This window comes from Sphingomonas sp. EC-HK361, assembly GCF_902498785.1.
GTDB lineage: Bacteria > Pseudomonadota > Alphaproteobacteria > Sphingomonadales > Sphingomonadaceae > Sphingomonas.
The window spans coordinates 1193105-1304328 of record NZ_LR701494.1 but is presented as its reverse complement, the minus strand read 5'-3'; the positions used below and the strand labels follow the sequence as shown (position 1 = coordinate 1304328).

The following is a 111224-nucleotide window of genomic DNA, read 5'->3' as shown; positions in this document are numbered from 1 at the left end:
CGCCGCCTCGACCGATCCCGCGCAGGAACGGTACCTTCGCCAATCGCTCGGGGTCTTCGGGGGCGCCTATTACAGCCAGATGGCTGAAATGAACCTCTTCACCGAAAACCGCCACGGCATCCAGGTCGCCACCAAGGATCTCGGCCGTCGCGCGGCCTCCCTGTTCGCCGATGCCATCGGACCGGACCTCGCCAGACTCCTGCGACAGAAGATCGTCGACGCTAAGGTAAGCCTGCGTGAACTCGACCGGCTTCAACCCATCGCACCTTCGCAGATCGCGGAAGAAAGCGAGGAGCGGACTTTCTACGAAACACTGCTCTTCGCCCGGTCCGATGACGCGAGCAAGTCAGGGCCGAGCCGCGCGGCATCGCTCGACCTCATCCTCGAAACCGCCTTCACGCAAGAGGAGTGGCCAAGCCCCGAACAGGTCCGCTGGCATCTTTTCGATCCACCCGAGCCGGCCCTTCCTCCCAGCCTCGAAACCCAGCGGCTCGCCTGGGAAGCCTATCAATGCCAGGACATGATGCAGGTAGCATGCGCCGCACTGCTCGCATGGGGCATAAAGATCATCAACGCCGAGGCTCAAGGCAAGTCGCTTACTGAGATCCGCGCTGATATCCTCACCCATCTGGAAACGCTGGATGAGCCCCATCCAGACCTGAGTTGGCGCGCGCTGCGACTCGGCCTCGATCCACGTACCTTCGATTATGCCGAGATGTGGGACGAACTCACCGGCGCACGCGGCGCAGCCGCCGACAAGGCCGTCAGCGCACTCCTGCTGATAGCCGCGCTCCATCAGAGGCTCCTTGACCGTCCCGATCTGGCTGCCGCCGCGGCGCAAGGTCTGCCCGAACGCGGGATGGCGCACTCGCTACGGACAGAAATATCATGGCTCGAAGGCAGGGAAGGGGAGCGCATCGCCACGCTCATCGCCGACTATATGATCGAGCGCGTCATCAGACGGCACAGCCATGTCGCCATGCAAAAACTGCGGCGACAGGGCGATTATACGTTCCTGTTCGAACAGCGCGAGGGACGTTTCGTCTATCTCGCCGCCTACCAGCCGGTCGCCACCACGCCGCGGCTGGCATCCGCAATCCAGTTTCTCGCCGACATCCATCTCCTTGATGATGATGGCCTGACGTCGCTTGGTCTGGCGGCGCGGGATGCTGGCCGATGAAGCTCCCCGATCGTCTGGGTCGCCGCAGCGGCCGCCCTTTCCATAGTGCGATCGCCACCAGCTTCGCCCTGGAGTTCGCTGCGGTCGAGGAAATCCTGCTGCCCCAGCTCATGGCCAGCGGCGCCACGAACCTCCTCCTTCTGACTGACGCGCGCATGACCGCGCTCGCGCTTGCGGACGGCTCAACCCTTCCGGCCGCCCTCGGTCGCGACTATGCACTCTACAGCCCGCCAGCCGCCAACGGCATTTTCCATCCAAAAATCATCCTGCAAATTGGCCGGGAAAGCGCCCGGGCGATCGTCAGTTCCGCCAACCTCACCGCATCAGGCCTTGCCGGTAACGCCGAGGTCGCGGTCGAAATCGAATGCAAGAATACGCCAAGCCCCGAGCAGGACATCATTCGCTCTATCTGGCGCTATCTCGACGCACTCGTGCCCGCCGCCCCTTCTCCGGCGCGCGATGCGCTGCGTTGGACACAAGAGCGTGCGACCTGGCTCGGCGGGCCAGCAGGGGATGCCGTGCACGAACTGGATGGAACTGGCATCGCTTTCCTCCATGGGCCCGGCGACACGGGAATCGCAGACCGGTTCGTGTCGCTGATCCAGGGCGCGAAGGTCCAGAGTCTGACGGTAATCAGTCCCTATTGGGACCATGATCTCGCTGCGCTGGCCGATCTCTCGCAGCGCCTCTCCCCGACCCGGATCATCCTCCCGATCAACCGCAGCCATCATGAATTTCCGGTCGATGCACGCTTTGCCAAAAAGGCGACGATCGTCGATCTTCAGTGGCCATCCCGGCGCTTCACGCACGCCAAGATCATCATCGCCTCGACCATTGATCACGACCATATCCTCTTCGGCAGCGCCAACTGTACCAGTGCCGCCCTCGGATCAGCCGGGATGCCAGGCGCCAATGCCGAAGCCTGCATCTATCGCAGGCTTCCCGCCGGCGCAGCGCGGCAAGCGTTGGGCCTCGAACGCTGGATCGATGCCACGCCGATCAAGCTCTCCGACCTGTCACCGCCGATTGTGACATCCCCGATCCCGCTCGATACCATCGAAGCCCGACAGCCCGGCATCTTCGAACTCGACCAGGGCCAGCTCATCTGGACAACCGCGAAAGCGGATGTGGCAGATGGAGACATCGAGCTGCTCGACCGGTCTGCACGCCTGATCGGGACGATCCCGGTGCGATCCTTCGTCCAGATCGATAATCGGCGGCGCGCACCGGTAGAGCCCGCATTGCACAAGTCCCTCTGCTTCGCTCGACTGGTCACCGGCGATATCGTCTCGACCCTCGCGCACATCACGCATCGCGAGATATTGCGCGCCCGACGTCGGGAGGTAGCGACCGGCAGCGTGGCCCGGGCGCTCGCGCCCTTCACCGATGGCGCTGATTTCGATCTCTGGATGCACCAGGCATTCGAGACCCTTGTGCGCGCAGATTTCGAGGCCGTGACCCAGCCGCGCGCCCTGTCGGCCGCCCGGCCGCAAGAGCGCAAAAGCGTGGACGAGCCGGCGGCCCCCGTTTCATTGAGCTATGAGGAGTTCACCCAGGCGCGCTCCGGCGCCGGCCGCTCGGGCGGCGAGGGCGATAACAGTCTTGCCGGCACATATAGCGACACGATTCGCGACTTCCTCAATCTGCTCTCCGGCCGCGGCCCTCAAGCAGATCAATCCGCCGAAGACGACACAGCTTTCGACGACCTCTCGGACGAAAAGGCCGACACCGACCGTGAGGATGACCCGGCCGATGAAAGCGTTGAACATCGCGATACTGGCAAGCCATCGCTCGCGCCCGCGCCGGTCGACGCCCGGCTCTATGAGCGGCATATTCTTGGCTATACCGAAGGACTCAAAGGCGACGAAGAGGCGCTCGGTCCCAGCGACGTGCTGCGGCTGCGCTACTGGATCCTGTTCCTCCTCTACAAGGCCCGATGCCCTGATCTGCCGAAGGGCCTGGATACATCCAGTGCCCTCCTTGGCTGGCCACGCTTCGTCGTGCGTGTCCTTGTCGCCTTTTTCTGCGGCGGCAAGCCCGCAATACGGCGCGTCATGCTCGCACGCGATTTCGAGGCCATGCCGGTCGATTTCATGGAATGCTGGATCACCATATTATGGAGTCTTGAGGCGATCGAGACGCTGTTGGCGAACCAGCGCAAGGACCGCGAATTCCTGAAATATATTCCCGAGCTGCGCCGCCGCGTGATTTCCCTTCTCGGTCTGAGACCCGATGAACTGAATGGCGATATCGCCGCCGCCATTCGTGCGGGACTCGACGAGTCAATCGGGACCAGGCTCGGCCTTGATCCGATCGCTGTTCGGCTCGATGTGCCCCAGCCATAAAGGGAGCCGGCTGTTCTTGAAGTCCCACGCCCCAAGCGGTGCAAACCATTCGGGCACCGCCTTACCATGGAGCTGGATCACCTGATCGCCGTCGACCGTCTGCGCGGCATAATAGCGGCTGAAAATCCGGCTGGCCCAGCCGATCCCGTCAAAGCCCTGGTCCGATGGCTCCTCAGGCTGCGCCACGAACTCGACACCTCCGATCTCGACACCATCCATCCGTGCGATCGGCTCGCCCACGGTCCAATCCCCGAACAGGAAGAGAATCTGCGCCAGCCTGCGATCCCGAGGATCGGTGAGTTCTGTGTCCCCACTATACATGCGCGCGGCGCCGATCATGAACTCCGCCAACCCCTCCGGGCTCAACTTTCTCGGCATTTTCCGGTCGGCGTCGAGCACCAGGCGGAGCGGTGGCCGCGTCATGATGATCACCTCGCCGAGCCTGCCGAACTCATTCGCCATCACAGCCTCCTGCATAGTCACACGCAGGCCGCCATCGGAACGGCGAAAACGCTCCGGTGGAATGATCGTCCAGATGTTCCAGAGCGACCAGAAGATCGCCAGCCTGAGCGGCGTGCCGACCATGTCGGCATAGCACTGCAGCGAGTTGAGATAAGCCGCCGACATGGAGGTGCGCTGCCTGAGCGGCTTATCGCTACGGACATTCTTGACCTCGACCAGCCATTGCGCGCCGTCGTCGAGAACAACCCGGAAATCCGGCGCACGCGATGCCCCGCTGCCATGAACACGGCCGATGTCCTCGGTCTTCAGCATCCGATAGCGTCCAAGGGTCAGAACCGTCGCCTCGAACAGCCGTTCGATCCGTGAGCCATGGATCAGGGCCGCGTCGGACAACGCCATTTCCAGCCTCGGTCGAGCATCGGTCATGAACCTGTCGATTAGCGTCGGATCGTTGAGGGCGACGCCTTCACGCTGCGCAAAGGCTGCCAGCGACGCCAGCAGATCAAACGCCTTCGGCTGGGTTTGCGCAGGCATGCCCTTGGTCATGGCGTGCTCCCGTTCGAACCTGGTGGCTCGACATCGTGCGGGTTCATATAGTGCCGAAATCCGGTCAGATCCTCATCGCTTGGATTGTCCGCCTCAGGGAAAAACCGGATCGTCTCCGCAATGTCGCGACGGGAGACATAGCCGATAATCGAGCCGCCATTGCTCATCTCATAGTCCATCGACCCGGTATGGCGATTGGGAAGGGCCAGCCCCGGAGCAAAGGCGATGGGCTTCTTGTTGCCCTTCTTGCTGACCTCATGCTTGGCGAGCGCAACCCGGATGAACTCCAGCGTGGTGAACCCCATTTCCGTGCGGCGCAGATCGACTCGCATCTGATCCACCAGTTCCGGGCGTTCCTGCGCATCACGCAACTGCTGCGCGCGAAGCTCCCGGTCATAATGACGGTACCCAAGCTCGCGCTCGAGATGGCTCGCCTTCTGGTCGAACCCACCATTTTCGGCCAGTTTGATGACCTCTTCACAGCGCTGCCGCCACGTGCGCAGCAATTCATAGGCAGCGAAGATCCACATCGGCGAAAGCGCCTGCACCATGGCCATGGTCGATCGTGGCGGATCATCCTCCGCCATCTGTTGCAGGACCTGCTCTTCAAGGCCGTTCAGCAGATTATCGACATGGCAAAGCTGGCTCGCCTGCATCACGAGAAACGGGTTCTCGGCAAAGCCGGCCAGCGACTTCAGCGCCTCGAAAAGATCGCTCCGCCCGATGTCGGACACCCGACGATAGCGTGGCTCTTCGTCCTCCGGTTCGAACATCTCCGGCACGCCGTCATAGGCTCCCATAAGGCGGATTCTTCACCGCCAGGGGAAGGGGATCGGCCAAGCCCCAGAACCGCGTGGTGGCCCGGATATAGCGCTCAAGGTCCGCTTGCCGGATGCGCACATGTTCACTTGCCACCGGCGTTCCGGGGAGGAGATCGTGATAGTCGACAGATTCCTCATCCCAGAGGTGCGGGGCAAGCGCGCGCAGCCTTTCGCAGGATCGCCCCTCTCCATGACGCACGACATTGGCAACCACGAACATCTCCGTCAGAGCCTCTCCAAGAGGCTCAAGCATAAGGTCGATACCGGCGCGCTCGGCACAGCCGGCGAGCAGTGCTTCAAAGCCGTTGAGCTTGCCCATATCGGAACCCCCAGCATCCTGTATCGCGCGCGCCCAGCGGCTCATTTGTCGCTCGAACAAACCGGCGAGGGTAAGGACAAACGCCTTGGCCGCCTCATTGGCAGTATAATTGTCGACCTGCGCCGCCGCCCGATCGAGAAACTGATCAAGGCTATCGGTCTCCCCGGTCTCAAGCTCCGCATGGGACGGCAGCTTGTCCATGACGGGCAAGATCACGCGATCGAAGAACCGCCCGAGATTTGCCTGAAAGATCCTGGGTAACTGCTCCGCCGTCGACATCATCGCAATCCTCTTGCGCGCTTCCTCGCGCGTCCCAAAAGGTGAAGCTTTCTCCCATAGTTGCAAGTCATCAAAACCTCGCCGTGGTGACGGACGATGCGATAGAGTTGCGTGCAATCAGACACAGGGGAATGCGTGAAGAGTGCCAAAGGCGATGCCCACCGAAAATCTTCGCGGAAGCCCTATAATGAGCGCACCGACCTTGAGAAACTCCAGTCCCAGTGGACCAAATTGTCGGGGCTCCATGGGCGCGATGAACCATCCGCAGCGATCGTGCGTTGCGCCACGGCTGCGGAAATCGCCGCCAATTATGCGGTACGCACCGAGTGGGGCAAGAAGACCCAGTTCGATGCAGCCATCGTCGACCAGTTCCTCCGTTGGGCAAATAGTCTCCCACTGAAGGTCGAGCGCCTGTTCGTACCCGTTTTCTTCGCGACCCCCCGGACAAGCCCAACGGCACGCGCCCTGATCAGCTCGGCGGGCAAGATCAACACCGTCCGCAACGCCGTCGTCCACCAAGGTTCCTTCAGCAACAAGGAGGAGGCCGAGGCGGTGATCGCGGTGGCCAAGACCTTCATCAACATGATCGTCGGCCTCTCGATCGACGGCTTTGATATCGACGCACAGGCCGCATCGGTCAGGGCTGCGCCCCCTGCCGAGGGAACGCCAGAATGACCGCCGAGAAGCCCAGGCGGCATCATTATGTGCCGCAATTCTACCTCCGTCGCTTTGCCTGCCCGGACGACGCGAACAAGGTTCGCGTGGTCGAACGACATGGCGATATCCTCGCCATCGACCGCAAATCCATCGATCGCATCGGCTATGAGGACTCCCTCCACGACTATGTCGCGGACGGTGTCGAAAGGTCGATCGAAGGCCCGATCAACCATATGATCGAGACGCCTTTCTCCAACAGTGCGACCTGGAGGAAGATCGTCGAGGGTGCCGGCACCAGTCTCGCCGAGACCGACAAGATCCCGATCTATGGGTTCGCCCGTCACCTCCAACGTCGCAACCTTGAGACCTTGCGCTTCATCGAGGCTGAGTCCGCCCGCTTCGCGGATGGCGCGCTCGACGGCAACTTGAGCGAGGACGAACAGGAGATGCACACATGGATCGCGGCGTCCGCGGACAATGCGCACGCCCTGTTTCGCGAGGGCGCGATGGACATGAATATCCCCGAGGACGCCGACGCCATCAACGTGATGGTCTGCCATTCGCCGATCCCTTTGCGGACATCGACGAACCCCACGCTGATGATCTCGGCGCCGGGCCATCAATCCATCTTCGGCGCCTTCTTCAACGACCTGCGAACCTGGTGGCTCACGCTCGATCGATATTGTGGCGCCTTCATCATCGCCGGTGGCCCACCGGGCTTCAGCAATTCCACCCTGCCGCCTGACGCCGCCCGCATGATCAACCAGCAATATCTGGTCCAGCATGGCAACAGCATGACGGTTCGCTACCTCCTCGCCAACGACCCCTATCTTGATGACGACCTTATGTTGGCCGGCTATGGCTTCGAGCGGTCCACGACCCATGGTGCCCGATGGCGCAAGCTCAGCACGGGGCGATGATCCGGCAACCACGATCCGGCGGATTGCACTAGGTCAAGCCTCCGGTTTGTCGTGAAAGCGGGGCATTCCGGGATTGCACTCCGAGCGATAGACGACAGGATAAGCGTCCCGAGGTCGGGCGGATGCCCGCTGAAGCGGGCACCGGGCTCTATCTCCGCTCCGCTCCGACCAAGCCCCCTTTGGGGTCTTGGCGGCTGACGCCGTAACGATCCCTTCCGCGGGGATGCCGGGCAGGGAGGCATTCTTCCCGAAACGCCAGAATGCCCGGCACGTCCATCGCAATGCAGGCTTCGCCTAAGGAATCGCGCTAGTCGCGCGATGCGGATCGTGGAGCCAGCAGACAAGCCATCACCCCCTTCGCCGCCCTCGCAGGATCCGTGCGTTGCAGGACGGGTTTCGTCCGCAAGAATTGCGTCGGGGCAAAGCTACGCTAGGCGAAAAGGGGCCGGCGATGTTTGTCTGTTTTCAACAGAAGCGCCGGCCCCTTTTCGCCAAGCTTCGCTAGAGCCCCTCCCGTGCTTCTTGCGGACAAGAGCCCCGCCCTGCGCCTTCGGACCTGCGAAGGCGGCTCCGGGTGCGATGACTTGTCAGCCGGTCCACGCTCCCTTCCCATTCAAGCAGAACCGTCCGCTGACGCGGCCGGTGCGTCTTTGTGTCTGTTGGCCGCTGCGCGGCTGTTTCTTGCTCAGGCTCACCAGGTACGATGGATTTCTGTCAAGAAATCAATGCCATGGAAGTAATGGAGGGGAGGGAGTAGGGTTCAGATGTGGCCGGGAAAGAGAAACGAGCCACAGCACAGAGAAAGGATGAAGTCATGAAGATCGGTAGCTTCAAGTTCGACGAGCGCGCCAGCGACATTATCGGCAAGATCGCCACCCGCGAAATGCGCTTTCCTTACCTCATCATGCGCCGCGTCGAGGATCGACAGAGCGACAGTGCCCCCGTCTATGAGATTTACGAGACGAACCGCGCTGGCGACGAAATCCAGATCGGCGTGGTCTGGGAACGCCGCATGAAGTCCAATGACGAGGTGTTCCTGTCCGGCATGGTGGACGATCCGAGCTTCCGCGAGCCGCTGCCCATCGCCCTTTTCGGGGACGAGACGAACGGCTTCGATGTCCAGTGGCGGCGCGAACGCGAGCGCGAGGCGCAGGGCGGCAGCTTTGGCGGGCGCAATGGCGGCGGTCAGCGGTCGGGCAGTTTCGGCGGACGGACCGGCGGCGGTTTCTCCGGCGGCAGCACCGCAGGACCGGACGGCGGATATACCGGCGGCGGACGCAGCCTTGACGATGAGGTGCCCTTCTAAGCGGCACCAAAGGCGGGCCGGGGGAGCGCTGGAACGCTTCCCCGGACCCTGAACCGTCACCCGACCAAAGGAACCCATCCCATGAGCAAGCCAACGGCCTTGCGCAGCGTTAGCAGCTTTGCCGACCTGCCGGAACTCTATGCCGAAGCCATCGCCACGCCCGATTTCGTGGCATCCTTCGGCGACCCCTTGCCCCTCACCATCATCGAGCCGGACGAGGAACCGGCCGAACATTTCATGCCCGATCCGCTCGCGGCACAGGCGGAATGCGGCGGCATCATCGCCGCCATCTTCGACCTGCTAGGCGATACCCGACTGGACCCGCTTGCCCCGGAACTCGCATGGGGCTTCGTAAACAGCTTCCATTTCGTCGCAAACAAGCTGGAAGGCCGCGAGGACAGGCTGGCCGATACCATTCGCGATATGGCCCGCCGTCTGGAACCGGGCGAGGTGTTCAACAAGGAACTGGAAGACACCCAGCTTGAATGCCAGTCGGTCGCGGAACAGCGCGCCGCCATGGAAGCCATGCGCGACTATGCGGCGGCAATGTATCGTGCCTATGCCGGTCGCCCATGGTCGCCCGCAAAGGGTTCGCGCGCGTCCCATGTCACCACCGCCAGCCAGATTTCGGCGCTCGACTTCCTGCGCGCAAGGTCCGAACGGAAGCGTGACCGATACGACCCGCAAGGCCCCGTCGTGGTCGTGTCCGGCCCTTCCGACTGGCACGATTGGCGGATTATCTGGGGACGGCTCGACCAGATCAGAACGCGCATTCCTCACATGGTGCTTGTCACCACCGGGCAGCGCCTTGGGGTGGATGCAGCCGCCGCAGCATGGGCCGCACAGCGGGGCGTGGTCTGCATCGCGTTCGGCCTCTATGGGCGCGGCAACGGCAAAGCCTTCCGGCGCAATCGCAACATTGCCGAGCTTATGCCCGTCGAGGCGTTGCTATGCGAAGGGTCGGGCATCCAGTCCAGCCTCTATGACCTGTTCAACCCGGAGAAGGGCCACCGCGTCCCGACCCATGTTTTCATGCGGGCAGATCAGGCGCCCGATGTCCCGATCAAAAAGAAGCGCCGCGTCATAGCGGCCTGATCGCGAAGCCACCAAGAGAAGGGCCGGGGCGGGCAACCGCTCCCGGCCCCTTGTCGTGCCTTTGGCACGAGCGGGGGAAACCCGAACGGTTTTCCCCGCGCCGCTCCTTTTGCCGGGCGTGCCGCCCGCCAACGTCGCTCCCCTTTCCGCTAAAGATGCACAGCCGTTGAGGCGTCATCACCGCCAGCCGGGGGAACAACCGCGCGCTTGCGAGCCGACCCAGCAGACGGTTCCGCCTGGACGCCTTGTGCCGTCAGCCCCTTGAGCGCGGCAATCGCCACGCCGCCGCCGACCCGAATCGCTTGGCTCAGCACGTCGCGAAATTCGCGCTCGCTTAAGCGTTCGACCGGCAATTCCGTCGCCAGCTTCCCATAATGGGCGCGCAATCCACGCCGCACCGTCTCGGCTTCCCGCGCGAGATTTTGCTGATCGGCCTCGATCTTCGCCAGCCGTTCGCGTTCCGTCATCTTGGGCATTCTTAGACTCCTTGCTCAAGGAGGTCTGCCCGCCGCCCTCGACTATCCACCAAGGACCACCGCCATGCAATGCCTTCCCCGCGATCGGAATGCGATCACGCCCGCAAACGCACCCAACCGGGGAGACCCGCCCACGGTCGAGTCGACGGGCGCAGCGGGCAAGCGCGCTGCGGAGGAGGGACGCACGCCGGAGGCGGATGTAATGCACCCCACGCACGGGTGCTGCGGGCGCGAATCGCCTGGATTTCCGCCACTTTTCGTCGGCACAAAGCGGCTGTCGATCTGGCACTGATCGGCTGCCGGTGGCAGCCATGTCCTGTCGCTTCTTACCCTAAGGGATTGATCTGCCTTGGCACTTAGTGGCTGCCAGCGGCAGTTTCGATAAATTGTTGAGATCGCGGTGTAAATCGGCTATAAAGGCTGCGCTTCACCACGTTGCTGGCGTGTCGGACAAGGAGTCCGCCGCTTGGCACGCATCACAATCCGCATTGACGATGACCTCTATGCGCGCCTTTCTGTCCAGGCGCGCAACGCAGGTCTCGGCGCCGCGACCTATTGTCGCGACATCCTCGAACGCTTCGAAGGCAGTGATCCTTCGGGCTATCATGCCCGCTTCGACGAACTCCACGCGACCGTCATCCAGGCGTTCGCGATCCTCGCTACTTCGGTCGGAGAGCGCTCGCCGGACATTCTCCAGAAGGGACTGGGTGAAGCGCGCCGGCTCCTCCGCGAAAGGGGGCTGCTCGATCCCGAGCAGGACCGGCCGTGAGCATCTTCCGCCATGACACGCTTGGCTCCTGGACGCGTGGCGGCCAGGCCATCGTCCACAATGTCCGCATGACCACCCAGGTCTTCTACCAGACCTTCCTCGCGGGGCTGGTGATCTGGATCGGCGGCATCATCTGGTACGCACTCGAAAAGTCGTCCGAATACGAACGCTTCGTGATGCTCAAGATCACCCAGGCCTATTTCATGGGTGATACGCTGCCCGGTAACGCGACACCGATCCTGTTCAAGACACCGGCCGGCAAACAATATTGGACCACTCCCAAGAGCCTCGTCAGTTCGGGCGTCGCCCATAAGACGCTCGCGGCCTTCGAAACCTATCTCCTCCACGGAGCTTTGCTTGCCGGTCTGTTCGCCCTCGCAATGCTGTTCTGGGCATGGTTCTACTTCACCCGGACGGGGAGGGGGCTCGGCTCCAATCAGTTTCTGCGCGGGGCGCGGTTCGGCACCGTCAAGCAGGTTCGCCGCGCGCTCTGGCGTCAGGCCAAGGGCAGCTTCCAGATTGGCGGCGTCAATGTGCCCGACGCTTTCGAACCGGAGCACATCCTGATCTGCGGTGCTCCTGGAACGGGAAAGACCAACATCATCGTCAAGATGCTCGACGGGATCCGCAAGCGGAAGCGCCGGGCGATCGTCTACGACACCGCCGGCACCTTCGTGGAGAAATTCTACCGGCCCGGCATCGACGCCCTGCTCAACCCGCTCGATGCGCGCGCAGACTCATGGTCGCCCTGGGTCGATGTGCCGCGCGACTATCATTACGACCAGATCGCGGAGTCCACGATCCCCGACAAGACGGGCGATCCTTTCTGGGCGAAGGCTGCGCGGGGCACGCTGGTCGCCGTGCTCCGGAAATTGGCGAAGCAGGAACGTACCCTCGTCTCGATCCTGCTCGACACGCTGCTCCGCTCCAAGCTGAAGGATCTCGCCGCCTTCGCCGCAGGCACCGATGCGGCGGCGTTCATATCGACCGAGGGTGAGCGCACCAGTGCCGGCATCCAGGCGGAGCTCGCCTCCGTGATGCGCAGCTTCTCCTATCTCGACGACACCGCCGACGGGTTCTCGATCCGCGACTGGGTCGCCAATGAGAAGGACGACAGCTGGCTGTTCATCACTGTAAAGGCTGACCAGCTTCCCTCACTCCGACCCCTGATCACGGTGTGGCTCGACATCGCGATCAGCGCGATCATGAGCATGACGCCCGATCGCAACCGGCGCCTCTATTGTGTCATCGATGAGCTGCCGACGCTCCAGAAGCTGCCCTCGCTCGGCGACTTCCTCGCCCGTGCCCGCAAATATGGCGGCTGCGGCATCCTCGGCTTCCAGAGCTACCCCCAGCTCGAGGCGACCTACGGCATTCAGGATGCCGCGGCGATCACCGGCTATTGCTCGACCTGGGTGGCTCTCCGCGCCAACGACACCCCCACCGCCAAGCATGTCAGCGAGAATCTCGGGCAGGTCGAGCAGGTCGAAGCCAATGAGGGCATGTCCTACGGCGTGAACGACATGCGCGATGGTGTGAACCTCTCGCGCATGCAGGTCACCCGGCCGCTGGTCATGCACACCGAGGTCACCAACCTGCCGAACCTCATGGGCTACCTGAGGTTCGGTCGCAGTCTGCCGGTGGTCCGCTTCGAGGACAGCTACAACAAGGTGGCGTCGGTCGCCGAGGCGTTCGAGGAGCGGACAACCACTCCCATCAGGCTGGCTGGGCCGGTCGTCGAATTCCCCCCGGCACCGCTGGCCTCATCCTCGCCGACCAGGCCCAAATCTTCCCCTCCGAAGCGGCGGCGGGCTGGCTCCGAAGAGCAACCTGCCGAGCTTCCGCTCCCGCAACCGCATGAACCGCCGACCGCGCCCGTGGACGCCTCGAGCGAGAGTCCTATGCCACCGCCCGCCGATCCGCCTGGAGGGGGAGAACAGCAGGCTCCACGCCCTCGCCTCGAATTGTTCGGCAAGCCTGCAGGCTTCCGCCTTGAGCAGCACGGTCGTCGTGACGGCGCCCGCAACAAAGCGAGGCCGGCATGATCAATCCCATCCGCCTAAAGGGCAAGCCCGCCAATATCGCTCGCTATTACACGGTCGGCGACTATTACACCAAAGGCGCCGACGAGCATTCCGAATGGGGTGGCAAGATCGCCGCTGAACTCGGCCTGGATGGCAAGGTCGATCCGGTCATGTTCAAGGAACTGCTAGCCGGAAAGGTCGAGGACCAGCAATTGGGCCGGCGCCGGGCCAACGGAGAAATCCAGCACCATCCGGGTTGGGATTTCGCTGTCAACGCCCCCAAGTCGGTGTCGATCATGGCGCTGGTCGCCGGTGATCAGCGGATCGTCGAGGCGCATGAGCAGGCCGTTAGCGTCGCGCTCTCCTATCTCGAGGAACATGCCACGATGCGCCACCGCGTCGATGGCGAGGTCACCGAGAAGACGACCGGGCGGCTGATCTACGCGCGCTTCACCGAGCATGCCTCACGCGAACTCGATCCCCACCTCCACACCCATGTCGTCGTCATGAACATCACCGACGAGCGGGACGGTGAGAAGAAAGTCAGTCTCGAAACCCGCGCCATGTTTGCCGAGCAGATGACAGCTGGTCAGGTCTATCGCAACGAACTCGCGCATCTCCTGCGCGAGCGCGGCTACGATGTCGAGTTCGACCCGCGCAAGGGGCTGTTCGAGATCCGGGGTGTCCCCAAGGCTCTGATCATCGACATGTCGCAGCGCGCCGAGCAGATCGACGCCCATGCGAAGGAGCACGGGCTGACCGGGCAGGCTGCGCGTCAGCATTCCTTCTATGTGACGCGCGGGCCCAAGCAGAAAATGTCCCTCGAAGCTCTCCACGAGAGCTGGGAAGGTCGCCTCGGAAAGCATGCCGAAGCCGTGCATGACACGCGGGCCGATGCCGAGAAAGCGGGCGCGCGCGACATCGAGGTGCCCCAGCCGGTCGCGGCCCGGGCGATGCTCTTCGGGCTCCGGCAGTCGGAAGGGAAGGAAGCCGTCAACAATCTCGGCCGGTTGCTGCAGACGGCTCTGGCCTCCCATGTGGGCGAAGTTCGGCTGTCGGACGTCAGGCCGATCGTCGAGGAGCACCAGGCGCGCGCCAAGCTCCTCGAAACGCGGCATCCGACCGGCGACGAAGTCCACACACGTGGCCGGACGTCACGCAAGACCGCGCGCCTTGAAATGGCCCTTGCGGACCATCTGGCTTTGGCGCTGGGAGACGCGAAGCCGCTCGCCTCGGTCGAGAGCCTGCGTGATGCGGGGATCGCGCACGGACTGAAGCCTGACCAACGGACGGCTCTTCTGCATCTGGGGCTTTCCTCCGACCGGGTGGTCGGCGTCCATGGTGTCGCGGGCTCAGGCAAGTCGACGATCATCGGCGCGCTTCGCGAGGCAGCGGGGGAGGAAGCGACCCTCATCGCGCTCGCTCCCACCTCATCAGCCGCCGGCGAACTCGGCAAGAAGGCGGACATCGAATCGCGCACGGTCGCCAGCCTGCTCGCCTCTGGCGGCGCCAAACTCGACGACGGCCATGTCCTCGTCGTCGATGAGGCCGGGCAGCTCGGCAATCGGCAGGCGGTCCGCCTGCTCGAGATCAGCCGGACCACCGGCGCGCGGCTGATCCTGCTCGGCGACACCCGCCAGACGGGGGCGATCGAGCAGGGCAAGCCCTTCTGGCTGATGCAGCGCCTCGGCCTACCCAAGGCGGAACTGCGGGAGACGGTACGACAGGAGGCTGACAAGATCACCCAGGCGGTCCGCCTGGCGCGGCTCCAGAACTATGATGGATCGCTCGGCGCGCTCGACAAGGTGATCAGCGGCGACAGCGCGGAGAAGCTCGCGGTCGCGCTGGTCGCCGACTGGACGCGGCTACCCCCCGAAACCCGGGACAGGACCAACATCCTCGTCCTCGAAAACGCGACCCGACTGATCGTCAACACCAAAGTGCGCGAAGCCCTGAAGGTGGAGGGCGCCGTCGCCGCCGAGGATGCGCGGCTCTCGATCCTGTCGCCCTCGGGCATGACCGATCAGGAGAAGCATTTTGCGCGCTTCTACTCGCGTGGGCAGGTGGTGGTGTTCTCGCGTGACAATGCCGGCCTCGGCATCGCACGGGATGCCGAATATAAGGTGGTGGGCGTCGGGCGCGATGCTCGTGGCCGGCAGATGGTCAACATCGTCGATGAGCATGGGCGGACCATCCAGTGGGATCCTCGCCTTGGCCGAGCGTCGCAGATCAACGTTTTCAAGGACGAGAAGCGCGACCTCGCCGAGGGCGACCGGATCCAGTGGCGTCTGGTCAACAAGGAACTCGGACTGAAGAATGCCGAGCGCGGAACGGTCGAACGGCTCGACGGCATGATCGCTACGATCCGCTGGGATCGGGACGGGAAGGCGCAGGAGATCGACCTCTCCCGCCACAAGAACTGGGACCATGGCTATGGGGAGACCGTCTACTCAGCGCAGTCCAAGACCTACGATCGAGTCTATGTTCTCGCGCCGGTGAACTCGCCGTTGGTGACCGGTCAGAATTACTACACAGCGATCACCCGCGCCCGGTTCGGTGCGAGTCTCTGGACCGAGGACCGCGAGCGGCTCGTAGAAAAACTGACCCTCCGGTCGGGCGAGAAGACATCCTCACTCCAGGGGTTGGGTCGGATCGAGAAGGACAGCGTGAAAGGGCGCACCGCGCTCCATGGGGAGCGCTGGGATCGGCTGCGCGACGAACAGCGCGTCGAGCGGCAGGCCCGCAAGGACCGTCTCTCGACGGCCCAAACACAGCCGGAAGTGGCCAGGGCTAACGGCCTTTCTTCCTATATCGCGGGGCGGGCGCAATCGGCAGCGAGCTTCCTCGATCGGTGGATTATCTCTCTGCTCGAGCGGAGTTCGGGCAGGGGAGACGACCGCGAGCAGGGGCCGCAGCAGCCGTCCTCAGCCCAACAGCCGCCACCCGAGCCTCAGCACGCCCCCGCTCGGGATCACGGAGGCGGGCATGACCGTTGATCTAAAACCAGCCCGGCGCTTGCTACCGCTCGCGATCCTCCTGGCATCAGCAGGCCATGCAGACGCCAGAGGTACACCGTCGGCCGATCACGAGGCGCGCCTCGGGCAATGCATCCGGCAGGCAGCGGGAGGTCGCGCCTGGCTTGAGAAAACCCTTTGGGGACTGCGCGACCAAGAAGGGGGCTGGATCGGGGCGCAAGTGCCGAACGGCAACGGCACCCATGATCTTGGACCACTCCAGGTCAACAGCTTCTGGGTGCCGAAGCTCTCGAGACTGACCGGGCGACCACCGGAGCAGGTGAGAGGCTGGCTCAAAAGCGATCCGTGCTTCAATGTGCAGGCCGCGCGCTGGATCTTCCTCTCTGCTCTCAGATTATCGAACGACTACTGGAAGGCCATTGGCATCTACCACAGCCCTACCGAATGGCGTCAGCGGAGATATGCGAATAGCGTTGCGATCAAGTTGAGAGTGCGTTTCGGGGATGATGCCTTCGAGTGAGGGCTCCTAACTACTGATCTGTGTGGAAGCGCCCCGGCAGCGGGAGCCTTTCAGGCTGCCAGCCGGAGCGCCTTGCGAGCGAGAAGCGCCGTCACGAACTTATCCCATCTTTTCATTCCGGCACGCTTTTCAGGCATATAATTCCAGCGATCGTAGCTCTTCGAGCTCACGTCCTGAAGCGTGTGATTTTGAAGCCGGTCGCGGATTTCCTTGGAGACGCCAGCCTTACCCGCCAATGTCTTCCAGGTTCGCCTGAGGTCGCGATTGGTCACGTCGGGAATGACGCCGCGCTCTCGCACTCGCCACATAAACGAATAGAGAGTACCATGTGCGACTGGTTTGCTCGGGTCGGTTGCCGAAGGAAAAAACCAGCCGTATTCGTTAGGCGTGATGCTTTCCAGCAGCTCGACCGCGATCGAGGGAAGCGGGATTGCGTGCGCCTTCGTGTTCTTGGTCTTTGACCAATCGAGGATTTGCTCCTTTCGATCATACTGACTGACATGGAGCCGAGCGATCTCCTCGACGCGCTGGCCGGTCAGCATGAGCAAGCGGACCGCTCTGAGATATGGGGGATGCACAGGTGCATCGGGACATTCCAGCCATTTGTAGAGGCGCACGTATTCCTCCTCGGTCAGCCACCTCGTACCAACCACCTTCGGCTCAGTCGGGATGTCTGCAGCCGGATTAAAGGTCAGGCGAAAGCGACGTGGCGAGGCGCTTCGATAATCGTTTTCAGATTTCAAACCCCAGGAGAACGCCGAGCGGATGTAGCTGCGGACATGGTCCGCCATCGATCGCTTTCCTCGATCATAGATGGGTCGGATCACTCCTAACACATCCTCCGGCAGGATTTCCCGAGCTAGCCGATTTCGCCCGAGCGTATCCGCGATCTTGTTCAGCCCCTTTTTGGCTTCCTTCCAAGATGGCTTTCCAGCGTCCTTCAACGCATCCGTATAAGCTTCGAACAGGTCGGCCACCGTCCCGGGTCGGGAGTCGCCTGCGACCTTGATGCTGCTGCCCCGCTGGATCGGAAGCGCATAGTCTCGCTCGAAAATCTTGCGCGCATTTGCCAGCGAAAGCGACGGGTACTCGCCGACCTTCGACTTGATGCGCTTTTTGTCCCTCCACTGGACCGCGTACCAGACCGCTGTAACGCGCTTTGGCATCGGCTTGAGAATCAGCGTCAACCGACCTGTGCCGTGGCCCTCCCCGTCAGGGAGGCTCCTCTCTCTTCGATTGGCTTCGGCAAGTTTAATCGCCTGTCTGATCTCGCCATCTGTCAAAGCTACCACGGGTCATTCCTACGCTGGGGACGGCTCTAAAACTGGGGCCGTAAAGTGGGGGCGGTTAACGTCCATACCCCCAAGAATTGCCACATAACCGTCCCCTGTCAATAGAGATAAAAAACCGCGAAAATGCGCGGTAATGCGCTAGGGTGTGCTGGGGTCAAAATGACCAAGTGGGGTGGTTGTGGACGAGGATGATCGCGGCCGATCCCAAGTCGATCGCACGGCGGATGACTTCGCGGACATGCACCTGCGCGCTGTCGATCGAGCCTTCGCTCACCACCTCGTCGCGGATCAGCATGTTGCGGGTGTTGAGGTGGAGGACGCGCACCCGCTCGATCGCGTGATGCGCCATGTCGGCGTGGAGATAATCGGTCAGCGCCTGCCAGTTGGCGAGGATCGGGCGCGCCTGCACCTCCGATTGCAGCAGCCGGATCGCCGCCGCATGTGCGATCTTGATCGCCGCCGATGCCGTATCGCCCATACCGGGTACGCGCGCGAGCGCCTCCGCATCCGCGGTCAGCAGCCCGCCGATCCCGCCAAATTCGCGCAGCAGCGCCTTTGCAAGCGGCTTCGTATCGCGCCGCGGAATCGCGAGCGCGAGGAGATATTCGATCAGTTCGTGGTCGAGCAGCGCATCGCCGCCCTTGCCGAGCAACCGCTCGCGCAGCCGCGCCCGGTGGCCGTGATTGTCGGAAAGGGGTGGGTCGCCATCGGCCATAGGGCGGGGAGGCTAGGCAAAGGGGCCGCCAATTGCCAGCCGCCGATTTGCCAGCCTGTGCATCGCCCGCCTATGTCGTGCGTTCGGGATCGCGCTAATGGCGCGTGACTTACTGGGGCGTAATGGAGCGTAGCGTGGCAGCGGTGGAGGACGAGACGACGCCCGCCGCCGATCCGCCAGATACACCCCGCCGCCGCCGCAAGCGCCGCGCGGCGGGTTGGCTGGCGGTGCTCCTCATCGGGGTCCTTGCGGCGCTGTGGCTGGTCCGCGTGCCGATCGCGACGGGGGTCGTCGATCGGACGTTTCGCGCAAAGAGCGTGCCCGCGCGGTATCGGATCGCGGACCTGGGGCTGGGGCGCCAGCGACTGACCGGTGTCGTCATCGGCGATCCGGCGCATCCCGATCTCGTCGCCGACTGGATCGAGACGCAGACCGATATCGGCCTGACGGGCGCGACCGTCACCGGGGTCCGGCTCGGTCATGTGCGTGCGCGAGCGCGGCTTGTGAACGGACGACTGTCGCTCGGTGCCATCGACCGGCTGCTGCCCGCGCCGTCTGGTGGCCCGTTCGCGCTGCCGGCGATCGCAGTGGATGCGCAGGACGTTCGCCTGCGGGTCGAGACGCCGGGTGGGGTCGTCGGCGTGAAGATCGCCGGCAAGGGCCGTCTCGACGATGGCTTCCGGGGCAGCGCTGCATTGACGGCGCTCGACTACCGCGTGGCTGGCTGCGAAGCGACGCGGCCCGATGCGGTCCTCGCCTTGCGGATCGTGAACCGCGCCCCGCAGGTCACCGGACCGGTGCGCGTTGCTGCGCTGCGCTGTGCGGGGGGCCAAGCGCAGAGTCTTCGCGCCGATGTCGATGCCCGCCTGTCGCCGGCGCTGGATCGCTGGCGGGGCGGCGCGAAGCTGGCGGTGACGAGCGTCGCCGCGGCCGGGGCTTCCGTGCGGCGGGTCGGCGGAACGATCGGCTTCGACGGCACCGCCAAGGGAACGATCGGCACGGTCGATCTTGCGAGCGGCGATGCCTCCGCGCTTGGCGGACGCGCGGCAAGCCTGCGCGCAGTCGGGCGATACGCGGTGAAGGATGGCGCGCCCTCCTTTGTGGGGCGCATCGGAGGAGACGGCGTCCGCGTGCCCGATGGCTGGCGCGCGCGCGTTCGCGGAATGGCGGCGTCTGCCGATGCGACTCCTGCGGGCCCGCTCGTTCGGCGGCTCGCGGGCGCGATCGATGCGGCGGTAGCGCGCGGGTTGACGGTGGACAGCCAGCTTGCCGCGTCGCCTGCGGGGGTAATGATTTCCCAAGCCGCTCTGCGCGGCGTGACGGGCGCGCGGATGGCCTTTGACGGCGGGGGCGGGATTGCCTTTACGCGGGCGGGCGTGCGGATCGACGGCACGCTCGATACTGGCGGCGGCGGATTGCCCGATGCGCGGATTTCGGTCGCGCAGACGGCGCCCGGCGCGCCGATGACCGGAACCGCGGAGATCGCGCCCTACGCCGCCGGCGGTGCGCGGCTCGCTTTGTCGCGGGTCAGCTTTGCGGCGACGCCCGGCGGCCGAACCGCGATCCGCACGGTGATCCGGCTCGACGGGCCGGTCGGCGATGGCCGGGTCGAGGGGCTGACGCTGCCGATCGACGCGCGCTGGGACGGGCGCGGGACGCTGGTCGTCGATCGGGGCTGCGTGCCGGTGGCGTGGTCGTCGCTGCGCATTTCGAGCCTGTCACTCGCGCCGGCACGGCTGCCGCTCTGCGCGACCGAGGGCGCACTGCTGCGCCTGTCGAACGGGGCGGTGTCCGGCGGCGCGGGGGTCGATTCCTTGCAGCTGGCCGGCACGCTCGGCGGATCGCCCTTGACGCTCGGCGCACGCACGGCGCGGCTGTCGCTTGCAGGGGGGCTGTTCGATCTGACCGGTGTCGAGGCGCGGCTGGGGGCGGCGGATCGCCAGACGCGGCTCGATATCGCGTCGCTTGACGGACGGCTGGCCGATGGGGGCGTGGCCGGTCGCTTCGGCGATGCCGGCGGACAGATCGGCAAGGTGCCGCTTATCCTCTCCAACGTGGGCGGCGACTGGCGTTTTGCGAAGGGCACGCTGGCGCTGAGCGGGGCGCTGAAGGTCGCGGATGCGGCGGACCAGCCGCGGTTCGAGCAACTCGACGGCCGCGCCGTGACCTTGACGCTTAAGAACGGCAGGATCGCCGCCGCGGGGACGCTCTTCGAACCGACGCAAGGCCGCAAGGTCGCCGACGTCACCCTGGCGCACGATCTGTCGTCCGGCAACGGATCGGCAGACCTTGCGGTGCCCGGCATCACCTTCGACAAGGACTTCCAGCCGCCGCTCCTCACCCGGCTGACGTTCGGCGTGATCGCGGATGTGCGCGGCGAGGTCCATGGTGCCGGGCGGATCGACTGGACGCCCGGCGGCGTCACCAGCAGCGGCGATTTCGCGACCGACGGTACCGATCTTGCCGCCGCCTTCGGGCCGGTGACGGGGATCGCGGGCAAGATTCACTTCACCGATCTCCTCGCGCTCGAAAGCGCACCCGGGCAGGTCGCCACGGTGAAGACCATCAACCCCGGCATCGCGGTCGAGGACGGGCGCATCGTCTATCAGACCTATGCCGGCGCACGCGTGCTGGTGAACGGCGGCAAATGGCCGTTTGCGGGCGGCACGCTGTCGCTCGACCCGACGCTGCTCGATTTCTCGTCGCCCACCACCCGGCGGATGACCTTCCAGGTCGCGGGCATGGACGCGGGGCAATTTCTCCAGCAGTTCGATTTCAAGAACATCAACGCGACCGGCACCTTCGACGGCACGCTGCCGATGCTGTTCGACGCGAGCGGCGGGCGGATCGAGGGCGGTCACCTGATCGTGCGTCCCGGCGGCGGCACGCTCGCCTATGTCGGCGACCTGACCGAAAAGGACCTCGGCACCTGGGGCAACCTCGCCTTCCAGGCGCTACGATCGCTGCGCTACCGCAGCCTCGACATCGTGATGAACGGGCCGCTCGCGGGCGAAATGGTGACCGAGGTGCGGTTTGCCGGCATCAGCCAGGGCGAAGGCGCAAAATCGAACTTCCTGATCCGCCGCCTGCAGAAACTGCCCTTCGTCTTCAACATCCGCATCGCCGCGCCCTTCCGCGGCCTCATCGACACCGCCCAGTCCTTCTACGATCCCAAGCGGCTGATCGAGCGCAATCTGAAGCCGTTGATCGAGGAGCAGGAGAAGCGCGCTGCGCCGCCGGCGACCCCTGCAAACCCATCCATTCAGCCCCCCGCAAGCGAGAACCTGCCATGAGCGAAACAGGATTGACGAGGAGGATCAGGATCACGACCTTTGTGGTGATGAAGCGGATGATCGCGATGGGCCTGCTGGGATGGACGACGGCGTGCGTGAACGTCTCGGCCCCCGACAAGCCGATCGAGATCAACCTCAACATCAAGGTGACGCAGGAAGTGGTCTATCGCCTCGACGGCGATGCGAAGGCGCTGATCCAGTCGAATCCGGGGATATTCTGAGATGAAGACGACAACGATTCTCACCGCAGCCGCCGCGATCGGCCTCGTCGCCCTTGGCGCGACGGCGGCGTTCGCGCAGCGCGATCCGGCCTATGCCGCCGCCCGCTCGGCCGGGCAGATCGGCGAGCAGCCTGATGGCTATATCGGCATCGTTGGCGCGGCGTCGCCTGACCTGCGCGCGCTGGTCGGCGACATCAACATCAAGCGCAAGGCGGCTTATACGCAGAAGGCCAGCGCGAGCGGGGCGACGGTGGAGCAGATGGCCTTCACCAGCGGTTGCAACCTGATCGCGAGCACGTCCGCCGGCGAGAAATACCAGACGCCGTCGGGGGTGTGGAAGACGCGCACTGCGGCGGCGCCGGACCGCGATTCGCGCTGCGTCTAGTCTGTCGCCCCTGCGCAGGCAGGGGCCAATGTCTGGCCGTAGCGCGCCTAGCAGACAGACAGGGATCCCTGCCTGCGCAGGGATGGCGCGGCGGCAGCCGGAAGCGGACTCCACCCGATGTTGACTTGATGACAACCCGTTCCTAAACGGGCGGCGCCTTGGCGGGCTTGCCGCTCGGCTATCCTTCTGCCTGCCCAACGAAGATAAAAGGGGGCAGGCCGATGGCCGAAGACAAGTCCGGACCAGACCCCCATGGCGACGATGCGCGACTGACTTCGCTCGATGCACGGCTGCGTGCTGCCGAGCGTCAGGAGGCGGATCGAACCGGTTCGGGCAAGGCGGTGACCGACGATGGCTATCGTCTCGGCAACCGCGTGCTCGCCGAACTGCTGGGGGGAATGATCGGCGGCGCGCTCATCGGCTGGGTCATCGACCTGGTCGCGGGCACGAAGCCCTGGGGACTGCTCGTGATGCTCGCCCTCGGGATCGTCGTCGCGTTCAGGAACATCATTCGGATTTCGAACCGGCGCTCGAAGTGATCTTCGGGCGTTTTGGTTAGGGGAACAGTTCACGTGGCGGCAGGCGGCGGCAAGATCGATCCGATGCACCAGTTCGAGGTGCAGACGCTCTGGCAGGGATTCAATCTCGGCGGGCATCAGATCGCGTTCACCAATTCGGCGCTGTGGATGTGCCTGGCGGTCGTCGCGCTCGTCGTCTTCATGGCGGGCGGGCTGAGCGGCCGGCTGGTTCCCAATCGCTGGCAGATGATGGTCGAGGGCTCGGCGCGCTTCGTCGACAACATGCTCAGCGCCAATGTCGGGCCGGAGGGCAAGCGCTACGTGCCCTACGTCTTCTCGCTCTTCATGTTCATCCTGTTCGCCAATCTGCTCGGGCTGTTGCCGCTGGGGTTGGTCGGTGTCCATCCATTCACCTTCACCAGCCACTTCACCGTAACCGGCGTGCTGGCGGTGATGAGCTTCTCGATCGTGCTCATCGTCGGCTTCTGGCGCCACGGCCTGCATTTCTTCAGCCTGTTCGTGCCGCACGGTACCCCGCTGTGGCTGATCTGGCTCATCCCGGTGATCGAGTTCGTCTCGTTCATGGTGCGCCCCTTCTCGCTCGGCCTGCGACTGTTCGTCGCGATGACCGCGGGGCACGTCCTCCTCGAGGTGCTGTCGGGGTTCGTCATCAACTCGACGAATGCGGGCGCCGGCTTCGGCATCGGCGTCGGCATCCCCAGCTTCATCCTGATGATCGGCATCTGCGCGCTGGAGCTGCTGGTCGCTGCGATCCAGGCCTATGTGTTCGCGCTGCTCACGTCGCTGTATATCAACGACGCGGTCAATCTTCACTGAGTTTTCACGTCAACCATCTGACTTTTCTAGGGAGTTAATCATCATGGATCCTACCGCAGCCAAGCTCATCGGTGCCGGCCTCGCAGCGATCGGCGCCGGTATGGCCGCCATCGGCGTGGGTAACGTCTTCGGCTCGTTCCTCGAAGGCGCGCTGCGCAATCCGGGTGCGGCCGATGGCCAGCAGGGTCGCCTGTTCATCGGCTTCGCGGCTGCCGAGCTTCTCGGCCTGCTCGCGTTCGTCGTCGCGATGATCCTGATCTTCGTCGCCTAAGACGCGGTAACACCCAACTCCGTCCGTCCCGATCAGCGGGGCGGACGGCGAGAGGATACGATGCCTCAGATTTCCCAGCTTGCCGCCACCTACGCGTCGCAGATCTTCTGGCTGCTCGTGACCTTCGGCGTCGTCTTCTTCGTCGTCGGTCGCGGGATGCTGCCGAAGGTGCAGGCGACGATCGACCAGCGTGACGGCTCGATCGCGGCTGACCTTGCGGCTGCCAAGGCGGCGCGCGATGCGGCCGACGCGGCGGAAGCGCAGTGGCATCAGCGCGATCTCGCCAACCGCGAGCGCGCGCAGGGCATCGTTTCGGAGGCGCGCGCGCGTGCTGCCAAGGCGAGCGAGGCGACGCTGGCCAAGGCCAATGCGGAGCAGGCTACGCGCGTCGCGGCCGGTGAAGCCGAGATCGGCGCCGCGGCACAGCGTGCCACGACCGAGATCGAGGCGCTGTCGGCCGAACTGGCGCAGGACATCGTCCAGCGCGTGTCCGGCCTGTCGGTGAGCGCCGACGAGGCGCAGGGCGCGGTCAAGGCGGTGCTGGCCAATGGTTAAGCCGACCTACGATCCGGGAGCGAACGTCGTGGCGCACAATCTGGCGGATGCCGACAAGATGGAGGGCATGCCCAAGGCGGGCAAGCACACCGCCGAAGTCGGCACGGCCGAGCATCACGCCGAACCCGCCGCGCTCGGGCTGAATGGCGGCGCCTGGGTGGCGCTCGCGATGCTGGTCTTCCTCATCATCGTCGTTGCGAAGGGCGGAGTCAGGGCGATCACCGGCGGGCTCGATCGCCAGATCGCGGACATCCGCAAGCAGCTCGACGATGCCAAGTCGCTGCGTGCAGAGGCCGAAGCGCTGCGCGATGAATATGCGCGCAAGATCGCCGATGCCGAAAAGACCGCGGGCGAGATGATGGCGCACGCCGAAGCCGAGGCGGCGGTCATCGTCGACAAGGCGAAGACCGACGCCGCCGACCTCGTCGAGCGTCGCGGCAAGATGGCTGAGGACAAGATCGCCGCGGCGGAGCGTACCGCGCTCGCCGAAGTGCGCGCCAAGGCCGCCGATGCAGCGGCCAGGGCCGCAGGCGCGCTGATCGAGCAGCGGCTCGACGCGGGCAGCGACAAGGCGCTGGTCGACCGCACGATCGCGGGGCTTGGCCGGCTGAACTGAGTAATGTGCTCCCGCGAAGGCGGGAGCCCAGTCTGGATCCCCGCCTTCGCGGGGATACATCTCCATTACACGATCTCTTGCGGGTTTCCGGTCGTGTCTCATCTTCAGAGCCCGGGAGATACACCATGTCCTGGCTCATCCTCGCCATTGCCGTCGTCACCGAAATCTGCTGGGCGCTGAGCCTCAAATGGGCCGCGACCGTCGCGACGTGGCAGGCGTCGAGCGTGCCGATCATCCTCAGCTTTGTGAACATGGGGCTGCTCGCGCTCGCGATGCGCGGCCTGCCGGCGGGGACGGCCTATGCGGTCTGGACGGGACTCGGCGCGGTCGGGGTGATTATCGGGGGGATTTTTCTGTTCGGCGACAAGGTCAGCACCGTGCAGGCTTGCTTCATGGCGCTGACCGTCATCGGCGTGGTCGGCACGAAGCTCTTCGCGCAGGGTTAGGTCGGGGCTAGCCGCTGCTGGCACGAAATCCTAGATTCGCGCCGATGTCGTCGCCCAACGCCCCCGATCGGTTCAACGAGGAAAAGTCGACCTTCACCGTCCGCGGTGGAGGCGAGGCGCCCGATCTGCAGGCGGGGGTCGCCGCGATCCGCAACGTGCTCAAGACGCTCCCCGCGCGGCCCGGCGTCTACCGGATGCAGGATGCGCGGGGCGACGTGCTCTACGTCGGCAAGGCGCGCGCGCTCAAGAGCCGGGTGACGAACTACACCCAGGTCGATCGGCTGCCCAAGCGGTTGCAGCGGATGGTCGCGCAGACGCGGTCGATGACGATCGTGACGACGAACAACGAAGCGGAGGCACTGCTGCTCGAGGCGCAACTGATCAAGCGCTACCGCCCCGCCTACAACGTGCTGCTGCGCGACGACAAAAGCTTCCCCTTCATCCTGCTGCGCGCCGATCACGCCTTTCCGCGCATCCAGAAGCATCGCGGCGCGCGGCGGGCGAAGGGCAATTATTACGGGCCGTTCGCGAGCGCCGGCAGCGTCAACAACACGCTCAACGCGCTCCAGAAGCTGTTCTTGCTGCGCAGCTGCACCGACAGCTTCTTCCGCAACCGCGACCGGCCGTGCCTGCTCTACCAGATCAAGCGCTGCTCCGCGCCGTGCGTCGGGCGAATCGACGAAGCGGGGTATGACGAACTGGTCGAGGAAGCGAAGGCATTCCTCGCAGGCAAGGCCACGCAGGTGCAGGCGAAGCTCGGCGCGCAGATGCAGGCGGCGGCGGAGGGCATGGACTTCGAGCTGGCGGCTGTGCTGCGCGACCGGTTACGAGCGCTGACCTTCATCCAGGGCACGCAGGCGATCAACGCGGAAGGGGTGGGCGACGCCGATATCTTCGCGCTGGCGTGTCACGAGGGGGTGATGGGCATCCAGGCCTTCTTCATCCGCGGCGGGCAGAATTGGGGGCATCGCAGCTTCTTCCCCTCGCACACCGCCGACGTGCCCGAGGACGAGGTGCTGTCGCAGTTCCTGATGCAATTCTACGAGGAGGTGCCGCCGGCGAAACAGGTGCTGCTCGATCGGGCGCTGCCCGAGGGCGATCTGCTGGCCGAGGCGCTGGGCGAGGCGGCGGGCTACAAGGTCGCGCTGTCGGTGCCGCAGCGCGGCGACCGCCGGCGGCTGATGGAGCAGGCGAAGCGCAATGCGACCGAGGCGCTGGAGCGGCGCCTCGCCGAATCGACGACGCAGGCCAAGCTCAACCGCGAGGTGGCGGAGCTGTTCGATCTCGCCGAGCCGCCCGACCGGATCGAGGTTTACGACAACAGCCACATCCAGGGCACGAACGCGCTGGGCGCGATGATCGTCGCGGGGCCGGAGGGTTTCCGCAAAGGCCAGTATCGCAAGTTCAACATCAAGCGCGCGGAGACGAAGCCCGGCGACGACTTCGCGATGATGCGTGAGGTCTTCCAGCGTCGCTTTGCCCGCGCCCAGGCCGACGACCCCGATCGCGATTCGGGGGACTGGCCCGATCTCGTGCTGATCGATGGCGGACGCGGGCAGCTGAACGCGGTCAAGGCCGCGCTGGAGGAGCTGGGCATCGAGGATGTGTGCCTTGTCGGCATCGCCAAGGGGCCGCACCACGGCCGCGACGGGCGGGAGGTGTTCCACTTGGCTGACGGGCGCGACTTCCAGCTGCCGGTCAACTCGCCGGTGCTGTTCTATCTCCAGCGCCTGCGCGACGAGGTTCACCGCTTCGCGATCGGCGCGCACCGGGCGAAGCGCGCCAAGGCGATCGGCGCGAGCCCGCTCGACGAGGTTCCGGGCATCGGACCCGCGCGCAAGAAGGCGCTGCTGATGCATTTCGGCACCGGCCGCGCGGTGCGTAACGCGAGCCTTGCCGATCTCCGGAAAGCGCCCGGCGTTTCGGCGGCGGTGGCACAGCAGGTGTACGACTTCTACCACGCCAAATGACCCCTTGCGGGCGACGCGCGCGCATCTATCATCGCCTGCGGGGATGGTTCCGGGGGCACGATAAGACAATGCGCAATCTGGCGATTTTCGCCGCTCTGCTGGCAACGAGTGCGGTTGCCCGGGCGGGTGACAAGGTTCTTGTCGGCCCCACACCGGCGTGGGTCAAACCCACGGGATTTTCCGCAGCAGCAACGGCTGGCAAGCCCGACGATTCGCCGGTCAGAATGATCTTTTCCGATCAGCAGCTGCATCTCGATCGCGGCCGACAGACGGTTTACAGCGACATGGCGTTTCGCATCCAGACGCCGCAGGGCCTCGAGGCGGGCAACATCTCGTTTCCGTGGAAACCGGACACCGACGAGCTGACTGTGCACAAGCTGCTGATCCGTCGCGGGGACAAGACGATCGACGTGTTGGCGTCCGGCCAGACGTTCACCGTTGTACGGCGCGAGACGAACCTGGAAAGCGCGACGCTCGATGGCGTGCTGACCGCCAACATTCAACCCGAAGGTCTGCAGGTCGGCGATGTGCTGCAGGTCACGATGTCGATGACGACCAGCGATCCTGTGATTCAGGGGCATGTCGAAGCGTTGGCGGGTGCGTGGAACGGTGTTCCCGTCGATCGCGCGCACCTGCGCGTCGAATGGCCGTCGGCGGTGCCGATGCGCTTTCGGCAGACGGCGTCGCTGCCCGCAATGAAAGCGATACGATCGGGTGACATGACGACCCTTGAGCTTTCGCTCGACAATCTGCAACCGGTGCTCGCTCCCAAGGGCGCGCCCGTGCGATACCAGATCGGGCGCCTGATCGAGCTGTCCGACTTCACATCCTGGGCGGACCTCGGCAGCCTGCTTGCCCCATTGTACCAGAAGGCGGCCGTGCTGCCGGCGCAGGGGCCGCTTGCAGAGGAAGTGGCGCGGATCAAGGCGCTCTCGACCGATCCGGGAATGCGCGCCGAAGCGGCATTGACCTTGGTCCAGGACCGTGTCCGCTATGTCGCGCTGGCAATGGGGACCGGGGGACTGGTGCCCGCCGATGCGGCTACGACCTGGTCGCGCCGCTACGGAGACTGCAAGGGCAAAACGGTGCTGTTGCTCGCCATCTTGCGAGCGCTCGGTATCGAAGGCGAACCGGTCGCGGTCAGCTCTGTATTGGGTGATGGCATGGATCAGCGGTTACCGCGCGTCGGCGCGTTCGATCATGTGCTGGTGCGCGCGACGATCGCGGGGCGCTCCTACTGGATGGACGGCACCCGAAAGGGGGATACGAGTCTGGACCGGCTAACCGTTCCAGCCTTCGGCTGGGGATTGCCGCTAGTCCCGAGCGGCGCCGCGCTGGTCCGAATGATGCCGTCACCACTGGAGAAACCGGCGCAAAGCGTATCGATCACGATCGACGCGAGGGCAGGGCTGACAGCCCCTGCCCCGATAAAGGTGGAAACGATTTTTCGGGGCGATGCCGCTGCTGCGGCAAATGCCGGCTTGGCAAATCTTGTCGGCGATGCGCGAGACCGTGCGCTACGCGACTATTGGAAAGGACAGTATGACTCTGTCGAGGTGACGACGACCACCGCGACCTTCGATCCCAAATCGGGAGAGGAGCGGATGACGATGGAGGGCAAGGCCCGGATGGACTGGAGTTCGGGCTGGTACGAAACGGATGGCACCGGGCTGGGCTACAAGGCCGATTTCAGCCGCGATCAGGGGCCGGATCGGGACGCGCCTTTTGCGGTTGCCTATCCCTATTACAATATGTCGGTCGAGACGATCCTCCTTCCGCCCGGCTTTCCCGACACCAAGACCGGGGTAAAGAACGATATCGACCGCACCGTGGCGGGCGTCGAATATCACCGCCGCGTGCGCCTCACCGATGGCACGTTCCGCGTCGAAACCAGCGAACGGAGCATTGCGCCTGAATTTCCCGCCAAGGACGCGGCGGCGGCGCAGATCGCATTGCGCGAATTTGCCGATGACACGGTGTATATTCGGCGCCCGGATAGTTATCGTCCGACCGACGCCGATATGGTGGTTGCCATGCAGGGGACGCCGAAGACCGCTGCGGCATTTCTGGATCGCGGCAATGCGCTGATGGATCGACAGCGGTTCGACGAAGCGCTGAAGGATTTCGAGGCGGCGCTGGCGATCGAACCCAAGAACGCCGTTGCCCTCGCGGATCGTGGACTGGCCAGGGTCTGGAAGCAGGATTTGCCCGCAGGCGCTCGCGATTTCGACGCCGCGCTCGCGGTCGATCCGCGCAATGCGGTCGCTTATCGTGGACGAGGGTTGCTGGCCGATATGCAGGAAAAGCCTGCCGACGCCATCGCTGCCTACACAAAAGCGCTTGAACTGGAGCCTGACAACCCCTTCGCGCTCGGAAGGCGGGCAGCGGCCTATCGCGCCGACGGCAAGGCCGCGTTGGCGCTGTCCGATGCCGCAACCGCGATCGCCGCCTATCCGACATGGGTCGACATGTATCTGTTGCGCGCCAACATCCTGCGCGGTCTTGGCAAGACTGATGAGGTTGCCAGCGAAGCTGCGGCGCTTGCGAGCGCAAATCCCGGAGATGTTTACGCGCATGTCGTGGCGGCCAGTCTCTATGGCGCGTCAGGGCGCAAAGTCGACGCCATGCGCGAATATGACCGTGCGATCGCGATCAAGCCAGAGGCGTATATATACGTGAACCGCGCTGGGTGGCGGCCGAAAGCCGATCGGACGGGACGTATGGCGGATATCGACGCCGCCTTGAAGCTTGAACCGAAGTCCGAAGAAGCTTTGGCGGCAAAAGCGAGACTCATGGTTGAAGGTGGCGATTTCGCGAGCGCAGCCTCGCTCTACACCGTGGCGCTGGGCGATCATCCCAAATCGGTCGACTTGTTGGTCGGACGCGGAATCGCTCGTGCGAAGGCTGGAGATATGACAGGCTCCGGCAAGGACTTTGCGGCGGCGCGCGCGGGCGTCTCTGGTCCGGGCGAACTGAACAATCTGTGCTGGAACAAGGCGACTGCCGGCGTCGAGCTGGAATCGGCGCTCGCCGATTGCGATGCCGCGTTGCTCAAGTCGCCCGATACGCCGAGCTTTCTCGACAGCAAAGGACTGGTGCTGCTGCGCCTGGGCCGGGTCGATGAGGCGATTGCAATGTACGGCCGCGCATTGTCACGCGCGCCCACCATGGCAGCGTCGCTTTACGGCCGTGCAATCGCGTGGTCGCGCAAGGGCGACAAGGCGAAGGCGTCCGCCGATCAGGCTGCGGCGCGCAAGGCGAGTCCGGGTGTCGAAGATCAGTTTGCGGGATACGGTCTTCGGCTTTAGCCCTGTTCCAGCCCTTATCGGGCTTTGCCAATTCTTCACCACGCCGGCCTAGATGGGGGGCATGCCGACCCCAGTCTTCCTGACCATCGATACCGAATTCGCGTGGCGCCACCATAGCGCCGGCAACGATGTGTCGGCGATCCACGCGCTGTCGCTGGAACCGGCCGGCGTGGGACTTGCCTGGCAGCTCGAGACGCTGGCGCGCCATGCACTGCGCGCAGTGTTCTTCGTCGATCCGATGCCGGCGCTCATCTACGGGCTCGATCCCTTCCGCCGGATCGTCGGCGCGATCCTCGAGGCGGGGCAGGACGTCCAGCTTCACCTGCACGCGCAGTGGGCCGGGGCGAAGGCGGACGACCGGGCGGCGCATGGCCGGTTCGAGCTGATCGACTTCGCCTGCGACGAACAGCGCGATCTGCTGGCGGGTGCGATCGACCTTCTGGTCGCCGCCGGTGCGCCGCGACCCGTCGCGTTTCGGGCGGGCAGCTATTCCGCCAATGACGACACGCTCGCCGCCCTCGCCGATCTCGGCCTGCGCTACGACAGCAGCCACAACGGTGCCGGTCACCCCTGGCCCAGCGCGATCGCGCTTCCCCAGCGCCAGATCGCCCCGGTGCGGCATTGCGGACTCATCGAGGTGCCCGTGACGACCATCGAGGACCAGCCGGGGCATCTGCGCAATTTCCAGATCTGCGCCCTGTCGAGCGGCGAGATGCGCGCCGCGCTGGAACATGCGGTCGCCTATGAGCATGGCGTAGTGACGATCGTCGGCCACAGCTTCGAACTCGCCAACCGTGCCGGCACGCGCGCGAACGCGGTGCATGTCCGCCGGTTCGAGGCGTTGTGCGCGATGCTGGGCGAGATGCGCGAGATGCTGCCGACGATGCACTTCGCCGACGAGCCGCGGCTGCAGCTCGGCCGCGACGACGCGCCGCTCGGCCCATCCATCCTGCGGTTGCGCTGGCGGCAGGCGGAGCAGCTCTGGTCGAACATGGTGGAGGAGCGCGCGGCGTGAGCGCGGCGGCCATCCCGCTGAAATTCCAGGTCGGCGCGCGCACGCTGGTGGCGATTCCGCGGCGGCTCGTTCGTGTGGCCTATGCGCTGACCGATGTGCTCGCGTCCGCGGACCCCGCCCTGCCGCCGCTCGAGGAGCGCGCGCACGGCTATCTCGTGACTTCGCTCCCCGGAGCGCTGCTGCCGGCGCTCGCGCGTCGCGGCATGATCACTTTCGTGCGGCAGCACTACACGCGCTATTTCGTCGATCTGGCTGTGGGGGAGGGTGCGTGGCGGGCAGCGCTTTCCGGCCAGATGCGATCGACGCTGAAACGCAAGGCGAAGAAACTTGCGCAGGCGAATGGCGGCACGCTCGATATCCGCGGGTACCGCGCGGCAGAGGAAGTCGCCGCCTTCCATCTGTTGGCCCGCGCGGTGTCGGCAACGACCTATCAGGAGCGATTGCTGGACTCGGGGCTGCCGGCCGATCCCGGCAAGCTGATCGCGCGAGCGGCGGCGGACGAGGTGCGCGCCTGGCTGTTGTTTCTGGACGATGCGCCGATCGCGTATTTGTGCTGTCAGGCGGTCGGCACGACACTGCGCTACGATTTCGTCGGGCATGATCCGGCCTATGGCGCCTTGTCGCCGGGAACGGTCCTGATGGAGCGCGCGCTGGGCGATCTGTTCGGGGATCGCTTCGCGGCGTTCGATTTCACCGAAGGTGAAGGGCAGCACAAGCGCGGCTTTGCGACCGGCGGGGTCGCGTGCTGCGATGTGCTGCTGCTGCGCCCGACGGTGGTGAACCGGGCGACGGTAGCAGCGATCGGCGGCTTCGACGCCTTGATGGCGATGGCCAAGCGCTGGAGCGAGATGCCGGCGCTGAACTGCCTGGCGAAGCGGGTGCGCCGCTGAGCCGTATCCCCGCCTTCGCGGGAGCACATCGTTGCCCGCAGAGCACTTCGCGTCCCGTCTGCTGACCGGTAATAGGACGTTATGCATCTCGCAGCCTCCGCCATCGTCCTGTCGATCCGTGCGCATGGCGAGCATGGCGCGATCGTGCGGGCGCTGACTGCGGAGGCGGGGGTGCAGGCGGGATATGTTCGCGGTGGCCGGTCGCGGCGGCTGCGGCCGATCCTCCAGCCGGCGAACACCGTGCTGGGGGATTGGCGCGCGCGCACCGAGGAGCAGCTTGCGGCGCTGACCGTCGAACTCATTCACAGCCGCGCCGCGCTCCACGGCGAGCCGTTGCCGGCGGCGGCGTTCGACTGGCTGACGACGCTGACCGCGAGCGCCCTGCCGGAGGGCCAACCCTATCCGCGGCTCCATGCGGCGCTGGAGGGTGTGCTGGATGCGATCGAAGCGGCGCCGGCGGCCTGGGGCTGGGCGGGAAGCCTCGCACGCTATGAATTGCTGCTGCTTGCCGAGATGGGCTTCGGTCTCGATCTGTCGGCGTGCGTGGCGACTGGCGCGGCTGACGACCTCGCCTTCGTCAGCCCGAAAAGCGGCGGCGCCGTCTCGCGCGGTGCGGCTGCGGGCTACGAGGCGCGGTTGCTGCCGCTGCCGCCGTTTCTGACCCAGGGCGGGCAGGCGGACTGGGGCGATGTGCTCGCGGGACTCGCCATCACCGGGCATTTCCTCGCGCGCGATATCCTCATCGATCGCCGTGCCGAGGTGCTGGCGTCGCGCGAGCGGCTCGTCGAGCGGCTGAAAAGGGCGGTTGCGTGACGCGCGCGCGCTCGGCATGGCGGCGTGTGGGTTTTGGGGAGTGGGGATGACGCACGCGCCGCTGATCGCGATTCTGCCGGGGGACGGGATCGGGCCGGAAGTGACCGCACAGGCGCGGCGGGTGCTGGAGGCGCTGGGGCTCGGGCTTGCGTTCGAGGAAGCGCCCGTCGGTGGTGCGGCATACCGCGCGGCGGGGCATCCGCTGCCGCCGGAGACGCTGTCGCTTGCGCGGCGGGCCGATGCGATCCTGTTCGGGGCGGTCGGCGATCCCGATTTCGACGGGCTGGAGCGCGCGCTGCGCCCCGAACAGGCGATCCTCGGGCTGCGCAAATCGCTGGCGCTGTTCGCCAATCTGCGCCCGGCACGGCTTTTTCCAGGGCTGGAGGATGCGTCCGCGCTCCGCCCCGAGATCGCGCGCGCGATCGATCTCGTCATCGTGCGCGAGCTGACCGGCGACGTCTATTTCGGCGACAAGGGGCGTGGCATCACCCATACGGGTCTGCGCGAAGGGCATGACCTGATGCGCTATGACGAGGTCGAGGTCGCGCGGATCGCGCGGGTCGGCTTCGAGACCGCGATGAAGCGCAAGCGGCGGCTCGTTTCGGTGGACAAGGCGAACGTCCTCGAAACCTCGCAGCTGTGGCGCGAGATCGTCGAGGAGGTGGCGCGCGACTTTCCCGAGGTCGAACTCGCGCACATGTACGTCGATAATGCCGCGATGCAGCTGGTGCGCGCGCCACAGAATTTCGACGTCATCGTCACCGGCAACCTCTTTGGCGACATCCTGTCCGACCAGGCATCGATGTGCGTTGGGTCGATCGGGATGCTGCCGTCGGCCTCGCTCGATCAGCATGGCAAGGGTCTGTATGAACCGATCCACGGATCCGCGCCCGATATCGCGGGGGCCGGCAAGGCCAATCCGTGCGCGGCGATCCTGTCGGCGGCGATGATGCTGCGCCATTCCTTCGGGATGAGCGAACCGGCCGACCGGATCGAGCGTGCGGTCGCTGCCGTGCTGGCGCAGGGCAAGCGCACCGCCGATCTCGGCGGGGATTGCGCGACGGGCGCGATGGGCGATGCGATCGTGGCGGCGCTGTGACCCAGCTGCTCGACGTCGCGGTCGTCATCCCGACCTTCAACGAAAAGGCGAACGTGCCGACGCTCGTCGCCAAGCTCGACCAGGCGCTCGCCGGACTCGCCTGGGAAGCGATCTTCGTCGATGACGACAGCCCGGACGGCACCGCGCAGGCCGCGCGCGAGATCGGGCGCGTCGACCGGCGCGTGCGGGTCATCCAGCGGATCGGCCGGCGCGGGCTGTCGACCGCGTGCATCGAGGGGATGTGTGCGACCGCTGCGCCGCTGGTCGCGGTCATCGACGGCGACCTGCAGCATGACGAGACGATCCTGCCCAAGATGGTCGCCGCGCTGCAGGGTGATCCGGCGATCGACCTCGTCGTCGGATCGCGCTTCGTCGAGGGCGGCGGCACGGGCGAGTGGGACCGCGACCGTGTCGCCAAATCGGCGTTCGCGACCAACCTGTCGCGGCGGGTGCTCAAGGCCGATCTCAGCGACCCGATGAGCGGCTTCTTCATGATCCGCAGCGATGTGCTGCGCGGCCTTGTTCCGCATCTCGCCGGCATCGGCTTCAAAATCCTGCTCGACATCATGACCGCGAGCCCGCGCCCGCTCGGCTTCACGGAACTGCCCTACACCTTCCGCGTGCGGACCGAGGGCGAGAGCAAGCTCGATCACGTCGTCGCGATGGAGTATCTGATCGCGCTCTACGACCGAAAGTTCGGGCGCGTCGTGCCGGTGCGTTTCGCGATGTTCTCCGCGATCGGCGTCATCGGCACTGGGTTGCACATGGGAGTGTTGTCGCTCTTCTACCTCGGGCTGGGTGCAAGCTTCCTGCTCGGCCAGATTCTGGCGACCGTCGCCGCGATGACCTTCAACTTCTTCCTGAACAACGCGCTGACCTATCGCGACCGGCGGTTGAAGGGGTGGCGCCAGATGCTCGACGGCTGGGTGTCCTTCTGCGTCGTCTGCTCGGTCGGCGCGGTCGCGAATGTGGGCGTGGCTGGGTTCCTCCACGACGTGCGCGACGGGGCCTGGGCCACGTCGGCTCTCGTCGGCGTGCTCATCGGCGCGGTGTGGAACTACGCGCTGTCGTCCAAATTCACCTGGGGTCGCTACTGAACTCCAAATCCTCCTCTGGAAGGGGGGGCCATGCGAAGCAGGTGGAGGGGTGTCGCGCTATCGAGAGGGCGATACCCCTCCGTCAGCGCTCCGCGCTGCCACCTCCCCTTTCAGGGGAGGATTTGCGTGTTTCAAATCCAGCTTCTGAGCCAGGTCCAGCGGTGAAAGGCGCCGGGATCGGGGAGCGCCCAGGCGGAGAGGATCGGCAGGAAATAGACGAAGAGCGCCGCCGAAAGCGCGACGATCGCCGCATCCCAATGCCGGGTCGCGCCGCGCCAGTGATCGAGCGCGACGGCGATGACGACGGGCAGGACGAGGCTCGGCAGATAATAATAGTAATAGAAGCCGAGCGATTTCGGGATCACCGCCCAGATCAGCCATGCGCACAGCCACAGTCCCGCCACCGCGATCAGCCGCGGCGCGCCCGTCTTCACCCAGCCCCACAGGCAGGCGAGAACCGCGGCGACGCCTGCCCACATCACCGCCGGATTGCCGATCAGCAATATACCGCGCATCGCGTCGTCAGCGGGCTCGTAGAGATACCAGATCGGGCGCAGCGGCAGCGGCCAGCCCCACCATGGCGACTGATAGGTGTGCGCCGGCAGCACCTGCGTCTGGCGCTGATACATCTCCCACTGAAAGGGCAGCAGGCGCGCGAGCGTCATCGGCTCGTCGGCGTAGAAGAAGGCGGGCGCGAAAGTGACGAAATAGACGGCGATTGACACGGCGCCGAGCAGCGCGATGCCCTCGATCATGCCGATATCGCGCCATCGCGCGCCATCCTCGCGCTTGGCCCAGACGAACGCCGCGGCGACGAAGGCGACATAGGGCGCGGCGGTCCATTTGCATGCCACCGCGAGCCCGAGCATCGCCGCGCCGCCGACCCACCAGCCGCGTCCGCGCGCACGCATCGCGTGTGCCAGCATCGCAAGCCCGGCGAGCGTGAACGCGGCCATATAGCCGTCGAGCATCGCGATCCGCGCCTGGACGAAGAGCGTGAAGTTGAGGACGACGAGGATGGCCGCGACCGCCGACGGCCGCAGCGCGCGGGTGAAGCTCCACGCGAGCGAGAATACCGACAGCACGACGACGACCGCGGCGAGCGTCGAGAAGACCCGCCAGCCATAGGGCGTGTCGCCGAACAGCCGGATGCCGAGCGCGATGAAGGCCTTGGCAAGCAGCGGATGCTCGATATTGGCCGGCCCGGCCAGCGCCAGCAGCGTGCGGGCCGCGGGAACGTAGTGGACTTCATCGAAGACGAGCTTGTGCGGCACCGATAGGCGGACGAGGAACAGTGCCTCCGCCACCAAGGCGATCAGGATCGCGACGGGCGCGGGGCGACGAAGCATCGGCAGCGGCATGCCTGCTTCTGCGAGGACCCTCAAGCGCGGTAACCGTGCGCGCGCATCGGACGGACCGGGGCTTGTAACGCGCGGTCGCAACCGGCACATGCGCAACCCATGAAACGCCGCACTGGACAGGACCCGTCGATCACCCAGAGCTGGCGCCCGGCGACGCGCGCGATCCGCGGCGGGACGGCGCGGTCGGAGTTCGGCGAGACGTCCGAGGCGATCTTTCTGACGTCGGGCTATGCCTATGACTGCGCGGGCGACGCCGCGGCGCGGTTCGCGGGCGAGCAGGTCGGCATGACCTATAGCCGCCTCCAGAACCCGACGGTCGAGATGCTGGAGCAGCGGATCGCGTTGCTGGAGGGCGCCGAGGCTTGCCGGACGATGGCATCGGGCATGGCGGCGATGACCGCGGTGCTGCTGTGCCAGCTGCAGACCGGCGATCATGTCGTCGCCGGGCGCGCGGCGTTCGGGTCGTGCCGCTGGCTCACGGATACGCTGCTCCCCAAATTCGGGATCGGCGTGACGATCGTCGATGCGCGCGATGCGCAGGCGTTCGAGGATGCAGCGCGGCCGGAGACGAAGGTGTTCTTCTTCGAGACCCCCGCCAACCCGACGATGGATATCGTCGACCTGAAGGCGGTGTGCGCGATCGCGCGCGAACGCGGGATCACGAGCGTCGTCGACAACGCCTTCGCGACGCCGGCGCTCCAGCGACCGATGGAGTTCGGCGCGGATGTGACCGCCTATTCCGCGACGAAGATGATGGACGGGCAGGGGCGCGTGCTCGCGGGCGCGGTGTGCGGGACGAAGGACTTCATCGACAACACGCTGCTGCCCTTCACCCGCAACACCGGGCCGACGCTCAGCGCGTTCAACGCGTGGGTCGTGCTCAAGGGGCTGGAGACGCTCGACCTGCGCATTCGCCGCCAGTCGGAGAACGCGCTCCAGGTTGGCCGTTTCCTCGAAGGCCGCGTGCCGCGCATCCTGCATCCGGGCCTTGCCAGCCACCCGCAGCACGCGCTCGCTATGGCGCAGATGGACGCGGCGGGCGCGATCTTCGCGGTCCATCTCGATGGCGGGCGCGAACAGGCGCATGGGCTGCTCGACGCGCTGGAGCTCATCGATATCTCGAACAACATCGGCGATTCGCGCTCGCTGATGACCCACCCCGCCTCGACCACGCATGCCGGCGTCAGCGAAGAGGTGCGGCGCGAGATGGGGATCGACGAGGGGATGCTGCGCATCAATGTTGGCCTGGAAGACCCGGCGGACGTGATCGCCGACCTCGATCAGGCGCTGGGGAAGGTCGGGCTGTGAAGGCGCTGTTCCCGCTCTCGGAGACGACGCGGGACGTGACGGTGCGCGTGTCGGTCAGCTACCTGCCCGAACAGTCCGAACCGGCGCGCGGGCGGTGGTTCTGGGCGTATCACGTCCGGATCGAGAATGACGGGGCCGAGGCGGTGCAGCTGCTCACCCGCCACTGGGTCATCACCGACGGCCGCGGCGCGCGCCATATGGTCGAGGGCGAGGGGGTGGTCGGCGAACAGCCGCTGATCGCGCCGGGTGCGAGCTATGATTACGTTTCGGGCTGCCCGCTCGCGACGCCGACCGGATCGATGCACGGCAGCTATCAGATGATCGCGCAGGATGGCGCGACCTTCGACGCGGTCATCCCCAAATTCGCGCTGCTGGCGCCGGCGGTGACGGGGTGAGGGGCGCGGGTCGCCCTCACCCTTCCGCGGCTTCGCCGCTCCCTCCCTCTCCCGCTGGGAGAGGGAAGGGGCCCGCCCGGCGCAGCCGGGTGGGAAGGGTGAGGGCGACACAATGAAGCGCACTCACCTTCCCCTGAACGGCTTGCGCGTGCTCGACGCGGCGGCGCGGCATCTGTCGTTCACGCGCGCGGCGGACGAGCTGGCCGTGACGCCCGCTGCGGTGGGCCAGCAGATCCGCGCGCTCGAGGACACGCTCGGCGTCGTCCTGTTCCGCCGGACGACGCGCGGGCTGGAGCTGACGCCCGAAGGCGAAGCCGGGCTGGAGGCGCTGCGCGCGGGCTTTCTCCAGTTCGAGGACGCGGTGCGCGCGATGCAGGCGGGGCAGTCGTCCAAGTCGCTGACGATCGCGGCGCCGCGCGACCTGACCGAGAAATGGCTCATGCCGCGCCTCGCCGAGATCGCGCGCGCGGATGGAGAGATGCGGTTCGCGCTGATCGTGGCGGACGAGGCGCTCGACTTCACCGAAGCCAATCTCGATCTCGCGGTGCGCTGGGGCGACGGGCCGGGCGAGCATGAGGGCGAATCGCTCGAATCGGACGGAATGGTCACGATCGCGCCCGCAGACCGCGACGCTGCGACGCTGATCGCATGGCCCGGCGCGACCCCGGGTGAGGGAACGCCGCTCGTGCGCGTCGGCGATGCCGGTCTCGCGATCGACGCGGTCGCGCAGGGGCTTGGCCGCGCGGTGGTGCCGGAACTGCTCGCCGCGCGCGATATCGCGGAAGGGCGGGTGCGGGTGGTCGGCGATCCCGCGCCATCACCACGCGGCTACTGGATCGTCGCGCCGCTTCCGCAATGGCGCCAGGCGAAGGTCAGGGCGCTCGTCGACGCCCTCACGCGGTAGGCGCGGCCGCGATGATCGGCGCGAACACAACGGTCGGGTTCGACAGCGCGCGGCTCCGCATGCGCACCCAGCGGATGGACGATGCGGAGGCGCTCCACGCCGCCTATCAGGACGAGGACCTGATGCGGTATTGGTCCAGCGCGCCGCATGCGACGCTCGGCGAGACGCGCGCCTATCTGACGCCGCACGCCGATGACGGCGACTGGCGGGGCTGGTCGATCACGCTGAAGGGGGACGACCGCGCGATCGGAACGGTTGCGGCGGTAACGCGACGATCGGGCGTGGCGGAGATCGGCTACCTGCTGGTGCGCGCCTATTGGGGGCATGGCTATGCGCGCGAAGCGGTCGCCGCGCTGATCGACACGCTGGTCGCGGAAGGGCACCGGCGCATCTACGGCGATGTCGATCCCGACAATGCCGCATCGATCCACCTGATGGAATCGCTCGGCTTTCAGCGCGAGGGGCTGCTGCGCGGCGAATGGGAAACGCATATCGGGGTGCGCGACAGCCTGATCTTCGGGCTGTTGCGCGACGAATGGGTCAATCGGCCGCCAGCGCGAGCGCCCGGTTCATCAGCGACGCGAAGGTGAGGACGGGGATGTCCGCGTCGGTCCGGTGCCAGTTGCCGACGACCGCGCGCCATACGCCAGATTTCGTGCGCACCAGATAATTGAGCGTGACGACGCCGGGCTCCGAACCGCCCTTGAACCCGACATAGGCGAAGCGCGCCGCAGTCGCAGCATCGGTGCCGGGATTGGCCGCGAGGATGGCGCGGGTGGCGGCGTCACCGCCCCGCAGCGCATCCAGCGCTCGCGCCATTTCGGCGGGACTTGCGAACCATTCGACCGTATCGGGCGCGATCGGCATTCCGCCGAACGCCGACGCGTCGAGCTTCGCGGTGGCGATCGCGTCCGCCTCGCGCTTCAGCATCGCGGCGCGCTGACGCGCATCCGCTTTCGCCCATTCCGCGGCGAGCGGCGGGTGCGCCTTCAGGTAGAACAGCTCGCGCGTGGTGAGCATCGGCAGGCTCGCGGGCGCAGCGCCCAGCGCTGTGGCCCGCGCGCCCACCGCATCGCGGCCAAGCGCGATCAGCAACGTATCGGCGGCGGTATTGTCGCTGATCGATATCATGAGCGTGGCGAGGCTCTGCAGCGTCATCGGCGTCGCGGCCGGCCAGCTCTGCGTGATGCCCGACGGCAGCGAAGGGGGCCCAAGCGGGATGACGTCGCTCCAGCGACGCTTGCCCGCCTTCACCTGCGCGGATGCTTCGGCAAGCACCCACAGCTTGAAGGCGGACCCGATCGGTGCAGATTCATCGCCGCGCCATTCGACCACGGGTTTCGGCGCGGCGCCGCCAAGCGTGTAGAGTCCGAACCCCGCCGCCCCCGGCAGCGCCCTGAAGTCGGCGACCAGCCCGTCGACGCTGTCGCCCGCAAGCGTCGTGCCGGTGACGAGCAGCCCGATGACGGCGTGCGGCTCGGCGGAATCGACCGCGATCCGGATCGCGGCGCTGCCGCGTTCGTAGGTCAGCGTCAGATCGGCGGCGAAGGGTGTGGTCGGGCGGATCGCGGTTGCCGTCTTGGGGGCGCCGAGCTGCGCCTTCAGTTGCGCGGCGACCGAATCGATCTGCGCGCGCGAAACCTGTGCCTTGAAGCCGGGCGCGAAATAGCCGTCGTAATCGCCGCCCCCGTCCATCACCGCGACAAGCCCGTCGATCGCGCGGGTCAGCGACGGGTCGGCCGCGGGCACCTGTGCCGACGCCGGCACGCCCGCGAGCAACGCCGCGATCGCAGCCAGCGCGAGCAACAGGCGCTGCATCAGCTCTTCAGCTTCCAGCCGCGCCTGAGCAGCGTGTAGCAGACGAGCGCGAGGACGATATCAGCACCGAGGATCGCGATGCTGCCCACCAGCACCGGCGAATCGGCGATGCCGAGAAACCCGTAGCGAAAGCCCGAGATGATGTAGAAAAACGGGTTCGCATGGCTGATCGCGCGGAAGGCGGGGGCGAGCTTGTCGACAGAATAGAAGGTGCCCGAGAGCAGCGTCAGCGGCGCGACGACGAAATTGGTGACCGCGGCGGCATGATCGAACTTCTCCGCCCAGATCGAGGTCAGCACGCCGATCAGCGCGAGGAAGACCGAGCCGAGCAATCCGAACCAGAGGATCGCCCCCAGATGCGCGGGCGTCACATGGACGCCGGGCCAGATCGCCATCGCCAGCCACACCGCGCCGCCGACGCAGAACGCTCGCGTCACTGCGCCGCCGACAAGCGCCGCGAGCAGCTCGGCCGTGGAGAGAGGGGGCATCAGGTAATCGACGATCGTGCCCTGGATCTTGCCGACCAGCAGCGAGAAGCTGGCATTGGCGAACGCGTTGTTGAGCATCCCCATCACGATCAGCCCGGGGGCCACGAAATCGGCGAACGCGACGGCCTGACCGCCGACATGCACCGCGCTGCGTGCGCCGAGCGCGACGGTGAAGATGACCAGATACATCAGCGTCGTGATCGCCGGCGCCCACACCGTCTGGAGCTGGACCTTGAAGAAACGCCGCACCTCCTTCACATAGAGGGCACGAAGGCCGCCCCAATTGACGTTCCGGATCACCGGAACGCCCGGGTCGGACCGGATTGCCGAATGGATTTCGCCGATTGGGGGCTGGCTGCTCATGGCATGAGCGGGTAATCGCTGCCGATGCCCCCCGCAAGGCGGCGCGTGAGAGATTGGATCAGGAATGTCGTGGACCGACGAGCGGATCGATACGCTCAAGACGATGTGGGAAAAGGGCCAGACCGCCTCGCAGATCGCCGAGGCGCTCGGCGGGGTGAGCCGTAACGCGGTGATCGGCAAGGCGCACCGCCTTGGCCTGCAGTCGCGCCCCTCGCCCGTCACCCCCAAGGATACGGAAAAAGCCGCGCCGGTCGCGAAAGTTGCCAAGCCGGTGGCGGAAAAGCCTGCGGCACCCGCCGCGCCGGCGCGCGTTACGGCGCCGGTCGCCAAGCCCATACCGGTCGCCCCGCCCGCCGCGAAGGCGCCGCTGCCGCGCCCCGAGCCGCGCGCCGCGGTTCCGGCCGCCCCTGCGCCTCCTGCTTCCGCTGCGGACGGCATGCCGCCGGTCAAGCAGCAGCCGATCCTGCGCTCGATCGGGCCGGGCGGGTTCCTGCGCCAGTCGCCGGGCGAACAGCAGCCGCCGAGCACGCCCGCGCCGCCGCGGCGTCTGGTCCCTGCCAAGCCGTCGCCGGAGATGGCGGACAAGACTTCGCTGCTCGATCTCAACGACCGGATCTGCAAGTGGCCGCTCGGCCACCCCGGCGAGCCCGATTTCCATTTCTGCGGCGAAAAGGTGAATCCGGGCTTCCCGTACTGCGTCGATCATTGCGGCCATGCCTATCAGGCGCAGCTGCCGCGGCGGGACCGGCGCGCGCCGCCGATCCCCTTTGGTGGCCCGCGGGCGCGCTGATTTTGCGTAATTGCGCTCCGTTTCGGGGTTAATCCGGGCGGGGAATCGACAGAAAACGGCGTGAATCACGCAGGTTCGCGCCGTTTTTCGTGCGCGCGGTGGAACGGTCGCCGGGCTTAGCCTGCGCGGCGAAGGAGTTCCGCCATGCTGCCCCGCCTGCCGCACGATCGACGCGGCACTGCCGTCATCGAATTCGCGCTGCTGTTCCCGCTGCTCGCGCTCGTCCTTCTGGGGATGCTCGGCTACGGCCAGTATTTCCTGCTCGCCCACAGCGCGCAGCAACTCGCAAACGACGCCGCACGCGCGACGGTCGCGGGGCTTTCGGACGCGGAACGCCAGACGCTGGCGAGGGCGAGCGTGACGCGCGAGCTGACCGCGCTGCCCGAATTCGGTCGCTATGCGGTCGTCACCGACGTGACCGAGGCCGCGCAGCTCGTGACGGTGCGCGTGCGGATCGATGCGAGCACGATGCCGCTGATGCGCATGACATGGCTGCCGATGCCGCCGTCAACGATCGATCGCCGCGCGGTGATGCGGCCGGGCGGGGAGGGATGAGCATGCGCCATCTGCTGCGCGATAGGCGTGCGGGTGTCGGCATCATGGTCGCTGCCGGGCTGCCGCTGCTCCTCGGCTGCACCGCCTTTGCGGTCGATATCGGATCGATCCAGCTCGAAACGCGGCGGTTGCAGGGGATCGCCGATGCCGCCGCGCTCTCCGCCGCTGCCGATCCGGGGCAAGCCGATCAAGGTGCGCGCGCGGTCGTCGCGGCGGCTGCCTGGCCGCGCGCGGTGCAGGTCGCGACGACGGCGGGCAGTTACAGCGGCAGCCTGTCGATCGCACCCGCGGCCCGGTTCACCCCAGTCGCCAGTGGCGGCGATGCGGCGCGGGTCACGCTGACCAGTGCGTCGCCGACATTTTTCGCCAGCATCTTCGGCGTCCGCAACGTCACGATCGTGCGCACCGCGACCGCGGCGCGCGAGCGGGCGGCGAGCTTCTCGGTCGGCTCGCGGCTCGCCGCGCTCGACGGGGGGCTGCTCAACGGCATGCTGTCGGGGCTGACCGGCAGCACCGTCTCGCTGTCGGTCATGGATTACAACGCGCTCGCCGGAGCGGACGTGGACCTGTTCGGCTTCCTCGATGCGCTGCGCACGACCGCGCATGTCGAGGCGGGAAGCTATGACGATCTGCTCGCGACCAACGTCACGACTGCGCAGGCCCTGGCGGCGGTTGCGGCACAGCTCGACAGCACCAACAACGCCTCCGCGGCGGCGGCGATCCGCAAGCTCGCGAACGGCCTCACGGGCCAACAGCTGTCGCTCGGCAAGCTCATCGACGCCGGACCGCTCGGCGGACGAGCATCGGGCGGCGGGGGAATCGCCAATATCGACGCGATGGCGCTCGTCACCGCGCTGCTGGAGGGGGCATCGCCGACGCGGCAGCTGTCGCTCGATATCGGCGCGTCGATCCCGGGCCTTGCTTCGACCAGCGTAAAACTCGCGATCGGCGAGCGGCCGAACCAGAGCCCCTGGATCGCGATCACCAATCTCGGCACGCCGATCGTCCGGACCGCGCAGACGCGCCTTTATATCGAGACGAAGGTCGCGCCGGCGCTCGGGCTCGTCGGGCTCGATCTGCCGATCTTCATCGAGCTGGCGGGCGCCGAGGCGCGGCTGAGCGCGATCGATTGCGGCGCCCCGCGCGGCGTGACCGTTGAGGCGCGGCCTGATCCGGGCACGGCGGCGATCGCCGCGATCGACGAAGCGAAGCTTGACGATTTCAAGACACCGATGCCGCTGTCGCGCGCGCGTCTGGCGCGTCTGCTGCTGGTGGATGTAACCGCGAAGAGCGTCATCGATCTGGGTAGCGCGGCGACGTGGCAGCCCTTGCGCTTCTCGCAGGACCAGATCGATGCGCGCGCGGTGCAGACGGTATCCGGCGACCGGCTCACTGCCAGTCTCACCCAGTCGCTGCTGACCGATATCGATATCCGCGTCGGCGGGCTGTCGATCGGCCCGCTCGTCAGCACCGTGGGCAGCGTGCTCTCGCTCGTCGCCCCCGCGCTCGATCAGGTCATCGGCCTGGCGACAGGGGCGCTGGGCGTCCATGTCGGCCAAGCCGATGTGCGGGTCACGGGGCTGCGCTGTGGCACCCCCGTGCTCGTTGCCTGATCAGAACCGGAACGCCGCGGTCGCACGGATCGAATGCCAGCCGAAACGCTGGTCGCTGCGTGCGAAGTCGGTGCCCGTCGTGTTGGGTGCCAGAATGAACGGGTTCGTCGCCGGAGCCGAGCCGGCCGTCGCGCGCACGCGGAAATCGTCGTCGTCATAGCGGTGGTAGAGATATTCCATGCCGATCGAGAAGTTGCTCCCCAGCTTCTGCTCGATGCCGCCGCCGGCCTGGATGCCCCATTGGTTGCGCTTGCCGCGCAGGCCGAAGGCATTCGCGGTGTTGGTCGTCGCGAAATCATGGTTGATCCGCGCATAGCCGACGCCGCCGGTCGCGTAGAACAGCGTGGAATCGCCCGCGACATAGCCCGCACGCCCGCGCGCGCCGGCTTCCCAGTCGAGCGAGCGCGTCATCGTGTAGCTGGCGGGGGTCGTCGAAAAGGCGCTGACGCTGTCGGTGATGTCCGACTTGCCGAACTCGCCGACGACGCCGACGACGAACTTGCCCATCTGCTTGTCGGCGCCGATGCGGCCGTAATAGGCCCAGCCGTCCTTGTCGTTGCGGCATCCGGCCGCAGGCGCATTGCCGCGCGCAGCGCCGTTGCAGAAGCCCGGCGAAAAGGCGTTGGCGCCCGCCGCGGTCGTCACGGTATCGCCGAAATTGCCGTCGAGATTGCGGTCGAACAGGATGCCCGATCCGACATCGTTCGGCTGGACGTCATAGCCACCGGCCGCGCCGACATAGATGCCGGTGAACGGTTCGTCGGTGGTCATATCCTGCGCAAAGGCTGGGGTTGAAAGCGCAAAAAGGGTCGCACCGGCAAGGCCGGCATACAGGGTCGTTCGCATATTCGTCTCCCGGTTGAATTGCGCGCTAGGAACGCCTGCAACGACCGGTTGGATGCAACGTGGATCAATCAAGCCCGGAAACGTTGCATTTCGGTAACAGGCAAGTCGCTGTAAATCGCAGGTTCAGGCGCGCCGGCGCGGCGGCTGGCAACACCCTGAACGCTCGTCTATGGTTTGTCTTATGTCTTCCGACCTGTTTGCGTCATCCGCCCGGACCCTTTCCGATTACGACGCGTCCTCGATCGAGGTTCTGGAGGGGCTGGAGCCCGTCCGCCGCCGCCCCGGCATGTATGTCGGCGGCACCGACGAACGCGCGCTGCACCACCTCGCCGCCGAGGTGCTCGACAATGCGATGGACGAGGCGGTGGCGGGGCACGCGACACGGATCGAGATCACGCTCGATCTCGGCAACCGGCTTACCATCGTCGATAATGGCCGCGGGATGCCGGTCGATCCGCATCCGAAGTTTCCCGACAAGTCGGCGCTGGAGGTCATCCTCTCGATGCTGCATTCGGGCGGCAAGTTCGCGGGCAAGGCCTATGCGACCAGCGGCGGGCTGCACGGCGTCGGCGTCTCGGTCGTCAATGCGCTGTCGTCGGACACCGTCGTCGAGGTCGCACGCAACAAGACGCTCTACCGCCAGCGCTTCTCGAAGGGGCTGACGCTCGGCCCGCTCGAACATCTGGGGGGGACGCCGAACCGGCGCGGGACCTCGGTGGCGTTCACGCCCGACGAGGAGATTTTCGGCCCCGAACTGCATTTCAAGCCGGCGCGGCTCTACAAGCTCGCGCGATCGAAGGCGTATCTGTTCGCCGGCGTCGAGATCCGCTGGAAATGCGCGCCCGAACTGATCGCGGACGATACCCCGGCCGAGGCGATGTTCCAGTTTCCCGGCGGCCTCGCCGATCATCTGAAGGAGCAGATCGGCGCCCGCGAATGCGCGACCGCGGATTTCTTTTCGGGCACGCAGGACTTTCCAGGCGAGCAGGGCCGTGTCGAATGGGCGGTCGCGTGGCCGCTGTGGAGCGACGGCAGCTATAGCTGGTACTGCAACACGATCCCGACGCCCGATGGCGGCACCCACGAACAGGGCCTGCGCACCGCGCTCGTCCGGGGCCTGCGCGCGTTCGGCGATCTCGTCGGCAACAAAAAGGCGAAGGACCTCACCGCCGACGACGTGATGACGGGCAGCGAACTGATGCTCAGTGTCTTCATCCGCGAGCCGCAATTCCAGAGCCAGACCAAGGATCGCCTCACCAGCCCCGAGGCCGCGGGACTCGTCGAAAAGGCGGTGCGCGATCATTTCGATCACTTCCTCAGCCACAATATGGAGCGCGGGAAGGCGCTGCTCGGCTATGTGCTCGAGCGGATGGACGATCGCCTGCGCCGGAAGCAGGAACGCGAGGTCAAGCGCAAGACCGCGACCAGCGCACGCAAGCTGCGGCTGCCGGGCAAGCTGACCGACTGCGCATCGGACGATCCGGCGGGCACCGAACTCTTCATCGTCGAGGGCGACTCGGCCGGTGGCTCCGCCAAGCAGGCGCGCGACCGCAAGACCCAGGCGATCCTGCCCATTCGCGGCAAGATCCTGAACGTCGCGTCGGCGACCAGCGCCAAGATCCTCGCCAATCAGGAAATCGCCGATCTGATCCAGGCGCTTGGCTGCGGGACGCGCAAGGACTGCCAGCCCGATAGCTTACGCTACGAACGCATCGTCATCATGACAGACGCGGACGTGGACGGCGCGCACATCGCGACGCTGCTGATGACCTTCTTCTTCCAGGAAATGCCCGAGCTGGTGCGGCGCGGGCACCTTTATCTCGCCCAGCCGCCGCTGTACCGGCTGACGGCGGGGGCGAAGTCGCTCTACGCGATGGACGAGGTGGAGCGCGCGAAAATCGAGCAGGGCGTATTCAAGGGCAAGAAGGTCGAGGTCGGCCGCTTCAAGGGGCTGGGCGAGATGAACCCGCAACAGCTGCGCGAAACGACGATGGACCCGAAGACGCGGTCGATGATCCGCATCACCCTGCCGCAGGAATATGAGGAGCGCGCGGTGGTGAAGGACCTGGTCGACCGGCTGATGGGCGCGAACCCGGCGCACCGGTTTGCCTTCATTCAGGAAAATGCAGCGCGGATGGATGAAGAGGCGATCGATGCGTGATGGTGCCTTAGCCGCTTCGGAGCGAGCGCTCGCACCATCGATCGAAGGCACGCGGGAGTGGGACCTGGTCAGTCCCACGCCCCTGGGCTTAGCGGTAGCGCCAGCCATTGTGCCAGCGGTAGCGGTGCTGCCAATAGCGACGGCCATCCCACCAGCCATAGCCACGATAGAAGCCGCCCGCGCGGTTCACCACGCAGTGACCACGCGGTCCGCGATGAAACCCGACGCCACAACCCTGGCGGGCATCCGCGACGGAAGCCGACCCGACGGTCGTACCCATCGCCACCGCCAACAACAGAAGCTTTTTCATGATCGCTCCTTTACACGGCCGACCCGCAGGGTGCGGCGACCATGTCTAAAAAGCGCCTGACCCCGACTGGTTCCGATTGGAAAATCTAACAATTTTGTCATCTTCTGCACGAGACTGGGTCGTGGCGGTCATTCATTCCCGCCGATGAAGTCTCCCAGCCCGCCGAGCACCGATCCCTCGCCGCGGTTCCCCCCACGACCGCCCGCCGCCGCCAGCATCCGTCCCGCCAACCGCGCGAAGGGTAGCGACTGCACCCACACCTTGCCCGGCCCGCGCAGGCGCGCAAAGAAGGCGCCTTCACCGCCGGTGAACATCGTCTTGATCCCGCCGACCGCGACCAGATCGAAATCGACCCCGGGCGTATAGGCGGCGAGGCAGCCGGTATCGACGTGAAGCTCCTCGCCCGCCCGCAACTCGCGCTCGATGACGGTGCCGCCCATCTGGACGAAGACCCAGCCGTCGCCATCAAGTTTCTGCATGATGAAACCTTCGCCGCCGAACAGCCCGGTCATCACCTTGCGCTGGAAGGCGATGCCGATCTGAACGCCCTTCGCCGCGGCGAGGAAGCTGTCCTTCTGGCAAATCAGCGTCCCGCCCACATCCGCCAGCCGGATCGGCAGGATCGCGCCGGGCGTCGGCGAGGCGAAGGCGACGCGCGCCTTGCCGCTGCCCTGATGGGTGAAGACGGTGGTGAACAAGCTCTCCCCCGTCACCAGCCGCTTGCCCGCGCCGAGCAGCTTGCCCATGAAGCCACCGCCCTGATCGGCGGAGCCGTCGCCGAAGACGGTCGCCATCCCGACGCTCGCATCCTTCCACACCAGCGCGCCCGCTTCCGCGACCGCGCTTTCGCCGGGATCGAGCTCGATCTCGAGAAACTGAAGTTCCTGCCCCTTGATCTCGAAATCGATGTCGTCGGCGATCCCGGCGCGGCGGCTGTGGGTCCACGGGCTTGGCGGATGCATCGGCGAATCCTGTGCAAAAGCGCGATACCGACCGCAGTATTGGTCCTGTGTCACGCGCGTCAATCGGCGGCATCGTGCCCTTTTCCTTACGCGCTTTATCTCCACGATCGGCGGCGATAGGCTGAGTGTGAATGATCCGGGGAGACGGCGAATGATCGGACTTCTCATGCTGCTGGCGCAGGTAGGCTCGCCCGCGGTCACTGAAAAGCCGATCGTCGTGACGGCGCGGCGGCTGGATGACACGCGGCGAGCGCTCGATGCGTGTCTGGCGCGTAAATGCCCGCCATCGGAAGACATCGACACGTCCCTGGCGCATGCAGAGAATCAGTTCCTGGCGGGCGATTACGAAGCGGCGCGGACGACGCTTCTCGCCTCGAGACGCCGCAATGCGCGGTTCGCGAAGACGCTGCCGGTTCCCGTTTCCGATCTGTCACGGGCCAATGCGCGCATGGCGGCCCTGGTCGGCATGCCGGATGTCGCGCGGGTCAACACGATCGAGGCGCTGGACGCATTGAAGGCAGGGCTGCCTTCCAACGATGCCCGCGTTCTCTCGCAGAGGCTGGAAATAGGCGACGTCTTCGCCAGGCAAGGTCGCCTGACCGCGGCAACGGACATGTATGACGATGTGGCCAAGCGCGCACGGGACGCGGGACAGCCCTTGATCCAGGGCTATGCGATGCTGCGCAAGGCCGTGTTGTACGGGGCAATGGCGAGTATCGATTCCGCCTACAGGCAGGCAGCGCAACGGGCGATCCGCGCCATCGAGAACGCGGATGGAACGGGGCTGGAGCCGTTCAAGGACGGCGTGAAGCTGCTGAAGGCGCGCCTTGCCGTTTTCGATGGGGACACGAAGGCCATCGATGCGGCCCTTGCTTCGATGCAGAAGGTTTCCACGAAAGCCCCGATCCTCGTCTTTGCGCCGCCGATCGCTGCCGACGAGCGCGGCCGTATCGATGGAACGAAAATGAGCAGTCTGCAGATCCGCGGCAGCGACAATGCGCAGTGGGCCGATGTCAGCTTCTGGGTGGCGCCGGATGGGACGGTGCGCGACATCGACGTGATGCGCCAGTCGGACACGCTGGATCCGACATGGCTGGAGCGCGCCACGAAGGCGCTTGCGGGACGGCGATATCAGCCGATGGCCATGGCGCCGGGTTCGCCGGGCCTGCTGCGGGTCGAGCGTTATTCCTACGTATGGGACCGCGCTTCGGAGACCGGCACGCGCATCGCCACGCGGGTGAGCACAGGCCATGTCGAAATACTCGATCTCACCGTCGCCCCCGAACAGCCACCAGGCACGCCGTCCAAAGGTTGACGCTGGCCTTACCGCATCGGTATTGACGGGCGCGGGCGGTCCTGCGGGGCCGCCCTTCGTCATTCCCGTCCAGGAGTACGTCCCCGTGTCGATCACCTCTCTCATGCCCGTCTATCCTCGGTGCGGGGTGCGGCCGGTGCGAGGGGAGGGGGCGTATCTGATCGGGGAGCAGGGCGAGCGCTATCTCGATTTCGCGAGCGGTATCGCGGTCAATTGCCTTGGCCACGGCCACCCGAAGCTGGTGAAGGCGATCGCGGATCAGGCGGCGACGCTGATGCATGTCAGCAACCTCTACGGGTCGCCGCAGGGCGAGAAATTCGCGCAGCGTCTCGTCGATGCGACCTTTGCCGACACGGTGTTCTTCACCAATTCGGGCGCTGAGGCGGTGGAGTGCGCGATCAAGACGGCGCGGCGCTATCACTTCGCAAACGGCAGTCCGGAGCGCAATACGCTCATCACCTTTTCGATGGCGTTTCACGGCCGCACGATCGGTACGATCTCGGCAACCAACCAGGACAAGCTGCGCGACGGGTTCGAGCCGCTGCTGCCGGGTTTCCGATATGCCGAATTCAACGATCTGGACGGCGCGCTCGCGCTGATCGACGAGAATACGGCGGGGTTCCTTGTCGAGCCGATCCAGGGCGAGGGCGGCATTCGTCCGGCGACGCCTGAGTTTCTCAAGGGCCTGCGCAAGGCGTGCGACGAGCATGGCCTGCTGCTGGTGCTGGACGAGGTGCAGGCGGGCTATGGCCGCACCGGCAAGTTCTTCGCGCACGAGCTGTATGGCATCACGCCCGACATCATGGCGGCAGCGAAGGGCATCGGCGGCGGCTTTCCGCTCGGCGCGTGCCTCGCGACCGAGAAGGCGGCCAAGGGCATGGTCATCGGCACCCACGGATCGACCTATGGCGGCAACCCGCTGGCGATGGCGGCGGGCGAGGCGGTGCTCGACGTGATCCTGGAGGACGGCTTCCTCGATAATGTCGCCAAGATGGGCGATCGGCTGCGGCAGGCGCTGGAGCAGATGATCCCGAACCACGATCACCTGTTCGATTCGGTGCGCGGGCACGGGCTGATGCTTGGCCTGAAGCTGAAGAGCGACAGCCGCCGCTTCGTGGCGCATGCGCGCGACAATCACGGTCTGCTGCTGGTCGCGGCGGGCGAGAATGTCGTGCGCATCCTGCCGCCCTTGACGATCGACGAGAGCCATATCGCGGAGTGCGTCGAGCGGTTGAGCGAGGCGGCGCGGGTGTATGTCGCGGCGAGCGATGAGTAATGGAAGGCTGAGTTCCTCCCCGGAACGGGGAGGGGGACCATTTGCCCCTTCGGCAAATGGTGGAGGGGCGGCCGCGCTTGCGGCCGTTTCGCCAAGCCACAAGCGTCCACCGCCCTGCGGGCGGCCCCTCCACCACCGGCTGAAGAAGCCGGCGGTCCCCCTCCCCGTGCCGGGGAGGAATTAAGTGCGCCATTTCCTGAATCTGTCGGATGCCGGGCCGGACGGGGTCGCCGCGATGCTCGCCGATGCGCTCGATCGCAAGGCCGCGCGCGCGGGTTGGCGGAAGGGACGCCCCGACACCGATGCGCCGCTCGCGGGCCACGTCCTCGCGATGATCTTCGAAAAGAATTCGACCCGTACTCGGGTCAGCTTCGACATGGCGATCCGCCAGCTCGGCGGCACGTCGATCGTCATGGAGGCCGGGCAGATGCAACTCGGCCGCGGCGAGAGCGTCGCCGATACCGCGCGCGTTCTCTCTGCTTACGTCGACGCGATCATGATCCGCACCGACGATCATGCCAAGGTCGAGGCGATGGCGCACTATGCGAGCGTTCCCGTCATCAACGGCCTGACCGATGCGTCGCATCCGTGCCAGATCATGGCCGACCTGCTGACCATCCTCGAAAGCGGCAAGGCGCTGCCCGGCCTCAAGGTCGCGTGGCTCGGCGATGGCAACAACGTTCTCGCGTCGATCGTCGAGGCGGCGTCGCTTATGCAGTTCGATGTCGTGGCCGCCTGCCCGCAGGGGTTTCAGCCGGAGGAGGACGCGATCGTCCGGGCGTCCGGCCGGGCGCGCATCGTCGCCGATCCGCGCGAGGCCGTGGAAGGCGCAGACATCGTCATTACCGACACCTGGATCTCGATGGGGCAGGCGCACGCCGACACGAAACTGACGGCGATGATGCCCTATCAGGTCGATGAGGCGCTGATGGCCAAAGCGAAGCCGGACGCGAAGTTCCTCCACTGCCTGCCAGCCCACCGCGGCGAGGAGGTGACGGACGCGGTCATCGACGGGCCGCAGTCGCTGATCTGGGCGGAGGCGGAAAATCGGCTTCACGCGCAGAAATCGATCCTGCGCTGGTGCTTCGGGCAGATCGGTTGATCGGACGCCTGCGCGTTCCCAGATATCGACCGACAGAATCCCGTTTGTCCTTCGCTTCTCGAGGGGTTGTCCTTTTCTCTTCCGGAGAAAGGCAGGGCTTCGACAGGCTCAGCCCGAACGGTGGACATGCATAGCACTACGAACAACGACATCGACCGAACGCTCGGCTTCACGATTCCCGATCGGCATGCGCGCGGGCGCATCGCGCGGTTGGGGCCGGTGCTCGATACGATCCTGGCGGCACACGCCTATCCGCCGGCGATCGAGGCCTTGCTCGCGGAGGCGCTGACCCTCGGTGCGCTCATCGGGGCGGCGCTGAAGGACCCCGGCGGCCAGCTGACACTCCAGACGCAGAGCGACGGCGGGGTCGTCCGGCTGCTGGTCGTCGATTACAAGGGCGGCGAGCTGCGCGGCTATGTCCAGTATGACGCCGACGCGCTCGCCGCCGCGCCGCGCGATCCGACGCTCTTCGCGCTCTTCGGCACGGGCTACCTCGCGATCACCTTCGACCTGCAGGCGACGAGCGAGCGCTATCAGGGGATCGTGCCGCTGGACGGCGATACGCTGGCGCAGGCAGCGGAGAGTTATTTCCTTCAGTCCGAGCAGATCCCGACGCTGATCCGCGTCGGGTTCGCGAAGGACGAGGACGGCCACTGCGTCGCGGGCGGGTTGCTCCTCCAGCACCTGCCCGAAGGCGAGGACGGGCGCGAGCGGCTGCACGTGAAGCTCGACCATCCGGAATGGGAGCACGTCGCGGCGCTCGGCAGCACGATGGGCAGCGACGAGCTCGCCGATCCGAAGCTGCCGCTCGAAACGCTGATCTGGCGACTGTTCAACGAGGAGAGCGAGGTTCGCGTCCTTGGCGGCACGCCGCTGTCGCGCGGGTGCCGCTGCACGCCCGATCATATCGCGTCGGTGCTGAGCAAATTCCCGGTCGAGGAGCAGCGCGAGATGGCCGACGCGGACGGCTTCATCCGCGTCGACTGCGCCTTTTGCGCGCAGGTTTTCCCGGTGGCGGTGCGCGAGGCGGCGGGGTAGCCGGCGACGCCGTTAAGCCGGCCTTAACGCTGCCAACCCTATGACGATCGCGTGCTTTTCATTGGGCACGCTTTCTCCCTAGCTAGCCCGATCGGGCATACTGGGCCGCCCGCAAGGGTGGCCCCTTTCTTTGGCACCGCTTGCGCGGCGGAAACGAAGCGCCTAGCGCGCTCCGCATCATGACAGATCAGCAGCCTTTGGCGGTCGCCCTGGTATCGGGTGGCCTGGATTCGATGATTGCCGCGGCGCGCGCGCGCGAGGAGGGTTATCGCCTGCTCGCGCTGTCGATCGACTATAACCAGCGCCACCGGCTGGAGCTGGCCGCGGCGCGGCGGATCGCGGCGTCGCTGGGCGCGGAACGGCATATCGTGCTGCCGATGGACCTGTCGGCGTTCGGCGGGTCGGCGCTGACCGACGACATCGCAGTGCCGAAGACGGGTGTGGGCGAGGGGATTCCCGTCACCTATGTGCCGGCGCGCAACACGATCTTTCTCAGTCTCGCGCTCGGCTGGGCGGAGGCGGCGGGGGCGCGCGACCTGTATATCGGGGTGAACGCGCTCGATTATTCGGGCTATCCCGATTGCCGACCGGAGTTCATCGCGGCGTTTGAGGGGCTGGCGGAGCTCGCAACCAAGGCCGGGGTCGAAGGCGAACCCTTCCGCATCCGCGCGCCGCTACAGGATATGACGAAGGCAGATATCGTGCGCGAAGGCACGCGGCTGGGGCTCGATCTGGGGATGAGCTGGTCGTGCTACGACCCCGCGGCCGGCGGGCTGCACTGCGGGCTGTGCGACAGCTGCCGGTTGCGTGCGAAGGGCTTCGCGGACGCCGGGATCGCCGATCCGACCGTCTACGCGACGCAGCCCTGATGACCTATGCCGTCAAGGAAATGTTCCTGACGTTGCAGGGGGAGGGCGTGCATGCCGGTCGGCGGGCGGTGTTCGTGCGCTTTGCCGGATGCAATCTGTGGTCGGGCCGCGAGCAGGACCGCGCGGGCGCGATCTGCAAGTTCTGTGACACGGAATTCGTGGGGACGGACGGCGACGGCGGCGGCAAGTTCGTCGACGCCGCGGGTCTGGTCACGCGGGCAACCGATTTCTGGGGCGCGGGCGAGGCTGATCGGTTCGTGGTGCTGACCGGGGGTGAGCCGATGCTCCAGATCGACGACGCGCTCGTCGATGCGCTTCACGATGCAGGTTTCACGATCGCGATCGAAAGCAACGGGACGCTGGCGGTTCACCCCGGCATCGACTGGGTGTGCATCAGCCCCAAGGCGGGCAGCGAGACGGTGCAGCGATCGGGCGATGAGTTGAAGCTGGTGTGGCCGCAACCGGGCAGCGACGTCGCGGCGATGGAGGCGTGGGACTTCGCCAATTTCCTGATCCAGCCGCTCGACGATCCGGCGGCGGATGCCAATCGCGATGCGGCGATGGCGCTGGTGATGGCACGGCCGAAATGGCGGCTGTCGCTACAGACGCACAAGATGCTGGGGTTGCGGTAAGGCGCCGCGCGGCAGGCGGCAACGCCCGCCTGACTCGCGCCAGCCCGGCCGGCGGGCAGAGCCCGTCCGACGACGCAGGCTTTGCCTGCGGCGGGCCACTCCCAAACACCTAATCGCTTACGCGAGACTGGATCCCCGCCCGCGCGGGGATACGGACACTTTTCTCGGGCGCTTCCTCCGCCCCCTTATCGCTGCGCGTAGCTCGTCCCGGTTGCCGGCGGAAAGTTGATCGGGCCGCACTTCTTCGTCACCCACTCGCCTTTCTTGGACCAGCAGATCGCATCGAGACGCGGGAGCGAGGTGGACATCGTGCTGTCGAAGCGGGGGAAACGCTGTTCGCCCCAGGGGACGAGGCTGTTGCGCAGTTCCTTGGTGCGCGCGAGCGCAAGGCCGCCGAGGCCACCGCGCGGGGTGAACACCGCGTCGCGGCCGATCTCGTTCGCGGTCTGGCAGAAATTATACTGCGCGCTGACCGTCGCATAGGTCGAATAGGCGCGCGTGCCGAACTGGTCGAGCGCGGTCTGCCCGGCCTTCACCGTCGTGTTGCTGCGCTTGAAATAGTTCGAGAGCGTGTCGAACGACTGTTTCAGCTCCGCCTTGTGATCGGTCAGGATCGCATTGTAGTTCGCGACCACGCCCAGCGTCGGCTCGAACTGGCATTGCAGCGCCGCCACGTTCAGCGCGGCGCGCAGGTTCCAGGTGAGTGCGGCGCGAAGCTCCTCGGGTGTCGCGCCCGGCAGGACCTGGCCGACCCCCGCCTCGCTGCCGGTGACCGCCACGTCGGAGAAATCCTTGCTCTTCATGAAGAACTGCGCCTCCGCGGGCAGGCTTGCGAACAGGACGGCGCCGGCGGCACCAGCGAGCAAATGACGACCAACGCGACGCGACACGGATACTTCCCCTGAAAACTCCCGGAACATCAGCGATTCTAGGCGGTTTCGCCGCGCTGCCAAAGGGTTTTTTACCATGATCGGTCGAGACGTGGCGACGGTCGTGGACAGGGCGCAATCGTTACGCGACCGTTCCCTGCTCCGCCTATGAGCAAAACGAAAAAGGCCGCCCGGTCGCCCGGACGGCCTTTTGATGTCCCAACGGACACATCACGAACCGGCGGGCAAGCCGCCGGCCCAGCGCGATTACATCGCGTTGGTGGTCGTGGTGGTCGTGGTGTTGGTGGTCATCATGTCGCCATTGCCCATGGTGTCGTTGGCCATCATGCCGTCGTTCATGGCGCCGTCGACGGCGGTCATGTTGTCCGACATGGTGTCCATGCCTTCGGTGGCGTTCATGTCGGTGACCATCGTGTTCTCGGTCGTGGTCGTCTCGGTCTTCGAGCCACAGGCCGAAACAGCGAGAGCCGCAGCGGCCAGAGCCGAACCGGTCAGGGCCTTGGAAATGATTGCACGCATTGAATGCTCCCTAGAAAATGGATTTGGACGCCTGCCTGGCCTTAATACCCAAACCGTGGTGGACATTAGTCGCTACGCAGCCGTCTCTCAAGCCCGGATTTCACGGCCTAAAGTCAGGCTTTCGACAAATACATCGCGGGTCAACGCAAGGGCGGCGTCAAAGGTTTCCTGGCTGACGTTTTTTCCCAGTTTTTCGGCGCTCGTTACGGGGTAGTCGGCGATTCCGCACGGCACGATTCCGCCGAAATGCGACAGGTCGGGGGCAAGATTCACCGAAAAGCCGTGGAAGGTGATCCAGCGGCGGACGCGCACGCCGATCGCGCCGATCTTGGCTTCGGTGCCGCCGTCCATCGTCCAGATGCCGATGCGTCCTTCGGCCCGGAACGCCGCGATGCCGATCTCCCCCAGCGCGGCGATGATCCAGCCCTCGACGGCGTGGACGAAGGCGCGCACGTCGCGGCCGCGCTTCGTCAGATCGAGCACGAGATAGCCGACGCGCTGGCCGGGGCCGTGGTAGGTATAGCGTCCGCCGCGTCCCGCCGCGACGACCGGGAAGCGGGGGTCGACGAGCTCGGCAGGGTCGGCGCTCGTGCCCGCGGTATAGACCGGTGGGTGTTCCAGCAGCCAGATCAGCTCGCGCCCATCTCCTGCGCCGACCGCCGCGGCGCGCGCCTCCATCTCGGCCAGCGCCGCGGCATAGTCGGTCAGCCCGGCGCTGACCCGCCATTCGATATCGTCCGCGTCCTGCACACCCGCCAGATGTGCGTTCGCGGACCCGCTGGCAAGCGCTGGCGGGATCGTCTAGGCAACGCTCTACTCAGGGCGCGACGAGACGGGGAGCCGAGCGGAACATGGTCAGGATCGGAACGGTGTGGGACCGCACGACCGAGGTCATCGGCGGACGGGGCAACATGCTGGCGGGGATCGCCGCGACGGGGATTTTCCTGCCGTCGATCGTCCAGGCGGCGTTCCGCGATTTCGCGCTGCCGGCGGCGCAGCTCGTCGGGCTGCTGGCCGCGATCGTCATGCTGTGGGCGCAGCTCGCCATCGTCGCGGCGTCGAGCGATCCATCGACCACCGGCGGCAGCGCGCAGCGGATCGCGACCGCGCGCTTCCTGCCGGCGATGGGCGTGGTCATCATCGTCGTCATCGTCGCCGCAATCCTTTCGCTGCCCGGTATCACGCTGCTTATCGCGTCCGGCTTCGATTTCGCGGCGGCGCAGGCGGGGCGCACGCAAGGGGCGATCGATGCCGGCAAGGCAGCCGGGTCGGGGCTGTATTTCTTCGTCTTCGCGCTGTTCATGCTGTGGCTCGGCGCGCGGCTGATCGTGCTGTATCCGGTGATCGTCAACGAGCGGCTGGGACTAGGCGCGATCGCGCGCAGCTTCCGCCTGACCCGCGGGCTGACGTGGAAGGTCATCGGCGTGCTGATCCTCTACGCGATCGTCTTCCTCGTTGCGCTGATGGCCGCGACGTCGATCGTCGGGCTGGTGTTCCGGCTGATCCTGGGCAGCGACAGCGTGGCGCTCGTCACCTTCCTGGCGGGGATCGCGGGTGCGATCGTGACGACGATCTTCTCGGTCCTGCAGGCGGTCTTCACGGCGCAGCTCTACCTCGCCGCGCGCGGACCGGATGCAGCACCCGTGGGGGCTGCGCTTCCCGAATGACGATCACGCTCGGGCGCCTGTTGGGCGATGCCTTCGCCATCGCGCGGCGCGAGGCGGACATCGTGCTGCGCGTCGCAGGTGTCCTCCTGTTCCTGCCCGCCTTCGCACTGCAACTGCTGGTGCCCGGGCCGCCCCCCTTGCCCGCGGCACGCGATCAGGCGGCGCTTTCGGGCTGGATCGATGCGGTGGGCTTGTGGGCGCAGAGCAACGCGATCTGGTATATCGTCGTCGATGCGATCGGCCTGCTCGGCGTCGCGACGATCATCCTGCTGCTCGTCGATCCCGGCCGTCCGGATGTGCGCGGCGCGTTGGCGCGCGGACTTCGGCTGCTGCCGCGCTGGGCGCTCGCTTCGGTGCTCGCGGGGATTCCGGTCGGGCTTGGGCTGTGGCTCTTCATCCTGCCCGGACTTTACATGCAGGCGCGGCTCGTCGCGGCGGGACCGGTGCTCTTCGCCGAGCAGCCGGTGAGCGCGACGGGCGCGCTCGGCCGCAGCTGGCGGATGACGGGCAAGGGCGCGTTCGGCCTGTTTTCCGCGGTGACGACGCTGATGCTGGCGAGCTGGCTCGTCACCAATCCGCTCTATGTCGCCGACACCTATCTGCGTGCGCCGGAGCACGCGAATCCGTTCATCATCGCTCTGGTCGATGCGCTCATCGCAGCGGCGCAGGCGGCTTATGAAGTCGCGCTGGCGCTCGTCGCGATCGTGGCCTGGCGGCGGCTGTCGAGGCAGGGGATTTGAGGCGCGGCGTCTGGGGGGAGCAAGCCCGACAGCCGCGGATCGACGAACGTCTCCACCGTGCGAGAGGTCGCGGTGAAGCCCTGCGCGCGGTAGAAGTTGAGCGCGGATGGGTGGTCGAGCGTGCAGGTGTTGACCACGACGCGCGTCACCCCGCCGCGCCACGCGCGGGTCAGCGCTTCCGCCATCAGCCAGCGGCCATGGCCCTGTCCGGCAAGCTCGGGGATGAGGCCGAAATAGGCGAGCGTGCATTCCCCGGACGTGCCCAGGTCGAGCTCGAGCATCCCGACCTCGATCCCCGCCGGATCGGCAACCACGTAGATTTCTGTTGTGGACGCGTGGATGATGGCGAGCAGCGCCTCCTCGCTCAGCGCAAGCCTAGAAAACCACAGCCAGGGCGCGCCGATCCGCGTGAACAGCGCGCGGTATCGCGCCGCGCTCGGTCGATCCCAGCGCACCAGACGCAGCGGGGATGCGGGGGTGGGGCGCAGCGGCGGTCGCTGGCGCATCTCGAGCGTCGTGACGACCGTCGCGATCCTGTCATCGGCAACAGCGGTCAGCGCCACCGGCGTCAAGCCCAGATCGCGCGCGGCGGCAGGCTCATCAGGATCGCGTCGATATTGCCGCCGGTCTTCAGCCCGAACAGCGTGCCGCGGTCGTAGACGAGGTTGAATTCCGCATACCGCCCGCGCCACGCGAGCATCGTCGCTTCGTCCGCTTCTGTGAAGGGCATCCCCATCCGCCGCCGGACGATCGCCGGATAGATGTCGAGGAACGCCTCGCCGACGTCGCGGGTGAAGGCGAAATCGGCATCGAAATCGCCGTCCAGATGATCGTAGAAAATGCCGCCGACCCCGCGGTGCACTTGACGGTGGGGGAGGTAGAAATACTCGTCCGCCCACGCCTTGAACCGGTCGTAATGTGCCGGGTCATGCGCGTCGCAGGCTGCCTTCAGCCGCGCGTGGAAGTCCGCCGTGTCCTCTTCGAAGGGGATGGGCGGGTTGAGGTCGGCGCCGCCGCCGAACCAGCGCTTCGTCGTGGCGAGGAAGCGGCAGTTCATGTGGACCGCGGGGACCATCGGGTTCGCCATGTGCGCCACCAGGCTGATACCGGTCGCGAAGAAGCGCGGATCGTCGCCCGCGCCGTGGATCGATTTCGCGAAATCGCCTTCGAACGCGCCGCCGACGGTCGAGACGTTGACCCCAACCTTTTCGAACACGCGGCCCTTCATCACCCCGCGAACGCCGCCCCCGCCCGGCGCCCCGGATGGGTCGGTGCGGTCCCAGGGCGTATAGGCGAACGCCGCGTCCGACCCGGCCTCGCGCTCTATCCCCTCGAACGTGGCGCAGATGCGGTCGCGCAGCGATTCGAACCAGTGGCGGGCGGCGGCTTGCTGGGTGTCGAGTTCCATGGCGGCCAGATGGCGCGACGCAGGGGCGGCGGTCAATCGGCCATCGTGCCGGATGCTGGCGGGAGCCCTTGGCCTAAGCACCACCCCGTCTGGCGCATCGCCTCGCCGACGATGATCGCGGTGCTGACCGCGATGTTGAGCGACCGGAAGCCGCTGCGCATCGGCACGCGCACCGCGACGTCGGCGGCGGCGTGGACGTGCGGCGGGGCACCTGCGCCTTCCGATCCGAACAGCAGGACGTCGTCGGCATGGAAGGTCATGTCGGGAAGCAGCGTCGCTCCGCGCGTCGTCGCCAGCACGATGCGGCCTTCGGTCGCGCGCCGGAAGGCATCCCAATCGGCATGGCGAGTCACGTCGGCGGCGTCGGCATAGTCCATCCCCGACCGCGCCAGCGCCCGCGCGCTCCAGGCGAAGCCCATCGGCTCGATCAGATCGACCGGCACCCCCATGCAGGCGCCGAGACGGATGATCGTGCCGACATTGCCGGCGATGTCGGGTTCGTGAAGCGCGATCCGCATGCCCGCTCGCTAGTCCGCTGGCGCCGAAATCGCAAAATGCTGTTGGCAAAGCATTGGGGGCGTGTCTATCAGGCCTCAAGCCCGATCATGGGGATGGTCGGAAGAAGGGTGGGCGCAAGGGGCAAGGGAAAGCCGGACCTGCGCCACGCCGGATTTTGAAGGCGAGGGTTTAGCGAATGGCGAATGCCGACACCGCGATGTCTGCCGGGGGCGTGCCCCCGCACGATTCCGTGCATGAGGACGGCCATGAACCGCGCCGGCGGGATTTCATCAACGTCGCGGCGGTCGCATGGTTCGGCGTCGGTGCCGGCGTCGCCGTGCTTCCGCTCATCAACCAGATGAACCCGTCGGCCGACGTGCTCGCGCAGTCGACGACCGAGGTCGATCTGTCGAAGATCGCGCCCGGGCAGGGCATCGTCACGACCTTCCGCAAGCAGCCGCTGTTCGTGCGCAACCTGACGCCCAAGGAAATCGCGGAGGCCAATGCGGTCGATGTCGGCTCGCTGCGCGACCCCCAGACGCTGGCGGAACGCACGAAGCCCGGCAAGACCAACTGGCTCATCACGCTCGGCGTCTGCACCCATCTCGGCTGCATCCCGCTCGGCATCCACGAAGGCGACAATCGCGGGCCGTTCGGCGGCTATTTCTGCCCGTGCCACGGCTCGGCCTACGACACGGCAGCGCGAATCCGGCAGGGCCCGGCGCCCAAGAACCTGTTCGTTCCCGAATACGCCTTCACGTCTGACACGGCCGTCACGGTCGGTTGAGGTAGCGCATCATGAGCTTTTCCTGGGCAAAGAACTACGAGCCGAAGCAGCCGCTGATGCGCTGGCTCGACGAGAAGCTGCCGCTGCCGCGTCTCGCCTATAACGCGATCGGCGCCGGCTATCCGGTGCCGCGCAACCTCAATTATTTCTGGAACTTCGGCGTGCTCGCCGGGCTGTTCCTGGTCATCCAGATCGTCACCGGGGTGACGCTCGCGATGCACTATGCCGCCAATTCGGGGATCGCGTTCGGATCGGTCGAGCATATCATGCGCGATGTGAATGCGGGCTGGTTCCTGCGCTACGCCCACGCCAACGGCGCGTCGATGTTCCTGCTCGTCGTCTATGTCCACATCGCGCGCGGACTCTATTACGGGTCTTACAAGGCGCCGCGCGAGATGGTGTGGCTGCTCGGCGTCGTCATCTTCCTGCTGATGATGGCGACCGCCTTCATGGGCTATGTGCTCCCCTGGGGGCAGATGAGCTTCTGGGGCGCGCAGGTCATCACCGGCTTCTTCTCGGCGATCCCGCTGGTCGGCGAATCGATCCGCGTGTGGCTGCTCGGCGGCTTCGCGCCCGACGATGCGGCGCTCAACCGCTTCTTCTCGCTCCACTATCTGCTGCCGTTCGTGATCGCCGGCGTCATCATCCTGCACATCTGGGCGCTGCACATCCCGGGGTCGAACAACCCGACCGGCGTCGATGTGAAGTCGGAACAGGACACGGTTCCCTTCCACCCCTATTACACCGCGAAGGATGCGGTCGGGATCGGCGCGTTCCTGCTGATCTTCGCAGCGCTGATCTTCTTCTCGCCGAACCTGCTCGGCCATCCCGACAATTATATCGAGGCGAACCCGCTCTCGACGCCTGCGCATATCGTGCCCGAATGGTATTTCCTGCCCTTCTACGCGATCCTGAAGAGCTTCACCGCGGACTTCATCCTGCCGGCGAAGCTGTGGGGCGTGCTCGCGATGTTCGGGTCGATCCTGCTGCTGTTCTTCCTGCCCTGGCTCGACAGTTCGCCGGTGCGCTCGGCCAATTTCCGCCCGCGCTACCGCATGTTCCTCATCATCCTGCTGCTCGACGTGCTGGTGCTCGGCTATGTCGGCGGGGCGGAGCCGATCGCGCGGAACGTCATCCTGGGGCAGATCGCCTCGATGTATTATTTCGCGCACTTCCTCGTCATCCTGCCCTGGGTCGCGCGGTCCGAGCGTCCGCGTCCGCTGCCCAATTCGATCACCGAGGCTGTCCTCGCCAAGCACGGCGGCACCGCGCCCGCCAAGACGGCGATGGCGTGAGCGTTGCGAGCCTGAAGGGGGAATAGAGACATCATGGTTCGTACCATCGCCCTGCTGATCGGCGCCGCCTTCGTCGCGGTCCTCGGCCTTGCGCTGTTCGGGACGGTCAAGACCGCCATCACCGAACCGGCGGCCGAAACCGCCGCGCACGAATTCCATCTGAAGCCGATGGACATCGACCTGCCCTCGGCCGGGCTGTTCGGCAAGTTCGACCAGCGTCAGCTCCAGCGCGGCTTCCAAGTGTATCAGGAAGTCTGCTCGGCGTGCCACTCGCTGAAATATGTCGCGTTCCGTGATCTGAAGGAAATCGGCTACTCGGACGCGCAGATCAAGACGATCGCCACCGGGTGGAAGATCGAGCAGCCCTCGATCAACCCCGACACGGGCGAGGCGGCGACCCGCAAGAGCCTGCCGTCGGATCACTTCCCGTCACCCTTCGCGAACGAAATCGCCGCGCGCGCCGCGAACAACAACGCGCTGCCGCCTGACCTGTCGCTCATCACCAAGGCGCGCGAGGACGGCCCGAACTATGTCCACGCGCTGATTACCGGCTACCGCGACCAGCCGGCGGCGCTGCTCCAGAAGTTCCCGGACGCGAAGACGCCCGACGGACTCCACTACAACCCGTATTTCGCGAACCTCAACATCGCGATGCCGCCGCCGCTCGCGTCGGACGGGCAGGTGCAGTATGAGGACGGCACCAAGCCGACGGTCGATCAGATGGCGCGCGACGTCGCGGCCTTCCTGACCTGGACCGCGGAGCCCAATCTGGAGGCGCGCCACTCGGCCGGCTTCGCCGCGCTCCTCTTCCTCGGCATCTTCATCGTATTGGCATGGGGCGCCTATCAGAATGTGTGGCGCGACGTGAAGCATTGAGACGCTTCCCCTCCCTGCAAGGGAGGGGGTAGGGGTGGGTTGCGGCGATCGAGGCTCGATGCTTCGGTCGCCGCTTTCGCGTCGAGCGACCTGCTTCGCGTGTCGCATCCACCCCCGACCCCTCCCTTGCAGGGATGGGAGGAGCTACCGATGAACGACGACCTGAAATCGCTGATCCGCACGATCCCGGACTTTCCCAAGCCCGGCATACAATTTCGCGACATCACCACGCTGCTGCTTGACGCGCAGGGCCTGCGCACTGCGATCGACCGGATGGCGGAGGCCACGATCGGCCCGGTCGATCTCGTCGCAGGGATCGAGGCGCGGGGCTTCCTGTTCGCCGCGGCGCTCGCGGTGCCGTTGAACGCGGGCGTGCTCCTCATCCGTAAGGACGGCAAGCTCCCCGGCGCGACGATCGCCGAGGATTATGCGCTGGAATATGGGCAGGACCGGATCGCGATGCACGAAGACGCCTGCGTCCCCGGTCAGCGCGTCCTGCTGATCGACGACCTGATTGCGACCGGCGGCACCGCGCGAGCCGCCGTCCGGCTGTTGCGCAAGGCGGGCGCGGTCGTCGACCAGGCGCAGTTCCTCATCGATCTCCCCGATCTCGGCGGCGCTGAGGCGCTCGCAGCCGACGGCATCCGCGTCGATTCGCTCGTCGCCTTTCCGGGCCACTGACCCGGATCGGGACGCGGGAGAGCGCCTTCACGGAACCATCGACGAACCGCCCTCGTTGAGCGATGATCGGCGACGCGTACAAAGCCGCCATCTCGCGTAGGAGAGTTTCGATGGTCCTGAAGCGTTTAGGCCTCGCGCTGGGGCTCGGTCTGGCGGTTGCCGGTTGCACCGACGGCTATGGCTATAGCGGCGTGTCGCTCGGCTATGGCGGCGGCTACTATAGCGGCGACCCCTATTATGACGGCGGCTATGGCGGCTACGGCTATGGTGGCTATGGCTACGCGCCGTCCTATTTCGGCTGGTACGGCGATTATTATTATCCGGGATCAGGCGTCTACGTCTACGATCGCTACCGCCGGCCCTATCGCTGGAACAACAGCCAGCGATCCTATTGGCAGGGGCGCCGCGGCAATTATCGCGGCAACGGCAGCAACTGGGGCGGGTTCGACCGGGACCATGATCGCGGCGACGGCAACTGGAACCGCGGCAATCGCGGCAACTGGGATCGTGGCGATCGCGGTGACTGGAACCGCGGCAATCGGGGCGATGGCGATCGCGGCTCCTGGCGCGGAAATTATGGCGGCCAGGGGCGTCCCCAGATCAGCGGCGGGCAACAGCCATCGGCCACGCCGCAAGCCGCTACCCCGCGACCGACCTATAATCGCGGCCAGCGCGGCGGCGGCGACGGTCGCTGGTCGGGCCGACGTTCGCGCGGAAATTGATGGTAGGACGCTCGCCCGGTTTCTTGCCGGGCGAGCGCCTAGTCTGCGGCGGAATCGCGCGTCGCGATCAACCCGTTAGATATCATCGTCATCACCGCCACGTCATCCTGATTGAAGACGGTGAGACGGCTCTTGAAGATGCCCATTTCCGGCCGGCTTGCGGAGCGGCGCTTCTCGAGCACCTCGCTCTCGCAGCGCAGCGTGTCGCCCGGGTAGACGGGCTTCAGCCAGCGCAGTTCGTCGATCCCCGGCGAACCGAGCCCCGCCTGCCGATGGCTTTTCAGATTTTCGACGAGCATCGCCATGGTCATCGCGCAGGTGTGCCAGCCGCTGGCTGAAAGCCGCCCGAAATGCGTCGCGGCGGCGGCTTCATCGGACAGATGAAAAGGCTGTGGATCATATCTGCGCGCGAAGTCCATCACCTCGTCGCGTGTCACTAGATAATTTCCGAACGCCTGGGTCGCGCCGACCGCGATGTCTTCGAAATACTGCATGTCCCCGTCGCTCATGGCTTGATCACCTCCCGAAACGGCGCATCGGTGCCGTCGATGCCCTGCGCTGCCGGCAGGCCCAGCACGTCGCGCAGCAGCGGCGCCACATCGACATTGTCGAACGTCGCCAGCTTGCGCCCCTTCGCAAAGGCGGGTCCGTTCGCGATGAACAGGGCGCGCATGTCGGGCTGATCGTTGTCATAGCCGTGATTGCCCCCGACAAAAGGTTTGTCGGGCGCGGTCTTGACGATCGACCAGCCGTCCGCCGCGAGGCACAGGATCGGCGGCACGCGGTCGTTGCGGCCATAATGGAAGCGCGCCGGGATCTGCGATTTCCGCCAGCACTGCATGTGCGGCCACGGGCGAAGCAGCGCCGTGTCGAGCGCCGTCTCGCGGCCCGGCAGCGGCACGAAGCTGGCGTACGGCCCGCTCTCGATGACTCGCGCATCGGTCGGCTTCACGATCCGGTCGAGCGCGATCGTCCGCTCGCTCGACGTCGGCGCCATGCCGTGATCGGCGACGATGACGAGGTTCGCGGGCTGGCCCAGGTCGGCAAGCCCGCGTCGCAGCATGCCGATCAGCGCATCGACTTCGCCGACCGCCTTTGTCGTCTCGGGCGCGGCGGGGCCGAAGCCGTGGCCGGCGCTGTCCACCGTGTCGAAATAGAGCGTCAGGAATTTCGGCCGGATCGCCTCGGGACGCCTCAGCCAGTCGAGCACGGCGTTGACCCGCTGCTCGCCGGTCACTGCCTGGTTGAACTGCTGCCAGTCCTCCGGCCGCGTGCCGCCATCGACCGCGCCGTAGCTGTGCGGTTTCAGGGTGCCGCCCCACGCGACGTTCGCGCCCGGCCAGAACATCGTCGCGCTGCGGATCCCCGCCTTTTCCGCCGCGACCCAGATCGGCTCGGCCTCACCCCACCAGAAGGGGTCGTCGGTCGCCATCGTGAAGGTCTCGCCCGGGCGCCGCACGTCCTCCATCGTGTTGCCGACGATGCCGTTCCTGTCGGGGCGCAGGCCGGTGACGATCGCCCAGTGATTGGGGAAGGTCTTGGACGGGAAGGAGGGCCGCATCGCCGCCGACACCCCGCCCGCCGCCAGCGCTGACAGGTTCGGCGTCACCCCGCGGTCGAGATAATCGGGGCGGAACCCGTCGATCGAGACGAGGATGGTGACCGGCGCGCGGGTTTCCACTGCGGCGCTCGCAACCGTCCGGGGCGGCGGGGTCGCGACGCATCCGGCGAGCGTGAGGAACAGCGCGGCGAGGATCGAGTTTCTCAAATCCGTTCATCCTGAGTAGCGACCGGGCATCGTCGAAGGCGCGGATCGAGGTACTATCCCCCCGATCCGGGTCTTCGGCTTCGCCCAGCCCCTACTCAGGATGAGCGGCATGGGGAAGATCACAATCCGAGCGCGAACTTCGTGAACAGCGTCCAGCTGACCGGCGCCTTGCCATAGGCGGCGTCGAGCGCATCGGGCTTGGCATAGGCAGCGACCGTGCCGCCGACCGCAACCCCGAACGGCCCCGCGATCGGCAGGCGATACGCATAACCGGCCTCCGCCTTTGTCACGCGAAACCTGCGGTCGTGGAGCGGGTCGGTTTCCTCAGGAAACAGCTCGTCATTGGCGACATTCTCGACGCGACCGAAGACCGCGTGGCGCGGGGTCAGCTCCCACGTCGCCTCGGCCAGAAACGCGCTGAGCGCCGGGCCGGGGATGCGGTTCTTGATCGCATAGGCGAACGTCGTCGACAGCCCGCCGCGCGCATATTGCACGCTCGCGGTCGTGCGCGCCTCGTCCTCGCCGGGATGGCTCTCCTCGGGCGATGTGAGCCGGCCGTGGCTGACCTGTACCGCGACGAACGGGGAGGGGGCCCACGTCCCGCGTACGCTCCACGAATCGAGCCTGATCGGGTCGATGTTCCAGCGCCGCTCATCAGGTTCGCGGCCCTTGAACGCCGATCCCTCGATCTGGAAACGATCGGCCGCGTAGCCAGCGGTCACGACGCCGTAGGTGATATGCGTTGAATCGAACCAGTGGTGCGTGATCGGCGACAGCGGCATGTAGCGCGCCGAGCCGCGATGCATGAACGCGCTCGGCCCAAGCGCCGGCTCACCGACGGGCGCTGCATAGAGGAACGCGTTGCCCGCACCGACGCGGTAGTCGATCCGCGCCGAGAGCTCCATGAACAGATCGTGCGGATGCTGGCGATCGACGAGCGGCTGGCCGTTCGCGACTTCCCCGGTGGCGAACAGATTGGGGTAACCGCGCGCGCCCATTGCCGGCTCCAGGCTACCCATCGCGCGCAACTGGATGTGCGCGCGGTCGCCGAGATCGTGGTCCGCCATCAGCATCGCCATCGATTCGATAAAGGCCATGTTGTCGCCGCGCGGCCCGCCCTGATCGGTCAGCACCCCCCAGGCATAGCCGTGCGCCATCAGCATCCAGTCGCCCGCATGGATCATTGCCCCGCGCATCGGCCCTTCAGCAGCGGGCAGGCGCGAGGTGCCGGATCCTTGCTGATACCAGCCGTCCGCGGTTCCCATCGTCATGCCCGCCATCGCGGCGCCTTGCGGCGCCCTGGCCAGCGCGCTCGCGACGGCATCGCCATAAGCCGGTGGCGTCGTCATGCCGGTCCCGTGCCCCATAGCCATATGGCCCATCTCGCCGTGGTCCATCGCCATCGACGTGGAGGGCGTGGACGTCTGCGATGTGGGACCGGTCTGAGCCGGCGGGGCCGAGTCCGGCATCGTCATGTCGTGCCGCATCGGTGCCGATTGCGCATTATCGGCCGGGGCGGGCATCGCGGACTTGGTCTTTGTCTTTGTTTTGGCAGGCGGGTCGGCGGGCATCGCCATGCCGGGGTGCATCTGCGCCGCTGCCGTCACGGGCAACAGCACCGCCGCGGCGGTCGCCGCGAGCAGGATCGTTCGGGTCATGTCCTCGTTCCTCGAAATCGAAGGGATCACGGCGCGAGCAGCAGGGCCGCTTCGCGCATCGGATCACACCGATCGTGGAGGAGGGAGAGCAGGCGCGCGTGCTATGCCGGGCGAAAAGCTCTGCTGCATGATGGCAAGCGGCACGGCGAGCGGGGCGAGCGTCTGGGCGATGCGCGCCGCGGTCCAGTCGCCCGGCGGGATGCAGCCGATGCACAGATGGGTGGCGATCGCCAAATCGGGTGACCGGTGGTCGCCCGAACTGCCATGATGCGCCATCGGCGCGCTCACGGTCGCCTCATGGCATCCGCTCGCCGCCGCAGCCGGCACCGCGAAGGCCGCGAGCAGCAGGACGAGGATCAGGCGGGCGAGCATGGACCGCAATTAGGGCCCGCGCGCGCCGTCCGCAATGCCGGCCCGCATGCTGCTCCCATCAGACGTTGAAGCGGAAGAGCATCACGTCGCCGTCATGGACGACATACTCCTTGCCCTCCTGCCGCAGCTTTCCGGCATCGCGCGCGCCGGTCTCGCCGCCCAGCGCGACATAGTCGTCATAGGCGATCGTCTCGGCGCGGATGAAGCCGCGTTCGAAATCGGTGTGAATCTCGCCCGCGGCCTGCGGGGCTTTGGCGCCCTTGTGGACGGTCCAGGCGCGCGCTTCCTTGGGGCCTACGGTGAAGAAGGTCAGGAGGTGGAGCAGCGTGTAGCCGGCGCGGATCACGCGGGCGAGACCGGTTTCCTCCAGCCCCAGCTCGGCCAGGAACTCGCCGCGGTCGGCGGGGTCCATCGTCGCGATCTCGGCCTCGATCGCGGCGGAGACGATCACGGCCTCGGCGCCTTCGGCCTTGGCCTTTTCAAACACGCGCGCCGACAGTGCATTGCCGTTCGCCGCATCGCCTTCATCGACATTGCAGACGTAGAGGACGGGCTTCGACGTCAGCAGCTGCGCCGCCGCGAAGACGCGCGCTTCCTCCACATCCTTCGGCTCGGTCAGCCGCGCGGGCTTGCCCGCGCGCAGCAGCTCTAGCGCCTGGCCGAGCACCGAAGCGCCGATCTTCGCCTCTTTGTCGCCCTGCTGCCCCTTCTTGATGAGGTTGGGAACGCGCTTTTCGAGGCTTTCGAGATCGGCGAGCATCAGCTCGGTCTCGACCGTCTCGGCATCCGCGATCGGATCGACCTTGCCCTCGACATGGGTCACGTCGCCGTCCTCGAAGCAGCGCAGGACGTGCACGATCGCATCGACCTCGCGGATGTTGCCGAGGAACTGGTTGCCGAGCCCCTCACCCTTGGACGCGCCGCGCACCAGCCCGGCGATGTCGACGAAGGCGAGCTGCGTCTCGATGATCTTGGCGGAGCTCGCGATCGCCGCGAGTTTCTCCAGCCGCGGGTCGGGGACCGCGACGTTGCCGACATTCGGCTCGATCGTGCAGAAGGGATAATTGGCCGCCTGCGCCGCCGCCGTCTCCGTCAGCGCATTGAAGAGCGTCGACTTGCCGACATTGGGCAGACCGACGATGCCACAGCGAAACCCCATGAAAACCCGTTCGACGTTGGTGAATGGAAGCCCCGCGCGATACGCGCGCGTTCTCCGCTTGCCAAGGGGCGGGCGGGTGACGCTACGCCCTGCAACATTGTGAGGCAGCCCGAACGTGCGGGTTTACCATTCCGTTAGACGGATGGTGCCGCGCGGTTCACTCCGCCGCGAACACGCCTTTCAGCTTCGCGAAGAAGCCATGGGCAGCCGGGCATTCGTCGCCGGTTTCGGTTTCGCGGAACATCTCGAGCAATTCGCGCTGGCGGGTGGAAAGCTTCGTCGGCGTCTCGACTTCGATCTGAATGACCAGGTCGCCCGCGCCGCGGCCCTGCAGCACGGGCATGCCGGCGCCGCGCTGGCGGATCTGCTTGCCCGACTGGATGCCGACCGGAATCCTGATGTCGTGCGTCTTGCCGTCCAGGCCCGGGATCGACAGCACCCCGCCAAGCGCCGCGGTGGTGAAGCTGACCGGCGCGCGCGCGAACAGAGTCGTGCCCTCGCGTTCGAAGATCGCGTGGCGCTTCACGTGGAGGAAGATGTAGAGATCGCCCGGCGGCGCACCGCGCGGGCCCGCCTCGCCCTCGCCGGTCAGGCGGATGCGGGTGCCCTCGTCGACCCCGGCGGGAATGTTGACCGACAGCGTCTTCGTGCGCTCGACCCGGCCGTCGCCGCGGCAGTCGCGGCAGGGATCGTCGATGACCTCGCCCGCGCCCTGGCAGACCGGGCAGGCGCGCTCGACCACGAAGAAGCCCTGCTGCGCGCGGACCTTGCCGTGGCCACCACAGGTGTTGCAGCGGTGCGCCGACGTGCCGGGCTTCGCGCCGGTGCCGTCGCAGGTGTCGCACTGCGCGGAAACATCGACGGTGATCTCGGTCGCCTTGCCGTGATAGGCTTCCTCGAGCGTGACCTCCATGTCGTAGCGCAGGTCCGCGCCGCGGCGCGCCGCCTGGCGCCCGCCGCCGCGCTGGCCGCCCATGAACTCGCCGAAGACGCTTTCGAAAATGTCGGAGAACCCGCCGAAATCCTGCGCGCCGCCCCCCCCGCCATTCTGGAAGGCGGCATGGCCGAAGCGATCATACGCCGCGCGCTTCTGCGGGTCCTTCAGGACCTCATAGGCCTCGCTCACCGCCTTGAAGCGCGCCTCGTGATCCTTGCACCCGCCATTCTTGTCGGGGTGATACTTCATCGCGAGCTTGCGATAGGACGACTTGATCGTGCCCGCGTCCGCGGTGCGCTCGCATTCGAGCAGCTCGTAATAATCGACGGTGGTGGTCATACTCGCCCCCTACGCTCCCCCCGCCTCACCAGCGCGTGCCGATACGACGGGGAGACCATAGTCCTTACGCCTTGTTGTCGTCGACTTCGGAGAATTCCGCGTCGACCACGTCTTCCTTCGGCGCTTCGGCAGCGGCATCGCCACCCGCAGACGGCGAGGCTTCCGCCTGCTGCTGCTTCTCGTAGATCGCCTGCCCCATCTTCATCGCGACCTGCGCGAGGGCCTGCGCCTTCTCTGTCATCGCCGCGGGCTCGCCGCCCTCTACGGCGGTCTTCGCTTCCGCGATCGCCGCCTCGATCTCGGACTTCAGGCCGGCGTCGATCTTGTCGCCATTGTCGGCCAGCTGGCGTTCGGTCGTGTGGATCAGGCTTTCGGCGTTGTTCTTCGCCTCGGCGGCCTCACGGCGCTTCTTGTCGTCCTCGGCGAAGCTCTCGGCGTCGCGGACCATCTGCTCGATATCTGCGTCCGACAGACCGCCCGAGGCCTGGATCCGGATCTGCTGTTCCTTGCCGGTGCCCTTGTCCTTGGCGCTGACGTTGACGATGCCGTTGGCGTCGATGTCGAACGTGACCTCGATCTGTGGCACGCCGCGCGGTGCCGGCGGAATGCCGACCAGATCGAACTGGCCGAGCATCTTGTTGTCCGCCGCCATCTCGCGCTCGCCCTGGAAGACGCGGATGGTGACCGCGCCCTGATTGTCGTCGGCGGTCGAATAGGTCTGGCTCTTCTTGGTCGGGATCGTCGTGTTGCGATCGATCATGCGGGTGAACACGCCACCCAGCGTCTCGATGCCCAGCGACAGCGGGGTCACGTCGAGCAGCAGCACGTCCTTCACGTCGCCCTGCAGCACGCCCGCCTGAATCGCCGCACCCATCGCCACGACCTCATCCGGGTTGACACCGGTGTGCGGGTCCTTGCCGAAGAAATTCTTCACCGCCTCGCGCACCTTGGGCATGCGGGTCATGCCGCCGACCAGGACGACTTCGGCGATATCGGCGGCCTTGATGCCGGCATCGGCCAGCGCCTTCTTCATCGGCTCGATCGTGCGCTGGATCAGGCTGTCGACCAGCTTCTCCAGATCGGCGCGGGTGATCGTCTTGACCAGGTGCTTCGGGCCGTTCTGGTCGGCGGTGATGAAGGGCAGGTTCACTTCGGTCGAGGCCGCCGACGACAGCTCGATCTTCGCCTTCTCCGCCGCTTCCTTCAGCCGCTGGAGCGCGAGCTTGTCCTTCGAGAGGTCGATCCCCTCGTCCTTCTTGAAACCCTCGGCCAGATATTCGACGAGCTTGTTGTCGAAATCCTCGCCGCCCAGGAAGGTATCGCCGTTGGTCGCCTTCACCTCGAACACGCCGTCGCCGATCTCGAGGATCGAGACGTCGAAGGTGCCGCCGCCAAGGTCATAGACCGCGATCGTCTTGCCGTCCTGCTTTTCCAGCCCATAGGCGAGCGCAGCCGCGGTCGGCTCGTTGATGATACGCAGCACTTCGAGGCCAGCGATCTGGCCGGCGTCCTTGGTCGCCTGGCGCTGTGCGTCGTTGAAATAGGCCGGTACGGTGATGACCGCCTGCGTCACCGTCTCACCGAGATAGCTTTCGGCGGTTTCCTTCATCTTCTGCAGCGTGAAAGCGCTGATCTGCGACGGGCTGTAATCCTTGCCACCCGCCTGCACCCATGCGTCGCCGTTCGCGCCCTTCACGATGTGATAGGGAACGAGCTCGGTATCCTTCTTGGTGATCGGATCGTCGAAGCGGCGGCCGATCAGGCGCTTCACCGCGAAGATCGTGTTGTCGCCGTTGGTCACCGCCTGGCGCTTCGCCGGCTGGCCGACCAGTCGCTCGCCGTCCTTGGCGAAGGCGACGATCGACGGCGTCGTGCGCGCGCCTTCCGCATTCTCGATCACCTTGGGCTTGCCGCCCTCCATCACCGCGACGCAGCTGTTGGTGGTGCCCAGATCGATACCGATTACTTTTGCCATATGTGTGCCTTAGCCCCTGCAATACAACGCAATATCAATAGTGCGGCAACGCCCCTGAACCGGCCCGAAAACCGGCGGCGCGAACCGTCATGCTGCAGGCGATATAGGTGGGCTGTCGCTTGCCGCAAGATTATGCGCGTCCTAGAGGAACGGGCCTGTTGTGCCGCCCCGGGAGACATGGCTTGCGACACGGTTTTCGCGCACTGATTTCCGCCCAACTGCTTGCGCTGCCGCTCGCTGCCTGCGGCGAGCCGGAGCCGATGCGCATCGACCATGTCTGGGTGCGGCTGCCCGCCGTTCCCGGCCGCCCGGCCGCCGCCTATTTCGATCTCCACGCCGGCCCTGCGCCGCAGACGCTGGTCGCGGTGTCCGCCGACATCGCGCTTCGTAGCGAGATGCACGAATCGAAATCGGAAAGCGGCGTGATGACGATGGCCGCGATCCCGCGCGTGACCATCCCCGCGAAGACGACGATCCGTTTCGAACCCGGCGGCCGCCACGCGATGCTGTTCGGCATCGATCCCGGCTACAAGCCCGGCGGCAAGACGATGCTGACCTTCACTTTTGCCGGCGGCACCCGGATGACCGCCAACGCGCCGGTGATCGCGGCCGGCGACCCCGCGCCCAAGGATTGAGGCGCTGACTGCAGACCGCCCCCTGACCCGCGGCGAGATCGACCTCGCGCGGTCGGTCTACGGCGAGGCGATCGATTATGCGCGCGTGCGGGTGTGCAACCGGAAATGGGCGTTCTTCCAGCCGCGTCATGTCGTCATGGCGCCGACCGGGTCGCTCCATTTCCACCCGCACGGCGACCTCTACCGTGACGATTTCGCCGCGGCAGCGCTGGGCGATCAAGGCCTGTTCATCCACGAGATGTGCCATGTCTGGCAGCACCAGGTCGGGATCAACCTGCCGCTGCGCCGCCATCCTTTTTGCCGCTATCACTACAGCGTGAAGCCGGGCTGGCCGCTGAGGCGCTACGGGCTGGAGCAGCAGGCGGAGATCGTCCGCCACGCCTTTCTGCTGCGCGCCGGATCGCCCGTGATCGGCGCTCCGCCCCTTGCCACCTACGAGACGATCCTGCCATTCCGCCCCGCATGACGAACCCGATCACCTATCGCAGCTATCTGCGCCTGTCCGAACTGCTCGACGTCCAGTCGCCGCTGTCCGATGCGCATGACGAGCTGCTGTTCATCACCATCCATCAGTCGAGCGAATTGTGGATGAAGCTGTGCCTGCACGAACTGTCGGAGGCACGGCGGCTCATCGCGGCGGACGACCTTTCGCCGGCGCTGAAGATGATGGCGCGGGTCAGCCGCATCCAGGCGCAGCTGATCCAGTCGTGGGAGGTGCTCGCCACGATGACCCCCGCCGATTACCGGCGGATGCGCGGCAGCCTGGGGTCGAGTTCGGGCTTCCAGTCGGACCAGTATCGGCTGCTCGAGTTCATGATGGGCAACCGCAACCCCGCGATGGTCGCGGTCTTCGTCGGCGACCCGCCGGTCGAGGCCGCGCTGTCGGGGGAACTCGCACGGCCGAGCCTGTATGACGAGGCGCTGCGGCTTCTCGACCGCCACGGTATCGCGGTGCCCGCCGACCGGCTGGAGCGCGACTGGGCCGAAACCGCTGCGCCGTCTGACGGCGTCGAGCGCGCCTGGGCAGCCGTCTATGCCGATCCGGCGCGCTATTGGGACCTGTACGAACTTGCCGAAAAGCTCGTCGATCTGGAATATCACTTCCAGCTCTGGCGCTTCGGGCATCTGAAGACCGTGGAGCGAGTCATCGGCTTCAAGACGGGCACCGGCGGGACGGCGGGTGTCCCGTATCTGGCGCGCGTCGTCGAGCAGCGCTTCTTCCCCGAACTGCTGAACGTGCGCACCTCGCTGTAGCGCTGATCCCATATTGATTCGTCACCCCGGACTTGATCCGGGGTTCAGCTTCTTTTCTACCATCCGGCCCGGCGGGACCCCGGATCAGGTCCGGGGTGACGTCGAAAGGATCGGGCTTCAGCCTAAGTCCTAGCCGCGCCGGTTGCCAAATCGCCTGACTCCCGCTATGCGCGCCCGCTTCCCGTCATGGTCATCCCTGGAGGCGTGGCGGAGAAGCCAAGAAACACTCGCATTTCGGAGCATTGCAATGAGCGAACAACTGACGCTCGCAGCCGAGACGCGCGACCGGGCTGGCAAGGGAGCCTCCCGGGCGCTTCGTCGTGAAGGCCGCGTCCCCGCCGTCATCTATGGCCAGAACAAGGAACCAGTCTCGATTCATCTCGAGGAAAAGGCGCTCGTCCGCGCGCTGTCGACCGGCCACTTCATGAACACGGTCGTGATGGTCGCCGGCCAGCGCACGCTGCCCAAGGACGTCCACTTCCACCCGGTCACCGATCGCCCGCTGCACGTCGACTTCCTGCGCATCTCCGCGCACACGACGGTGACGGTGCAGGTTCCCGTCCACTTCATCGACGAGGAAGAGGCCCCCGGCATCAAGCAGGGCAACGGCGTGCTGAACGTCGTGCGCCACGAAGTCGAGCTGGTCTGCGACGCGAGCGAAATCCCGAGCGAGATCACGATTTCGCTGAAGGGCCGCGAGATCGGCGACGCGATCCACATCTCCGACGTCACGTTGCCCAAGGGCGTCGAACCGTCGGTCGATGACCGCGACTTCACCATCGCGACGATCGTGCCGCCGACCGTGCCGACCGCCGAGGACGAGGCGCTCGAGGCCGAAGTCGCCGAGGCGCAGGCCGCTGAGGCCGCCGAAGCGGCTGCCGAAGCCGAGGGCGGCGATGAAGCCGCTGCCGAGGGCGACGCCGACGCAGCCGGCGAAGGCGATAAGACCGCCGAATAACGCCCGTTTGCCCTGAGCTTGTCGAAGGGCTGTACTTCTTCTGGAAGGAAGGAAGAAGGGCAGTGCTTCGACAGGCTCAGCACGAACGGATTGTTTTGCCATGACGATGCAGATCTGGGCCGGGCTCGGCAATCCGGGCGCGCAATATGCGATGCACCGCCACAATGTCGGCTTCATGGCCGCCGATGCGATCGCCGAGGTCCACGACTTCGGCGCGGTGAAGAAGCAGTTCCAGGGCTGGGTGCAGGAAGGCCGCATCGGCCACGAGAAGGTCATCCTCCTGAAGCCGGCGACCTTCATGAACGAAAGCGGCCGATCGATCGGCGAGGCGATGCGCTTCTACAAGCTGACGCCGCAGGACGTGACGGTCTTCTACGACGAGCTCGATCTCGCGCCGTTCAAGGTGAAGGTGAAGCGCGGCGGCGGGGCGGCCGGGCATAACGGCATCCGGTCGAGCATCCAGCACTTAGGTGACGCGTTCCGGCGGGTGCGGATCGGAATCGGGCATCCCGGCCACAAGGAGCGCGTGACGGGTCACGTCCTCGGCAACTACGCCAAGAGCGAGATCGAGCCACTGACCGACGTGCTCGGTGCGATCGCGGCGGAGGCCGAGTGGCTTGCGAAGGGCGACGACGTCCGCTTCATGAACGATATCGCGCTGCGCTTGCAGGACAATTGACAGCGGTCTCGCGTGAGCGGCGCGTTTTGCCAACTATTGGCAAACGAAAAGGCGGTTCGCGGACGACGATTCGAACGATCATCCCGTCTTGCGATTGAAATATAATCGTTTTTTCCTTCTGGCACGTCCCCTGCTTAGCGGTGGCTATCCGGCGGGCCACCTGGTCCGTTTTGCCAAAAGGACGAAACGATGACCGAAGCCCCGACGACCAGCGCAAAGCCCTCCCTCTTCGCCCGCGATGACACCTTCTTTGGCGTGTGCGAGGCGATCGGCCAGGATTTCGGGTTCAACCCGCTGATCCTGCGCGTGGTCTTCGGCGTCGCGCTGCTCATCAACCCGGTGGTCGTCATCGCGACCTATCTCGCGCTCGGCGTCGCGGTTCTCGGATCGCGGCTGCTCTTTCCGGCACGCGCACGCAGCCAAGGTAAGGCCGTGGCCGTCGCCCCAGCCGCCGCCACGGGCCAGAATGACGACTTCGCACTGGAAATGGCCGCCTGATCGGGGTCAGCAAGCCGGCGCGCTTGCCGCGTGCGCGCCGGCGTGCTTTCGAAGGGGACATGTCCGTCCGCCAGCTCTTCGCCACGCCCTTCTACGACGCGCCGCTGGGGGACGATGCGCTGATCGAGGACTTGGCCCGGTCGGTTCAAATGCTGGCGCAGGAGGATCGCGCGGGGCGCAACTGGTCGAAGGCGCATGGCTATCGCGGCTACACCTCCTACGCCTCGCTCGACGATTTGCCGCTGCGCGATCCAGCCTTTGCCGATCTCGTCCGCGCGCTGAACCGCCATGTCGCCGCCTTCGCGCGAGCCTGCGCCTTCGATTTAGGCGGACGGCGGCTGAAGGTCGATCATCTGTGGGTCAATCTGATGAAGCCGGGCGGCACGCATTCGGGCCACGTCCATCCCGGCAGCGTCGTCTCCGGCACGCTCTACGTCGCGGTGCCGTCGGGCTCGGGCGCGCTGAAGCTGGAGGACCCTCGGCTCGGGCTGATGATGGCCGCCCCCCAGCGCGCCGACGATGCGCCGGAGGCGCTGCGCCCGTTCGTCTATGCTGAACCGCAGGCGGGCAGCGTGTTCCTGTGGGAAAGCTGGCTGCGTCACGAGGTGATGCCGCATGCCGGCAAGGGCGACCGGATGAGCATCAGCTTCAACTATCGCTGACATGAACAGGCGGCGCACCCGCTGTTCAGGAACGATCGGCTAGACAAGCGTTTAAGGGGGCATCGACGGGAGATCCGATGCCATGTTCGCGTTTACCAGATCACGCCTGATGCGCACCGCTGCGACCGCGCTCGCGGCGAGCCTTGCGCTGTCCGCCTGCAACAAGGCGAGCGACCAGACGGCGCGCAGCGAAACCGCCGCGCCCGCGCTGCCCGATCTACCCGCGACGCTGCCGCTGGCGAGCGGTGCCGCGACCCCGGTCGCCTATGCACCCGGCCCGTCCGAGCTGCCCGATACCCGCGCCATTCCCGCCGTCCGAACGGTCGCGCCGGGCGACGCCTATGCCTATGCCGATCAGGCTTACGGCTTCATGAATGCGCTTGGCGATGCGCCGCCCGATTACGGCTTCGACTATGACGGCGTCGATCCCTGGGCGTGGCAGGGCTATGACGACAGCGTCTCGTTTGCGGAGCCGATCGATGGCGGCTACCGCTATTATTACTACCGCCCGGATGCCGAGACGCCCTATTTCATCCGCGATCCGCGCTACGGCTATGGCTATGACGACGGGCAACTGGCGGTCGTCTATGCAGCCGATGGCGCGGTGGTCCCTTATGAATCCTACGGCCCGCAGATCGGCTACGCCTCGCGCTATTTCGTGCGCGGCCGCGATCTGTGGCGGGCATCGCGCGCGAACCCGCGCCGCGGGGTGATCGCCGCGAACTGGGTGCGCCAGCGCCCGGTCATCGCGCAGTCGCGTGCGCGCTGGCAGCAGAATCGCCCGCGTCAGCCTGGGTGGGTCGCCTATCACGAGACGATCGCGCCACGGCAGCAGCGCCACTGGCAGCCTGAAGAGATTCGCCGCGAGGCGGACACCCGCCGCTACGCCGCCTGGCAGCAGCGGGATTTCCGCACCCCGCCGCCACCGCGCGCCATCCCGGTGCGCTGGCAACAGGCATCATGGGCGAAGGACAAGGCGCGGTTCGCGCCCGCGCAGGCCGCGCTGGAACGTTTCGCGGCTCGCCCTGCACAGCCAGGGCGCGAGAGCGGTCTGCTAGAGCGGCTGCGCGGGGACGATCGCCAGCGCGCCGGGGACGACCGGCGACCCGATATTGCTCCTCGTCCCGATCGCGCGGAAACCGTTCAGCGCCAGATCGCCGGCAACCAGGCGCGTCGCCGCGAGACGATGCAGGTCGTCAACGAACCGCAACGCTTGGCGCGTCCCGGCCAGGACCGGCGCGCGCAGGAGGTCGCTCGAGGGCAACGTATCGCTGAAGCGCCTCCCGAGCGCGCCCGTCGCGAGCGTGAGCCGCAAACCGATGCTCGTCGACAGGCCCAGCGGCCGACGGCCGCGGAAAATATCGCGCGTGCAGACCGGCAGCAGCCACGCGCCGAAGCCCGCGCGCAGGCGCGCGCCGGCCGGGAGCAAATGCAAGTGGCGCGGGGTCAGGAGCGTATGCAGCAAGCGCGCGCTGCGGAGGCAGGGCGTCAACAGGCGAGAGCCGAAGCGCGGGTGGCGCAGCAGTCGCAGCGCGATCAGGCCCGCCAAGCGCAACAGTCTCAGCGTGCTCAGGCCGAAAGCCAGCGCGCCGAGGCGCGACAGGCGCCGCGTGCCGCGCAGCCCCAGGCCGCACCGCGCCCCAGCGGCGGTGGTAATCCCGGTGGCGGGGGGCACGGCGGAAGACCGGACGGCGATCGCAGCGGGCCGCCGCGCCGATAAGCCGCGCGGCGCTCTTCCCCATGGGGACTCAGTCAGGCAGTCCCGAATACCCGCGCGAAGATCGTGTCGACATGGGCGAGGTGGTAATCGAGGTCGAACTTTTCCGCGATCTCGGCCCGCGACAGGGCCGCCGTCACCTCGGGGTCGGCCGTAAGCAGCGCCATGAGCGACAGCGCCCCGTCGCTCTCCCACACCTTCATCGCGTTGCGCTGAACCAGCCGGTAGGCGTCCTCGCGGCTGACCCCGGCCTGAGTCAGCGCCAGCAGCACCCGCTGCGAATGCACCAGCCCGCCCATCTTGTTGAGGTTGTTCTCCATACGCTCGGGATAGACGAGCAGCTTGTCCATCACGCCCGTCAGTCGTGCGAGCGCGAAGTCGAGCGTGATCGTCGCGTCCGGGCCGATATAGCGCTCGACCGACGAATGGCTGATGTCGCGCTCGTGCCACAGCGCGACGTTCTCGAGCGCCGGCGTGACATAGCCGCGCACCATCCGCGCAAGGCCGGTCAGGTTTTCGGTCAGCACCGGATTGCGCTTGTGCGGCATCGCCGACGAGCCCTTCTGCCCGGGCGAGAAATACTCCTCCGCCTCCAGCACTTCTGTGCGCTGGAGGTGACGCACCTCGGTCGCCAGCCGTTCGATCGACGAGGCGATCACCCCCAGCGTCGCGAAGAACATCGCATGGCGATCGCGCGGGATGACCTGGGTGGAGACGGGCTCGACCGACAGGCCCAGCTTCGCCGCCACATGCGCCTCGACCCGCGGATCGATATTGGCGAAGGTGCCGACCGCGCCCGAAATTGCGCACGTCGCGATGTCCGCCCGCGCCGCGATCAGCCGCGCGCGGTTGCGGCTGAATTCGGCATGCGCCTGTGCCAGTTTCAGCCCGAAGGTAACGGGTTCGGCATGGATGCCGTGGCTGCGGCCGATCGTAGGGGTCAGCTTGTGCTCGCGCGCGCGCCGTTCGAGGACCACCAGCAACGCGTCGATATCGGCCAGCAGGATATCGGCCGCGCGCGCCAGCTGCACCGCAAGGCAGGTGTCGAGCACGTCGGACGAGGTCATGCCCTGGTGCATGAAGCGCGCGTCTTCGCCCACCTGCTCCGCGACCCAGGTGAGGAAGGCAATGACGTCGTGCTTCGTCACCGCCTCGATCGCGTCGATCGCGGCGACGTCGATCGCCGGGTTCGTATCCCACCACCGCCACAGCGCGGCCGCGGCGTCCTTCGGCACCACGCCCAGCTCCGCCAGCGCGTCGGTCGCGTGCGCCTCGATCTCGAACCAGATGCGGAACCGCGCCTCGGGCGTCCAGATCGCCACCATCTCGGGGCGCGAATAGCGGGGGACCATCGATTTTCTCCGTCGCTGGGATGGCACGGTTCACCCCGTGATTCGGGGGTGTGCGGGTTGAGGCGCGCCCTAGCAGGGATGAACCGAGGGTTCAAATCCAAGTCGCAGGACCCATATGGCAAGTCGCGGGTTGATACCGCTCAGTTTCCCGCCCATCGCAAGATAATCGCGGTGAGCATAATGCAAAGTTCAACTATTGGAGAACGATGATGTTGAAGATCGCTTTTCTTGCAAGCGCGATGACGATTGCTGTTCCGGTCGCCGCCCAGACTGCACAGACCGCCCCGGCTGCTCTGCAGCAGACGGCGCCTGCTACGCAGACCACTCCTGCGGCACCGGCGACCGCGACCGATCCGATGCAGGCGCAGCCCGCGACGCCGGCTACGCCCGCCGATCCGGCCGCAACCGCGGCTCAGCCCGCGGCCTCGGGTGACCAGGTCGCGCAGGTCGTCAACACCGAGTTCCCGACCTATGACAAGAATTCGGACGGCAATCTCAGCAAGACCGAATTCGCGTCTTGGATGACCGCCCTCAAGGCGGCCGATCCCAGCGCCAAGAAGGACGCTGCCGCCGACAAGAAGTGGAACGACGCCGCGTTTGCGCAGGCGGATGCGGACAAGTCGAAGTCGGTGTCGAAGGACGAACTGACCGGCTTCCTGAGCAAGGGCACCCAGGCGTCGTAATACCGACCTGAGTGCACTACGGGCGAACGGCCGGCGGGGTGACCCGCCGGCCGTTTCGCGTGGCTGTTCTCAGCGCAGCTTGGCGATGCTCAGCCCATCGGCCTTGGCGCGATCCTTGGTCGATTCCTCGCTCCGCTTCAGCGCCCTGGCAATCGCCTTCAGCGCCATTCCCTTCTTCGCCAGCGTGTGGAGCTTCTGGATTTCGTCGGTCGTCCAGGGCTGGCGGTGCCGTTCGAAACGCTCGGTCATAACGGCATCCTCTCTCTGCGCTGCTGCGCCTTCGGCCAGTCGCCGGCGAAACGCAATCGTCCCAGCCCGGCACGAGCCGCAGCATCAAGCGGACAAGGGTGGCGATGTTAATCAATCCGCCGCATAGACATGACGGTATGCCGATCCGCCCGCTTGTCCACCGCCTCGCGCCGCCGTTGATCGCGGTGGGCGCCGTCGCGGCGATCGCCCTGAACATCGCGGCGACGCGCGGGGAGGGGGATCCGCCCGCGACCCTCGCCAATGCCGTGCCCGCAAACGCGGTTGATCGGCCTGCGATACCGGCCCCCCCTGCCGTGAAGCCGGCCAGGATTGCGCCGGCGCCGATCTCCAAACCTTCCGCCGACCCGTTCGTCGTGCGCCGCGTGCTCGACGTGCCGTCGCCTTTCCAGCACGGCGACTGGGTGTGGAACGAGAAGGGAGCGCCCGCGACGGGGCCGGTCGTCGTCACCGTCGATCTCGCCGCGCAGACGCTGTCCGCCTTTCGCGACGGCTACGAGATCGGCGCGGCGGTGATCCTCTACGGCGCGGACAATTTCCCGACCCCGCTCGGCGTCTATCCGATCAGCGAAAAGGACGCGGACCATGTGTCCAACCTCTACGCGGCGCCGATGCCCTATATGTTGCGGCTGACCAATGACGGCGTGTCGATCCACGGATCGAAGGTCGAATGGGGGGCGGCGACACATGGCTGCATCGGCGTGCCGATCGGATTTGCGAAGAAGCTGTTCGCCGCGACGCAGATAGGCACCCGCGTCATCGTCACGCGCGGCAAGCGGCTGCACATGGGCGATGCGATCGAGAAACCCGACGAGCGCCGGCCGACCGCGTGACATTTCGCGCGCGCTGACTGTCCCTGTCGGCGCGATCCTGCCATGCAGGGCGCGAATGGCGGTGATCGGGAGAGCAGCGTGAGTGCGATCGGTATCTATGGCAGCGCAGGCCGCATGGGTCGCGTCATCGCCGAGATCGCGGAAGAGGAAGGCGCGACGATCGCGGGCGGGGTCGATGCGGGCGACGATGCCGCCGCACTGGCGCACGGCGCGGACGTGCTGGTCGACTTTTCCGCGCCCAGCGCCCTGGAGGCGCATCTGGACGCCGCCGTCGCAGCGGGCACGCCGATCGTCGTCGGCACGACGGGGCTGAGCGCCGCGCACCACGAGGCGATCGACCGCGCGGCGCGGCACGTCGCGGTCCTCCAGACGGGCAACACCTCGCTCGGCGTCACGCTGCTGCGCCGGCTGGTGCGCGAGGCCGCGGCGCGCCTCGGCGCGGAATGGGATATCGAGATCGTCGAAATGCACCATCGCCACAAGGTCGATGCGCCGTCCGGCACCGCGCTGCTGCTCGGCGAGGCGGCGGCGGAGGGGCGGGAGACAACGCTCGCCGAAACGCGGGTCGACAGTCGCGCGGGGCTCAGCGGCGCGCGCACCGACGGCACGATCGGCTTCGCGTCGCTGCGCGGCGGCTCGGTCGTCGGCGATCATCAGGTGATCTTCGCGGGGCCGGGCGAGCGGATCGAGCTCGGCCACCGCGGCGAGGATCGCTCGATCTTCGCGCGCGGCGCGGTGAAGGCGGCGCTGTGGCTCGTCGGCAAGCCAGCGGGGCGTTACGGCATGAACGAGGTGCTGGGCCTGTGAGGATTCGGCAATGAGGAATCGGCTGTGAGGATCGGGCTTTGAAGAAGGCCGATGTCGTCGAATTCTACAGCCGGCTCGCGGCCGACAACCCGCACCCGGAAACCGAGCTCGTCTCCGGCAACCACTTCCAGCTGCTCGTCGCGGTCGTCCTCTCCGCCCAGGCGACCGATGCCGGCGTCAACAAGGCGACGCGCGCGCTCTTCGCGAAGGTGAAGACGCCTGCGCAGATGATCGCGCTCGGCGAGGCGGGGCTGAAGGATCACATCAGGACGATCGGGCTGTTCAACACCAAGGCGAAGAACGTCATCGCGCTGTCGCAGGCGCTGGTCGCTGATCATGCCGGCCGCGTGCCAGCCGATCGCGACGCGCTGGAGGCGCTGCCCGGCGTCGGGCGAAAGACCGCGAATGTCGTGATGAACACCGCCTTCGGCGCGGAGACCTTCGCGGTCGATACCCACATTTTCCGCGTCGGCAACCGCACCGGGCTTGCCCGCGGCAGGACTCCGCTCGCGGTCGAAAAGGCGCTCGACAAGGCAACCCTGCAACCGTTCCGGCTGCACGCGCACCACTGGCTGATCCTCCACGGTCGCTATGTCTGCAAGGCGCGCCGCCCCGAATGCTGGCGGTGCATCGTTTGCGATCTCTGCGCGTTCAAGCCCAAGACGAAGACGCCCGCGACGCATGTCTCCAAGGCAACGGCGACAGACGCGGGCTGAGGAGGTTTTCGCGATGCGCCGCTACGTTCTGACCCTCGCCGCCGCCACGGGACTGGTGGGTCTTGCGGCCGCAACCGACGCCTGGGGCCGCGATGAGCGGCCGGTGCCGGAAGCGATTCCGGCCGGCAAGGCGCAAAGCTGCATCTCGCTCAGCCGCATCAACGAAACGCGGGTGCGAAGCGACCGAGTCATCGATTTCGTGACGAACGACCGCCGCGTTTTCCGCAACACGCTGCCCAATGCATGTCCCAGCCTCGGCTTCGAACAGCGCTTCGCCTACGCCACGACGCTCGGACAATTGTGTTCGATCGATACGATCACCGTGTTGCAAGGTCCGGGTTTTGGACGCGGAGCCACGTGCGGGTTGGGCATGTTCCAGCCAGTGATGCTGACGCCCCGGCCCAAACGCTAAAACGACTGGCGCAATCGGACCCGACACGCTAACGCCCCGACAGGCACCGGCACCCGTAGCTCAGCTGGATAGAGCGCTGCCCTCCGAAGGCAGAGGCCACAGGTTCGAATCCTGTCGGGTGCGCCAGCTTTTCCGCCATTTTTAGGAGACACCCCTCGCGGGTTGTCTCCGCTATCGTCTCCGCTACGCTACGTGGCTCCCGATCTGGCACCGAATTCTCGATGCCAGATCGTTGGCGGTGAGGTCGGGCGAAACGCCCGCACCCGAGTTGGACGCGGAAGGAGCCGTGCTTCCGGCTGGAACCACGTTTGGAAGCACGAAACGCCAGCATTTTCGCGGCTTTGGAATATGTGGAAGCAGTTTGCGGCCCGCCCATCACATGTGCGCGCGTGCGCGCTATGCGCGCACGTAGCTGACCTGATTTCTCCTTCCAGCTATTCCATTTCAACTTCTAGAAATTCTCCCCCTTGGAAAAACCTAAGCGAAACAGCGGCTTGGGAGACTGCCGTATCGCGCAAAATTGGAAGCACCCATGCTTAAATCGTCGTTCCAGCTGGAAGGACGCCACCTTCCAATAACGCTGCCCCAGGACTTCGAGGACTTCTATCGCGTCAGCCTCCGGATGGTCACCGGATCGCGGATGAAATCCACCGAGGTGATGTCCGCCTACACCGATTGGGCAAAGGCGAACGGGCGCGGCTCGATCACCTTCGCTTCGATGCGCAAGCTCCTTGAGATCGTCGGCCACAGCCGAGTGCAGAGCAACGGGGTGCGATATAACGACATCGGCCTCGCCGTTGCTTTCCCCGATATCAGCGACACGCTCCCGAAGCCTTTCCGCGGGATCGCGCCCGCGCACTCCCAAGCCGCTTCGGACGCGGGCCGTGATCTAATGCTTGGCAAGGTCGATGTCGCCCTGGCTGCCCTGCTCGACCTTCGTCGCGCCATCGAGATCGCGAGCGATCGGGCGGAACCGCACGTCGCGGCTCGTCGCGCGCTCGGGCTCTTCGACCAATGACCGGGGGGGATGCGAAAGTCTGCGGGGCGTCATCAGCGCAGACCACCTGCCCTCTCATCTGCGGATTTTATTTCTCGCGATCGAACTTTTGCGCGGTGACCCGCCCTCCAGAATTGTTCAGCAGTCGATTTGAGCGCGCGCGCGGCTCGAAAACGCTTGGGAGCGCTTCAGACGCTGTGAGGGTCGCTATGGGGGAGCGGGGCGCCTCCCCGGCGCCGATTGCCGCCCTGCGAGCATCACGAGCCTCCCGCGTCATTAAATTCCGCGAGCGCCAGCCATGACGACCGGCAAGCTGTGGGAGCTTGCGGCGCTGCCGGACATGCCTTCGGCCCCAACGCTGCGCCAGCTGATGCGCGAGCGGCCCGACTTCCCGATCGTTGAGCGCGGCCGGAAGGGGCGCGACTACGTGATCGACATCGAGGACGCCGCCGCGTTCGTGCGCGCGAACTGGCGCGATGCGCGATCGACGCTGAGCGGAAAAGCGCGCGCCAGTCGGTCACACCAGCCCGACACTGACCAGCTACGGCTATTCTGAAGGAGCACCCATGCCCGCGCAATCAACCCCCACGACGAAGCAACTCGCTGAAGCGGAAGTAACCCAGGCTGATGTCATCCACCTGGTGAAAGCGCTTGAGGCCGATGGGTTCGACCGGCTCGCGGTGCTTACCGGCCTGTCCACCGCGATGGTCGTCATCGTCGGAACGGTGCTCGGCGAGCGTGAGGTGCCCGTCTGGTTTGCGCGGCAGGCGGCGATGACGATGCACATGGCCGAGGGGGATTGATCCGCGACTCTCTTTCCCTTAATCATCGTCCCGTTGTTCCGCAGCTGCTGCGGATTCACACCGATCTTCCCCGCGTCTAACGCGCCGATCGGCTGAATGGGAACGAGTTCCCACCACAGTCGAGGTGCGCATGGACTACGCGGACTCCCCTTTCGAAATCAAAGCGCTCGACGAGGCCGGCCACATCGAGGGTCTCGCGGCCGGGTTTGGCAATGTCGATCACGGCGGCGATCAGATATTGTTCGGCGCGTTTTCGAAGACGCTCGCCTCCCGTGCGGGGCGCCCCATTCCGATGCTCCACAGCCACGACCTGGCGCGCCCCATCGGCGCGTGGAAGGCTTGGGAGGAGCGGCCGACAGGGCTGTATCTGAAGGGCAAGATGACCCTCGCATCTCGTGACGCGCAGGAAGCCCACGCGCTTGCCAAGGATGGCGCGATGACGGGGCTTTCGGTCGGCTGGCAGCCGGTGGGCGCACCTCGCGTCATCGATGGGGTCCGGGTGCTGCCCGAGGTCGAACTATTCGAAACCAGCCTTGTTTCGGTGCCGATGAATGACCGCGCGCGGGTCGCGACGGTCAAGTCGATCGGCAGCGCGCAGGATATTGCCGATCTGCTCCGCGCCTCCGGCGTGTCCGGCCGCAGAGCGAAGGCCGCAGCCGGCGCGGCGTGGAAGTCCATGCACCAGCAAGACGATGAAGCGAGCGCCGATGCCGAACTGGCCGCGCTCTTCTCCCAATCCGCAGCGCGCCTCGCGCAACTTTGAAAGGACCGTGACGATGAAGAAACTCGCGATGATGATGGGCGTAGCGGCGCTGGCCGGCCCCATGACTGCAGCTGAGCGGGCCAAGGGCCGCTACATGCGCGATGAAGGCGGACATCCGCCACAGCCACGCGCGCCAATCGAAATGAAGTCCTGGATCGAGGGCGTCGAGAAGAAGCTGACGCAGCACGGCGTCGATGCGAAATCGATCGACGAGATCAAGGCTCGCGTCGAGCATCTCGAGCAGAAGAGCGCTCGTCGGGCTGGCGGAGGTTCCGGCGACGGCGCCCCATCGATTGGCAAGCAGTTCACCTCCGAGAAGGGGCGCGACGTGAAGGGCATGCGCGCCCGCGACCGAGTGAGCTTCGAAACCAAGGCTACGATCACAAGCTCCGTCGCCAATGCGGCCGGGTCTGCTGGCGCCTTGGTCGTCCCGCAGCGCGACACGCTGACCATGTTGCCGAAGCGGCGTCTGACGATCCGCAACCTGCTCAATGTCATTCAGGTCACCAGCGGATCGGTGGAGTATCCTCGGCAGCAGGCGGGTACCAACGCCGCCGGCATGGTGGCGGAGGGCGCGGCAAAGCCGCAGTCGGATATGAAATTCGACATGGCGACTGCGCCCATCCGAACGATCGCCCACCACATGAAGGCGTCGCGCCAGATTCTGGATGACGAGCCACAGCTGGAAGGCATGATCGATATCGATCTGCGCTACGGGCTGGCGCTGCGCGAGGAAAGCCAGCTGCTCTACGGCGATGGAACGGGGCAAAACCTGCTCGGCATGATGCCGCAATCGACTGATTTCCTCGCGCCGATCGTCATGACGGATGCAAACGAGATCGACACGATTGGCCTCGCCATCCTCCAAGCCTCTCTGACCGATGTGCCACCCGACGGCATCGTCATCCACCCGGCGGATTGGTGGAAGATGCGGCTGACGAAGGACGCGGACGGCCGATACATCTTGGGCGACCCGATGACGAACGTTGCGCCCAATCTGTTCGGCCTCCCGGTCGTGCCGACGCAGGCGATGGCATCTGGCGACTTCCTCGTCGGCGCCTTCAACGTGCAGACCCTCTACGACCGTTGGGAAGCGCGCGTAGAAGTCGGCTTTGAGAATGACGACTTCACGAAGAACCTCGTGACGATCCTCGGAGAGGAGCGGGTCGGCTTCGCTGCCAAGCAGCCGCAGGCGCTCATCAACGGGAGCTTCGCGACCGCACCGTAATCTCGCCCAGACTCCGAGGTCGATGCGGCGCGACCAATAGCGAAAAGCTCGATGCCTGGGCGGGTTCGGCTCATCACCGAAGCATAAGGTTCAATCGAGCAACGCCGCGCATCATTTGAAAGGATATCGCTATGGCATCTTCGGTCATTGGCGCACTGCGCGTCACCCTCGGACTTGATTCCGCGCAGTTCAGCGCGGGTGCGACGAAGGCCGAGAACCGCGCCGAGCAGCTTGGGTTCAAGATCGGCCGTTCGATGCGCTCCGCCGCAGGCGAGGTCTCCACGTTCGCGAAGGTGTTTGCTGGGCTGGGCGCAGTCGCTGGCGCCGCTGAGCTAGGCAGCCTCGCATCCAAGGGCCTCGAATACGCCTCGTCGCTTGGCGAGGTCGCGCAGCAGCTCGGCGTCACGACCAAGGACCTGCAGGAATATCGCTACGCCGCAACGCAGGTCGGCATCTCGCAGGAGGAGATCGACAAGGGTTTGGCGAAACTGACGGTCAGCATGGGGCAGGCCCGCGATGGAGTGAAGAAGCCTGTCGCCGCCTTCAGGGAGCTCAGCGATCTCCTCGGCAAAGATGTGCTGCAGAACGCCGCAACGGCCGGGGATGCGATACCACTGATCGCAGATGCCCTCGCCAAGGTGCAGGATCCGGCGCAGCGCGCCGCAATCGAAGTGGCCTTGTTCGGTAAGACCGGACAAAGGCTGGACACGCTCCTATCAGGAGGAAGCGAGGCGATCGACGGCCTGCGGGACGCGGCGCAGCGCATGGGAGTGGTCCTGAGCGACAAGCAGATTGCGGACGCGGACCAAACCGCCGACCGCCTCAGCGATCTGAAACAGGTGCTAGAGGCGAATATCGCTGGCGCTGTGGCGAATAATGCCACGGCGATTTACGACCTGGCCAACGCCTTCAGCCAGCTTGCGACCAGCGCGATCAATGCGCAGGCCCCGATGACTGGCTTGTTTCGTATTATTTCTAAGGATGGCATCGGCGCCGGCGTCCGCAGCTTTTTCGGAAGCGGTAAAGACCAGATCGCTGCACAGAGCGAGCAGGGCTACGCGAAACTGAAGGTCCAGCAATTTCGTGATGCTGTGAAGAAATACCGCAACCAGAAAGTGGTGGGGTATGAGAGGCCAGATGCGCAGGGCGTCCTCGACGCCTACAAGGCGGCGCAGGGTGCCGTGAAGGCTTTTGCCGCCAGTCAGCGCCGCAAACCGACAATGCCCGCGACGCTCACGCCAGCCGGTGCTGGAACGGCGACGACGACGGGTGGGGGCAACGGTGGGGGCCGGAGCGGCACTGATCGTTTGGCGCGAGAGCAGCAACGTGCCCACGAAAAAGCGCTTCGTAACGAAAAGGAATTCATGCGCGACCTCGCTCGCTCACAGAATGACCAGCTCTCTGCCCAGTTGGACCTCACCGTCGATCAAACCGAACGGTTCAAAATTCAGCGGGAACTGCTCACCCACGAACGAGACTCGCAAATCGAAGCGATCCGCTCCGATCAGGATATGAAGGACGCGCACAAGCAGCAGCTCATCGCATCGATACAGAAAACTGCCGTCATGAAGGGCGAGCTGTTGGCGCGCGAGAACAGCGAGTTAATCGCCAAGCAGTCGCTCGATGCCGCCATCGCGAGGAACGATAACGAACAGCAGCTTCTCACCGCGCAGGCCAATCTTGCGCGGACCTCAAAGGAGCGAGGTGTCCTCGAGCTCAAAATACTCGATCTGCAATTCGAGCAGTTGCGCCTGGCCCAGCAGGATATTCTGGGTCGAGAATCATCCAGTCCCGACGAAAAGGCGATCGCGCGTGAGAGCCTCGCTATGCTGGGCACGCTGCAGCGGCTTGCGCAGCAGAAGGCGCAGCGCGACAACCTCGGGCCGCTCGGCTCCTTCCTCGACAGCCTTCCACAGACCGCAGCCGAAGCGAACGAGGCGCTGGAGAGCGTCGCAGCCGATGGCGTCAAAAGCCTTGTCGATGGGATCGGCGACGCAATCGCGGGGGCGCATTCGCTTGCCGACGTGTTCGACAGCGTTTCTAAGCAAATTGTCGCCGCGCTGATCCGCATTGGAATCCAGCGAGCGATCGTTGGCCCGCTGGAATCGCTTCTCGGCGCAGGCGCTTCGTCGGCTCCAGCATCGCTTGGCGCGTCGATCAGCGCGGGATCCTCGCATGCGCTCGACTTTCTCAGCGGTGCGCGCGCGCTCGGCGGGCCAGTTATCGGCGGGAAATCCTATGTCGTGGGAGAGAGGGGGCCGGAGCTGTTCACGGCGCCGCACTCTGGGAACATCCTACCCAACGACGCGCTCGGCGGGCGGACGCCTGCAGTGGTGCAGCTGGTCGTTGGCGAAGGGCACGCGTTCGAGGCGCGCGTGCGATCGATCAGCGGCGACGTCGCAATCGAGACGGTTGCGGACAGCAACCGAAAACAGGCCTTGGCGCGCGAGCGAGCGCTGGCGGGATGAGGCGTCAGTCGCGTGTTCGGAAAGAGGCCGCTGATCGCTCAGCGGCCTCCCCGTTACCGGCTTCCCGGCTATTGCGGCGGCAGCCCAGTTACATGGTTGCCGCGCTTCCCGGTGTTGATCTCCGACACGCGCCCCGCGTTGACGCCGTAGTCGGCTGCGATATCGTGCTGGAAATCCCCCGCCCGAAGGCGCTTCCAGATATCAGCAATCGCCTGATCGGAAAGGGGAAAGCGTGGGCGGCGCTTCGGCCGCTCAGGAATGTTCGCCAATATTTGTATCCTCAATGGCAAACGACCGGTCTTGACGGGTTCCCCCAAAATGTAGACACGAAGCCTACAAACGAGGGGAAGTATCCCGCTCTCGCGTACCGGACTGGAAACCCGCGAGAGTTGCCCCTCCGATCAGAGCCCCGGCGTTGGCGCGCCGGGGTTTCGTCGTTTCGGAGATGCAATCACGACTCCGGATATAACACGTTAAGTGATTCGCCAAAGGAACAAAGCGAGACTAGTCCGCACGCACCCCCATTTGCCAAGAGAAGCCTAAACCGAGCTTGGGTCCGCACTAGCAGAAACCCTTCGATCGTCTCGATATGGAATTCGGTCGTAGCAAGCGAAGCCGTTTTACACGAACCAATCCTACAAGGCGCCTTGCCAAGGTTGAGTTGGGGCAGATGCTGAAGCGCGACAAGTGCGTCGCTCCCTCGCACCTGGCACCGTTTGCCGGCAAAGTTCGAACTACTTCGGCGCTCGCTTCGTAGCCGGATTTACGATTTGCACGTCATCCGTTCCAGAGGGCGAACAGCCGAGTGCAGAAAAAAGCTCTGGAAGATCGCTTCGCCGAGGCGAAGGTAGGAGCATTTCTCGCTGTATTTTGAAGCAGCGAGCGTCATTCATCTCTGATCGATATGAAGCGGTCCAAAGGCAAGTAGCAATGATAACTCCGCCAATGGATATCATTGATGCATCAAAAAGTCTGGCGAACTTTCGGTTGTCTCCTGACAATATGGACAGCCACAGACTGCCAATACCCAATGCGAGGAAAAATCCGCCAAAGGTTAGAGAGCCGGGATTTGCAAAGCGCAACAACGGACTTGAAAAAAAGCCAACGACGACTGCGAATGTAGTTGCAGCAGCAGCTACCGCTCTCTCGATATGACGGACCGGTTCACCGCTCAATTATCTAGTTTCTCAGCTAGAATTGTGCGGATTGCCTCCGGTCGCGATTGGTCAGGTGCGTTCCGAGCGATCCATGTGTCTAGCGCGGCCAACTGGTCGGGCTGTAGACGCACGTTGAGCGACTTCCCTAGACCAGTTGCCGGGCGTCCTCGCCTTTTTATGGTGCCGCTAATTGACATTGCCAATTTACGGTGCCATCAAAAGCGAGCCGAGGCAAGGTTGCACCCTTTCCCCGGCTCTGACCCATCGCAGGAGGCTGAGTCCATGCAACAGGCTGAGTGCGCGCATAGCGTGCGCGAGATTGAACCGTCATCCGGAAAGTTCGGGCATTTCACCGCTACCAGGCGCGCCGTCGTCGTCGCGCTTGGTGCCAGCCTTGCTGTGGCCGCCGCGCCTCTCCCGGCCGCGTTGGAGCGGTCGGAATGGCAGGAAGCACTGCAAGCCTACCGCGCGGCAGAAATGGCCTCTGACGCCGCTTTCGACCGCTATGACGAGGCCGCGCAGCGGTATGACGCGACCGCCCCCGCAAAGCCGGGCTGGCTAAATCACGGTGTCTGTTGGCCGACCGAGTGCGCCGATCTGAGCGGCCCCGAGCTGCGCGCGAGGATGGCAGAGCGCATCGTGGCCCCGATCATCGATTGGAAGCGCGACCTGATCGAGCGCGACGCTGCCAAGATCGAGGCATGGCAGGATGCGTGCCGCGCGGCCGATGTCGCCAGCGGCCTGTCCGTCGCCGATCGCGAGAACGACGCCGCATACGAGCGCTTCGATGCGGCGCGCGAGCGGATGCTGGCAGCGCGGCCGGCTTCACTTACCGAACTGGCGGAGAAGGTGGGCGTGATGATGGAAACGGACCCGGCCGCGCGGATCGAGGTCGTCGCGCGGGATATCGAGGGGCTGGCGGCGTGATCGAAATCCACTCGGCTATGAAGGCATATGGGCGGTATGTTTCGACCCACTTGACGCGGGGAAGTCCTTCCCCCATAGGATACGGGGAACGGTTTCCCTGTGCGAGTTTTATCATGGACCCCAACGCGTTACTGCGCGATCCAATCTTCGGCATCGACGACCTCGTCACCTTGACGCGAGAGCCTTTGCACATCGAAGTGGCGAAGAGCTGGGTGAAGCACGGTCACATCAAACCGGTGCACGTCGATGGCCGGCGCCGGTTTTCGGCGATCCAGCTGCTGCACGCAGATTTGGTAGGGTTGCTGGCCTTTACGATGAAAGTGCCGCCAAGCATCGGCAGCGCGATCGCTGACAACGCGATCGCAGAATATGACTCGATCGAGGGGGACTTTCTCGAAGTCTTCAACGGGAAGCATTTTGCGGCACCGCCTGCAAGCGGCGGCAACGGGAAAATGACCTTCAATTTGGTGCGCACGCCGGGCGACATTCTTCGGCCTTGGCAGCCGGGAGATCGCGAAGAGGACGGGGTGATGATCGTTCTTCCTGTCGCGCTCGTCGCGCGTGGGCTTTTTGCGAAAATGAGGGTTCTCATAGAGGCGCGTTCAATCGGTGTCGGCTCATGATGATGAGCGACCCCTTCCCAAAAGGAAGCATCGCTCCCGACATGCGAGAGTGGGGGTGTGGGGGTGCGTCGAACAGCGAGAAGACATCTTGGAGGTGCCTGTGATCGAGCCGTTGATGACAGCTGAGCAGGTTGCCGTTGCCTACGGATTACCTTCGCCAAGAACGCTTCGATCGATGCGGTCGCAGGGTCTCACGGCGGTGAAGATCGGCAAAACGTGGATGTTTCAACGCGGCGATGTCGATAGGTTCATTCAGGATCGGAAGGTGACGTTATGCCCCGCCCCAATAATGGCCCCGGTCTCAAATTCCTGCGCAAGCGCGGCGTCTTCTACATCCAATGGTATGACGCCGGCAACAAGCGCCAGCGTAGCACAGGCACGAATGATCGCGGAGAAGCTGAAGCGCGGCTCGCCGAGTTCATTATCGAGCGCGGAAAGATCGACCTCCCACGAGGGCCTCGTGATCCCTCACAGTTTCCAATAGCCGATGCGCTTGCGCTGTATGGAGCTGAGCATGCTCCGACGACCGCGGCGCCCGAGCGGATTGCATATGCGATCGACGCGCTGCTGCCATTTTGGGGAGCGTCGATGGTAAGCGCGATCACGCAAGAGACGTGCCGAGCCTACACGCGAGAGCGAAAGCGGAGTCCGGGGACAATCCGCAAGGAACTTGGAACGCTCCGCGCATCGCTTCATTTCGCTCAGCGTTACGGACGCCTGACGGCAGTGCCGCACGTTTTTCTGCCTTCCAAGCCGGAAGGACGCGGCCGATGGCTTTCCCGAACGGAAGCCGCGCAGCTCATTCATGCGGCTGTGCGGTCGCGCTCCGATACGCGTCTCTATCTGCCGCTGTTCCTGGTGATCGCGCTTTACACCGGCGCACGTAAAGAGGCGATCTTGTCGCTTCGCTGGCCACAAATCGACCTCGATCGCGGAATTATAAATTTCAATCCCCCTGGTCGCAAACGCACGAGTAAGGGGCGGCCGATCTTGCCGATCCCGGATCGGCTGATGACGTTCCTAAGGCTGGCTAGGCGTCGCGGCAGCGATCTTGGCTATGTCGTGCATCGAAACGGTCACAGGATCACGGACATCGGAGACGCGAGGAGCGGGAGCTTCGGCCGAGCATGCACGCGAGCCGGTTTGGCTGATACGGGCGTCGTGCCTCACACGCTTAGACATACGTGCGGGACGTGGATGGCCCAGGCTGGAGTTTCGATGTTCGAGATTGGGGGGTGGCTCGGGCAGTCTGTAGCTAGAACGACGGAGCTTTACGCCCATCACTCTCCAGACCATCTGGCAAGCGCGCGCCGCGCGGCAGACCGTCGTGCATAGGGCGGCCAGCATGCTAAACCTGTCCCCGTTTTGTCTCCGCTACGTCGATCGTTTCCGGTCTTGTTCCGCCACAAACGCCGGTGAAATGCCGCAGAAAACCGTGCGCGCAGGCGCAGAGAGAGTTCTCCGAAGGCAGAGGCCACAGGTTCGAATCCTGTCGGGTGCGCCAGAATTTCAGGTGTCTGCCAAAATCTCAGCGCCGCCGCAGGAGGACGATGCGATTGGTGTTGGTGCCCGATTTCCCGTTGCTCACGCCCCAGCAATTAGCCGTTTTCGTGAAGACCTGGGCGTTCACCATGACGCCGAGCCGATCGAACGGGAGGTCTTCCGCCGCCTGCCAGACGAGACGCTCCAGCAGCACCTTGCCGTTCCTTACCTCGCCGACTTCGAACGCGACATGCCCGCCGGGTTTCAGGATGCGCGCCTGCTCGAGCAGGACGCCCTTCACCATCGCTTCCCACGCTGCCTCGGTCCGGTGCATCGCGATATCGATCGCGCCGACATCGATGCCTGCGAACCAGCAGCGCAGCCAGTTGTCCGCGGCATAGTGCACGATGTCGAGAAAGGGCGGCGACGTCACGACGAGCGCAATCGAGGCATCCGCAATCTCGGGCGTGTGATCAGCCGTCCCGACCATGAGCGCGTGCGGCGGATGCTCCGGCATCCCGCCGTCCGCCAACAGCGTCCTCGTTTTCTTGAGGATGATCGCGATCACGTCGCGGGGCGGCGGCGATACGCCGAGCTTTTCGTTGATCCGCAACTGCGATTTGACGGAAACCGCCTGATTGGGGGGCATTGACCGGCCCGAGAAGAACCCCGGCGAATGGCCCGAAAGCCGGTTTATCGCGACCATCCGGATCCAGTCCGCGACCGGGTCGGGACTTGCATCGGCGACGGGTGCTTCGCGCGCGATCCATCCCTGGAGTGCAGACAGCCGGGCGAGGGTGGCGGGGTGGTAGAAGGCCAGCAGTTCGTCCGGCTGCTCGCCCGTATCTTCCCAATCGATGCTGGAGAGCCGCTCGGCGACCTGCGCGACAGATGGCGGGTTGAGACGGGGGCGGGTCAGGAGCGTGGAGAGCGGATTGATATCGTTGCCCGCCGGCCGCCTGCCCATCAGCGCGGCCTGGATGGGGGTCGTCCCGCGCCCCATGAAGGGGTCGAACACCGTGTCGCCGGGCTGGGTCAGCAGCCGGATGAAGAATTCGGGCAACTGCGCCTTGAAGCAGGCGCGGTAGCTCACCTCGTGTAACGAATGGGACTGGCGCTGTCCGGCGGTCCAGAATTCGTTGACGAAATAGGGGATGGACTCGGTGCGCTCGACGAGCGTCCGCTGCCCGAAATTGGCGAAATTCGTGAGGTGCCCGGTGATATCGACGTGCCGCCCCGGCGACGGGTCTTCCGCGCGGTCGCCGAACAGCGGCAAATCGGAAAGGTCGGCGGACAGCATGCCATCCCGATAGCAGCGGGGGTATGCCATCGCCACCCCGGGGGAGCTGGCGATGGCTGTTCACGTCTATTTCGTGCTGACGGCGCCGGTCATTGAATAGGGGCGTGCATTTTCGTTCGCCGCCCATTGGCGATTGGGTTGCGCCTGCATCGTGAAGCGCAACTCGCCGCCGCGCCGGATTTCAGCGTCGGTGATGTAGCTTCGCTCCAGCGGTTTGCCGTTCAGCGTCACACGGCCGACATAGCGGTTGGCGTCGGACAGCGCCTCCGCCGTCACCGTGAAGCGCTTGCCACCGGGCAGCGTCATCACGGCGCGTGAGGCGAAGGGTCGGCCGATGACATACTGGTTCGATCCCGGCGCGACGGGGTAGAAGCCCAGGCCGGTAAAGACGAGCCAGGCAGACATCTGACCCAAATCGTCATTGCCCGACAGGCCATCGGGGGTTGGCTTGTACTGGCTGTCCACGATCTGCTTCAACCGTCCCTGCGTACGCCAGGGAGCGCCAGCGAAATCATAGAGATAGGCGACATGGTGGCTGGGCTCGTTGCCGTGGATATACTGGCCGATCAGGCCGGCGATATCCTCGGCATGGCTGTAATCGAGCTTCGAATTGTCATAATCGAACATCGCGTCGAGTTTTGACACGGTTTTCGCGTCGCCGCCGAGCAGGCGGATCAGCCCGGCCTGATCCTGCGGCATGAACCAGCTATATTGCCACGCATTGCCCTCGGTATAATCCGAGCCGTAGTTGATCGCGGTCGGATCGAAGGGGGTGCGGAAGGTGCCGTTCGACAGGCGCGCGCGGACGAAGCCGGTCCTGGTGTCGAAGCTGTTGCGCCAGTTCGCGGCGCGCTTTTCGAAGCGGTCGGCGACGTCGCCCCGCCCCATCGCGCGCGCCATCCGCGCGATCGTCCAGTCGTCATAGGCATATTCGACCGTCTTGGACGCCGCCTCCGGCTCCTTGTCGATCGGCACATAGCCGCGCGCCATATAGTCGCCGAGCCCGCCATAGGGCGCGTAGGTCGCGCTGGCGATCATCGCGTCGAGCGCCGCGTTCGCGTCATAGCCGCGAATGCCTTTGAGATACGCGTCGGCGATGACGGGAACAGCGTGGTAGCCGATCATCGTCCACGTCTCGCGCCCCGCAAACTGCCAGACGGGGAGGATACCGTAAGGGCTCGTCTGCTGGCTGGCGATGAGCGAGCGAACGACGTCGTTGGTGGTCGATTCCGGCTGGATCAGGGTCAGCAGCGGATGCTCGGCGCGGAAGGTATCCCAGAGCGAAAAGGTCGAGCGGAAGGTGAAGTCCTTCGCCAGATGGACCTGATCGTCGGGGCCGCGATAACGTCCGTCGCTGTCGCTCCACACGCTGGGCGCGAGCAGGCTGTGGTAGAGCGCGGTGTAGAGGCTGGTGCGCATCGGCGCCGGCGCCTCGAACCGCACCGCGCCGAGCGCCTTGCCCCACGCATCGCGGGTGCGTGCACGCACGGCATCGAAATCGCCGCCCTCGTGATCGAGGTTGGCGATCGCGCCGGCCTCGTCCACGCCGGAAAGCGCGACGCGCACCTCGAGCGGTCTTGCGAGCGTGCCGAAGTCGAGCCGGGCTTCGAGCGCGCGGCCCAGCAGCTGCGGGTTGTCGTCGCGCCCGCGGCCCGGCCCCTGGAAACCCTTATAGGCGATGTCGGTCTCGCGATTGACGAAGGCGTGGTCGGTGAGCGGCGCGGAGAAGCGCATCGCAAAGAACAGCTTGCGCCCCGGCGCCCAGCCGCGCGTCTCGCGAAAGCCGGTGAGCGTGCCGTCGGGCATCAGCCGCAGCCCCGACCACAACGTCTTGCCCGGATAATTGTAGAGCGACGACCGCAGGTCGAGCACGAGGTGCGCGGCCTTGCCCGCCGGGAAGGTATAGCGGTGGACGCCGATGCGGGTGCCCGCGGTCATCTCCGCGCGAACGCCGGGATCGTCGAGCGTCACCGCGTAATAGCCGGGGCGGGCGATCTCGTTCTTGTGCGAGAAGCGAGACCGGTAGCCGCGCTTGTCCGGCGTGCCCGGATCCATCGCGACCGCATCGCCCGAAACCGGCATAACAAGCACGTCGCCGAGATCGGAATGGCCGGCGCCCGAGAAATGGGTGTGGCTGAAGCCCTGGATCGTCGGATCGTCGTAGCGGTAGCCGGCGGCGTGGCCGTAGCAATCGCGGATTGTGCAGCTCGTGTCGGTATCCGGCGACAGCTGCACCATGCCGAACGGTGCGACCGCGCCGGGAAAGGTGTGGCCTTCGCCGCCCGTCCCTATAAAGGGATCCACGATCTCGATCGGGTCGTCTGCCGCATCGGTGGTGCGCGGCGCAGTCTGGGCGAGGAGCGGGGAGGCGCAGAGCGCGGCGGCGAAAAGGACAGGGCGCATGCCCCTGTCTAGGCGAGGCAGCGCACCGCTGAAAAGGCCGGAAATCCGATCGATACGATCAGTGCGGTCCGCTCACTTCATTCGCCGAAACGCCCGGTGCGGTAGAGCAGCGTGATCGCGACGCGGCGGTTGCGCGGGTCTTCCGGGTTGTTCGCGATCATCGGTTCGCGGTCTGCGACGCCCTCGATGCGGTAAAAGCGCGCTTCAGCGAGGCCGCCTTGCGCCAGCCGGCGCCTGGTGGCCTCCGCGCGGCCGGAAGCGAGCATCCAGTTGTTCATGGCACGCGGGTCACCGTAAGGCACGCTGTCGGTGTGGCCGCGGATCATGATCGGGTTCTGCATGTCCTTGATCGATTCCGCGATCATCCCGATCAGGTTCGACGCGTCCGTTTCCAGCGTCGTCGTGCCGAGCGCGAACATCGAATAGTCCGCATCGTCGACCAGATCGATCCGAAGGCCGTCGCGAGTCTGGACGAAGCGGATGTGCTGGGCAAGCCGGGCGAGCGCCGCGCTGGAGCGAATCCGCGATGCGATTCGCGATCGCATGGTCGCGAAGTTCTTGTTGTCCTCCGCCGTCGTCACCGGATTGCGCAGCGAGCCCTTGTCGCCGGTGCCCGCCTGCGGTCCGCCGCTGGACTGGATCTGCGGCGGCGTGATGCTCGGCAGGATGGAACTACCAGCCTTCGGCCCAAGCTTTTCCTGTTCGGTCACCGAATTGCCGCCCAGCAGCCCGCTGCCGCCGACACCCTGCGACCGGGTGTCGATCAGCGTCGGCGCGAAGTAATCGGCAATGCCCTTGCGTTGTTTCTCGGTGGTAGCGCCCAGCAGCCAGAGCAGCAGGAAGAACGCCATCATCGCCGTCACGAAATCGGCATAGGCGACCTTCCAGGCGCCGCCATGATGACCGCCATGCCCTTCGATATAGATTTTCTTGTAGATGATCTTCGGCGGCTGGTTACTGCCGTGCGGTGCGCGCGCGGCCATTAGTAGAGCCTCTCACGCGAAGACGCGAAGCCGTTAGCGCGAAGAGGTTCACGCGGAGGCGCGGAGACGCGGAGGTGTTGTGCGTTCGGCGAGGTCGGCCGCGTCAGCGGCCCTTCAGCGCGCGGCCGCCGATGGCTCTGGATGTCTCGCTGACGCGAGACGGGGGCAACGGACGCTGAATCTCCGCGTCTCCGCGCCTCCGCGTGAATCAAAATCTTCGCGTCTCCGCGCCTCGGCGTGAACAACATCACGCTCACCGCCCCCGCAGCCCGTCAAAGACTTCGGCGAAGCCCGGCTGGTTCTTGTGGGCGATGCCGGAGCGGGCGGCCTCGATGACCAGCGGCTGCGGGTGGCCGTGGAGCGACGCGATGATGATCTGCTTCACCACATGATAGATCGCGGCGTCGGCATCGATTACCTGCTTCAGCCGGCTGGCGAGCGGGGCGACCATGCCATAGGCGAGCAGCACGCCCATGAAGGTGCCGACGAGCGCGGAGCCGATCATCCCGCCAAGGATCGATGGCGGCTTGTCGATCGACCCCATCGTCTTCACCACGCCCAATACGGCGGCGACGATGCCGAGTGCGGGCAGTGCGTCGGCGAGGCTGGCGAGCGTCGTGTGCGGCCCCTCGACTTCGTGGTGATGCGTCTTGATCGCATTGTCCATCACGTCCTCGACCGCGTGGACGTCGAGCGTGCCCGACGACACGACGACGAGGCGCAGCGTATCGGCGATCAGGTTGACCAGCGTATGGTCGGCAACGAGGCGAGGATATTCGGCGAAGATCGCGGACGATTTCGGGTCCTCGACATGCGGCTCCAGCGCGATCGGGCCTTCGGTGCGCAGCATCTTCATCAGCTTCGACACCAGGAAGATGACGTCGAGATAATCCTGTTTCTTGTATTTCGGTCCCTTGAACACTTTCATCAGGCCGCCGCCCATCGCCTTCAGTTCCTTGCCGGAATTGCCGATGATGAGCGCGCCGGCGGCGGCACCGCCGATGATGAGCATCTCGTGCGGGATGGCTTCCATGACGGGGCCAAGCGCACCGCCGGTGATGGCGAATCCGCCGAACACCATGACGAGCAGGACGACGAGGCCGATGACGGGAAACATGGTGAGCGGGACCCCCGGTTACGTGGAAGAGCGCGAGGGCTTTTCCGGATTCGTCCGATGGTTAACCGGATTTGGTAGCCAAGCGGTTACCAAGCCCCCCGAAATCCGCGCAATCAGCGCAGATAATCGAACAGCGACAGTCCGGTGAGCTTGCTGAAGCTGGCCTGTGTCGCCTGCAGCGCGGTCATCTGCTTCTGCAGCTGGACATAGGCGTCTGTGACATCGACGTCCTCCAGGCTCGATCGTGCAATTTCGCGGTTGGTCGCGTCGTCGGTCTGGATCGTCTGCTGGAGATCGACCCGCGCCGCGCGGGCGCCGAGCGCCGCCTGCGTGCTGGTAACCTGCGTGGAGATCGACGTGATGTCGGCTTGCGCGCCGGCGGTATCGACGACGCCGCCGGCGTTGAGCTGGTCGCGCAGCGCGCTGAGCACGCTGACGACGTCGGCGCCGGACGGCAGTTTCAGGAACGTCTCGGCATTGACGCCGGCGACGACGTCCTGATCGGCGCTGATCGGGATCGCCGCCTGCGTGCCGGCGGAAAATGTGATCGTGCTGCCCGTACGTGTGACGGCGGTCGTGCCATTCGTGCCGCCAAAGACGGGCTGCCCGCGCGCGTCGGTTGTGTTCGCGAAGGACACGACATCGTCGATGATCTTGTCGAGCTCGGCGGCGATCGCCTGCTTGTCGGTTGGCGAGACGGTGCCGTTGGCTGCCTGGGTCGCGAGCTCGTTGGCGCGCTGGAGCCGCTGGGTCAGCGAGGTGAGCGTGCTGTCGGCCTGCGAGAAGGCGAGCTTCGCGACGCTGAGATTCTTGGCATAGGCGGCGGCGTCCGACGTGTCGCGCGCGATGCTCTGCAGCCGCTGATAGGCGACGCTGTCGTCGTCAGGCGCGAGCAGCTTCTTGCCGCTGGAGATCTGCGCGTTGATCGTGTCGATCTTCGACGACAGCGAACTCATGCGCTGGCTGGCGCGGTCGTAGAAGAGGCTGGTGGAAACCTGCATGGCGCGTCACCGAATCTCGAGGATGGACTGGAAGATATCGCGGGCGGACTGGATGATGCGGCTGGACGCCTGATAAGCCTGCTGAAAACGCATCAGATCGACCGCTTCGTTGTCGAGGTTGACGCCCGAAATCTGGTCGAGCGTGGCGCTCGCGCCCTGCTTGATCGCGGTCTGCGCCTCGACGACGGTCTTGCGCTGGGCGAGCGTTGCCGCGTTGGCGCTGACCTGCGCGGTCAGCGTCGTCTCGTAGCCGGCCGAATTGCGCAAGCTCTGGAGTGCGGTGAGGTTGCTGTTGTCGCGCGGGCCACCACCGGGAGCGGCCGCTGCGATCCCCGACGGATCGGCGAGCGTGACGCTGAGGTCGGTTGGGTTGCTGCCGACGGTGAACAGCGCCGCTCCCGGATTGCCGTTCAGGTCGCGGCCCTGCGCCTGGATACCGTTCATGCCCGCGACGAAATCGGTGGCGAGGGCGTTGAGCTTCGCGCGCGCATCGACGACGCGCTGCGCCCCGTCGACAAGCCCCGACAGCGATCCGGCATTGGGGGTAAGCGAGGCGATCTGCCCAGTCCGTTCGACGGTGAAGGCGATCGTGCCGTCGACATTGCGCTGGTAGCGCACCGTGCCCGGCGTCGTGCCGCTGAGCAGCAAGGGCCCCTGCGCGCCGCCCGCATTGACCGTCGCGCGGCCGAAATTGTCGATGCTGACACCGATATCGACGATGTCGCTCATGTCGGCGAGCAACTGGTCGCGCTGGTCGGCGAGGGCGGCGGAGGAATTGGAATTGGCCGGCACCCGCGCCAGCCCGTCATTCACCTTTGCAAGCTCGGCCGCGAGGCTGGAGAGTTTCAGCGCCTGGCCTTCGCCGGTCTGGTCGATATCCGCCATCGTCGCGTCGAGTGCGAGACCGGTCGAGCGGAAGGACGAGGCGACGCCCTGCGCCGATTCGAGCATCGCGGAACGTGGGGCCTGCGCGGACGGATCGGCGGCGAGCGTGGTCGCGGCGCCAAAGAAGTCGGTCATGCTCTTGTCGAGCGTGCTGCCGGTCAGCGAGGACTGGATGCGATCGAGCCAGGTCGCACTGGCCGACGTCTTCTGGAGATCGGCATTCGCGGTACGCACCGCCTCACCCGCATAGAAATCGCCCGCGCGCGCGACGCCGCTGACAGTGACGCCGCTGCCGGCATCGATCCCGCGCGAAGCGAGGCCGCCGCCGATCGGCGCGACCTCGCGCATCGTCGTCGTCCGACGCGAATAGCCGGACGCGCCGACGTTCGCGATGTTTTCGGACACCGTCGACAGTGCGCTCTGATAGGCGCGGACGCCCGAGGCGCCGATGGAGAGCAGGTCGCTCATGGCGACGCGTTAGCAGTCCCGGGGTTAAGGGAATCTTCCGCAGCCGCATCCGCCCCCTGCGCGGGCATGGCGCGCGACAGGAAATCGGTCATCGCCTTGCCGATGCCGAGCGGGGTGTGCTCGGTGATCGTGGCGGCGACCTTCTGGTCCTGCATCTCGCTGAAGGTGTCGATCGCCTTGGAATCGAACAGCGGATCGGCGAGCTTCGCCTTGCGCATCGACGTCAGCATCATGTTGACGAAGACGGCCTCGAACTGCTTGCCGGCCTTTTCCAGATTGGCCTTGGTGCCCAGCCGGCTGGTGTCCGCGGCAATACCGGTCGTGTTGCCGATGATGCTCACAGGACGATCAGGTCGGCTTTGAGCGCGCCTGCCTCCTTGAGGGCCTCGAGGATCGCGACGAGGTCCGCGGGCGATGCGCCGATCGCGTTCACCGCCTTCACGATATCGGCGAGTTTCGGCCCGGGCGAGAGCAGGAACATCGGCTTCTTCTCCTCCTCGACCGACACGTTCGAGCGCTGCTCGACCGCGGTCTGGCCCTGGCTGAACGGCGCCGGCTGGCTGATCCGCTGGTTCTCGTCGATGCGCACGGTCAGCTTGCCGTGCGTCACCGCGGCGGGACCGACCCGGACCGCGGAGTTGATAACGACCGTTCCGGTGCGCGCATTTACGATTACTTTCGCGGGCGGCTCGGCAGCGGTCGCATCGAGATTCTCGATCTCGGACATCAGCGTCGCGCGGGTGTCGGCACCGGGAGGCGCCTTCACCGCGATCGAGACGGCATCGACCGCCTCCGCGACTCCGGCGCCGAAGCGGCGGTTGATCGAGGCGGCGACGTTCTGCGCCGTCGTGAAGTCGGCGCGCTGGAGGTTGAACATGAGGCTTGGCGCGGTGTCGAACCCGGTCGCGACCGCGCGTTCCACCGTCGCGCCCTCGGGGATGCGGCCGGTCGAAGGGATGTTGACGACGATCTTCGAGCCGTCAGCGCCTTCCGCGCCCAGCCCGCCGACCGCGAGATTGCCCTGCGCCATCGCATAGACCTGGCCGTCGGCGCCCTGGAGCGGGGTGAGGATCAGCGATCCGCCGCGCAGGGATTTGGCCTTGCCCATCGACGCGACGGTGATGTCGAGCCGCTGGCCGGGCTTGGCGAAGGGCGGCAGCTCCGCCGTGACCATCACGACCGCGGCGTTCTTCATCCCCGGATTGGCATTGGGCGGCAGTTGCAGCCCGAAGCGCGAGACGACCGATTTCAGCGATTGGACGGTATATTCGAGATTGTCGTCGCCCGTCCCCGGCAGCCCGACCACGACGCCGTAGCCGGTGAGCTGGTTCGACCGGATGCCCTGAAAGCCGCCGAGGTCCTTGACGCGATCGGCATAAGCCGGGGTCGCGCCGAGCAGGGCGGCAATGGCGAGCGAGAGAAGGATGCGGATCATTGGGCTAGCCTGCGCCGGACGTGGTTAACGAACCGTCAAAACGGGCTGATGACGGAGAAGAAGCGGCCCAGCCAACCCTGCCGGCTGGACCGGGCGAGGTCGCCCTTGCCGGTATAGGCGATCTGCGCGTCCGCAACCCGGGTCGACAGCACACGGTTGTCGATGCCGATATCGGCGGTGCGGACGAGGCCGCTGATCCGGATGAACTCGTCGCCGCGGTTCAGCGTCACACGCTTCTGCCCGCGCACCAGCATCGTGCCGTTGGGATAGACCTCGGCAACGGTCACCGAGACTTCGCCCGAGAGCGAGTTCGCCTGATCGGTCGTGCCGCCACCGCCGAAGTTGCGGCTGCCGCTGACGCTGGCGTCGGTCGTGTTGAACAGGTTGAGCGGGCCGGTGGTCGGTGGGGTGAGGCCGAAGCCGCCCTTGGAATCGAGCTTCGAATTCGCCGACTTCGACGCGGCCGTCCGCTCGACGAGCACGATCGTCAGCGGGTCGCCGACCCGGCGCGCGCGCCAACCTTCGTAGAGCGCGGCGTAACCGTCCGCCGCCTGGAAGATCGCGCCGTTCGCCGGGGGCGGCGCCGGCGGCGTCGAGGCGGGGTGCACGGTCGCGAACGCGTCCTCGTCCTTCGGCTTCTTCTTGCGCGCGTCCGCATGCGCCGGCGCGAACACCAGCGCGAGGACGGAGGCGGCAAGAAGGGTGCGATCGAACATGGCGGTTATCGGCGTCACAGGTTCTGGTTCACATATTTGAGCATGTCGTCGGTCGCGGAGATCATCTTCGAATTGACCTCATACGCGCGCTGGGTCTCGATCATGTCGACGAGTTCCTCGACGACGTTGACGTTCGATCCTTCAAGCATGCCCTGACGAATCTTGCCGCGTCCATCCTGCCCGGCGATGCCGAGGTTGGCCGCGCCGGAGGCCGCGGTCTCGGTCAGATAGTTGTCGCCTGTGGGCTGTAGCCCCGCGCCATTAGGGAAGCTCGCCACCTGGATCTGGCCCAGCTGGGTCGGCTCGGTCTGGCCCGCGACAGTCGCGGAGACGGTGCCGTCATTGCCGATCGTGATCTGGGTCGCGCCTTCGGGAACGGTGATGCCGGGCATCACCTGATAGCCCTCGGCCGTCACCAGCAGACCTTCCGCGGATCGGCTGAAATTGCCGGCGCGGGTGTAGCCGAGCTGGCCGCCGGGCAGCTGCACCTGGAAGAAGCCGTCGCCGTCGAGGGCGAGGTCGAGACTGTTGCCGGTCGTGTTGAGCGAACCCTGCGTGTCGATCCGCGCGGTGCCCTGCACGCGCACGCCGGTGCCGAGATTGAGTCCGGTCGCGTATTTGGTCTCCGACGTGCTCTGCGCGCCCGGTGCGGTCACGGTCTGATAGGCGAGCGTCTCGAACGCTGCGCGGTCGCGCTTAAAGCCGGTCGTGTTCACGTTGGCGAGGTTGTTCGAGATGACGCGCATGCGGGTATCCTGGGCGTCGAGCCCGGTCCGCGCGATGTGCATGGCTGCAGATGTCATGGCCTAATCCTTAGCTCGGCAGACGCATCACGGAGGTTCCGCTTTCGTCCATGTTCTTGGCCTCTTTCAGAAGGTTGGCCTGGACCTCGTAGGAACGCTGGTTCTCGATCATGTCGACGAGCGCCTGCGTCATGTTGACGTTCGACCCTTCGAGCGCGCCCGCGGTGATCTTGCCGTCGAGATTGCTCGGCAGCGCGCCGCCGCCGCGGACGTGGAGGAGGTTGTCGAGCCCCTTCACCGTGTCCGATCCCTTGGTGGACGCGAGCTTGATCTGATCGACCTGCTGCGGGTTCTTCGGATCGCCGCCTTGCGGCACGATCGAGATCGTGCCGTCACCGGCGATCGCAATCGAGTCATAGGGAGGGATCGTGATCGGCCCCGTCGATCCCATCACCGGAAACCCGTCGCCGGTCTGGAGCACGCCCGAAGGCGCGACCTGCAGATCGCCGCGCCGCGTATAGGCTTCGGAGCCGTCCGACGCCTGCACCGCCATCCAGTCGTCGGTGCCGGTGATCGCCACGTCGAGCGGGCGGCCGGTCTGCTGGAGCGCGCCCGGCGAACGATCGGCGTCGGTGACTTCCTCCGATGTCGGCGAGCGCGCCTCCAGCTGCGCGGGGCCACCTTTGAGTTCCAGCCGGTCGAACACGACGCGGTCGGCGCGGAATCCCGTCGTCGACGCGTTCGCCATGTTGTTGGCGATGGCGGCTTGCGCCGCCATGTGCGCCTTGAGGCCTGTCGCCGCGGTGTAGACCAGCTTGTCCATTTACTCTTGCCCCTGTCCCAAATCCGTTCGCCCTGAGCCTGTCGAAGGGCGTTCCGCACTTCGTGGCGCAGAATGGACTTCGACAAGCTCAGCCCGAACGGGAATGAGGGTCTGCATCGATCAGATCAGCTACGGATGTTGAAGATGGTCTGCGAGATCTGGCTCGACGTATCGAGCGCCTTCGCATTCGCCTGGAAATTGCGCTGTGCGGCGATCAGGTTGACCAGTTCTTCGGTGATATCGACGTTCGAGCGCTCGATCGTGCCCGACATCAGGTTGCCGAGGCCCTTCTGACCGGCCGAACCCGCGATCGGGGTGCCCGATACGCCGGTCGATGCCCAGCCGCTGTCGCCGAGCTGGCGCAGACCCGACGGGTTCGAGAAGTTGATGAGCGCGACCTGGCCCAGCGCCTTGATGTCGCCGTTCGAGAAGCTGGCCTTCACGATGCCGGCGTCGTCGACCGTCACGCCCTGCAGCTGGCCGACCGCGAGGCCGTCCTGCGTCTGCGCGGCGAGCTTGAACGGCGCCGCCGTCTGGGTGCTGGCGTTCAGATCGAGCGCGATGGCCTGTGCGGTGCCGCTCGCCGGGGTGAACGCGTCGAACGTCGTCTTGGTGGCCGGTGCGGTCAGCTGCCCGGTATTGCCGAACTGAAGCTGGACGCTGTCGCTGCCGCCCGCGGTCATCTTCTGATCGCCGACGAAGCTGTAGACCGACCAGGTGCTCGAAAGATCGTCGGCGGCGGGCGGGTTGGACGGGATCGGCGCGGTGTCGCGGACGTAATAGCTCGTCATCGTCATCGGGTTGCCACCGGCGTCATAGACCGTGGTCGTCGTCGCCTGATTGTAGGACGACGCGTCGAGGCGGTTGAACGGGGTCTTCAGCGGCAGCGCGGTCTTGGCGTTCAGGTTGACGCCGAGCGTCACGTCCTGCGTCGCCTTGGGATTGCCGCTGGTTGCCGGCAGTGTCAGGTTCTGGAGCGTGCCCATGCTCGCCTGGGTGACGTTGCCCGACCCGTCGACCGGATAGACCTGCAGGAAGTTGCCGTTCGCGTCGGTGACGTTGTTGTTGGCATCGACCAGAAAGGCGCCGTTGCGGGTGTAGTTGACCGTCGCCGAATTGGGATCGGGCTTGACCGCGAAGAAGCCGTCGCCGGAGATCGCGAGATCGAGGCTGGACGAAGACTGGACGAGGTTGCCCTGACCGAACTGCTGGCGGTTCGCCTTCACCGCGGTGCCCGAACCGATCATCTGGGTCGGCGACAGCGACACGCTGGACGAGATGATGTCGGCGAATTCGGCGCGGCTCTTCTTGAAGCCGTTGGTCGAGGCGTTGGCGATGTTGTGGCTGATCGACGCCATGTCGGTCTGGGCGGCCTTGAGGCCCGAAAGCGCGGTGTAGAAGGACATGCGGGTAACTCCTTTGAAAGTGCGTTCAGGCGGGCTCAGCCGACCTTGCGGACGGCGGTGGTGGCGATCTGCCCGATGCCGGGCAGGGTGAGGGTGGGGGACGCGCCGGTCATGTTGACCGATTCGACGGGCGCCCAGACGAGCGAGCGGCTGGTGACGTTCGCGCCGCCGTTCTGCGCGAGGACGGAAATCTTGAACGGGCCGGTGCCGGCATCCTCGCCGGCCTCGGTCTTGCCGTCCCAGTCATAGGTCACGGTGCCTTGCGCGCTCTTGCCGAGCGGCAGCGTTTTCAGCACCTGGCCGTTCGCGTCGCTGATCGTGACATTGACGTTGGTCGCGTCGCCATCGAGCTCGACCGCGCCGGCGATGCCGCCGCCGGTGCGGCCATAGGCGACGCTGCCTTCGGTCAGCACGGTCTTGCCGACATAGGAGAGCGCGTCCGCGGTCGAGGTGTTGCCGAGCTTGTCGGAGATCGCCTTCAGCGTCGTCGACATCTCGGTGATGCCGCTGAGCTGCGAGAACTGCGCCATCTGCGCGACCATCTGGGTGTTGTCGACCGGGTTGAAAGGATCCTGATTTTCCATCTGCGCGGTCATCAGCTTCAGGAAATCGGCCTGGCCGAGCGACTGCGACTGCGCGGCGGTCTGCACCGTCGGCGTTGCCGCCGCGCCGGTGCGGCCGATGCCGAGATTGGCGAGCGTACTATCGTAAGCGGACATGTCAGCGGCCCATCTTGAGGGTGTCGATGATGAGGCTCTTCGCCGTGTTCATCACCTCGACATTGTTCTGGTAGCTGCGCGCGGTCTCCATCATGTCGACCAGCTCGCGCGTTTCATCGACCGCGGCGTCGAAGACGTTGCCGTCCTTGTCCGCGATCGGGTTGGAGGGATCGTGGCGCTTGGTCGGTGCCTCGCCCGCGGTGACGATCTGCTGCACATCGACGGTCGAAAGACCGGAGGCGGCATCGAAGCTGGTCTTGAAGACCGGCTTCATCGTCTTGTAGGCGGCGTCCGCCGAGCCCGCGACGCCGCCGGCATTGGCGAGGTTCGACGCGGTCGTGTTCATGCGAATGAGCTGCGCGGACATCGCGCGGCCGGCCACCTGGAAGATCGTCATGGGGTTGTCGGCCATGCTTATTCTCCCTTCAGCGCGCGGGTGATCTGGCCGATGCGGCCGTTGAGGAAGGACAGCGTCGTCTGATACTGGACGGCGTTTTCGGCGAAGGCGGTTTGCTCGGCCGACAGCTCGACGGTGTTGCCGTCCATCGAGGGCTGGCTCGGAATGCGGTAGCGGGTCGCGGCCGACAGGTCGGTGCCGCCGGCTTGCTCGACGCTGGCGAGCGCCGCGTTGAAATCGATGTCGCGCGCCTTGAAGCCCGGCGTCGACGCATTCGCGATGTTCGACGCGAGCACGCCCATGCGCTGCGAACGCACTTCGAGCGCCGCGCCATGAACCCCGAAAAGTGTGTCTGCCGCCATCGGCCTCACTCCTGCACACCATTGTGCGCGGGATGCTTTGCAATGGCCGTGCCAGATTGTGGTGAGAGAAGGGGCGGGGGTGTTTAGCGAAGTGCGTTCGCAGCGCATGGGCG

Annotated in this window: 111 protein-coding genes, 1 tRNA gene and 2 pseudogenes (1 of these 114 cut by a window edge); 72 read left to right on the top strand and 42 right to left on the bottom strand. The window is 65.9% G+C overall.

What is annotated here, in order from left to right; genetic code table 11:
* Both BOS5A_RS13630 and BOS5A_RS13625 read left to right on the top strand, forming a co-directional pair.
* Window positions 1-1180, top strand: partial view of a hypothetical protein gene (locus BOS5A_RS13630; RefSeq protein ID WP_070156528.1) — the 3' portion only. 335 nt of this gene lie to the left of the window's left edge; the window shows 1180 of its 1515 coding nt (coding positions 336-1515); its start codon lies off the left edge, out of view; the stop codon is at window positions 1178-1180.
* Entirely contained in the window at window positions 1177-3525 is a 2349-nt protein-coding gene (locus BOS5A_RS13625; RefSeq protein WP_070156529.1) for a hypothetical protein, read from the top strand. Before BOS5A_RS13630 ends, BOS5A_RS13625 begins: the two co-directional genes overlap by 4 nt.
* Here the strand turns inward: BOS5A_RS13625 and BOS5A_RS13620 are convergent.
* The 3 genes from BOS5A_RS13620 to BOS5A_RS13610 are packed head-to-tail and all read right to left on the bottom strand — an operon-like array spanning window position 3463 to window position 5955.
* A complete protein-coding gene (locus BOS5A_RS13620; RefSeq protein WP_070156530.1) occupies window positions 3463-4533 on the bottom strand; it encodes a hypothetical protein in 1071 nt (356 codons plus the stop codon). The two genes, BOS5A_RS13625 and BOS5A_RS13620, sit on opposite strands and share 63 nt — an antisense overlap.
* Window positions 4530-5333: a hypothetical protein gene (locus tag BOS5A_RS13615; RefSeq protein ID WP_083276932.1), complete on the bottom strand. Its 804-nt coding sequence runs from the start codon at window positions 5331-5333 to the stop codon at window positions 4530-4532. Before BOS5A_RS13615 ends, BOS5A_RS13620 begins: the two co-directional genes overlap by 4 nt.
* Window positions 5320-5955, bottom strand: a complete 636-nt coding sequence (locus BOS5A_RS13610; RefSeq protein WP_070156531.1) for a hypothetical protein — start codon at window positions 5953-5955, stop codon at window positions 5320-5322. Before BOS5A_RS13610 ends, BOS5A_RS13615 begins: the two co-directional genes overlap by 14 nt.
* Before the next feature lie 132 nt (window positions 5956-6087).
* On the opposite strand from BOS5A_RS13610, the gene BOS5A_RS13605 reads away from it, so the two are divergent.
* From BOS5A_RS13605 to BOS5A_RS13590, 4 genes are all read left to right on the top strand, one after another.
* Window positions 6088-6627 carry a hypothetical protein gene (locus tag BOS5A_RS13605; RefSeq protein ID WP_223806387.1) on the top strand — a complete coding sequence of 180 codons (540 nt, stop codon included), beginning with the start codon at window positions 6088-6090 and terminating at the stop codon, window positions 6625-6627.
* Complete coding sequence (locus tag BOS5A_RS13600) at window positions 6624-7529, top strand: DUF4238 domain-containing protein (RefSeq protein WP_070156532.1); 906 nt, start codon at window positions 6624-6626, stop codon at window positions 7527-7529. Before BOS5A_RS13605 ends, BOS5A_RS13600 begins: the two co-directional genes overlap by 4 nt.
* An 814-nt stretch (window positions 7530-8343) precedes the next feature.
* Window positions 8344-8835 carry a DUF736 domain-containing protein gene (locus tag BOS5A_RS13595; protein ID WP_070156533.1) on the top strand — a complete coding sequence of 164 codons (492 nt, stop codon included), beginning with the start codon at window positions 8344-8346 and terminating at the stop codon, window positions 8833-8835.
* Between the two features lie 81 nt (window positions 8836-8916).
* Window positions 8917-9930 (top strand): DUF2493 domain-containing protein, encoded by a 1014-nt coding sequence (locus tag BOS5A_RS13590; RefSeq protein WP_030539254.1) that lies wholly within the window; start codon window positions 8917-8919, stop codon window positions 9928-9930.
* 149 nt (window positions 9931-10079) lie between these two features.
* On the opposite strand, the gene BOS5A_RS13585 is transcribed toward BOS5A_RS13590, so the two are convergent.
* Complete coding sequence (locus BOS5A_RS13585; RefSeq protein ID WP_070156534.1) at window positions 10080-10406, bottom strand: hypothetical protein; 327 nt, start codon at window positions 10404-10406, stop codon at window positions 10080-10082.
* Between the two features lie 466 nt (window positions 10407-10872).
* On the opposite strand from BOS5A_RS13585, the gene BOS5A_RS13580 reads away from it, so the two are divergent.
* Genes BOS5A_RS13580 through BOS5A_RS13565 form a run of 4 tightly spaced genes read left to right on the top strand, consistent with a single transcriptional unit; the run spans window position 10873 to window position 16694 of the window.
* Complete coding sequence (locus tag BOS5A_RS13580) at window positions 10873-11175, top strand: hypothetical protein (protein ID WP_025291971.1); 303 nt, start codon at window positions 10873-10875, stop codon at window positions 11173-11175.
* Window positions 11172-13220 (top strand): type IV secretion system DNA-binding domain-containing protein, encoded by a 2049-nt coding sequence (locus BOS5A_RS13575; RefSeq protein ID WP_070156535.1) that lies wholly within the window; start codon window positions 11172-11174, stop codon window positions 13218-13220. Before BOS5A_RS13580 ends, BOS5A_RS13575 begins: the two co-directional genes overlap by 4 nt.
* Window positions 13217-16195, top strand: coding sequence for a MobF family relaxase (gene mobF, locus BOS5A_RS13570; RefSeq protein WP_070156536.1), 2979 nt, complete (start codon window positions 13217-13219; stop codon window positions 16193-16195). Before BOS5A_RS13575 ends, mobF begins: the two co-directional genes overlap by 4 nt.
* Window positions 16185-16694, top strand: coding sequence for a lytic transglycosylase domain-containing protein (locus BOS5A_RS13565; RefSeq protein WP_223806388.1), 510 nt, complete (start codon window positions 16185-16187; stop codon window positions 16692-16694). The genes mobF and BOS5A_RS13565 overlap by 11 nt, the downstream gene beginning before the upstream one ends.
* Before the next feature lie 50 nt (window positions 16695-16744).
* On the opposite strand, the gene BOS5A_RS13560 is transcribed toward BOS5A_RS13565, so the two are convergent.
* Both BOS5A_RS13560 and BOS5A_RS13555 read right to left on the bottom strand, forming a co-directional pair.
* On the bottom strand, window positions 16745-17881 hold the full coding sequence (locus BOS5A_RS13560; RefSeq protein WP_234419335.1) for a tyrosine-type recombinase/integrase: 1137 nt from the start codon (window positions 17879-17881) through the stop codon (window positions 16745-16747).
* A 271-nt stretch (window positions 17882-18152) separates the two neighbouring features.
* Window positions 18153-18701 (bottom strand): annotated as a pseudogene (locus tag BOS5A_RS13555) (JAB domain-containing protein); the annotation flags it as partial.
* A gap of 122 nt (window positions 18702-18823) precedes the next feature.
* Between BOS5A_RS13555 and BOS5A_RS13550 the strand changes: the two are divergent.
* The 16 genes from BOS5A_RS13550 to BOS5A_RS13475 all read left to right on the top strand — a co-directional run bounded on the left by BOS5A_RS13550 (window position 18824) and on the right by BOS5A_RS13475 (window position 36035).
* The gene (locus tag BOS5A_RS13550; RefSeq protein ID WP_234419334.1) at window positions 18824-21994 is read left to right on the top strand and encodes a YdbH domain-containing protein; all 3171 of its coding nucleotides are present in this window, start codon (window positions 18824-18826) and stop codon (window positions 21992-21994) included.
* A 47-nt stretch (window positions 21995-22041) separates the two neighbouring features.
* Window positions 22042-22215 (top strand): YnbE family lipoprotein, encoded by a 174-nt coding sequence (locus BOS5A_RS13545; protein WP_151955598.1) that lies wholly within the window; start codon window positions 22042-22044, stop codon window positions 22213-22215.
* Window position 22216: 1 nt separating this feature from the next.
* Entirely contained in the window at window positions 22217-22600 is a 384-nt protein-coding gene (locus BOS5A_RS13540) for a YdbL family protein (protein WP_151955597.1), read from the top strand.
* 221 nt (window positions 22601-22821) lie between these two features.
* The gene (locus BOS5A_RS13535; protein ID WP_151955596.1) at window positions 22822-23139 is read left to right on the top strand and encodes an AtpZ/AtpI family protein; all 318 of its coding nucleotides are present in this window, start codon (window positions 22822-22824) and stop codon (window positions 23137-23139) included.
* Between the two features lie 33 nt (window positions 23140-23172).
* Window positions 23173-23955, top strand: a complete 783-nt coding sequence (locus BOS5A_RS13530; RefSeq protein ID WP_199857374.1) for a F0F1 ATP synthase subunit A — start codon at window positions 23173-23175, stop codon at window positions 23953-23955.
* 43 nt (window positions 23956-23998) lie between these two features.
* The gene (locus BOS5A_RS13525; protein ID WP_151955595.1) at window positions 23999-24226 is read left to right on the top strand and encodes a F0F1 ATP synthase subunit C; all 228 of its coding nucleotides are present in this window, start codon (window positions 23999-24001) and stop codon (window positions 24224-24226) included.
* 60 nt (window positions 24227-24286) lie between these two features.
* Entirely contained in the window at window positions 24287-24781 is a 495-nt protein-coding gene (locus BOS5A_RS13520; protein WP_151955594.1) for a F0F1 ATP synthase subunit B family protein, read from the top strand.
* Complete coding sequence (locus BOS5A_RS13515; protein ID WP_234419333.1) at window positions 24774-25397, top strand: F0F1 ATP synthase subunit B family protein; 624 nt, start codon at window positions 24774-24776, stop codon at window positions 25395-25397. Before BOS5A_RS13520 ends, BOS5A_RS13515 begins: the two co-directional genes overlap by 8 nt.
* A 125-nt stretch (window positions 25398-25522) precedes the next feature.
* Window positions 25523-25843: a DMT family transporter gene (locus BOS5A_RS13510; protein ID WP_151955593.1), complete on the top strand. Its 321-nt coding sequence runs from the start codon at window positions 25523-25525 to the stop codon at window positions 25841-25843.
* Window positions 25844-25887: 44 nt separating this feature from the next.
* Complete coding sequence (gene uvrC / locus BOS5A_RS13505) at window positions 25888-27813, top strand: excinuclease ABC subunit UvrC (protein ID WP_151955592.1); 1926 nt, start codon at window positions 25888-25890, stop codon at window positions 27811-27813.
* A gap of 68 nt (window positions 27814-27881) precedes the next feature.
* Window positions 27882-31121 carry a DUF3857 domain-containing protein gene (locus BOS5A_RS13500; protein WP_199857373.1) on the top strand — a complete coding sequence of 1080 codons (3240 nt, stop codon included), beginning with the start codon at window positions 27882-27884 and terminating at the stop codon, window positions 31119-31121.
* A gap of 61 nt (window positions 31122-31182) precedes the next feature.
* The gene (locus BOS5A_RS13495; RefSeq protein ID WP_151955590.1) at window positions 31183-32136 is read left to right on the top strand and encodes a polysaccharide deacetylase; all 954 of its coding nucleotides are present in this window, start codon (window positions 31183-31185) and stop codon (window positions 32134-32136) included.
* Window positions 32133-33026, top strand: coding sequence for a GNAT family N-acetyltransferase (locus BOS5A_RS13490; RefSeq protein ID WP_234419332.1), 894 nt, complete (start codon window positions 32133-32135; stop codon window positions 33024-33026). Before BOS5A_RS13495 ends, BOS5A_RS13490 begins: the two co-directional genes overlap by 4 nt.
* A gap of 81 nt (window positions 33027-33107) precedes the next feature.
* The gene (recO, locus tag BOS5A_RS13485; RefSeq protein WP_151955589.1) at window positions 33108-33839 is read left to right on the top strand and encodes a DNA repair protein RecO; all 732 of its coding nucleotides are present in this window, start codon (window positions 33108-33110) and stop codon (window positions 33837-33839) included.
* Between the two features lie 46 nt (window positions 33840-33885).
* Window positions 33886-34938 (top strand): 3-isopropylmalate dehydrogenase, encoded by a 1053-nt coding sequence (gene leuB / locus BOS5A_RS13480; protein WP_151955588.1) that lies wholly within the window; start codon window positions 33886-33888, stop codon window positions 34936-34938.
* Between the two features lie 5 nt (window positions 34939-34943).
* Entirely contained in the window at window positions 34944-36035 is a 1092-nt protein-coding gene (locus BOS5A_RS13475; protein ID WP_442800530.1) for a glycosyltransferase family 2 protein, read from the top strand.
* A gap of 131 nt (window positions 36036-36166) precedes the next feature.
* Here BOS5A_RS13475 and BOS5A_RS13470 read toward each other — a convergent pair whose 3' ends face one another.
* On the bottom strand, window positions 36167-37420 hold the full coding sequence (locus BOS5A_RS13470; protein WP_234419331.1) for a phospholipid carrier-dependent glycosyltransferase: 1254 nt from the start codon (window positions 37418-37420) through the stop codon (window positions 36167-36169).
* Between the two features lie 75 nt (window positions 37421-37495).
* Between BOS5A_RS13470 and BOS5A_RS13465 the strand changes: the two genes are divergently transcribed.
* From BOS5A_RS13465 to BOS5A_RS13450, 4 genes are all read left to right on the top strand, one after another.
* The gene (locus tag BOS5A_RS13465) at window positions 37496-38704 is read left to right on the top strand and encodes a trans-sulfuration enzyme family protein (protein ID WP_151955586.1); all 1209 of its coding nucleotides are present in this window, start codon (window positions 37496-37498) and stop codon (window positions 38702-38704) included.
* On the top strand, window positions 38701-39099 hold the full coding sequence (apaG, locus tag BOS5A_RS13460) for a Co2+/Mg2+ efflux protein ApaG (protein ID WP_151955585.1): 399 nt from the start codon (window positions 38701-38703) through the stop codon (window positions 39097-39099). The genes BOS5A_RS13465 and apaG overlap by 4 nt, the downstream gene beginning before the upstream one ends.
* 112 nt (window positions 39100-39211) lie before the next feature.
* Entirely contained in the window at window positions 39212-40003 is a 792-nt protein-coding gene (locus BOS5A_RS13455) for a LysR family transcriptional regulator (protein WP_151955584.1), read from the top strand.
* A gap of 11 nt (window positions 40004-40014) precedes the next feature.
* Window positions 40015-40593 carry a GNAT family N-acetyltransferase gene (locus BOS5A_RS13450; protein ID WP_151955583.1) on the top strand — a complete coding sequence of 193 codons (579 nt, stop codon included), beginning with the start codon at window positions 40015-40017 and terminating at the stop codon, window positions 40591-40593.
* Here BOS5A_RS13450 and BOS5A_RS13445 read toward each other — a convergent pair.
* On the bottom strand, window positions 40544-41821 hold the full coding sequence (locus tag BOS5A_RS13445) for a serine hydrolase (protein WP_151955582.1): 1278 nt from the start codon (window positions 41819-41821) through the stop codon (window positions 40544-40546). The two genes, BOS5A_RS13450 and BOS5A_RS13445, sit on opposite strands and share 50 nt — an antisense overlap.
* Window positions 41821-42672 (bottom strand): ABC transporter permease, encoded by an 852-nt coding sequence (locus tag BOS5A_RS13440; RefSeq protein WP_151955581.1) that lies wholly within the window; start codon window positions 42670-42672, stop codon window positions 41821-41823. The genes BOS5A_RS13445 and BOS5A_RS13440 overlap by 1 nt, the downstream gene beginning before the upstream one ends.
* Before the next feature lie 64 nt (window positions 42673-42736).
* Here BOS5A_RS13440 and BOS5A_RS13435 point away from each other — a divergent pair, with 64 nt between their 5' ends.
* The 3 genes from BOS5A_RS13435 (at window position 42737) to BOS5A_RS13425 (ending at window position 45630) form a co-directional block, all read left to right on the top strand.
* Window positions 42737-43462 carry a GcrA family cell cycle regulator gene (locus BOS5A_RS13435; protein ID WP_151955580.1) on the top strand — a complete coding sequence of 242 codons (726 nt, stop codon included), beginning with the start codon at window positions 42737-42739 and terminating at the stop codon, window positions 43460-43462.
* Window positions 43463-43606: 144 nt separating this feature from the next.
* The gene (locus BOS5A_RS13430; RefSeq protein WP_151955579.1) at window positions 43607-44017 is read left to right on the top strand and encodes a TadE/TadG family type IV pilus assembly protein; all 411 of its coding nucleotides are present in this window, start codon (window positions 43607-43609) and stop codon (window positions 44015-44017) included.
* A 2-nt stretch (window positions 44018-44019) separates the two neighbouring features.
* Window positions 44020-45630, top strand: a complete 1611-nt coding sequence (locus BOS5A_RS13425; RefSeq protein ID WP_199857372.1) for a pilus assembly protein TadG-related protein — start codon at window positions 44020-44022, stop codon at window positions 45628-45630.
* On the opposite strand, the gene BOS5A_RS13420 is transcribed toward BOS5A_RS13425, so the two are convergent.
* Window positions 45631-46476 (bottom strand): outer membrane protein, encoded by an 846-nt coding sequence (locus BOS5A_RS13420; RefSeq protein ID WP_151955577.1) that lies wholly within the window; start codon window positions 46474-46476, stop codon window positions 45631-45633.
* A gap of 181 nt (window positions 46477-46657) precedes the next feature.
* Here BOS5A_RS13420 and parE point away from each other — a divergent pair, with 181 nt between their 5' ends.
* Window positions 46658-48637, top strand: coding sequence for a DNA topoisomerase IV subunit B (gene parE, locus BOS5A_RS13415; protein ID WP_151955576.1), 1980 nt, complete (start codon window positions 46658-46660; stop codon window positions 48635-48637).
* A gap of 88 nt (window positions 48638-48725) precedes the next feature.
* On the opposite strand, the gene BOS5A_RS13410 is transcribed toward parE, so the two are convergent.
* Both BOS5A_RS13410 and BOS5A_RS13405 read right to left on the bottom strand, forming a co-directional pair.
* Entirely contained in the window at window positions 48726-48947 is a 222-nt protein-coding gene (locus BOS5A_RS13410; RefSeq protein WP_151955575.1) for a GCG_CRPN prefix-to-repeats domain-containing protein, read from the bottom strand.
* A 128-nt stretch (window positions 48948-49075) separates the two neighbouring features.
* Window positions 49076-49909 carry a TIGR00266 family protein gene (locus BOS5A_RS13405; protein ID WP_151955574.1) on the bottom strand — a complete coding sequence of 278 codons (834 nt, stop codon included), beginning with the start codon at window positions 49907-49909 and terminating at the stop codon, window positions 49076-49078.
* A gap of 151 nt (window positions 49910-50060) precedes the next feature.
* Between BOS5A_RS13405 and BOS5A_RS13400 the strand changes: the two genes are divergently transcribed.
* The 6 genes from BOS5A_RS13400 (at window position 50061) to queE (ending at window position 56141) form a co-directional block, all read left to right on the top strand.
* Window positions 50061-51224 (top strand): hypothetical protein, encoded by a 1164-nt coding sequence (locus BOS5A_RS13400; protein ID WP_151955573.1) that lies wholly within the window; start codon window positions 50061-50063, stop codon window positions 51222-51224.
* Window positions 51225-51309: 85 nt separating this feature from the next.
* Window positions 51310-52500 carry an aspartate aminotransferase family protein gene (locus BOS5A_RS13395; RefSeq protein WP_151955572.1) on the top strand — a complete coding sequence of 397 codons (1191 nt, stop codon included), beginning with the start codon at window positions 51310-51312 and terminating at the stop codon, window positions 52498-52500.
* Between the two features lie 184 nt (window positions 52501-52684).
* The gene (gene argF, locus BOS5A_RS13390; protein WP_151955571.1) at window positions 52685-53602 is read left to right on the top strand and encodes an ornithine carbamoyltransferase; all 918 of its coding nucleotides are present in this window, start codon (window positions 52685-52687) and stop codon (window positions 53600-53602) included.
* Window positions 53603-53728: 126 nt separating this feature from the next.
* Window positions 53729-54640, top strand: coding sequence for an Hsp33 family molecular chaperone HslO (gene hslO, locus BOS5A_RS13385; protein ID WP_151955570.1), 912 nt, complete (start codon window positions 53729-53731; stop codon window positions 54638-54640).
* Window positions 54641-54819: 179 nt separating this feature from the next.
* The gene (gene queC, locus BOS5A_RS13380; protein WP_151955569.1) at window positions 54820-55509 is read left to right on the top strand and encodes a 7-cyano-7-deazaguanine synthase QueC; all 690 of its coding nucleotides are present in this window, start codon (window positions 54820-54822) and stop codon (window positions 55507-55509) included.
* The gene (gene queE / locus BOS5A_RS13375; RefSeq protein ID WP_151955568.1) at window positions 55509-56141 is read left to right on the top strand and encodes a 7-carboxy-7-deazaguanine synthase; all 633 of its coding nucleotides are present in this window, start codon (window positions 55509-55511) and stop codon (window positions 56139-56141) included. Before queC ends, queE begins: the two co-directional genes overlap by 1 nt.
* A 185-nt stretch (window positions 56142-56326) precedes the next feature.
* Here the strand turns inward: queE and BOS5A_RS13370 are convergent, their stop codons facing one another.
* The 3 genes from BOS5A_RS13370 to lipB all read right to left on the bottom strand — a co-directional run bounded on the left by BOS5A_RS13370 (window position 56327) and on the right by lipB (window position 58300).
* A complete protein-coding gene (locus tag BOS5A_RS13370; protein ID WP_325058546.1) occupies window positions 56327-57031 on the bottom strand; it encodes a hypothetical protein in 705 nt (234 codons plus the stop codon).
* A 246-nt stretch (window positions 57032-57277) separates the two neighbouring features.
* Window positions 57278-57550 (bottom strand): hypothetical protein, encoded by a 273-nt coding sequence (locus tag BOS5A_RS13365; RefSeq protein WP_151955567.1) that lies wholly within the window; start codon window positions 57548-57550, stop codon window positions 57278-57280.
* Window positions 57551-57637: 87 nt separating this feature from the next.
* A complete protein-coding gene (gene lipB / locus BOS5A_RS13360) occupies window positions 57638-58300 on the bottom strand; it encodes a lipoyl(octanoyl) transferase LipB (protein ID WP_151955566.1) in 663 nt (220 codons plus the stop codon).
* Between the two features lie 101 nt (window positions 58301-58401).
* Here lipB and BOS5A_RS13355 point away from each other — a divergent pair, with 101 nt between their 5' ends.
* Together BOS5A_RS13355 and BOS5A_RS13350 are read left to right on the top strand one after the other, a co-directional pair.
* A complete protein-coding gene (locus tag BOS5A_RS13355) occupies window positions 58402-59217 on the top strand; it encodes a glycerophosphoryl diester phosphodiesterase membrane domain-containing protein (protein WP_151955565.1) in 816 nt (271 codons plus the stop codon).
* Window positions 59214-59957: a hypothetical protein gene (locus BOS5A_RS13350; RefSeq protein WP_151955564.1), complete on the top strand. Its 744-nt coding sequence runs from the start codon at window positions 59214-59216 to the stop codon at window positions 59955-59957. Before BOS5A_RS13355 ends, BOS5A_RS13350 begins: the two co-directional genes overlap by 4 nt.
* Here BOS5A_RS13350 and BOS5A_RS13345 read toward each other — a convergent pair.
* Genes BOS5A_RS13345 through BOS5A_RS13335 form a run of 3 tightly spaced genes read right to left on the bottom strand, consistent with a single transcriptional unit; the run spans window position 59891 to window position 61883 of the window.
* A complete protein-coding gene (locus BOS5A_RS13345; protein ID WP_199857371.1) occupies window positions 59891-60520 on the bottom strand; it encodes a GNAT family N-acetyltransferase in 630 nt (209 codons plus the stop codon). The genes BOS5A_RS13350 and BOS5A_RS13345 overlap by 67 nt on opposite strands.
* Window positions 60521-60525: 5 nt before the next feature.
* Complete coding sequence (hemF, locus tag BOS5A_RS13340; protein WP_151955563.1) at window positions 60526-61365, bottom strand: oxygen-dependent coproporphyrinogen oxidase; 840 nt, start codon at window positions 61363-61365, stop codon at window positions 60526-60528.
* A gap of 32 nt (window positions 61366-61397) precedes the next feature.
* Entirely contained in the window at window positions 61398-61883 is a 486-nt protein-coding gene (locus BOS5A_RS13335; RefSeq protein WP_151955562.1) for a tRNA (cytidine(34)-2'-O)-methyltransferase, read from the bottom strand.
* Between the two features lie 197 nt (window positions 61884-62080).
* Here BOS5A_RS13335 and petA point away from each other — a divergent pair, with 197 nt between their 5' ends.
* The 5 genes from petA (at window position 62081) to BOS5A_RS13310 (ending at window position 66224) form a co-directional block, all read left to right on the top strand.
* A complete protein-coding gene (petA, locus tag BOS5A_RS13330; RefSeq protein WP_234419430.1) occupies window positions 62081-62650 on the top strand; it encodes a ubiquinol-cytochrome c reductase iron-sulfur subunit in 570 nt (189 codons plus the stop codon).
* An 11-nt stretch (window positions 62651-62661) separates the two neighbouring features.
* Window positions 62662-63945 (top strand): cytochrome b, encoded by a 1284-nt coding sequence (locus tag BOS5A_RS13325; RefSeq protein ID WP_151955560.1) that lies wholly within the window; start codon window positions 62662-62664, stop codon window positions 63943-63945.
* 33 nt (window positions 63946-63978) lie between these two features.
* Entirely contained in the window at window positions 63979-64821 is an 843-nt protein-coding gene (locus BOS5A_RS13320; RefSeq protein WP_151955559.1) for a cytochrome c1, read from the top strand.
* 150 nt (window positions 64822-64971) lie between these two features.
* Window positions 64972-65502: an adenine phosphoribosyltransferase gene (locus tag BOS5A_RS13315; RefSeq protein WP_151955558.1), complete on the top strand. Its 531-nt coding sequence runs from the start codon at window positions 64972-64974 to the stop codon at window positions 65500-65502.
* A 110-nt stretch (window positions 65503-65612) separates the two neighbouring features.
* Window positions 65613-66224, top strand: coding sequence for a hypothetical protein (locus BOS5A_RS13310; RefSeq protein WP_151955557.1), 612 nt, complete (start codon window positions 65613-65615; stop codon window positions 66222-66224).
* A gap of 38 nt (window positions 66225-66262) precedes the next feature.
* Here BOS5A_RS13310 and BOS5A_RS13305 read toward each other — a convergent pair whose 3' ends face one another.
* The 7 genes from BOS5A_RS13305 to dnaK all read right to left on the bottom strand — a co-directional run bounded on the left by BOS5A_RS13305 (window position 66263) and on the right by dnaK (window position 74432).
* The gene (locus BOS5A_RS13305) at window positions 66263-66718 is read right to left on the bottom strand and encodes a MaoC family dehydratase (RefSeq protein WP_151956006.1); all 456 of its coding nucleotides are present in this window, start codon (window positions 66716-66718) and stop codon (window positions 66263-66265) included.
* An 11-nt stretch (window positions 66719-66729) separates the two neighbouring features.
* Window positions 66730-67992: an alkaline phosphatase family protein gene (locus BOS5A_RS13300; RefSeq protein WP_151955556.1), complete on the bottom strand. Its 1263-nt coding sequence runs from the start codon at window positions 67990-67992 to the stop codon at window positions 66730-66732.
* Window positions 67993-68111: 119 nt separating this feature from the next.
* Window positions 68112-69650: a hypothetical protein gene (locus BOS5A_RS13295; protein ID WP_151955555.1), complete on the bottom strand. Its 1539-nt coding sequence runs from the start codon at window positions 69648-69650 to the stop codon at window positions 68112-68114.
* A 63-nt stretch (window positions 69651-69713) separates the two neighbouring features.
* The gene (locus BOS5A_RS13290; RefSeq protein ID WP_151955554.1) at window positions 69714-70022 is read right to left on the bottom strand and encodes a hypothetical protein; all 309 of its coding nucleotides are present in this window, start codon (window positions 70020-70022) and stop codon (window positions 69714-69716) included.
* 58 nt (window positions 70023-70080) lie between these two features.
* Entirely contained in the window at window positions 70081-71181 is a 1101-nt protein-coding gene (ychF, locus tag BOS5A_RS13285; RefSeq protein WP_151955553.1) for a redox-regulated ATPase YchF, read from the bottom strand.
* Window positions 71182-71338: 157 nt separating this feature from the next.
* Window positions 71339-72457: a molecular chaperone DnaJ gene (dnaJ, locus tag BOS5A_RS13280; protein WP_151955552.1), complete on the bottom strand. Its 1119-nt coding sequence runs from the start codon at window positions 72455-72457 to the stop codon at window positions 71339-71341.
* A gap of 64 nt (window positions 72458-72521) precedes the next feature.
* A complete protein-coding gene (dnaK, locus tag BOS5A_RS13275; protein ID WP_151955551.1) occupies window positions 72522-74432 on the bottom strand; it encodes a molecular chaperone DnaK in 1911 nt (636 codons plus the stop codon).
* Between the two features lie 182 nt (window positions 74433-74614).
* On the opposite strand from dnaK, the gene BOS5A_RS13270 reads away from it, so the two are divergent.
* The 8 genes from BOS5A_RS13270 to BOS5A_RS13235 all read left to right on the top strand — a co-directional run bounded on the left by BOS5A_RS13270 (window position 74615) and on the right by BOS5A_RS13235 (window position 80838).
* Window positions 74615-75067, top strand: coding sequence for a copper chaperone PCu(A)C (locus BOS5A_RS13270; protein WP_151955550.1), 453 nt, complete (start codon window positions 74615-74617; stop codon window positions 75065-75067).
* Window positions 75068-75152: 85 nt separating this feature from the next.
* Window positions 75153-75533, top strand: a complete 381-nt coding sequence (locus BOS5A_RS13265; protein ID WP_234419330.1) for a vgr related protein — start codon at window positions 75153-75155, stop codon at window positions 75531-75533.
* The gene (locus BOS5A_RS13260) at window positions 75530-76321 is read left to right on the top strand and encodes a tryptophan 2,3-dioxygenase (RefSeq protein WP_151955548.1); all 792 of its coding nucleotides are present in this window, start codon (window positions 75530-75532) and stop codon (window positions 76319-76321) included. Before BOS5A_RS13265 ends, BOS5A_RS13260 begins: the two co-directional genes overlap by 4 nt.
* 247 nt (window positions 76322-76568) lie before the next feature.
* Window positions 76569-77279, top strand: coding sequence for a 50S ribosomal protein L25/general stress protein Ctc (locus BOS5A_RS13255; RefSeq protein WP_151955547.1), 711 nt, complete (start codon window positions 76569-76571; stop codon window positions 77277-77279).
* Window positions 77280-77385: 106 nt separating this feature from the next.
* Entirely contained in the window at window positions 77386-77958 is a 573-nt protein-coding gene (gene pth / locus BOS5A_RS13250; RefSeq protein ID WP_151956005.1) for an aminoacyl-tRNA hydrolase, read from the top strand.
* 189 nt (window positions 77959-78147) lie between these two features.
* The gene (locus tag BOS5A_RS13245; RefSeq protein ID WP_151955546.1) at window positions 78148-78456 is read left to right on the top strand and encodes a PspC domain-containing protein; all 309 of its coding nucleotides are present in this window, start codon (window positions 78148-78150) and stop codon (window positions 78454-78456) included.
* Between the two features lie 59 nt (window positions 78457-78515).
* Window positions 78516-79118: a TIGR02466 family protein gene (locus tag BOS5A_RS13240; RefSeq protein WP_151955545.1), complete on the top strand. Its 603-nt coding sequence runs from the start codon at window positions 78516-78518 to the stop codon at window positions 79116-79118.
* A gap of 109 nt (window positions 79119-79227) precedes the next feature.
* The gene (locus BOS5A_RS13235) at window positions 79228-80838 is read left to right on the top strand and encodes a hypothetical protein (RefSeq protein WP_151955544.1); all 1611 of its coding nucleotides are present in this window, start codon (window positions 79228-79230) and stop codon (window positions 80836-80838) included.
* A gap of 32 nt (window positions 80839-80870) precedes the next feature.
* On the opposite strand, the gene purB is transcribed toward BOS5A_RS13235, so the two are convergent.
* The gene (gene purB / locus BOS5A_RS13230; RefSeq protein ID WP_151955543.1) at window positions 80871-82187 is read right to left on the bottom strand and encodes an adenylosuccinate lyase; all 1317 of its coding nucleotides are present in this window, start codon (window positions 82185-82187) and stop codon (window positions 80871-80873) included.
* A gap of 206 nt (window positions 82188-82393) precedes the next feature.
* Between purB and BOS5A_RS13225 the strand changes: the two genes are divergently transcribed.
* Window positions 82394-82870, top strand: coding sequence for an EF-hand domain-containing protein (locus BOS5A_RS13225; RefSeq protein ID WP_325058545.1), 477 nt, complete (start codon window positions 82394-82396; stop codon window positions 82868-82870).
* Window positions 82871-82939: 69 nt separating this feature from the next.
* Here BOS5A_RS13225 and BOS5A_RS13220 read toward each other — a convergent pair whose 3' ends face one another.
* Window positions 82940-83119 (bottom strand): hypothetical protein, encoded by a 180-nt coding sequence (locus BOS5A_RS13220; protein WP_151955542.1) that lies wholly within the window; start codon window positions 83117-83119, stop codon window positions 82940-82942.
* Between the two features lie 137 nt (window positions 83120-83256).
* On the opposite strand from BOS5A_RS13220, the gene BOS5A_RS13215 reads away from it, so the two are divergent.
* The 16 genes and pseudogenes from BOS5A_RS13215 to BOS5A_RS13140 all read left to right on the top strand — a co-directional run bounded on the left by BOS5A_RS13215 (window position 83257) and on the right by BOS5A_RS13140 (window position 96206).
* Window positions 83257-83970, top strand: a complete 714-nt coding sequence (locus tag BOS5A_RS13215) for a L,D-transpeptidase family protein (RefSeq protein ID WP_151955541.1) — start codon at window positions 83257-83259, stop codon at window positions 83968-83970.
* Between the two features lie 78 nt (window positions 83971-84048).
* A complete protein-coding gene (dapB, locus tag BOS5A_RS13210) occupies window positions 84049-84777 on the top strand; it encodes a 4-hydroxy-tetrahydrodipicolinate reductase (protein WP_151955540.1) in 729 nt (242 codons plus the stop codon).
* A gap of 38 nt (window positions 84778-84815) precedes the next feature.
* Window positions 84816-85493, top strand: a complete 678-nt coding sequence (nth, locus tag BOS5A_RS13205) for an endonuclease III (RefSeq protein ID WP_151955539.1) — start codon at window positions 84816-84818, stop codon at window positions 85491-85493.
* A gap of 13 nt (window positions 85494-85506) precedes the next feature.
* Entirely contained in the window at window positions 85507-85905 is a 399-nt protein-coding gene (locus tag BOS5A_RS13200) for a hypothetical protein (RefSeq protein WP_151955538.1), read from the top strand.
* Between the two features lie 49 nt (window positions 85906-85954).
* A tRNA-Arg gene (locus BOS5A_RS13195) sits at window positions 85955-86031 on the top strand.
* 406 nt (window positions 86032-86437) lie between these two features.
* Window positions 86438-86923, top strand: coding sequence for a hypothetical protein (locus BOS5A_RS13190; protein ID WP_151955537.1), 486 nt, complete (start codon window positions 86438-86440; stop codon window positions 86921-86923).
* A 277-nt stretch (window positions 86924-87200) separates the two neighbouring features.
* Window positions 87201-87458 (top strand): hypothetical protein, encoded by a 258-nt coding sequence (locus tag BOS5A_RS13185; RefSeq protein WP_151955536.1) that lies wholly within the window; start codon window positions 87201-87203, stop codon window positions 87456-87458.
* A gap of 10 nt (window positions 87459-87468) precedes the next feature.
* Window positions 87469-87705 (top strand): hypothetical protein, encoded by a 237-nt coding sequence (locus BOS5A_RS13180; protein WP_151955535.1) that lies wholly within the window; start codon window positions 87469-87471, stop codon window positions 87703-87705.
* Window positions 87706-87835: 130 nt separating this feature from the next.
* Window positions 87836-88468 (top strand): HK97 family phage prohead protease, encoded by a 633-nt coding sequence (locus BOS5A_RS13175; protein WP_151955534.1) that lies wholly within the window; start codon window positions 87836-87838, stop codon window positions 88466-88468.
* A gap of 13 nt (window positions 88469-88481) precedes the next feature.
* A complete protein-coding gene (locus BOS5A_RS13170) occupies window positions 88482-89696 on the top strand; it encodes a phage major capsid protein (RefSeq protein WP_199857370.1) in 1215 nt (404 codons plus the stop codon).
* Between the two features lie 131 nt (window positions 89697-89827).
* Entirely contained in the window at window positions 89828-92164 is a 2337-nt protein-coding gene (locus BOS5A_RS13165; protein WP_151955532.1) for a hypothetical protein, read from the top strand.
* Between the two features lie 945 nt (window positions 92165-93109).
* Window positions 93110-93319 (top strand): hypothetical protein, encoded by a 210-nt coding sequence (locus BOS5A_RS13160; protein WP_199857369.1) that lies wholly within the window; start codon window positions 93110-93112, stop codon window positions 93317-93319.
* 134 nt (window positions 93320-93453) lie between these two features.
* Complete coding sequence (locus tag BOS5A_RS13155; protein ID WP_199857368.1) at window positions 93454-94248, top strand: hypothetical protein; 795 nt, start codon at window positions 93454-93456, stop codon at window positions 94246-94248.
* 113 nt (window positions 94249-94361) lie between these two features.
* Complete coding sequence (locus BOS5A_RS13150) at window positions 94362-94871, top strand: hypothetical protein (RefSeq protein ID WP_151955530.1); 510 nt, start codon at window positions 94362-94364, stop codon at window positions 94869-94871.
* A gap of 115 nt (window positions 94872-94986) precedes the next feature.
* Window positions 94987-95121 (top strand): annotated as a pseudogene (locus BOS5A_RS16290) (helix-turn-helix domain-containing protein); the annotation flags it as partial.
* A 23-nt stretch (window positions 95122-95144) separates the two neighbouring features.
* Complete coding sequence (locus tag BOS5A_RS13140) at window positions 95145-96206, top strand: tyrosine-type recombinase/integrase (protein WP_151955528.1); 1062 nt, start codon at window positions 95145-95147, stop codon at window positions 96204-96206.
* 193 nt (window positions 96207-96399) lie between these two features.
* Here BOS5A_RS13140 and BOS5A_RS13135 read toward each other — a convergent pair whose 3' ends face one another.
* From BOS5A_RS13135 to BOS5A_RS13065, 15 genes are all read right to left on the bottom strand, one after another.
* On the bottom strand, window positions 96400-97653 hold the full coding sequence (locus tag BOS5A_RS13135) for a DNA methyltransferase (protein ID WP_151955527.1): 1254 nt from the start codon (window positions 97651-97653) through the stop codon (window positions 96400-96402).
* Between the two features lie 66 nt (window positions 97654-97719).
* Window positions 97720-100056, bottom strand: a complete 2337-nt coding sequence (locus BOS5A_RS13130; protein WP_151955526.1) for a GH92 family glycosyl hydrolase — start codon at window positions 100054-100056, stop codon at window positions 97720-97722.
* Window positions 100057-100133: 77 nt separating this feature from the next.
* A complete protein-coding gene (locus BOS5A_RS13125) occupies window positions 100134-101039 on the bottom strand; it encodes a flagellar motor protein MotB (protein WP_151955525.1) in 906 nt (301 codons plus the stop codon).
* Between the two features lie 253 nt (window positions 101040-101292).
* On the bottom strand, window positions 101293-102156 hold the full coding sequence (gene motA / locus BOS5A_RS13120) for a flagellar motor stator protein MotA (RefSeq protein ID WP_151955524.1): 864 nt from the start codon (window positions 102154-102156) through the stop codon (window positions 101293-101295).
* A gap of 113 nt (window positions 102157-102269) precedes the next feature.
* The gene (flgL, locus tag BOS5A_RS13115) at window positions 102270-103157 is read right to left on the bottom strand and encodes a flagellar hook-associated protein FlgL (protein ID WP_151955523.1); all 888 of its coding nucleotides are present in this window, start codon (window positions 103155-103157) and stop codon (window positions 102270-102272) included.
* A 6-nt stretch (window positions 103158-103163) separates the two neighbouring features.
* Complete coding sequence (flgK, locus tag BOS5A_RS13110; protein WP_151955522.1) at window positions 103164-104510, bottom strand: flagellar hook-associated protein FlgK; 1347 nt, start codon at window positions 104508-104510, stop codon at window positions 103164-103166.
* On the bottom strand, window positions 104507-104851 hold the full coding sequence (locus BOS5A_RS13105) for a rod-binding protein (protein ID WP_151955521.1): 345 nt from the start codon (window positions 104849-104851) through the stop codon (window positions 104507-104509). Before BOS5A_RS13105 ends, flgK begins: the two co-directional genes overlap by 4 nt.
* Window positions 104848-105945: a flagellar basal body P-ring protein FlgI gene (locus BOS5A_RS13100; protein ID WP_151955520.1), complete on the bottom strand. Its 1098-nt coding sequence runs from the start codon at window positions 105943-105945 to the stop codon at window positions 104848-104850. Before BOS5A_RS13100 ends, BOS5A_RS13105 begins: the two co-directional genes overlap by 4 nt.
* A 35-nt stretch (window positions 105946-105980) precedes the next feature.
* Entirely contained in the window at window positions 105981-106661 is a 681-nt protein-coding gene (locus tag BOS5A_RS13095; RefSeq protein WP_151955519.1) for a flagellar basal body L-ring protein FlgH, read from the bottom strand.
* 14 nt (window positions 106662-106675) lie between these two features.
* On the bottom strand, window positions 106676-107464 hold the full coding sequence (gene flgG / locus BOS5A_RS13090; protein ID WP_151955518.1) for a flagellar basal-body rod protein FlgG: 789 nt from the start codon (window positions 107462-107464) through the stop codon (window positions 106676-106678).
* Between the two features lie 10 nt (window positions 107465-107474).
* Window positions 107475-108227, bottom strand: a complete 753-nt coding sequence (flgF, locus tag BOS5A_RS13085; protein WP_151955517.1) for a flagellar basal-body rod protein FlgF — start codon at window positions 108225-108227, stop codon at window positions 107475-107477.
* A gap of 125 nt (window positions 108228-108352) precedes the next feature.
* Window positions 108353-109633: a flagellar hook protein FlgE gene (locus BOS5A_RS13080; RefSeq protein WP_151955516.1), complete on the bottom strand. Its 1281-nt coding sequence runs from the start codon at window positions 109631-109633 to the stop codon at window positions 108353-108355.
* Window positions 109634-109668: 35 nt separating this feature from the next.
* Window positions 109669-110352: a flagellar hook assembly protein FlgD gene (locus BOS5A_RS13075; RefSeq protein ID WP_151955515.1), complete on the bottom strand. Its 684-nt coding sequence runs from the start codon at window positions 110350-110352 to the stop codon at window positions 109669-109671.
* A 1-nt stretch (window position 110353) separates the two neighbouring features.
* Complete coding sequence (gene flgC / locus BOS5A_RS13070) at window positions 110354-110764, bottom strand: flagellar basal body rod protein FlgC (RefSeq protein ID WP_151955514.1); 411 nt, start codon at window positions 110762-110764, stop codon at window positions 110354-110356.
* A gap of 2 nt (window positions 110765-110766) precedes the next feature.
* Window positions 110767-111111 (bottom strand): flagellar basal body rod protein FlgB, encoded by a 345-nt coding sequence (locus BOS5A_RS13065; RefSeq protein ID WP_151956002.1) that lies wholly within the window; start codon window positions 111109-111111, stop codon window positions 110767-110769.
* Between the last annotated feature and the right edge of the window lie 113 nt (window positions 111112-111224).

Excerpts from the sequence above, each read along its gene's own strand:
- BOS5A_RS13125 (WP_151955525.1), bottom strand. The coding sequence starts at position 101,039 with ATGGCCGCGCGCGCACCGCACGGCAGTAACCAGCCGCCGAAGATCATC.
- BOS5A_RS13365 (WP_151955567.1), bottom strand. The coding sequence starts at position 57,550 with ATGCGTGCAATCATTTCCAAGGCCCTGACCGGTTCGGCTCTGGCCGCT.
- BOS5A_RS13240 (WP_151955545.1), top strand. The coding sequence starts at position 78,516 with ATGTCCGTCCGCCAGCTCTTCGCCACGCCCTTCTACGACGCGCCGCTG.
- BOS5A_RS13305 (WP_151956006.1), bottom strand. The coding sequence starts at position 66,718 with ATGCAGTATTTCGAAGACATCGCGGTCGGCGCGACCCAGGCGTTCGGA.
- BOS5A_RS13625 (WP_070156529.1), top strand. The coding sequence starts at position 1,177 with ATGAAGCTCCCCGATCGTCTGGGTCGCCGCAGCGGCCGCCCTTTCCAT.
- BOS5A_RS13180 (WP_151955535.1), top strand. The coding sequence starts at position 87,469 with ATGCCCGCGCAATCAACCCCCACGACGAAGCAACTCGCTGAAGCGGAA.
- motA (WP_151955524.1), bottom strand. The coding sequence starts at position 102,156 with ATGTTTCCCGTCATCGGCCTCGTCGTCCTGCTCGTCATGGTGTTCGGC.
- BOS5A_RS13435 (WP_151955580.1), top strand. The coding sequence starts at position 42,737 with ATGTCGTGGACCGACGAGCGGATCGATACGCTCAAGACGATGTGGGAA.
- BOS5A_RS13245 (WP_151955546.1), top strand. The coding sequence starts at position 78,148 with ATGACCGAAGCCCCGACGACCAGCGCAAAGCCCTCCCTCTTCGCCCGC.
- BOS5A_RS13235 (WP_151955544.1), top strand. The coding sequence starts at position 79,228 with ATGCGCACCGCTGCGACCGCGCTCGCGGCGAGCCTTGCGCTGTCCGCC.
- flgG (WP_151955518.1), bottom strand. The coding sequence starts at position 107,464 with ATGACATCTGCAGCCATGCACATCGCGCGGACCGGGCTCGACGCCCAG.
- BOS5A_RS13450 (WP_151955583.1), top strand. The coding sequence starts at position 40,015 with ATGATCGGCGCGAACACAACGGTCGGGTTCGACAGCGCGCGGCTCCGC.
- BOS5A_RS13565 (WP_223806388.1), top strand. The coding sequence starts at position 16,185 with ATGACCGTTGATCTAAAACCAGCCCGGCGCTTGCTACCGCTCGCGATC.
- BOS5A_RS13400 (WP_151955573.1), top strand. The coding sequence starts at position 50,061 with ATGATCGGACTTCTCATGCTGCTGGCGCAGGTAGGCTCGCCCGCGGTC.
- BOS5A_RS13260 (WP_151955548.1), top strand. The coding sequence starts at position 75,530 with ATGACGAACCCGATCACCTATCGCAGCTATCTGCGCCTGTCCGAACTG.
- BOS5A_RS13515 (WP_234419333.1), top strand. The coding sequence starts at position 24,774 with ATGGTTAAGCCGACCTACGATCCGGGAGCGAACGTCGTGGCGCACAAT.
- BOS5A_RS13615 (WP_083276932.1), bottom strand. The coding sequence starts at position 5,333 with ATGGGAGCCTATGACGGCGTGCCGGAGATGTTCGAACCGGAGGACGAA.
- BOS5A_RS13190 (WP_151955537.1), top strand. The coding sequence starts at position 86,438 with ATGCTTAAATCGTCGTTCCAGCTGGAAGGACGCCACCTTCCAATAACG.
- BOS5A_RS13185 (WP_151955536.1), top strand. The coding sequence starts at position 87,201 with ATGACGACCGGCAAGCTGTGGGAGCTTGCGGCGCTGCCGGACATGCCT.
- BOS5A_RS13500 (WP_199857373.1), top strand. The coding sequence starts at position 27,882 with ATGCGCAATCTGGCGATTTTCGCCGCTCTGCTGGCAACGAGTGCGGTT.
- BOS5A_RS13220 (WP_151955542.1), bottom strand. The coding sequence starts at position 83,119 with ATGACCGAGCGTTTCGAACGGCACCGCCAGCCCTGGACGACCGACGAA.
- BOS5A_RS13540 (WP_151955597.1), top strand. The coding sequence starts at position 22,217 with ATGAAGACGACAACGATTCTCACCGCAGCCGCCGCGATCGGCCTCGTC.
- queC (WP_151955569.1), top strand. The coding sequence starts at position 54,820 with ATGACAGATCAGCAGCCTTTGGCGGTCGCCCTGGTATCGGGTGGCCTG.
- BOS5A_RS13495 (WP_151955590.1), top strand. The coding sequence starts at position 31,183 with ATGCCGACCCCAGTCTTCCTGACCATCGATACCGAATTCGCGTGGCGC.
- BOS5A_RS13455 (WP_151955584.1), top strand. The coding sequence starts at position 39,212 with ATGAAGCGCACTCACCTTCCCCTGAACGGCTTGCGCGTGCTCGACGCG.
- BOS5A_RS13215 (WP_151955541.1), top strand. The coding sequence starts at position 83,257 with ATGCCGATCCGCCCGCTTGTCCACCGCCTCGCGCCGCCGTTGATCGCG.
- BOS5A_RS13610 (WP_070156531.1), bottom strand. The coding sequence starts at position 5,955 with ATGATGTCGACGGCGGAGCAGTTACCCAGGATCTTTCAGGCAAATCTC.
- BOS5A_RS13535 (WP_151955596.1), top strand. The coding sequence starts at position 22,822 with ATGGCCGAAGACAAGTCCGGACCAGACCCCCATGGCGACGATGCGCGA.
- BOS5A_RS13600 (WP_070156532.1), top strand. The coding sequence starts at position 6,624 with ATGACCGCCGAGAAGCCCAGGCGGCATCATTATGTGCCGCAATTCTAC.
- BOS5A_RS13150 (WP_151955530.1), top strand. The coding sequence starts at position 94,362 with ATGGACCCCAACGCGTTACTGCGCGATCCAATCTTCGGCATCGACGAC.
- hemF (WP_151955563.1), bottom strand. The coding sequence starts at position 61,365 with ATGGAACTCGACACCCAGCAAGCCGCCGCCCGCCACTGGTTCGAATCG.
- BOS5A_RS13160 (WP_199857369.1), top strand. The coding sequence starts at position 93,110 with ATGGATATCATTGATGCATCAAAAAGTCTGGCGAACTTTCGGTTGTCT.
- BOS5A_RS13325 (WP_151955560.1), top strand. The coding sequence starts at position 62,662 with ATGAGCTTTTCCTGGGCAAAGAACTACGAGCCGAAGCAGCCGCTGATG.
- BOS5A_RS13405 (WP_151955574.1), bottom strand. The coding sequence starts at position 49,909 with ATGCATCCGCCAAGCCCGTGGACCCACAGCCGCCGCGCCGGGATCGCC.
- BOS5A_RS13355 (WP_151955565.1), top strand. The coding sequence starts at position 58,402 with ATGGTCAGGATCGGAACGGTGTGGGACCGCACGACCGAGGTCATCGGC.
- BOS5A_RS13350 (WP_151955564.1), top strand. The coding sequence starts at position 59,214 with ATGACGATCACGCTCGGGCGCCTGTTGGGCGATGCCTTCGCCATCGCG.
- BOS5A_RS13425 (WP_199857372.1), top strand. The coding sequence starts at position 44,020 with ATGCGCCATCTGCTGCGCGATAGGCGTGCGGGTGTCGGCATCATGGTC.
- dnaJ (WP_151955552.1), bottom strand. The coding sequence starts at position 72,457 with ATGACCACCACCGTCGATTATTACGAGCTGCTCGAATGCGAGCGCACC.
- BOS5A_RS13290 (WP_151955554.1), bottom strand. The coding sequence starts at position 70,022 with ATGCTCGCCCGCCTGATCCTCGTCCTGCTGCTCGCGGCCTTCGCGGTG.
- BOS5A_RS13295 (WP_151955555.1), bottom strand. The coding sequence starts at position 69,650 with ATGACCCGAACGATCCTGCTCGCGGCGACCGCCGCGGCGGTGCTGTTG.
- BOS5A_RS13170 (WP_199857370.1), top strand. The coding sequence starts at position 88,482 with ATGAAGAAACTCGCGATGATGATGGGCGTAGCGGCGCTGGCCGGCCCC.
- BOS5A_RS13140 (WP_151955528.1), top strand. The coding sequence starts at position 95,145 with ATGCCCCGCCCCAATAATGGCCCCGGTCTCAAATTCCTGCGCAAGCGC.
- BOS5A_RS13440 (WP_151955581.1), bottom strand. The coding sequence starts at position 42,672 with ATGAGCAGCCAGCCCCCAATCGGCGAAATCCATTCGGCAATCCGGTCC.
- flgK (WP_151955522.1), bottom strand. The coding sequence starts at position 104,510 with ATGAGCGACCTGCTCTCCATCGGCGCCTCGGGCGTCCGCGCCTATCAG.
- petA (WP_234419430.1), top strand. The coding sequence starts at position 62,081 with ATGTCTGCCGGGGGCGTGCCCCCGCACGATTCCGTGCATGAGGACGGC.
- ychF (WP_151955553.1), bottom strand. The coding sequence starts at position 71,181 with ATGGGGTTTCGCTGTGGCATCGTCGGTCTGCCCAATGTCGGCAAGTCG.
- BOS5A_RS13255 (WP_151955547.1), top strand. The coding sequence starts at position 76,569 with ATGAGCGAACAACTGACGCTCGCAGCCGAGACGCGCGACCGGGCTGGC.
- BOS5A_RS13175 (WP_151955534.1), top strand. The coding sequence starts at position 87,836 with ATGGACTACGCGGACTCCCCTTTCGAAATCAAAGCGCTCGACGAGGCC.
- purB (WP_151955543.1), bottom strand. The coding sequence starts at position 82,187 with ATGGTCCCCCGCTATTCGCGCCCCGAGATGGTGGCGATCTGGACGCCC.
- BOS5A_RS13545 (WP_151955598.1), top strand. The coding sequence starts at position 22,042 with ATGAAGCGGATGATCGCGATGGGCCTGCTGGGATGGACGACGGCGTGC.
- BOS5A_RS13595 (WP_070156533.1), top strand. The coding sequence starts at position 8,344 with ATGAAGATCGGTAGCTTCAAGTTCGACGAGCGCGCCAGCGACATTATC.
- dnaK (WP_151955551.1), bottom strand. The coding sequence starts at position 74,432 with ATGGCAAAAGTAATCGGTATCGATCTGGGCACCACCAACAGCTGCGTC.
- BOS5A_RS13080 (WP_151955516.1), bottom strand. The coding sequence starts at position 109,633 with ATGTCCTTCTACACCGCGCTTTCGGGCCTCAAGGCCGCCCAGACCGAC.
- BOS5A_RS13130 (WP_151955526.1), bottom strand. The coding sequence starts at position 100,056 with ATGCGCCCTGTCCTTTTCGCCGCCGCGCTCTGCGCCTCCCCGCTCCTC.
- BOS5A_RS13135 (WP_151955527.1), bottom strand. The coding sequence starts at position 97,653 with ATGCTGTCCGCCGACCTTTCCGATTTGCCGCTGTTCGGCGACCGCGCG.
- leuB (WP_151955588.1), top strand. The coding sequence starts at position 33,886 with ATGACGCACGCGCCGCTGATCGCGATTCTGCCGGGGGACGGGATCGGG.
- BOS5A_RS13590 (WP_030539254.1), top strand. The coding sequence starts at position 8,917 with ATGAGCAAGCCAACGGCCTTGCGCAGCGTTAGCAGCTTTGCCGACCTG.
- BOS5A_RS13430 (WP_151955579.1), top strand. The coding sequence starts at position 43,607 with ATGCTGCCCCGCCTGCCGCACGATCGACGCGGCACTGCCGTCATCGAA.
- BOS5A_RS13320 (WP_151955559.1), top strand. The coding sequence starts at position 63,979 with ATGGTTCGTACCATCGCCCTGCTGATCGGCGCCGCCTTCGTCGCGGTC.
- BOS5A_RS13620 (WP_070156530.1), bottom strand. The coding sequence starts at position 4,533 with ATGACCAAGGGCATGCCTGCGCAAACCCAGCCGAAGGCGTTTGATCTG.
- BOS5A_RS13095 (WP_151955519.1), bottom strand. The coding sequence starts at position 106,661 with ATGTTCGATCGCACCCTTCTTGCCGCCTCCGTCCTCGCGCTGGTGTTC.
- hslO (WP_151955570.1), top strand. The coding sequence starts at position 53,729 with ATGCATAGCACTACGAACAACGACATCGACCGAACGCTCGGCTTCACG.
- parE (WP_151955576.1), top strand. The coding sequence starts at position 46,658 with ATGTCTTCCGACCTGTTTGCGTCATCCGCCCGGACCCTTTCCGATTAC.
- BOS5A_RS13550 (WP_234419334.1), top strand. The coding sequence starts at position 18,824 with ATGGAGCGTAGCGTGGCAGCGGTGGAGGACGAGACGACGCCCGCCGCC.
- BOS5A_RS13520 (WP_151955594.1), top strand. The coding sequence starts at position 24,287 with ATGCCTCAGATTTCCCAGCTTGCCGCCACCTACGCGTCGCAGATCTTC.
- BOS5A_RS13165 (WP_151955532.1), top strand. The coding sequence starts at position 89,828 with ATGGCATCTTCGGTCATTGGCGCACTGCGCGTCACCCTCGGACTTGAT.
- BOS5A_RS13410 (WP_151955575.1), bottom strand. The coding sequence starts at position 48,947 with ATGAAAAAGCTTCTGTTGTTGGCGGTGGCGATGGGTACGACCGTCGGG.
- BOS5A_RS13200 (WP_151955538.1), top strand. The coding sequence starts at position 85,507 with ATGCGCCGCTACGTTCTGACCCTCGCCGCCGCCACGGGACTGGTGGGT.
- BOS5A_RS13510 (WP_151955593.1), top strand. The coding sequence starts at position 25,523 with ATGTCCTGGCTCATCCTCGCCATTGCCGTCGTCACCGAAATCTGCTGG.
- BOS5A_RS13445 (WP_151955582.1), bottom strand. The coding sequence starts at position 41,821 with ATGCAGCGCCTGTTGCTCGCGCTGGCTGCGATCGCGGCGTTGCTCGCG.
- BOS5A_RS13525 (WP_151955595.1), top strand. The coding sequence starts at position 23,999 with ATGGATCCTACCGCAGCCAAGCTCATCGGTGCCGGCCTCGCAGCGATC.
- BOS5A_RS13315 (WP_151955558.1), top strand. The coding sequence starts at position 64,972 with ATGAACGACGACCTGAAATCGCTGATCCGCACGATCCCGGACTTTCCC.
- queE (WP_151955568.1), top strand. The coding sequence starts at position 55,509 with ATGACCTATGCCGTCAAGGAAATGTTCCTGACGTTGCAGGGGGAGGGC.
- BOS5A_RS13225 (WP_325058545.1), top strand. The coding sequence starts at position 82,394 with ATGATGTTGAAGATCGCTTTTCTTGCAAGCGCGATGACGATTGCTGTT.
- BOS5A_RS13065 (WP_151956002.1), bottom strand. The coding sequence starts at position 111,111 with ATGGCGGCAGACACACTTTTCGGGGTTCATGGCGCGGCGCTCGAAGTG.
- BOS5A_RS13465 (WP_151955586.1), top strand. The coding sequence starts at position 37,496 with ATGAAACGCCGCACTGGACAGGACCCGTCGATCACCCAGAGCTGGCGC.
- BOS5A_RS13075 (WP_151955515.1), bottom strand. The coding sequence starts at position 110,352 with ATGTCCGCTTACGATAGTACGCTCGCCAATCTCGGCATCGGCCGCACC.
- flgF (WP_151955517.1), bottom strand. The coding sequence starts at position 108,227 with ATGGACAAGCTGGTCTACACCGCGGCGACAGGCCTCAAGGCGCACATG.
- flgL (WP_151955523.1), bottom strand. The coding sequence starts at position 103,157 with ATGCAGGTTTCCACCAGCCTCTTCTACGACCGCGCCAGCCAGCGCATG.
- mobF (WP_070156536.1), top strand. The coding sequence starts at position 13,217 with ATGATCAATCCCATCCGCCTAAAGGGCAAGCCCGCCAATATCGCTCGC.
- uvrC (WP_151955592.1), top strand. The coding sequence starts at position 25,888 with ATGTCGTCGCCCAACGCCCCCGATCGGTTCAACGAGGAAAAGTCGACC.
- BOS5A_RS13585 (WP_070156534.1), bottom strand. The coding sequence starts at position 10,406 with ATGCCCAAGATGACGGAACGCGAACGGCTGGCGAAGATCGAGGCCGAT.
- BOS5A_RS13335 (WP_151955562.1), bottom strand. The coding sequence starts at position 61,883 with ATGCGGATCGCGCTTCACGAACCCGACATCGCCGGCAATGTCGGCACG.
- BOS5A_RS13310 (WP_151955557.1), top strand. The coding sequence starts at position 65,613 with ATGGTCCTGAAGCGTTTAGGCCTCGCGCTGGGGCTCGGTCTGGCGGTT.
- BOS5A_RS13420 (WP_151955577.1), bottom strand. The coding sequence starts at position 46,476 with ATGCGAACGACCCTGTATGCCGGCCTTGCCGGTGCGACCCTTTTTGCG.
- recO (WP_151955589.1), top strand. The coding sequence starts at position 33,108 with ATGCATCTCGCAGCCTCCGCCATCGTCCTGTCGATCCGTGCGCATGGC.
- pth (WP_151956005.1), top strand. The coding sequence starts at position 77,386 with ATGCAGATCTGGGCCGGGCTCGGCAATCCGGGCGCGCAATATGCGATG.
- BOS5A_RS13100 (WP_151955520.1), bottom strand. The coding sequence starts at position 105,945 with ATGATCCGCATCCTTCTCTCGCTCGCCATTGCCGCCCTGCTCGGCGCG.
- flgC (WP_151955514.1), bottom strand. The coding sequence starts at position 110,764 with ATGGCCGACAACCCCATGACGATCTTCCAGGTGGCCGGCCGCGCGATG.